Source organism: Streptomyces sp. NPDC088730, assembly GCF_044751215.1.
Taxonomy (GTDB): Bacteria; Actinomycetota; Actinomycetes; order Streptomycetales; family Streptomycetaceae; genus Streptomyces.
Genome location: NZ_JBIVLK010000002.1, coordinates 853756 through 940360, shown reverse-complemented (window position 1 = coordinate 940360; position 86605 = coordinate 853756). Strand labels below are relative to the sequence as shown.

Genomic DNA, 86605 nt, shown 5'->3' with positions numbered 1-86605 from the left:
CCACCCCCCGCCAACCCCCCGGCCCCCGGGGCGCCCCCCCCCCCCCCGGGCGGGCCGCCGCGGCGCCCACCCGTCACCCCGGGGGCCCCCCCCCCCCCGACGCTCCGCGTTGCCCGGCGCTTCGCACCGCAGGGTGCCGCTGCCGACCGCCCGCCCCCTCGGCTCGCCGCCCGTGCGGGCATCACCCTCGCCGGCAGGACCCCGGAGGCCTGCCGGGGTCTTCGGCGATGGCGGGATCTTCGGGCGCCGCGCGCACCGCCTCCACGACGAGTGGGCGTGACGGGGTGCCCGCCGGCCCCATCGGGGTGCGCCGCCCGTCCTGTTCGAGCGCTTCCGCGGCACTGAGGGCTGCGTCGATACCGTCCTCGTACGCGACGATGTGCGACCACTCCCCGTCCGCGTCGATCGTGGGGCAGCTCCCGATCTCCTCACGTTTCGACCACGTGAGATGGATGATCGAGTAGCGAGCGGGTGTATCGAGGTGGCGGCAGAGGACGTCATCGTTCGAATACCGATGCGCGATCACTTCCAGCGCTGCCCCGAAGAACGGATGCGCGGGGTGCACCTCGGTCCTGAGCTCGCGCGACAGCGCCGTGTGGTCGGGGTCGCAGTCCCCGGTCATGTCGCACCAGTCGTCACCGAGCCCCGCGACCCTGCCCGTATCCGTCATCTTCTTCATCGGCCTGGCCCCGCCTCCGCGTCGTAGTCCTTGGGTGGCAAGGTCCGGCCTCTTCCGAGGTCGTCGCGTGCCTATCGGTCGAAGACGAACCGCAGGTTCTCGTCGTCCAGGTACCGGATGTTCACCTCTCGGCCCGCCCGCACCCCGGCCTGACGGCGGACGGAGACGGTCTCGGTGACGCGCTCTGCCGCGCTGTCGTCCGGCCACGAGAGCGTGTACCGGATGGTGACCGAGTCGCGCCCGTTGCGGGCGACGAGTTCCCCGCTCTCGTCGAGCCTCTTGAGCGGTACTGCCAGGGAGCGAGGATAGCTCCGGGGACCGACATCACCGCCTCCGGGCACGGTGCCCGCCGTGGGTGCGGGCACCGCTGCGGGGTGGCGCGGCTTCCGCCGGTCAGACGCTGCCGAACTCGCCGGCCTTCACACCCGCCACGAACGCGGCGAACGAGCCCGTGGGCACGTTGAGCACGGGGCCGCTCACGTTCTTCGAGTCGCGGACCGGGACGACCCCGTGCACGGCGACGAGATTCAAAGCGACCTCGACGCAGTTGCCGCCGATGGAGCTGTAGGAGGACTTGAACCAGGTGAGAGATGCCGTCGTCACGTGCTGTCCTTTCGTACTTGATTGATCATGGCTACAGACTCTGCCTGCGACAGTGACTCAACCTGCAGCTGGTGGTAGGCCGTGAACAACGGTTCCACGAGTCGTGGTTCCCGCTCCATGCGCCCTTGCTGCGCTGACTCGGCATACGCAACACGCGTTCCGTCCACCAACGTCACCAGATTGACAGGCAGGTCATACGCTCGCATTTCCGCCATCCTGTACGGCGCGATCTGTAGAACAACGTTCGGGCGCAATGCCAACTCCGCCAGGTGTGACAGCTGTTCGCGCATCACCTCTGATCCGCCCACGGGGCGTCGCAGGCAGCTTTCATCAAGGACGAAGTACAGCAACGGCGGCGGCGTGCGCTCGCTGGCTGCCTGGCGACGCACCAACAGAGCCAAGCGCTCCTCCGCCTGCACCTCGGTAATGGCGCCCCGACGCACCGCGCCGTTGTTGATCGCCTGCGCGTACTCGGGGGTCTGGAGGAGGCCAGGGCGCCGGGCTGCTGGTGACGTTCACTGTGCGGCGCGTCCGGTCGAGGGCGGTCGCCGCGACGGCTCCGGTCGGCGCGCCCGCGCGCTCCGCCTCACGGCAGCACCCGTACGAGCGCGTCCAGCGTGCCCGCCCAGGCGCTGTCGGTCGGGGTTCCGTAGCCGATGACCAGCGCCTCGCGGCTCACCTCGGCGTCCGGGTGGCGGAAGGAGGACAGCCCCTCCACCGCCAGGCCCTGCCAGGCCGCGGAGCGGACGACGTCCGCCTCGCTGCCCTCCGGGAGTTCCAGTACGGCGTGCAGTCCGGCGGCGATTCCGCTGATCCTGATGGACGGGGCCCGTTCCGCGAGGGCGGCGACGAGCTGGTCGCGGCGTCGGCGGTAGCGCAGCCGCATGGAGCGCACATGCCGGTCGTACGCGCCCGAGCCGATGAACTCCGCGAGCGTCAGCTGGTCCAGCGCGCTGGACCACCAGTCGCTCAGCCCCTTGGCCTCGGCCATCTCGCCCACCAGTGCCTGCGGGACCACCATCCAGCCCAGCCGCAGCCCCGGTGCCATGGACTTGCTGGCCGTGCCGAAGTACACGACGTGTTCCGGGTCCAGACCCTGGAGGGCGCCGACCGGCTGGCGGTCGTAGCGGAACTCTCCGTCGTAGTCGTCCTCCAGGATCAGGCCGCCCGTGCTGCGGGCCCAGTCGACGGCGGCGGCGCGCCGGTCGGGGTGGAGCGGCACCCCGGTCGGGAACTGGTGCGCGGGTGTCAGCAGCACCGCGCCCGCGCCCCGCATCGCGGGCAGTTCGCCGGTTCTGGAGCCGAGTCCGTCGAGCGGCAGGCAGGGGATGCGCAGCCCGGCCTCGGTGAGCAGGCGGGTGTGCACGTCGAGTCCGTACGATTCGACGGCCACCTCCCGCACACGGCGCTCCCGCAGCACCTTCCCCGTCATCATCAGTCCGTGGACGAAGCCGGAGCAGATGACGATGCGATCGGGGTCCGCGTACACCCCCCGGGCCCGTGACAGGTAGTCGGCCAGCACGGTGCGCAGTTCGACGCGGCCGCGTGGATCGCCGTAGCCGAGGGCGTCGTTGGGGGCAGAGGTGATGGCGCGGCGGGCGGCCTTGAGCCACTCGGCGCGCGGGAACGTCGACAGGTCGGGCGAGCCTGGCATCAGGCTGTAGGCGGGGCTGGTGCGGGGCGGCCGGGAGCGCGGCGCCCTGGCCGTCCCGTGGCGTGGCTCCGCGCGCCGCGCGACCCGGGTGCCGGAGCCCTGGCGGGCGGTGAGCCAGCCCTCCGCGACGAGTTCCGCGTAGGCGTCCGCGACGGTGTTGCGGGCGATGCCGAGGTCGGCCGCGAGGGTGCGGGAGGACGGCAGCCGGGTGCCCGGTGCCAGCCGTCCCGTCCGGGCCGCCTCACGCAGGGCGTCCATGAGCCCGGCCCGCAGCCCGGTTGCGCCGGTCGGGTCGATGTGCAGGTCGGCGCCGAAAGTGGCCCAGGGATCCGTCATGAAAATGGACCATACCGGTGCGCCACCCCGCGCGTAGCGTCGTATTCATGACCACGAACGAGCAGCACCACGCAACGTCCGAGTACACCACCGAGCACACGCCCCGTATGCAGTGGGCCGAGCACGCTCCCGACGTCTACAAGGCGATGGCCCGACTGGAGGCCGCGTCCCGCAAGGGGCTCGACCCGGTCGTGGCCGAGCTGGTGAAGATCCGGGCCTCGCAGATCAACCACTGCGCGTTCTGCATCGACATGCACACCAAGGACGCCCTGGCGGCGGGTGAGTCCGTGGAGCGCATCGTGCAGCTCAGCGCCTGGGAGGAGTCGCAGCACTTCTACACGCCGAAGGAGATCGCGGCGATCGAGCTCGCCGAGGCGATCACCGTCCTGACCGACGGTTTCGTGCCGGACGAGGTCTACGAGAAGGCCGCCAACCACTTCGACCAGGCCGAGCTCGCCCAGCTCATCGCCGCGATCATCACGATCAACGCCTGGAACCGGTTCTCCGTGACCGCCCGCCTGGTTCCCGGCCACTACACCCCGGGCGACCACCGCTGACCTGCCCACTCCCCGCCCCGCCCCCGTCTGGAGCCCCGAGATGACCGCGTCCGAACTGCTCGCCCTGCACCACGGCCGCGCCCCCGGCGATCCCCTGGTCCTGCCGGGACCGTGGGACGCCGCGAGCGCCCGGGTCTTCGCGGACGCCGGATTCCCGGCCCTCGCCACCCCGAGCGCGGGCGTCGCGGCGTCGCTCGGGTACGAGGACGGGGAGACGCCCGCGGAGGAGATGTTCGCGGCGGTGGCCCGGATCGCCCGCGCCGTCGCCGTCCCCGTGTCGGCGGACATCGAGGCGGGGTACGGGCTGGCGCCGAAGGAGCTGGTGGAACGGCTGCTGGCCACCGGGGCGGTCGGCTGCAACCTGGAGGATTCGGTGGACGGTGTCCTGATGGAGCCGGACCGGCAGGCGGACCGGCTGGCGGAGGTGCGGGCGGTCGCCGGGGACGCGCTCTTCGTCAACGCGCGGGTCGACACGTATGTGCGCGGTGTCCCGGCCGGTACGGACCAGGAGGCGGAGACCGTGCGCCGCGCGCTGCTGTACGTGGCGGCGGGCGCGGACTGCGTCTACCCGATCGGTGCCCCGGCCGAGTCGCTCCCCCGGCTGGCCGCCGCCGTGACCGCGCCGCTCAACGCGCTCTCCCGGCCGGACGGTCCGGGCCCGCGCCGGCTCGGGGAGCTGGGCGCCACCCGGATCACCTTCGGCCCGGGGCTTCAGGGCGGGGCCATGGCCGCCGTACGCGGGATCGCGGACGAGCTGCGCGACTCCTGAACCCCCGGTGCGTACGGAACGGGCGTACGGAAACACCGCGCCCCCGGCAGCGAGCGGCTGCCGGGGGCGTCTGCGTACCCGCGAACGGGCGGTGGATCAGATGAGGCCGAGCTCGCGGACCGCGTCGCGCTCCTCGGTGAGCTCCTTCACCGACGCGTCGATGCGCGCACGGGAGAACTCGTTGATGTCCAGACCCTGGACGATCTTGTACGTGCCGTTCTCGGTGGTGACCGGGAAGGACGAGATGATGCCCTCGGGGACGCCGTAGGAGCCGTCCGACGGGATACCCATCGAGGTCCAGTCACCGGCGGCGGTGCCGTTGACCCAGGTGTGCACGTGGTCGATGGCGGCGTTCGCGGCGGAGGCGGCGGAGGACGCGCCACGGGCCTCGATGATCGCGGCGCCGCGCTTGGCGACGGTCGGGATGAAGGTGTCGCCCAGCCAGGCCTCGTCGTTGACGAGCTCGGCGGCGTTCTTGCCGGCGATCTCCGCGTGGAAGATGTCCGGGTACTGGGTGGCCGAGTGGTTGCCCCAGATCGTCAGCTTCTTGATGTCGGAGACGGCGGCACCGGTCTTGGCGGCCAGCTGCGAGATCGCGCGGTTGTGGTCGAGGCGGGTCATCGCGGTGAAGCGCTCGGCCGGTACGTCCGGGGCGGCGGCCTGCGCGATGAGCGCGTTGGTGTTGGCCGGGTTGCCGACGACGAGGACCTTGATGTCGTCCGCGGCGTTGTCGTTGATCGCCTTGCCCTGCGGCTTGAAGATGCCGCCGTTGGCGGAGAGCAGGTCACCGCGCTCCATGCCCTTGGTGCGCGGGCGGGCGCCGACGAGCAGCGCGACGTTGGCACCGGCGAAGCCGACGTTGGCGTCGTCGGTGATCTCGATGTTGCGCAGCAGCGGGAAGGCGCAGTCGTCGAGCTCCATCGCGGTGCCCTCGGCAGCCTTCAGCCCCTGCGGGATCTCCAGGAGACGCAGGTTGACCGGCACGTCCGGGCCGAGCAGGTGGCCGGAGGCGATGCGGAAGAGCAGCGCGTAGCCGATCTGGCCGGCTGCGCCGGTCACGGTGACATTCACGGGAGTGCGGGTCATGGCGATCTCCGTTAGACAGCTGGCGGTGGGGGCTCCTGGCCCCTGGTGCTGGACATCCCTGAATCTTGATGTGAAGAGATATCCAGCGATCAGGCTATCCGACCCGGGACCCCGTGGCCGCCCGGCCCCCTGTGGCACCGCACACAACCGGTCACTCCGCGCTCACGGCGGCCTCCCGTGGCGCCCCGCGACGCCCCCGGTTCACCCGCTCACCGGCTCAGCCGGCCGCTTCTGCCGTGCGCCCCTCGGGGCCGGTCGCTTCTGCCGTGTGCCCCTCGGGGCCGTGGCGAGGCCGTGCGCCCCTCGGGCCGGTGGCGGGGGTGGCGCACGCCTGGACGTCCGCGACGCGCTTCACGGCGATCATCGGGTGGCCGTGTCCAGCGCGGCGGACGCCTTGCCGTCCTGGCCGTCGCCGCCCGCGCCGATCCGCACGATGCCGCCGGCCGCCGCGTCGGTGATCCGGGCCCATGCCGCCCGCAGGGCTCACTGCGGCGCACCTCGACGACCGCCCGCGCCGACGGTGGCGCCGGCGACCGTGCGGACGTGCTTGGCCGCCCCGTCGGCCCACGGCCATCCGCCGCTGTCGTACACCGGTTGTCCGCCGGATCAGGCTGCCACCGTTGCCTGACGATCACACCGTGGCGGAATGGTCACTTCCGTGCCACAGGCCACAGTCATCCCTTGAACAGACCTCCTCCAGCCACAAGGCTGGCACCAGGACGGGGCAAGGCCGCTCAACTCGCCGCATTCCGGAGCTTTTCGCTCCGGCACGCCCCGCCTCCGGCGTCCGTCCCTTCTCGGGGGAGGGGACGGACGCCGGTGAGCGGAACGGTTCAGCGGATCGTGAAGTGGACCGCGTTCTCCAGGAACGGGATGTCCAGCCACGGCTTGGGCTGGGCCATCAGCGAGAGCATCACGATGAGGACGCCCAGCAGTCCGTACGTCACCAGGTCCGTGAAGCGGGAGCGCACCGCGAGCATGCCCACCGAGGGGATCACGAGCCGGATCACCGCGCCCCCGATGAGGGCCACGCCGATCAGTATCGTGCCGATCCGGAAAGCCTCCACGAAGGGGTCGGTGGCCACCACCAGCAGCCCGATCGCGGCCGTGCAGAGCACCGCGAGCAACGGCCACTGCCGGGCGGGGGCCGGGGCGTCCCGGCCCGCGGCCCGGCCGCCGCCCTCGGGGCGCGCGGTGTCCGTGGTGAGCGCCGCCGGCTCGCGCGAGCGGCCCGCCGTGGACGCCTCGGCGGGAGCGGGTGCCAGGTGGCTGCCGGTGCGGCCGTCCGCGGTGTCGTCCGCCTCGCCACCCGGCGCCTCTCCGGCTTCCGCTTCTACTTCCGCGTCGGCGCTCTCGGCGGCCGGCCCGTCCGCAGCGGCGGCGCGGTCGGCCGGACTCGTACCAGCACCCATGGGGTTCCTTCCGGTTCGGATCAGCCCGCGGCCGGGGCGGAGTCGCGCTCGGCCGCCTCGACCACGTTGACGAGCAGCTGGGCGCGGGTCATCGGGCCGACGCCGCCCGGGTTGGGCGAGATCCACGCGGCGACCTCGGCCACGCCCGGGTGGACGTCACCGACGATCTTGCCGTTCTCGTCCCGGCTGACGCCGACGTCGAGCACGGCCGCACCCGGCTTCACGTCCTCGGGCTTGATGATGTGGGGCACCCCGGCGGCCGCGACGATGATGTCGGCCTGCCGCAGCTGGGCGGAGAGGTCACGCGTACCGGTGTGGCACTGGGTCACCGTGGCGTTCTCCGACTTGCGGGTGAGCAGCAGCGGGATCGACCGGCCGATGGTGACGCCGCGTCCGACGACCACGACGTGCGCCCCGTTGATCTCCACGTCGTGGTGGCGGAGCAGCTGCACGACACCCTGCGGGGTGCAGGGCAGCGGGCCCTTCTCGTTGAGCACGAGCCGGCCGAGGTTCATCGGGTGCAGACCGTCGGCGTCCTTGGCCGGATCCATCAGTTCCAGGACGCGGTTCGTGTCGATTCCCTTGGGGAGCGGCAGCTGCACGATGTAGCCCGTGCACTCGGGATCGGCGTTCAGCTCGCGTACGACGTCCTCGATCTCCTCCTGGGTGGCGGTGTCGGGGAGTTCGCGCTGGATCGAGCCGATGCCGACCTGCGCGCAGTCACGGTGCTTGCCTGCCACGTACCACTTGCTGCCCGGGTCGTCCCCCACCAGGAGGGTTCCCAGGCCGGGGGTGATGCCCCGCGCCTTGAGGGCCGCCACGCGGACGGTGAGATCGGACTTGATCGCGGCTGCGGTGGCCTTGCCATCGAGAATCTGGGCAGTCATGTGCACATACTCGCGGATGACCCCGCCCTCGTACCAATTCTGAGCACCGGCGATGACCGACTGATTGCACTTGCACAACACATAGGGCAACCGACTGGACAAAAAGACGATGTCACCACGACGATGAGCCGCGCAGAACGCGGACTGTGTCGGGGGGACAGACCGTTCTTTATGCGCAGTATTCCTCCGCCCGGACCGCATCGTCCCCACATATCCACAACGGAGGAATCTCGCCATGAACAACGGCGACCCGAACAACCCCTACGGCCAGCCGCAGCAGAGCGGGCAGCCCGGTTACGGCTACCCGCAGCAGGCTCCGCAGGGCGTGCCGCAGCAGGGGTACGGATACCCGAGCGCCCCGCCCGTCAACCCGCAGTTCGGCGGCGGTTACGGCGGCGTGCTGGAGATGCCGGGTGGCGTGAAGGCCGCCCGTGTCATGCTCTACGTGATAGCGGGCCTCCAGCTGATAGGCGTGATCCTCATCGCGCTCAGCGCCGGTGCCGTGAGTGCGGCGAAGAACGACGAAACGCTGAAGGACGACGTCCAGTTCCAGCAGCTCGCCGACTACTCCTCGACCGCCCTGTGGGTCGTCGCGTTGCTCGCCCTGGTCTGGGGCGCGCTCGCCGTGTTCCTGGCCGTGAAGTTCGGCAAGGGCGGCTCCGGAATCCGTGTCTTCGCGATCGTGTTCGCGTCCATTACGGCGCTGCTGGGTATCTACCCCTTCATCGTCATCGGTCTGATCCACACGGTCCTCGCCGTGCTGATCATCGTCTTCGTCGCCAAGTCCGACGGCGGCGCCTGGTTCAACCGCGGGCAGCAGCCCCAGTACTGAGCGCTGCCGAGCAGTGAGCAGTCGGCACTGAACCGAAGCACGAACAGGCCGAAGGCCGTGCGTCCCTCGTTCCGGGGTGCACGGCCTTCGGCCTGTTCAACGGCTCAGTGGAAGAAGTGCCGGGTACCGGTGAAGTACATCGTCACGCCGGCCTTCTTCGCGGCCTCGACCGCCAGCTCGTCACGGACCGAACCGCCGGGCTGGGCCACGGCCTTGACGCCGGCCCCGGTCAGGATCTCCAGCCCGTCGGGGAAGGGGAAGAAGGCGTCGGAGGCGGCGTACGAACCCCGGGCCCGCTCCTCGCCCGCGCGCTCGACGGCGAGCTTCGCGGAGTCGACACGGTTGACCTGCCCCATGCCGACGCCGACCGAGGCGCCGTCCTTGGCGAGCAGGATCGCGTTCGACTTGACCGCGCGGCACGCCTTCCAGGCGAAGGACAGCTCCCGCAGCTCGTCGGCGGTGAGCGCCTCGCCCGCGGCGAGCGTCCAGTTGGCCGGGTCGTCGCCGTCGGCCTGGAGCCGGTCGGTGACCTGGAGCAGCGCACCGCCGTCGATAGGCTTGACCTCGACCTCGGCGGACGGGGCCTCGGGGCAGCGCAGCACCCGGATGTTCTTCTTGCGGGACAGCACCTCGACAGCGCCGTCCTCGTACGCCGGGGCCACGATGACCTCGGTGAAGATCTCCGCGACCTGCTCGGCCATGGCGACGGTCACCGGACGGTTGACGGCGATGACACCGCCGTACGCGGAGAGCGGGTCGCAGGCGTGCGCGTTGCGGTGCGCCTCCGCCACGTCGGCCGCGATGGCGATGCCGCACGGGTTGGCGTGCTTGATGATCGCGACGCAGGGCTCGGTGTGGTCGTACGCGGCCCGGCGCGCGGCGTCGGTGTCCGTGTAGTTGTTGTACGACATCGCCTTGCCGTGCAGCTGCTCGGCACCGGCCAGGCCACCGGTGCCGGAGGTGTAGAGCGCGGCGGGCTGGTGCGGGTTCTCGCCGTAGCGCAGGACGTCCTGGCGCTCGTACGTCGTACCGAAGAAGTCGGGGAAGCCCGAGTCGTCGGCGGCGGCGTAGTCCTCCGCGAACCAGGAGGCGACGGCCACGTCGTACGCGGCGGTGTGCTGGAAGGCCTCCGCGGCGAGCCGCTTGCGGGCGGCCAGGTCGAAGCCGCCGGCCTCGACCGCGGCCAGTACGTCGGCGTAGCGCTCGGGGCTGGTGACGACGGCCACCGACGGGTGGTTCTTGGCGGCGGCACGGACCATCGACGGACCGCCGATGTCGATCTGCTCCACGCACTCGTCGGCCGAGGCGCCGGAGGCGACGGTCGCCTTGAACGGGTAGAGGTTGACGACCACCAGGTCGAACGGCTCCACGCCCAGCTCCGCGAGCTGCTCGCGGTGGGCGTCCAGCCGGAGGTCGGCCAGGATTCCGGCGTGGACGCGGGGGTGCAGCGTCTTGACGCGGCCGTCGAGGCACTCGGGGAAGCCGGTGAGCTCCTCGACCTTGGTGACCGGCACTCCGGCGGCCGCGATCTTCCCGGCGGTGGAGCCGGTGGAGACCAGCTCGACACCGGCCCCGTGCAGGCCGCGGGCGAGGTCTTCGAGCCCGGTCTTGTCGTAGACGCTGACCAGGGCGCGGCGGATGGGCTTATTCACCGACATGATCGAGATGAACCTTTCGTCCCTCAATGCGATAGCCGTCACGGGCGAGCCGCCCCACGGCCTCGACGAGCAGCTTGCGCTCGACTTCCTTGATGCGTTCGTGGAGGGCCGCTTCACCCTCCGGGGTGTCCTCTTCGGTCACCTCGACCACGCCCTGCGCGATGATCGGACCGGTGTCGACGCCGTCGTCGACGAAGTGGACGGTGCACCCGGTGACCTTCACGCCGTACGCGAGCGCGTCACGCACCCCGTGGGCACCGGGAAAGCTGGGGAGCAGGGCGGGGTGGGTGTTGATGATCCGGCCGCCGAAGCCGGCGAGGAACTCCTTGCCGACGATCTTCATGAACCCCGCGGACACGACGAGGTCCGGGCGGTGCGCGGCGGTGGCCGAGGCGAGCGCGGCATCCCACTCCGGACGCGTCGGGTGGTCCTTGACCCGGCACACGAACGTGGGGATTCCGGCTCGTTCGGCCCGCTCCAGACCGGCGATTCCGTCGCGGTCCGCGCCGACCGCCACGACCTGCGCGCCGTACCCCTCGGGGTCGTCGCCGATCGCGTCGAGCAGGGCTTGGAGGTTCGTACCCGATCCGGAGACCAGGACGACCAGTCGGGCCGGGGCGGCGGAGGAGAGCGGGGAGGCCACGGCTGGGCCCTTTCTCGCGTGTGGAGCAGTTCGAAGCGGCCGCGCCACGGCGGCCATGCTGTTTGTACGGTCGTACGAAAGAATCACGCCCGCCGATACGGGGAACTCTACGAACGGGCCGACCGTCAGCAACGATACCGGCACCTCGCGAGGCCCTTGTGTGACGGGGTGAGGGACCGGTGGCGCTCCGGTCGGTACCGGGAGCGGGTGCCGCGGGCGGCAGCTGTCGGCCACCGCGCGTACACGCCCAGCTTTCGGCCCCTCCTCACCGGGAGGTAGCGTCAGGGACAGCGAACCGTCCGCAGGGCGGCAATGACGAGATGGGGAAGACGTTCACCATATGCCGGACCGACGCCGCCGCACCGCCTTCCGCCACCCGCTGACCGAGCCGAGCTCGCTGCTGATGCGGGAGCGCCAGTCCCCCACGCCGGGCTCCTCTTCCTCCTCCCCTTCGTCTTCCTCGTCCTCCTCGCCGTCGGGGTCCTCCGGGTCCGGCCCGCAGGACGACAACCCCTTCGCGCCGCCGCCGGAGGACCGCCCGGACCAGCCGTGGCAGCCGCGCCACCCGGTCAACGGCGGGAACAACGGCGACGGCGACGGGAACGCGCCCGAGGGCGGCTCCACGGACAACCGGCCCGTCTGGGGCAGCCAGTGGAGCAGCGACCAGCCCGGACGCCAGAGCGGTGGCTTCGGCGGGCAGCCTGCCGGACCCACCGGCCCGAACGGGCAGGGTGGCGGCAAGGGCGGTCCGGAGGGCAGGCCGGGCGGGATGCGCTGGGACCCCACCGATCCCGTCCAGCGCCGGGCGCGCTACTCACTGCTCGCCGGTATGTGGGCCTTCTTCTTCGCGATCTTCGATCTGCCGGAGATCGCCCTGCTGCTGGGGGCGCTCGCGACCTACTGGTCGATCAGCGCGCTCCGGGCCAAGCCGAAGAGCCCGTCAGCGCCCGGCGAGAAGGCCGCCGGGCAGGCCGCGGCTCCGGGTGCGGACGCCGCTCTCCAGGGGCCCGGTACCGCTGCGGGGCCGGCCCCCGCGCCGGGTTCGGCAGCAGCGCCGACCGCGCCGGGCGCACCCGGCGCCAATGTCGTGCAGCGCGGCAGCAGGCAGCAGACGACGGCCGCGGTCAGCGGTCTGGTGACGGCGCTGATCGCTCTGTCGATCGTCGCGACGTCGTTCACGGTGCAGTTGGTCTACCGCGACTACTACACCTGCGTGAACGACGCCCTCACCAAGTCGGGCCAGGTGGCCTGCAACGATCTGCTGCCCAAGCCGCTGGAGCCCCTCTTCGGCGTCAAGAAGTAGCGCCCGGAGTCGGCTTCGGCCAGCTCAGTCAGTTCGGTCGGCTCAGTAGCTCAGACAGTTCGGTCGGCTTCGGACTCGGCGTCCGGCGGGCGGACCGGTTCGGCCTCGGCCGGCTGGTCCGCCCGTTCGTCTTCCACCCGTTCGCCGTCCGCCCGCTCGCCTTCCACCCGCTCGTCGTCCGCCCTCGCGTGCCAGGGATCGGTCGGCAGGAAATCGTACAGCTCGTCGCCCTCGTCGCCCTCCCCGTCCGCACTGCTCGTAGTGCTCGTCGTGCTCGTCGTGCTCTTGGCGTCCTTGAGGTCCTTGGCTTCCTTGGCGTCCTTGTTCCGCCCGGTGCCTTCCGGTACGGGAGCGGGCGCGGGGGCCGGTGCGGGTGCCGGTACGGGCTTGACGCTCTTCGTCGGCTGCTCGGGGGCGGTACGTCCACGCAGCCGCCAGGCCCGCAGCAGCAGCGCCGACGGAACGCCGAGCACGGCCGTCCACACCAGGGCCGCCGCCCCGGTGAGCCACCACACGGGGCCGAACTCCGCCAGCGCCCGGGTCCCGAGCGGCCCGCCGGCCGCCGCCGCGAGGAGCGCGGCACCCGCCCCGCACCCCAGCGCGCCCAGCGCGGCGGTGAACGCGGTCTCCCACGGGCTCCACGCCTCCTCGCGCTCACCGTGCGCGGGCGCCGCCCTTCGCACGGTGAACCAGGCGACCGCCAGCGCCGCGGCGACCGGGACCGCAGCCGTCGCCCAGTTCGGCGGCGTCCCCACACCCTCGGCCGGCAGCGCGGCCAGCAGCGGGAAGTCCGGCACCGCCGGCCGGCCGGTGAACGCCATCGGGCTGACCGTGGAGGCCGTACCGAGCGCGAACCCCGGCCCGAGCCCGTACGCCGCACCCCAAGCCGCCGCGTTCGGCACCAGCAGCAGCGCCAGGAACAGCACCGCGAACCGGCCGGTCCAGTCGCCCGAGAGCCGCAGGAACGAGTCCTGGACCGGGTCCGCGTGCCACACCAGCGCCACCGCGACCACCAGCGCGCCCCCGCCCAGCAGGACCATCACCCCGGCCGCCGAGGCCCGGCCCACCGTCTCCGCCCGCCGCAGGAACCGGGAGCGCGCCATCGCCTCGTGCAGCCGTACCGGCGCCCATGACGGCGGCGGCCCGAGCGGGCGCCCGGCGGCCGTCCACACCCCGGCCGCCGCCGCGACCGCCACCACGAGCAGCGACGGGAACAGCAGGGACAGCGGCTCCGCGGACAGCGAGGCCCCGCGAGCGTAGAGCGCGACGGGCACTCCGACCAGCACATATCCGCCCGTCACCAGGGCGAACGCGGCCGCGGGCGAGGGGGCTTCGCACCCTTCGTCGGGATCCAGCGCGTCCCTGACCGCGCGGTGCACCAGCCAGACCGGCATGGCGGCGAGCAGCAACGGGACGACGCCGACGGGGGCCGGAGTCCCGGTCAGGGTGTCGGTTCTGATCAGTTCGGCGCCATGGGCGAGCAGCCAGAGGCCCGCGGCCGTGTGCACGGCCTCGCCGGGACCGCTGCCGGAGGCCGGGGAACTGATCCACACCACCATGACGAGCACCGCGATGGAGCCCAGCCCGAGCCCTGCGGCGAGCACCCCGCGCAGCAGCGCGGAGGCCAGTACGGCGGGCCCTCCCTGCTCTGCCGACAACGAGGGGCTGCGTTCGGTCACTTGGGTCACGCCGCAATGCTCCCAACGACACGCGCTTAATCCATGTAACGGGCGAATGACCGCTGTGTCGCTCAATATATGTTTATGTACTTTTTGATCCAGTGCAGACCGGGCGGGGAGCCCTCATGACACAGAGCACGACCGGCACGGCGGCCGCCCAGCCGCTCCCCTCGCCCAAGGAGCGCCGCAGGCTGCGCGAGGCGAAGTCGCTGAGCGAGGAGCAGGTCGCGGCGGCCGTGGGGGTCACCCGGGCCACGGTCCGGTCCTGGGAGACGGGCCGCACCAGCCCGCGCGGGCGCAAGCGCGAGGCGTACGCCAGGCTCATCGGAACGGCGGAGGCCACGCCCACCCCCTCGGCGCCTCCTCCGCCCCCCGTCGAACCGCCCATCGGGATGCCCGCCGAGTCCCCCGTCGAGCCGTCCGTCGAATCCCTGGTGGAGCCGTGCGCCGAATCCCTCGCGGAGGCGTCCGCCGGGCCTTCCGGCGAGGCGGCCGCTGAATCCCCCGCCGAGGCGTCCACCTCGTCCCCCATCGCGTCGCCCACCGCGTCCGCTGCCGCGTCGCCCGCCGAGGCGTTCGACGCGCTGTACCGGCACACGGCCGCCGCGCTGTTCCGCCAGACCTATCTGCTGACCGGCCGTCGCGGCCTGTCCCGCGAGGCCGTCGGCAAGGCCTTCGACCTCGCCTGGCAGCGCTGGCCGGAGGTCGCCGTGGACCGCGACCCGGTGGGCTGGGTGCGGGCGGCCGCCTACGAGCACGCGATGTCGCCGTGGCGCCGGATGCGCCCCGAACACCGCCGGGCCGATCCGCCGCCCGAGGCACCCGGCCCCCGCGCGCTGCTCGACGCGCTGCTGGCCCTGCCGCCCGCGTACCGTCGCACGCTGCTGCTCCACGACGGTGTCGGGCTCGGGCTGCCCGAGACCGCGGCGGAGACGGAGGCGAGCACCCCGGCGGCGGCGGGACGGCTGATGACCGCACGGGCGGCCGTCGCGGAGAAGCTGCCCGCGCTCGCGACGGCGACGGCACCGGCCGAGCAGGCGGCACTGCTGCACGAACACCTGGGCGCGCTCGCCCTGGCCCAGCCCGCGACCTCGCTGCCGGTTCCGGAGCTGATCCGGACGGGCAGCGAGCGCAAGGCGCAGCTCTGGACGCGGGCGGCCATCGCGTTCACCGTGCTGCTGATCGGCCTGACACTGATCACCCTGGCCACCGCCCCGAGGAAGTACGAGACGCCCCAGTCGCCCGCGCAGAAGGTCGGCGGGGTCCCGGCGCTCGGCGGGCCGCAGAAGCTCACGCCGCAGGACAAGAAGCTCCGGAAGAAGCTCGGTGGCGAGCTGGTGCACGGTCCGGCCCGGCTGGTTCCCCGGGTGGGCTGAGCCCGCGGCCGCACCCGAAAACGCGGGCCCGTACACGAAAGACGGGCTGGAGACGGAAGACGCGGGCCGTACACGAAAGACGCGGGCCCGTACCCCCGGCCGGGGGTACGGGCCCGCGTCTGTGCGTCCGGTGACGCGATCCTACGGTGCTGCTCCGACGCGGTGAGGCGTCAGGCGCCGAGGATCTCGCGCGCCAGCTTGGCGGTCTCGGTCGGCGTCTTGCCGACCTTGACGCCGGCGGCCTCAAGGGCCTCCTTCTTCGCCTGCGCGGTGCCGGAGGAGCCGGAGACGATGGCGCCGGCGTGGCCCATGGTCTTGCCCTCGGGGGCGGTGAAGCCCGCGACGTAACCGACGACCGGCTTGGTGACGCTCGATGCGATGAAGTCCGCCGCGCGCTCCTCGGCGTCGCCGCCGATCTCGCCGATCATGACGATCAGGTCGGTCTCGGGGTCGGCCTCGAACGCCGCGAGGGCGTCGATGTGCGTCGTACCGATGACCGGGTCGCCACCGATGCCGACGGCGGACGAGAAGCCGATGTCACGGAGCTCGTACATCATCTGGTAGGTCAGCGTGCCCGACTTCGACACGAGACCGATGCGGCCGGGCTTGGTGATGTCGCCCGGGATGATGCCGGCGTTGGACTGGCCGGGGGTGATGAGACCCGGGCAGTTCGGACCGATGATCCGGGTCTTGTTGCCCTTGGAGTTGGCGTACGCCCAGAAGGCGGCCGAGTCGTGCACGGCGATGCCCTCGGTGATCACGACGGCGAGGGGGATCTCGGCGTCGATCGCCTCGACGACGGCGGCCTTCGAGAAGGCCGGCGGCACGAAGAGGACGGACACGTTCGCGCCGGTCTTCTCCATCGCTTCCTTGACGGAACCGAAGACGGGGACCTCGTTGCCGTCGAAGTCGACGGAGGTGCCGGCCTTGCGCGGGTTCACGCCGCCGACGATGTTGGTGCCGTCGGCGAGCATGAGCTTGGTGTGCTTCATGCCCGTCGCGCCGGTCATCCCCTGGACGATGACCTTGCTGTCCTTGGTGAGGAAGATAGCCATGGTGGTCTGAGTCCCTCTTCCTTACTTCGCAGCCGCGGCGAGCTCGGCGGCCTTGTCGGCCGCGCCGTCCATGGTGTCCACGCGCTGAACCAGCGGGTGGTTGGCGTCGGAGAGGATCTTGCGACCCAGCTCCGCGTTGTTGCCGTCGAGGCGCACGACGAGCGGCTTGGTGACCGCTTCGCCCTTGGTCTTCAGCAGTTCGAGCGCCTGGACGATGCCGTTGGCGACCTCGTCACAGGCGGTGATGCCACCGAAGACGTTGACGAACACGGACTTGACGTCCGGGTCGCCCAGGATGATCTCCAGGCCGTTCGCCATGACCTCTGCGGAGGCGCCGCCACCGATGTCGAGGAAGTTGGCGGGCTTCACGTTGGCGTGGTTCTCACCGGCGTACGCGACGACGTCCAGGGTCGACATGACCAGACCGGCACCGTTACCGATGATGCCGACCTCGCCGTCGAGCTTGACGTAGTTGAGGTTCTTGGCCTTGGCCGCAGCTTCGAGCGGGTTGGCTGCGGCCTTGTCCTCAAGCGCCTCGTGGCCGGGCTGGCGGAAGTCTGCGTTCTCGTCGAGAGAGACCTTTCCGTCCAGGGCCAGGATGCGGCCGTCCTTGGTCTTCACCAGCGGGTTGACCTCGACGAGGAGGGCGTCCTCCGCGACGAAGGTGTCCCACAGGGTCACCATGGCCTCGGCGACACCCTCGGCCACGTCGGCCGGGAACTTCGCCTGGGCCACGATCTCGCGGGCCTTGGCGATGTCGACACCGTCAACGGCGTTCACCGGGACCTTCGCGAGGGCCTCGGGGGTCTTCTCCGCGACCTCCTCGATGTCCATGCCGCCCTGCACGGAGGCCATGGCCAGGAAGGTGCGGTTGGTGCGGTCGAGGAGGTACGAGACGTAGTACTCAGCCTCGATCTCCGGAGACAGCTCGGCGATCATCACCTTGTGGACCGTGTGGCCCTTGATGTCCATGCCGAGGATGTCGGTCGCCCGGGCGACCGCCTCGTCGGGGTTGGCGGCCAGCTTGACGCCACCGGCCTTGCCTCGGCCACCGACCTTCACCTGCGCCTTGACGACAGACTTGCCGCCCAGCCGCTCGGTCGCCTCGCGGGCTGCCTCAGGCGTGTCGATGACTTCACCGGCCAGCACCGGTACACCGTGCTTGGCGAAGAGGTCCCTCGCCTGGTACTCGAACAGGTCCACGCGCGTCCGTCCCTTATCAAATGGTCTCGCGGTTGGTTTTCTGCGTGGGCGTGCCGCGAGGGGCAACGTGACTGCTCTGTCACTAGGAAGGCGCACACGGTGACCGAATACGCGGCATGTCCATCTCGCAGGTTATCCCCGCGCCCCGCAGGACCCTAAATCGCAGATCCCCGCCGGGCGGTGATTACGGTCACAGACCGCCCTGGTGGCCGGGTCGCGGTAGACAAATCGGCATCGGTACGACGGGTGGGGAACTGGCCGGGGGACGGCCCGTCCGGGCCTGGGGGCACCACCGTCACGCGGGGGCCTCCCGGTCCGGAACGGGCAGCGGCCGCTTCTCGATCGCGGCCGCCATCACGTCGGGGAAGAGGTCCGGCGTGCAGGCGAAGGCCGGAGCACCCAGCGCGGCCAGCGCCGTCGCGTGGTCGCGGTCGTAGGCGGGCGCGCCCTCGTCGGAGAGGGCGAGCAGGGTCACGAACGTCACCCCGGCCGCCTTCATCGCGGCGACCCGCTTCAGCATCTCGTCGCGGATGCCGCCCTCGTACAGATCGCTGATGAGCACGACGACGGTGTCCGCCGGGCGGGTGATCCTGGACTGGCAGTAGGCGAGCGCCCGGTTGATGTCGGTGCCGCCGCCGAGCTGGGTGCCGAAGAGCACGTCCACCGGGTCGTCGAGCTGGTCGGTGAGGTCGACGACGGCCGTGTCGAAGACGACGAGTCTGGTCCGCAGGGCGCGCATGGAGGCGAGCACGGCGCCGAAGACCGAGGCGTACACCACGGAGGCCGCCATCGAACCGGACTGGTCGACGCAGAGGATGACGTCCTTCCGTACGGACCGCGCCGCGCGCCCGTAGCCGATGAGCCGCTCGGGCACGACCGTGCCCGTGCCGGCCGCCCCGTCCTCGCCGTCTCCGCCGTCCGCCCCTGGGAGGGTCAGGTAGTTCTTGAGGTTGGCCCGGATGGTCCGGTTCCAGTCGATGTCGTGGTGACGCGGCCGGCTGACCTTCGCCGAGCGGTCCAGCGCCCCCGTGAGCGCGGTCCTGGTGCGGGTGGCGAGACGGCTCTCCAGCTTCTCGACGACCTTGCGCACGACGGCTCGGGCGGTCTCCTTCGTCGTCTCCGGCATCACCTTGTTGAGCGAGAGCAGGGTGCCGACGAGATGGACGTCCGCCTCGACGGCCTCCAGCATCTCCGGTTCGAGCAGGAGCGCGGAGAGGCCCAGCCGGTCGATGGCGTCACGCTGCATGACCTGGACGACGGAGCTGGGGAAGTACGTACGGATGTCCCCGAGCCAGCGGGCCACGGAGGGCGCGGAGGCGCCGAGCCCGGACGAGCGGCCGCTGCCGCCCCGGCCGCCGGGCTGTCGGCCGCGGTTCTCGTACAGCGCGGTCAGCGCGCCGTCCATCGCGGCGTCGCGTCCGGTCAGGGTGCGGCCGGTGCTCTCCGCGCTGTCCGCGCCCAGCACCATGCGCCAGCGCCGCAGCCGTTCGGCGTCCGCCGCCTCGGTACGCGTGCGCGTGTGCGCGTGTGCGTTTACCGGCGTGGGCGTGTCCGCGTGCGGGTTGCTCTGCGTGGGCGTGTCCGTGTCCGTGTGCGTGTTTCTGTCCGTGCGCGTGTTTCTGTCTGTGTGCGTGTTTCTGTCTGTGTGCGTGTCGGTGGGCGTGTCCGCGTGTGCGTTTCCCCGTGTGTGCGGGTTCCTGGTCATCCCGTCGCCCCCAGCGCTTGATCGTCGTTCTCGGTCGGCGCCGCTTTCCGGTCCACGTCCAGGCCCAGCAGGAGGCGGAGCACCGGCAGCACCGCGTCCGCGCGTGCCCCGTCCAGGACGGGGCCGAACCCGGGGGCCGTCGTCCCGCCGGGGACCGCGCCCGCGCCGGTCCCTCCCCCGGCGGCCGGGCCACGCCGGACGAGCTCGCCCAGCGTGCGCCGGACGCCCGGTTCGTACGCCGAGAAGGTGCGGCGCAGCAGCGGCAGTACGTCGGTGAAGGTGTCGGGGGCGACTCCGGACAGCCAGGCGTCGACCAGGGCGAGCAGCCTCTCGTCGTGGACCAGGAGCATGCCGCCGCCGGCCGCCCCGCCGACGAAGCCCTCGATCCACGCGGCGGCGTCCGCGGGCGGTGTGCCGGGCGAGAGGGCAAGGCCCATCAGCCGGGCCGCGTCGTCCTGTCCGAGGTGCCCGTCGTCGAGCAGCAGCCGGGCGGCCCGGCCCCGGATCACTCCCGCGACCGTGTCCCGGGCGGCGAGCTTGCGCAGGACCGCTCTCCAGCGCTCGCGCAGCCCGTCCGCGTTGGCCGGGACGGCGCCGGCGAGCAGGCCGACCGCCGTGTGGACGCCGTCCACCTGGCGGCGCAGCGCACCGGCCCCCTCGTCGTCGAGTCCGGTGCAGGCGGGGGGCAGCCCGACGCAGATCCGTTCCGCGAGCCCCGCCGCGACCTCCCCGAGCGCGGCCGTGTCCGTGGACCTGACGTCCCCGTAGCGCAGCGCGCGGGCCAGGGACGGCAGGGCGTCCGCGAGGTGGCCGACGTCCGTGTCGAGCGCGGCGCGGTCCGCGAGCATCCGCATGACGACGGGCAGCGCGTCGGGCAGTCCGGCCAGCAGGCACCGTTCCGCGAGCGCGGTGACGTCGGCCAGCGCGGTGGCCGACAGGGCATCCGACTCGGCGCGGGCGGTCGCGGCGGAGAGCACGGTGGTGCCCCAGATGCCCGCCTCCGCGACGCGCACGTACAGCTCCGGCTCCCAGCGCAGCCGCCAGCTCTCCCGGAAGGTGCCGGTGCTCCCCCGGCCCTCGGTGGGCTCGCCCCAGCCGACGCCGAGGATCCGCAGCCGGTGCAGCAGCCTGCTGCGCGCCGCGTCGGTGTCCTTGCGGAGGTCGAGCTCGATGTCCCGCTCCGACGCCTCCGGTTTGAGCCGCAGGGTGCGCTGCCGGCGGGTGAGGTCGCGCTGGAGCGGCACGGCGGGGGCGGTGTCCGGTACCTCACCGAGGGTGCCGCCGACGATCAGCCGGTCCCGGACGAGGGCGAGCGGCACGTCGGAGCCCTCGCACATCACGGCCCGCACGGCGTCGGTCGCCTCGCTCAGGCCGGCGAGCGGCCGGCCCCGCATGGCGGCGAGGGTCCCGGCGAGCCGGACGGCCTCGATGACATGGGCGGACGACACGAACCGGTCCTCGTCGCGCAGGAGTCCGGCGACCTTGGTCATCCACCGTTCGACCGGGCGGTCCGGGGACGCGAAGAGGTGTGCGTACCAGCCGGGTGAGTCGATCCCGGCCCCGTATCCGCTGTGCCGGGCGAGCCGCTGGTGGGTCCACGGCACCCAGGTCAGCTCGGTCTTGACCTTGGGCAGTCCCTTGAGGAGGGCCCGGTCGGCCGCGAGAGTCGTCCTCGCTTCGAGCGCGGGCACGTGCCAGGCGCCGCAGACCACGGCGACGTCGTCGTCGAACTCCTTGCGGGCCGTGCGCAGCTGGACGCGCATGTACGCCTCGCGGACCGCGTCCCTGGGGTGGCCGCCGTCCCCGTACACCTCGCGCAGGGCGGTCATCGCCTCGCCGAGCGCGGCGAAGGCCGCCAAGGGGTCGCCGGGGCCCCCGGCGCGGTGTTCGACGACGTCCTCCCACCAGCGTTCGGGGTCGTCGTAGCCCGCGGTCTCGGCCAGCACCCCGATGGGGTCGACCGGGACGGGCGCGGGGCCCGCTTCCCCGGCGCGCTCCCCCGGGCTCCGGCGCTCCGCCTCACGCTCCCGCTCCTCCTTCTCCGCCATGGCCAGCGAGTGCGCGGCCGGGAGGTCGATGAAGCGGACCGGGACGTCGTGCGCGAGGGCCCAGCGGATCGCGATCCATTCGGGCGAGAACCCGGCGAGCGGCCAGAAGGCCGCCCGGCCGGGATCGTCCACCGCGTGGGCGAGCAGCGCGACGGGCGGCCGCATCTGCTCGTCGGCGGCGAGCGGCAGCAGCGCGTCGCCCTCGGGCGGGCCCTCGATGAGCACCGCCCCGGGCCGGGCGGCCTCCAGTGCGGCGCCGACGGCGCGGGCCGAGCCGGGGCCGTGATGCCGCACCCCCAGCAGCAGCGGCCCGCCCGAGCGCGGGGTGCCGGGGCGCGGGGTGCCGGGGCGCGGGGTGCCGGAACGCGGGGTGCCGGTCATGCGGAGGCCTCACGGCAGGCGCGGTAGAAGTCCTTCCAGCCGTCCCGCTCACGCACCACCGTCTCCAGGTACTCCTGCCAGACCACCCGGTCGGCCGCCGGGTCCCGGACGACCGCGCCGAGGATGCCGGCCGCTACGTCCCCCGCGCGCAGCACCCCGTCACCGAAGTGGGCGGCGAGCGCGAGGCCGTTGGTGACGACGGAGATGGCCTCGGCCGTGGACAGTGTCCCCGAGGGCGACTTGATCCTGGTGCGGCCGTCGGTGGTGACCCCGTCGCGCAGCTCGCGGAAGACGGTGACCACGCGGCGGATCTCCGCGAGGCCGTCGGGGGCGGGAGGCAGGTCGAGCGCGCGGCCGACCTGTTCGACGCGCCGGGAGACGATCTCGACCTCCGCCTCCGGGGTGGCGGGCAGCGGCAGGACCACGGTGTTGAACCGGCGGCGCAGCGCGCTGGACAGCTCGTTGACCCCGCGGTCGCGGTCGTTGGCGGTGGCGATGACGTTGAACCCCCGGACCGCCTGGACCTCCTGGCCCAGCTCGGGCAGCGGCAGGGTCTTCTCGGACAGGATGGTGATCAGCGAGTCCTGCACATCGGCGGGCATGCGGGTGAGCTCCTCGATCCGCGCGGTCAGGCCCTCGGACATGGCGCGCATCAGCGGGCTCGGCACCAGCGCCTCGCGGCTGGGGCCGTGCGCGAGGAGCCGCGCGTAGTTCCACCCGTAGCGGACGGCTTCCTCCGGGGTGCCCGCCGTGCCCTGGACCAGGAGGGTCGAGTCGCCGCTGACGGCGGCCGCGAGGTGCTCCGACACCCAGGTCTTGGCGGTGCCGGGCACCCCGAGCAGGAGCAGCGCCCGGTCCGTGGCGAGGGTGCTGACGGCGACCTCCACGAGACGGCGCGGGCCCACGTACTTGGGTGAGATCAGGGTGCCGTCGGGCAGCGCACCGCCCAGCAGGTACGTGGCGACGGCCCAGGGCGACAGCCGCCAACGGGCCGGACGCGGGCGGTCGTCGGCGGCGGCGAGCGCCTTCAGCTCGTCGGCGAAGGCGTCCTCCGCGTGCGGGCGCAGCGCCTGCGCGCCCACGGCTGCGGTGGTTTCTGACACGGTCATGGATCCCCCTCCAGATCGGTCGTCCCGATGTGCTTCCCACCGTGCACCATGGCACTGACAATCAACGTTCGCGCAGGTCACAGCAGTTGTCAGTGGTGCGGCCTACCGTCGTATCCATGCTGCTGACTGACGGGGGAGAACCCTTGGGCACCGCTGCTCCGGCGGTGCGCTGGACGGTGGAGCAGGTCCTGGCCCTGGCTCCTGACGACGCTTCACGCAAGGCGGGGAACAAGCTCGGTTCGGCCGGTCCGTGGTCGGAGACCGGGCGGGAGGAGCGGGGTTCGGTGTGGGGGCTGTGCAGGGGGAGCGGGAGCACGCCGTACCGGACGGTGGTCGACACCACGGGGCCCGCGTACAAGTGCAGTTGCCCCAGCCGGAAGTTCCCCTGCAAGCACGCGCTGGGCCTGTTGCTGCTCCGGGCGTCCGACGAGGCGGCCCTGCCCTCGGCCGTTCCGCCGGACTGGGCCGGTGAGTGGCTGGCGGACCGGCGCCGCCGTGCGGAGGCCTCGGCGGCGCGGGAGGGGCCGGAGGGCGGTGCGGGCGTCGCCGCCGGGCCCGCCGATCCGGCCGCCGCCCGGCGCCGGGCGGAACGCAGGGCCGAGCGGATCGGCGACGGCGTCCAGGAGCTGGAACGGCGACTGACCGACCTGGTGCGCGGCGGGCTGGCGGCGGCCGAGCAGTCCGGGTACGGGCTGTGGGAGGAGACCGCGGCCCGCATGGTCGACGCCCAGGCGCCCGGTCTCGCCGGCCGGGTGCGGGAGCTGGGTGCGATACCGGCGTCCGGGCCGGGCTGGCCGGTGCGGCTGCTGGAGGAGTGCGCGCTGCTGCATCTGCTGGACAAGGGCTGGCAGGGCATCGACCGGCTGCCGCCGCCGCTGGCGGCCACGGTCCGTACCCGGGTCGGGCTGCCGGCCGCCGCCGGGGGTGCGCCGGTCCGCGATCGCTGGCTGGTCCTCGCCCAGTACGACACCCCGGAGGGCAAGATCGTCGCCCGCCGCAGCTGGCTGTACGGGCGGGAGTCGGGCCGCACCGCGCTGCTGCTGTCCTTCGGGGGGCCCGGCCGCTCCCCCGGTCAGGCTCTGCCGGTGGGCGTCACGCTGGACGCGGAGCTCACCCCGCACCGGGGGGCGGGGCAGCTTCGGGCCGAGCTGGGACCACAGATCGGGCCTCCGGTGCCGACCGGCACACCGCCGCCGGGTGTCACGGTCACCGGGGCCATCGCCGCGTATGGGCGGGCCCTGGGCGACGACCCCTGGCTGGACTCCTGGCCGGTGACCCTGCGCGACGTCATACCCGTGCCGTCCCGGGACGGCTGGCAACTGGCGGACGCGGAAGGGGACTGGGCCCTGCCGGTCGCCCCGGCCGCGCTGTCCCGGCCCGCGCTGTGGAAGCTCGTGGCGTGCTCCGGCGGGGGTCCGCTTACCGTCTTCGGGGAATGCGGCCACCGCGGCTTCGACCCGCTCGCGGCCTGGCCGGCCACGCACACGGACCCGGCCAAGGACGCGCACCCGGCCGGCGCCGAGACGGTTGCGCTCATCTGACTCCGGCGGGCGCGGGAGACCCGGTGGACCCGGTGGACCCGGTGGACCCCATGGACCCCGTGGACCCCGTGAACCCAGTGGACTCCAACCGCTCCCGCAAGCCCTGTAACTCCCGTGACTCCTATAACTCTCGCGACTCCTGCGGATCTTGGAACTCCTGTAACTCCTGCGACTCCCATAACTGCTGCGACTTCTGTGACTCCTGTGATTCCTGGTGGAGGAACGATGCCCCGTACCAACCCACCCAGCACGCCAACCACAACCACCGCACCCACCGCACCCACCACGCCCGCTACCGCCCCGTGGGACGAGCTGGTCACTTCGGCGCTGCTCGGCACGGACCGCCGGCCACCCGGTGTGCCGGGCGGCGCCGGTCCGGACGGCGCCGCGGTCGCGCTGCTGGACGCGGCCGCCCTGCACACCGTGCGGCGCCGGGCGGGTCTGCTGCCCGCGCCTGCCGCTCCCCGGCCCGATCCGGCGCCCGCCGACCCCCGGCCGGCCCTGCCGGGGGCCGCCCGGAGCCGGCTGGAGCGGCTGCTGGCGGACCGGGCGGCCCCGAGCGGCTCCGCCGGAAGACGCGGCACCGCTCCCGATCTGACGGAACTGATCCCGCAGTGGCTGGCCACCGCCAATCTGCACGGCTACCGGGCGCCGGACGCGACGCTGCCCGCCCTGCTGGACGCGGCCCGCGCGCGGACCGATCTGCGGCCGCAGGCCCTGACGTTCGCCGGGCCACGCGGACTCTGGCTGGCCGGGCTGAACCCCGAGTGGAAGTTCGCGCTGCGCGGCGCGTCCGGCACCTCGCTGCTGCCGGACGTGACCGACGGAGAAGCGGTCCACCGGCTTTGGCAGGAGGGGCTGTTCGCGGAACGGGTCGCACTGCTCTCCGCGGTGCGGGCACACGAGGCCGACGCCGCACTCGCCCTGCTCGCCACCACGTGGGCCACCGAGCGGGCCGAGGACCGGCTGATGTTCGTCGACTCGCTGCGCACCGGGCTCTCCGAGTCCGACGAGCCCTTCCTGGAGCAGGCTCTGACCGACCGCAGCCGCAATGTGCGCTCGACAGCGGCCGAGTTGCTCTCCGCGCTGCCCGGCTCCGCGCTCGCCGGCCGGATGGCGGACCGCGCCCTGTCCTGCGTGAGCCCCGGCCTCACCGGTACCGGCCCTTCCGTGGCCGTGGAGGCCCCGCACGAGTGCGATGCGGCGATGCAGCGCGACGGCGTGGTGGCGCTCCCGCCGACCGGGCGGGGCGAACGGTCCTGGTGGCTGGGCCAGTTGGTGGAGTCGTCGCCGCTCTCGGTCTGGCCGGCCCGGTTCGGCGGCCGCGAGGCGCGGGAGATCGTCGCGCTCCCCGTGGCCGACGGCTGGAGCGAGGAACTGCACGCGGCCTGGTGCCGGGCCGCCGTCCGGCAGCGGGACCCCGCATGGGCGCGGGCGCTGCTCGGGACGCCCGCGACACCCCCGTCGAACGGTCCCGGCACGGCCTCACTGGCCGAGCGGTCGAAGCTTCTGATCGTGCTGCCCGCCGCCGAACGGGCCGCCTGGGTGGCCGAGTTCATCGCCGCGCACGGATTGTCGGAGGCGTTCCAGCTGCTGGGCGTCTGCCCGACCCCCTGGGCGGAACCGCTCGGCCGCTCCGTCGTCGACGCCCTCGACATCGCCCGGGACGCCGGCAGCTACCCGTGGAGCTTCAGCGGAGTGATGGGCCTGGCGGAGCGCTGCCTGAATCCGGCGGAGGCGGACCGCCTGGAGGTCCTCACCACGACCCCCGACGAACCGGCGGACGCCTCCCCCGGCGCGAACGGCTACTGGTCGGAGGCGTTCCAGCGGCTGGTCTCCACCCTGCGGCTCCGCGCGGCGATGGACGCGGAGCTGGCTCCGGACGGGGTCAGGCCTCCGCCGGCTGACGGACGTTCGCGTTGACCCAGGAGACGATCTCGACCGTCGTCGCGCCCGGGGTGAAGATCTCCGCGACCCCCTGCTCCTTGAGCGGCGCGATGTCCGCCTCCGGAATGATGCCGCCGCCGAAGACCTTGATGTCCTCGGCCTCGCGCTCCTTCAGCAGGGCGATCACCTTCGCGAAGAGCGTGTTGTGCGCACCGGAGAGGATCGAGAGGCCGATCGCGTCGGCGTCCTCCTGGATCGCGGTGTCCACGATCTGCTCGGGAGTCTGGTGGAGCCCCGTGTAGATGACCTCCATACCGGCGTCGCGCAGTGCCCGCGCGATCACCTTGGCCCCTCGGTCATGGCCGTCGAGGCCCGGTTTGGCCACCACCACTCGGATCGGACCGGTCACACCCATCACTGCCTCCACACGCGTCTCCCGCCCCTGACAGGCCGGGGATGTGAACGAACGTTATCCACAGCATCCCGCAAGCCGCTGTTTCGCGGTGGGCGGGGAGGGGGAAATCACACGTGGGACATGTTCGCCGGGCGCCGTTTCCCGCAGCACGCGGCACACCTGCCGTGCGGGACCGGCCGCCGGGGGAGCCGCACGAGGTCGTCGTACCACCGCGCCGTCAGCCGCACGGCACGGTGGTACGGCTCACCGACCGTCAGCCTCCCGGTCATCGAAGGTGACCGGGAGGGCGCGGCGGGCGGCGGGTCCCGGACGGTGAACCGCCGCCCGGTCGTCCGACACGGCGCCCCACGAGGGCATCCGGGGCAGGAGCCGCCGCTCCCCGGGTGCCGGAAGCAGGAGGTCGGTCAATGAAGACCCTGCCTTTTCTTCCCCTGCTGCTGCGCCGTACGGGCGCGCGCAACGCCTGGCTGTCGTCCGCACTGCTGAGAGCGACCGCGCTGGAACTCGTGGTGCTCGCCGGACACGCACTGATCTACCCCACCGGCATCGCCGGCGAGCGGCGCACCCCGCCGCGCCCGGCAGCCGAACCGGTCCCCGTACCTGCCGGGTCCACGGTCCGGCCCGGCGCGCACGCCACAAGCAGCGGAAGCGGCGAGAACACCAGGTACCTCGGGAAGACAGACCGGCCGCCCGTTGTGCTCCTGCACGGTTTCATCGACAACCGCTCCGTCTTCGTGCTGCTGCGCCGCTCGCTGGCCCGGCACGGCTGGCGTCATCTGGAGTCGCTCAACTACTCCCCGCTGACCTGCGACATCCGCACCGCCGCCGAGCTGCTCGGCCGCCATGTCGAGGAGATCTGCGCCCGCACCGGACACCGCGAGGTCGACATCGTCGGGCACAGCCTGGGCGGCCTGATAGCGCGCTACTACGTACAGCGACTGGGTGGTGACCAACGGGTCCGCACCCTCGTCACTCTCGGCACGCCGCACGCCGGCACCGCCGCCGCTCCCCTCGCCAGCGCTCACCCGATCGTGCGGCAGATGCGCAGCGGATCGGCCCCGATCGAGGAGCTTCGGCTGCCTGCGCCCGGATGCCGCACCCGGTTCATCAGCTTCTGGAGCGAGCTGGACCAGGTCATCGTCCCTGCCGAGGCGGCCTGCGTCGACCATCCCGACCTCGACGCGACCAACGTCCGCGTCAGCGGGATCGGCCATCTCGCGCTGCCCGTGCACCCGGCCGTGGCCGCCGGGGTGCGCCAGGCGCTCGACGCGCAAGAGCCCGGAAATAGAACGAATCTCGAACATAGAGCCAAGGCTGTGTGAGTGGTCCGCCGAAAGACGGCCGATTGCCCGTTTCCTGAGTCCCCGCGAGCCGTGGAAGATTGTCGGCGTCGCATACCGCCGGGTACAGTCGCGGCCACTGCTTTCCCCCGGGGTCCCCCACGGGCCCCGGACCCAAGGTCCTGCTGCCGAGGCGAGAGAGAAGTTGGTGACCGACCAGCACCCCCACGCCGGGTATGTCGGATACGACAGCCACTCCACGAGCGGTTTCGACGACGACCCGCTCTTCGGCTCCCTCCCCAGCGGTTACGACGGTCCGTACGACACCACGACCGGTTACGCCGCCCCGTACGACACCGGCCAGTACGACACCACCCAGTGGGACACCGGCGCACACCCCACCGCCGCGTACGGCCACGCCGCCGACTACACGGCCTATACCCCCCACTTCCAGCAGCACCCCCAGTACGAAGCGGCCCCGCAGTACGACGCGGCCCCGCAGTACGACGCGGCCCCGCAGTACGACACCACCGGCACCTGGGCGACGTTCGACGGCCACGGCGCGAACATCCCGGCACAGGGCGGCGCCCCTGACTCCTCGGGCCAGTGGGACACCTCCGGCTGGTACGCGAACGGCCAGTGGTCGAGCACCGACACGGCGGGGTACGACTCCGGCGCGTACGACGCCACCGCCTGGAACACCGGCGCCACGCCCGAGCACGGACAGCAAACTCCGGAAAATCTGACGGCGTCGCACGAACCCGAACAGACCCGGCAACATCCGCACGAAACACTTGAGCCGCACGAGCCGCACGAAACGCACGAGCCGTACGAGACGTTCCAGGCGTACGAGGCATACGAGCCCGCTCAGGCCGTGCCGACGGCCGTCGAGACCGTCGAGACCTTTGAGGCCTTTGAGACCGCCGAGTTCAGCCTCCCCGAGGCGTCCCCGGAGCCGGACGCCCACCACCCCCCGGCCCGTCAGGTCTCCCGTGGCGGCAGCCGCAGCCGCAGGCGTTCGCCCGCCAAGCGCTCCGCCCTCCTCACCATCGCCGTCCCCTCCGCCTGTGTGATGAGCGTGGCCGGTATCGCCGCCGCCTCCGTGGGCGGCATGGGCGGCGGCGAGGAGAAGACGGACGACACCACGACGATGGCGGCCGCGGACCCCGGCACGGTCAAGCCGGTGGCCGCGAACAACAAGCTGGACACCCAGCTCGCCAACCTCAGCGCCGACGCGGAGAACTTCGCCGGCCGCGCCAGCCGCACCCAGGAGCGCATCGACCTCAAGGAGCGGCAGGCCGCCGAGAGGAAGAAGCGCGAGGAGGAGGCGGCCCGCAAGGAGGCCCTGCGCCCCAAGTACGTCATTCCGGTCAAGGAGCACGGACTCAGCGCGTACTTCGGCCAGGCCGGCGTCAACTGGATGTCCGTGCACACGGGCATCGACTTCCCCGTCCAGTACGGGACCCCGGTGATGGCCGCGACCGACGGCACCGTCCGTACGCAGTACAACACCGCCTACGGCAACATGGCCATCGTCACGATGGCCGACGGCACCGAGACCTGGTACTGCCACCTCAGCAGCACCCGTATCCGCTCGGGCCACGTCAAGGCCGGTGACGTGATCGCGTACTCGGGGAATTCCGGCAACTCGACCGGCCCGCACATGCACTTCGAGGTGCGGCCCGGCGGCGGCGCGGCCGTCGACCCGCTGCCCTGGCTCCGCAGCCACAACGTCGACCCGACCTGATCCGGCCTTCCTCCCGGAGGAAGGCCGGACGGTACGCCCCGCTACAGCTTCTGGACCGGGGCGTACCGCAGCAGCAGCTTCTTCGGCCGCTCGTCCCCGAAGTCGACCGTGGCCTTCGCCTGGTCACCGATGCCCTCGACCGCCGTCACCGTGCCCAGACCGAACTGGTCGTGCGTGACCCGGTCACCGACCACCAGCGTGATCGTCGGCTTGTCCGACGTCCGCCGGGTCGCGAAGCCCGAGGGCCCGGAGCGCGAGCGGGACGCGGACAGCGATGAGGTGATGCCCGACGTCGGTCCCGCCGGAGCCGCCATCGGGCCCTTGCGCTTCCACTCCAGGTGCTGCTCCGGGATCTCCTCCAGGAACCGCGACGGCGGGTTGTACGAGGGCTGGCCCCAGGCGCTGCGCATCGACGCCCGGGTCAGGTAGAGCCGCTCGCGGGCCCGGGTGATGCCGACATAGGCGAGCCGGCGCTCCTCCTCCAGCTCCTTGACCTGGCCCAGCGCCCGCATGTGCGGGAAGACGCCGTCCTCCATGCCGGTCAGGAAGACCACCGGGAATTCGAGGCCCTTCGCCGTGTGCAGGGTCATCAGCGTGACGACTCCGGAGCCGTCGGTGTCCTCGTCGGGGATCTGGTCGGAGTCGGCGACGAGCGCGACCCGCTCCAGGAACTCGGCGAGCGTTCCCGACCCCTCCTCCTCGCTCCGGTCCTGCTCGAATTCGAGCGCCACGGAGGCGAGCTCCTGGAGGTTCTCGATCCGGGTCTCGTCCTGCGGGTCGGTGGAGGCCTGGAGCTCGGCCAGGTAGCCGGTCCGCTCCATGACGGCCTCCAGCACCACGGCCGGGCCCGCGCCCGACTCGACGATCGTGCGCAGCTCCTCCATCAGCGTGTTGAACCGCTTGACGGCGTTGGCGGAACGGGCGGCCATGCCGTACGCCTCGTCGACGCGGCGCAGCGCCTGCGGGAAGGTGATCTTCTCGCGCATCGACAGGGCGTCGATCATCGCCTCCGCCCGGTCCCCGATACCGCGCTTGGGCACGTTCAGGATGCGGCGCAGCGGGACGGTGTCCTCGGGGTTGGACAGGACCCGGAGGTAGGCCAGGACGTCCCGGACCTCCTTGCGCTCGTAGAAGCGCACCCCGCCGACGACCTTGTAGGGCAGGCCGACCCGGATGAAGATCTCCTCGAAGACACGGGACTGCGCGTTCGTCCGGTAGAAGATCGCGACGTCGCCCGCCTTGGCGTCGCCCGCGTCGGTCAGCCGGTCGATCTCGTCCGCGACGAACTGGGCCTCGTCGTGCTCGGTGTCCGCGACGTAGCCGGTGATCCGGGTGCCGGAGCCGGCGTTGGTCCAGAGGTTCTTCGGGCGGCGGCTCTCGTTGCGCTCGATGACGGCGTTGGCGGCGGACAGGATCGTCTGGGTGGAGCGGTAGTTCTGCTCCAGCAGGATCGTGGTCGCGTCCGGGTAGTCCTCCTCGAACTGGAGGATGTTGCGGATCGTCGCACCCCGGAAGGCGTAGATCGACTGGTCGGCGTCACCGACGACGCACAGTTCGCCGGGGGCGTCGGCCGCACCGGCCGGGCCGACCAGCTCCCGTACGAGCGTGTACTGGGCGTGGTTGGTGTCCTGGTACTCGTCGACCAGGACGTGCTGGAAGCGGCGGCGGTAGTGCTCTGCGACGTCGGGGAAGGCCTGGAGCAGGTGCACCGTCGTCATGATGATGTCGTCGAAGTCGAGCGCGTTGGCCTCGCGCAGCCGGGACTGGTACATCGCGTAGGCCTGGGCGAGGGTCTTCTCGAAGCCGTCCGCGGCCTGGCCCGCGAAGGTCTCCTCGTCGATCAGCTCGTTCTTCAGGTTCGACACCTTGGCCGTGAACGACTTCGGCGGGAAGCGCTTCGGGTCGAGGTCGAGATCGCGGCAGACCAGGGCCATCAGCCGCTTGGAGTCCGCCGCGTCGTAGATCGAGAACGAGGAGGTGAAGCCGAGCTTCTTCGACTCGCGGCGCAGGATCCGGACGCACGCGCTGTGGAAGGTCATGACCCACATGGCGTTGGCGCGGGGCCCGACGAGCTGTTCGACGCGCTCCTTCATCTCGCCGGCGGCCTTGTTGGTGAAGGTGATCGCCAGGATCTGGCCGGGGTGCACCCCGCGCTCGGCCAGCAGGTGGGCGATGCGGTGGGTCAGCACCCGGGTCTTGCCCGAACCGGCCCCGGCGACGATGAGCAGCGGGGATCCCGCGTGCACGACGGCGGCCCGCTGCTCGGTGTTCAGCCCGTCGAGCAGCGCGGCGGCGTCGATGACCGGACGGTGGGCCCCGTCGCGGTAGTACGCGTCGCGGGGCGGCGGGGGCCCGTCGAACACGCCCCCGAAGAGGTCCTCCGGCACCGCTTCGGGTGCGGAGTCCTCGGGGGGCGGCGGGGGCCCTTCCTCCGAGTGCTGGAGGCCGGCCAGGAAACTGTCGTCAAAGAGGCTGCTCATCGCTGTCCGAGTCTAGGCGGCCCTACTGACACCACGGGCCCGCATGGCAGAACCCGTACTTCCGGAGCCACACACGGCGATGTCCGGACCACCGTGCGTAGGAAAATGACGCGCCGCGCCCGGCCGGGCGGCACGGGCTCCGCAAGGTCACGGAAATGTATCGGGCATATCGAACATCAACCTTCACAGCGGCACCATGAGTTGGCTAGCGTGCTCGTTCGGACGGCCGTACCCCCAGAGGCGAACCACGCCGAGCGGGCGTCCACGCCGAATCCGGGCCTCCCGTACGGGGTCCGGAACCGGGGACCCACGCGCAGCACCGGGGTGAATCGGTCCGCAACCCCCACCAGGACCGTAGGGCAGCCTTCCGTTCCGCCCGAACCCGACAGCTAACCCGGTAGGCGGTCCACGGAAGGAAATGCCGGTCTTGGCATCGCATCGCAAACCGCGCCCACGGGTGCGCAGCACCACGCCCGCCATCGGATTCACGACGGCCGCACTCGCCTCCGTGACCCTGCTGTCCACGCAGAGCGCGCTGGCGGCCCCGGCCCCGAAGCCCAGCATCGAGGAAGTCCAGAAGAAGGTCGACGACCTCTACCGGCAAGCGGGGACCGCGACCCAGCACTACGACCAGGCGAAAGAGGCGTCCGCCGCGCAGCGCACCAAGGTGGACGGGCTGCTGGACGACATCGCGAAGCGGGCCGACAAGCTGAACGACGCCCGCCGGACGCTCGGGAACTACGCGGCCGCCCAGTACCGCGACGGCGCGCTCGCGCCGACCGCCACCTTCTTCCTGGCCAACGACCCGCAGTCGTTCTTCGACCAGACCCACCTGATGAACCGGATGGCCGCGAACCAGCAGCAGGCCGTCACCGACTTCCGTACGAAGCAGGCAGAGGCGTCGAAGAAGCGGGCCGAGGCGGTGACGAGCCTGGAGACGCTCACCGCTTCGCAGACGAAGCTGCGCACCAGCAAGCAGAACGTGCAGAACAAGCTGGCCGAGGCGCGCACCCTGCTGTCGAAGCTGACCGCGCAGGAGAAGGCGCGGCTGGCCGAGCTGGAGGAGAAGAAGAAGGCCGAGGCCGCGCGCAAGGCCGAGGAGCTGGCGAAGAAGCAGGCGGCCGCGAAGGCGGAGGCCGACCGCAAGGCCGAGGAGGCCGGCAGCGGGAGCGGGAGCGGCACAGGCTCCGGTAAGAGCACGGGTACGGGTACGGGTACAGGCACCGGTTCCGGCTCTGACTCCGGCTCCGGTTCGGACAGCGGGGCGACGACGCGGGCCGGGAAGGTCCTCGCGTTCGCCAGGGCCCAGATCGGCAAGCCGTACGTCTGGGGGGCGACCGGCCCGTCCTCGTACGACTGCTCGGGGCTGACCCAGGCGGCCTGGAAGGCCGCGGGCGTCACCATTCCCCGGACCACCTGGGACCAGGTGAACGTCGGCAGCCGGATCGCCACGGCGGACCTTCAACCCGGTGACCTGGTCTTCTTCTACGACGACATCAGCCACGTCGGGATCTACAAGGGCGACGGCATGATGATCCACGCGCCGAAGCCGGGGGCCGATGTGCGCGAGGAGTCGATCTACTACATGCCGATCTACGGGAGCGTCCGCCCCGGCTAGGGCCTGTCCGACCACGATCCGCCGGACAGACCCCAGGGCCTGTCCGGCCCTGACCCGCCGGACAGGCCCTGGGAGCGCTCGGGCCCCCGGGCGCTCAGGTCCAGAGCGTGGCGATGAAGATGTTGACCATCGTCAGTCCGCCCACCGCCGCGAAGAGGCCCTTCTCGACCTTCTCCTCGTCCCGCTTGACGTAGACCAGCCCGAGGATGACGACGAGGATCAGCAGCTTGATGCCGATCTTGACGTTGTTCACGGGGTGGTCGTCGGCCTGGTCGAGCCCGACCAGGGCGATTCCGGTGACGAGCATGGTCAGCGCGCCGTGCAGCATCCCCGGTACGAATCGGGCCGTCCCCGCGCTCATCGCCTTCATCTGGGTGAGGAAACCTCCCAGCAGGGCGGCGATCCCGATGATGTGGAGGGCGACGAAGACATCGATGAGTACACGCATGGTTCCGCACCCTAGCCCTGCCCCTAGCAGGCCTCCGCAGTCAGGTGCTACTTACTGGCCGCTTGACCGACTAATGCACCAATTGCCTGACTCTGGTGCAATTTTTCCTGTCATTAGCAAACAACGAAGCGCCAAATTCGGGCAATAAGCGTCATTACAACTCTTCCCCGTGCCCCGGGTTTAGCGTCCCTACCAGGTGACCGGATCACCGCCGCTCCGCACCCGGACGGCACCGCCCGGTCGCCCCGCCGGCAGATCCGGCGGCGGGCCGCTCCCCCTGTTGGCGGCCCGCCGCAGGACCGGGCGGGTCCGCCGGTAGGCCCCGGCGGGCAGTCGACAGGAAGGACCACCGCCTCCGTGGCCGCGCACCGGAAACCGAAGCAGCGCCTGTACACCGGCTCTGCTGCCCGCACCGCAGCGACCCTCGCCCTCACCGGGGCCGCGACCGCTGCCGCGCTGCCGGGATCCGCGCACGCAGAGCCGACGCCCACCGCCGCACAGGCCAAGGCCCAGGTGGACCGGCTGTACCGGGAGGCGGAGGTCGCCACCGAGCAGTACAACGGCGCGAAGGTGAAGGCGGCCGCCGCCGCCGAGTCGATCGACGCGCTGCGCGACGAGGCCGCCCGCAGGACCGAGCGGCTCAACGCCTCGCGCGAGGCGCTGGGCTCGTACGCCGCCGCGCAGTACCGCGCGGGCGGGCTCGATCCCTCCCTCCAGCTGGCGCTCTCCTCCGACCCCGACCAGTACCTCCAGCGCGCCTCCTACGTGGAGCGGGCCGCATCCGGCCGGGCCGACGAGCTCCGCGCCGTGCGGCGCCAGGTGGCGGACGTGGCGCAGCTGCGCTCCGAGGCGGCGGGGCAGCTGGCCGAGCTCACCGCCCGCCAGGCCGAACTCCGGAAGCACAAGGCGACGGTCCGGGCCAAGCTGTCGGAGGCCCGCACGCTGCTGGCCCGCCTCTCCCCCGCCCAGCGCGCCGCCTACGAGGCCTCGGACGGCAGCGGCCGAGGCGCGGGCCACGCCGACCGCAGCGCCCCGCGCGGCTCCGAGCAGGCACCGAACGCCCGCGCGGCGGCGGCCGTCGCCTTCGCGTACGGGGCCCTCGGCAAGCCGTACGTCTGGGGGGCCACCGGCCCCTCCTCGTTCGACTGCTCCGGCCTCACCCAGGCCTCCTGGCGTGCCGCGGGTGTCTCGCTGCCCCGGACCACGTACACCCAGATCAACGCCGGGCAGCAGGTCGGAAGGTCCGAACTCGCTCCGGGGGACCTGGTGTTCTTCTACTCGGGCATCAGCCATGTCGGCCTCTACATCGGCAACGGGCGGATGATCCACGCCCCGCGCCCCGGGGCCCCGGTCCGGATCGCGCCGATCGACGAAATGCCCTTCGCCGGAGCGACCCGGGTGGCATAGGCTCCCGTCCTTCCGACCGACCGGACCGAGGGACACCCACAGATGCCCATGGACTTCGACGTCCAGACCCACGCTCGTACGCTCGCCCTCCGCTCCCCGGACCACTACCGGGTGGGCCCGTTCACGGTGCGCCACAACGTGAACTGGTCGCTGAAGTACGCCAACTACGCGATCCCGGACCAGGGCGCGGAACCGACACCCGGCGAACTCGACGCCCTGACAGCGGCGTTCCGGGAGCGGGACCGGATGCCGCGCCTGGAGTACCTGCCCGGCTGGGCGCCCGCGGTCGAACCCGCGCTGCTCGCCGCCGGGTTCACCGTCGAGAACCGGGCCCCGATCCTGGCCTGCGCCCCCGGCGGGCTGCTGCCCGCGAAGCCGGTGGACGGTCTGGTGACGGCCGAACCGGTCACGGTGGCGGAGTTCGACGCCGCCGCGCTCGTCCAGCACCTGGGGTACGGCGGGACCGGGGAGCCCGAGGGCGGCGAGGCGGAGTGGCTGCGCGACGCGGCGGCGAACGGCGGCGTCGCCGCGCTCGCCACCCTCGACGGCGTTCCGGCGGGCGCGGGCGGCTGCTCGGTCCCGGTGGACGGCCTCAGCGAGCTGGCCGGACTCGCGGTCTCGGCGGACTTCCGGCGCCGGGGTATCGGGGCCGCCCTCTCCCGCCACCTCACGGCGACCGCCTTCGAGCGGGGCTGCCGGGTGGTGTGGCTGGAGCCGGGCGACGCCGACGTGGAACGGATCTACGCGTCCATCGGCTACCGCAGGATCGGAGAGAAGCTCAACATCTCGCTCGATCCGGAACGGGAAGCCGCCTGACCCGGACCGGCCGGAACGGGAAGCCGCCCGACCACCCGGACCGGCCGGAACGGGAAGCCGTCCGCGACTCAGACCAGCCGTCGGGCCGTCGCCCAGCGGGTCAGCTCGTGCCGGTTGGACAGCTGGAGCTTCCTGAGCACCGCCGAGACGTGCGACTCGACCGTCTTCACCGAGATGAACAGCTGCTTGGCGATCTCCTTGTACGCGTAGCCCCGGGCGATCAGCCGCAGCACCTCGCGCTCGCGCTGGGTCAGCCGGTCCAGGTCCTCGTCGACCGGCGGCGCGTCCGTCGAGGCGAAGGCGTCGAGGACGAAGCCCGCCAGCCGGGGCGAGAACACCGCGTCGCCGTCCTGGACCCGGAAGACCGAGTCGACCAGGTCGGCGCCGGTGATGGTCTTCGTGACGTAGCCGCGGGCGCCGCCCCGGATGACCCCGATGACGTCCTCCGCGGCGTCCGAGACGGACAGCGCGAGGAAGCGCACCGGGTTCTCCACCGCACCCATGAGAGGGGCGCAGCGGCGCAGCACCTCGACGCCGCCGCCGCCCGGCAGGTGCACGTCCAGGAGGACGACCTCTGGGCGCGTCGCCGTGATGACGGTGACCGCCTGGTCGACGTCCGCGGCCTCGCCGACGACCTCGACCCCCGTCTCCTCGGTGCGGCCGATCTCGGCCTGCACGCCGGTGCGGAACATCCGGTGGTCGTCGACGAGCACGACTCGTACCCGGCGCTCCGGGTCCGCGTGGCCCCCGGTCGCCTCAGTGGTCCCGTTCATCGCTCGTCCTCTCCATCTCCAGCTCGACTTCCGTGCCCCCGCCGGGCACCGAACGCAGCCGGGCGGTACCGCCGTTGCGCTGCATCCGGCCGATGATTGACTCTCGTACGCCCATTCTGTCCCCCGGTACGGAGTCCAGGTCGAATCCCGGTCCCCGGTCGCGCACCGAGACGAAGACCGTGCGGCCCTCGACCTCGGCGTAGACCTGTACGGCGCCGCCCTCGCCACCGTACTTGGCGGCGTTGACCATCGCCTCGCGGGCGGCCTGCATCTGTGCGGTCAGCTTCTCGTCGAGCGGACAGTCACCCACGACGACGACCTCCAGCGGGACGCCGTGCTTGTCCTCGACCTCGGCGGCGGCGCGTTTGACGGCCTCGGCCAGGGTCTCGGGTTCGTCGTCCTCGTCCTTGCCGGTGCCCTCGGGGTTGTACAGCCAGTTGCGCAGCTCGCGCTCCTGGGCGCGGGCCAGTCTGCGCACCTCGCCCGCGTCCTCAGCGTTGCGCTGGATCAGGGTGAGGGTGTGCAGCACCGAGTCGTGGACGTGGGCGGCGACCTCGGCGCGCTCCTGGGCCCTGATGCGCATCAGGCGTTCCTCGGAGAGGTCCTGGGTCATCCGCACGAGGTAGGGCCCGGCCAGCAGGGCGATGCCGGTGAGCACGGCGATGGCGGCGGTGAGGACGTTGCCGAGCTGGGCGGCCGAGCCGCGCACCACCATGAACCCGGCGAGGCCGAGGCCGACCAGGGCGACCCCGGCCAGGCCCCGGGCCAGGTTCAGGACCCGGCGGCGGCTGCCGACCTCCATCCAGCGGGCCCGGCGGGCGTTGTCGGCCTGCCGCCAGACCAGGACGGAGCCGGCGCCGATCAGCAGGGTGGGCCAGATGTAGCGGTCGGCCTTGCTGCCCATGTCGACGTTGCCGACGAAGATCACGGCGCCGATGAGGAGCGCGACCAGGGCGAAGACCTGGCCCCGGTCGGGCTTGCGGAGCCGGCGCCTGCCGTCGGGGGCGGTCTCGAAGACGGACCGGGGGCTGTCCACGCCGCCGACGCCGAGCGGGACGACGATCCAGAACACGGCGTACAGGAGCGCGCCGAGGCCGTCCGCGAAGAAGAGTCCGAGGAAGACGAACCGCACCCAGGCGACCGGCAGCCCCAGGTGTCCGGCGAGACCGCGTGCGACGCCGCCGAGCAGCCGTCCGTCCGCGCTGCGGTACAGCTTGCGCAGTGGCGGCTCCTCCGGGTCCGGATTGAGGGAGCTGGCGGCTCGGGTGGTGGCGGCTGGCATGACCCGATCGTCACACGTGTGTGCGGCCGATGGCATCAGGGTCGGCCCCCACTTCGACCCTGAGAGACGCGGGCGGGAACGGGTGCCGGCGGGCGCCCTGGTCCGGAACGGTCCCTTCAGGGTCCGGCGGGGGCGATCTCAGGGTTCGTCCAGGGTCGGGGCGGGTGCCGGACGTGCCCGGCGCCCGTCACCATGGAGCCATGACCGTTCCCCAGGATGCGCCGCCCGGCGCCGTACCGTCCGCCGGGCCCGGCGGGCGGCTGCGGCGCAGCTCGCGGCAGAAAGTGGTGGCCGGGGTCTGCGGCGGCCTCGGCCGGTACTGCGATGTCGATCCGGTGATCTTCCGGATCGTGCTCGGGGTGCTCTCCGTGACCGGCGGTCTCGGGCTGATCTTCTACGGCTTCGCCTGGCTGCTGGTCCCGCTGGACGGCGAGGAGGAGAACGAGGCGCGCCGGCTGCTGTCGGGCCGGGTCGAGGGTGCGTCGCTGATCGCGGTCCTGTTCGCGCTGGTGGGCTGCGGGCTGTTCCTGTCGATGCTGGGGAACGGCGGCACGCTGGCGTTCGCCGCGATGCTGTCGCTCGCGGTGATCGGCTTCTCCGTGTGGACGCAGCACCGCAGGACGGGCGATCCGCAGGGCCCGCTGCATCCCGCGGCCGCGCAGGCGGTCTCGGACGCGCCGCCCGAGGTGAAGGCGCCGCCGAGGCCGGGCAGCCCGTCCTGGTGGCGGGACCCGATCATCAAGGACGGCACCACGGGGCCGGTGGGTCCCGGCTATCTGTGGGGGCCGGCGGACACCACGCTGGGCGGCCGGGCGGCCGGGCCGCGCGGGGCGACGGCCACCGGCCCGTTCCGGACGCCCGGGAAGTCGCGGCAGAACCCGGAGGCGACCTCGATCGCCGGGGCCGTCTTCCTGCTGGCGGTGCTGGCGGGCGCGGTGAGCGCGCAGGCGAACTGGGACTCCCAGCCGCTGGGGCTGAGCCTGCAGATCGGGCTGACCGCCGCGCTCGCGGTGTTCGGGGCCGGGATGCTGGTCAGCGCCTTCGTCGGGCGGACCGGGTTCGGCACGGTACTGCTCTCGATGATCACCGCGGGCCTGCTGGCGGGGGCGTCCGCGCTGCCCGCCGGCATCACCGCGCACTGGGTGCGCGAGGAGTGGCGCCCGGCCACGGTCGCGGCGGTGCAGCCGCATTACGAGGTGGGCTCCGGGGTGGCGGACCTGGATCTCACCCGGGTCTCCGTGCCGGAGGGCGACACGCTCAGGACCCGGGTGGAGGTCGGTGCGGGCCGGGTCGTCGTGCGCGTGCCGAAGACGGTCACCGTGCGGCTGAGCGCGCGGGCCGGCCTGGGCGACGTCACGCTGCCGGGCGAATCGCCCGACGGCGGGTCGCGGCAGGGCGACGTGGACATCAGGGTCTCGGAGAACGAGCACCGCACGCTGTCCCCCGAGCCGGGCGGCCCGCCGGCCGGCACCGTCGAACTCGATCTGGAAGTCGCCGTCGGACAGGTGGAGGTCACCCGTGCTTCGTCATGAGATCCGGCCCGGACGGGCGGTCGCGGGCCTGGTCATGATGGGCCTGGCGGCCGGTTACGGGGCGGACGCCGCCGGTCTCTGGCACGTCCCGTGGGTGTTCTTCGCCGCGCTGTTGGCCGGCGGCCTCTCGATCGCCGTGCTGACCACCTGGACCGCCTACCGGATCCGGCGCCGTCGCGGCGGGAGGACGCCGTCCACCGAGAACGACGTCGCCCCGCCGAGCAGCAGCGGCAGCCAGGCCATGAGGTAGACCAGGTCGTTGCCGAGGTAGTACGGCTCGGTCTGCCAGCTGACGGTCAGCCACAGGCACAGCGAGATCAGCGCACCGCCGAGCGCGGCGATCCTGGTCCACAGGCCGAGGAGGGTGCCGATCCCGACGAGGAGTTCACCGATCGCGATGGCGTAGCCGAAGCCGGACGGGCTCTTCAGCGCGAGGTCGACGAGGGCCGGGATCGCGGCGGAGTCCCGGACCGCGTTCATCGTCTCGCCGATGGAGCCGGTGCCGGTGGTGTGGAAGAACGCGCTGTCGGTCAGCTTGTCGAGCCCGGCGTAGACGAAGGTGACGCCGAGGAAGATCCGCAGCGGCAGCAGGGCGTGCTCCCGTGCCAGCTCCCGCAGGCTCTTCGGCTCACCCAGTCCGCGCCCGTTCATGCCGTAGTGCATTGGTGCCCCGCCTTCCGCGGCCCTGCGCCGGACCGCCCGGTCCCGCCCACAGGGCCATTCGACCCTCGCCGGACCGTTCGACCCGTCACCAGACCCTACGGCCTTCCGCGTGGCCGGCTCCCCTGGCCCCGCAAGGGCCCGGGGCTCAGTCCGTCACGTCGATCTCAACCCGGTTCGACTCGGTGCCGGACGCCGTGACCACCTGTACCTCGACCACCCCCGGCTCCACCTCCACCGGCACCGGCACGGTCAGCACGGTGTCGGTCGGGTTGGCGAAGCCGCCCGGGACCGGGACCAGCGGGACGTGGACGTGGACCGGGCCGATCCGCACGACCATCCGGGCCAGCCGCTCCGGGACCCCCGCACCGGGCGGCACGAATCCCGCGCCCCGGATCTCGATGTCGTCACCGGTACGGATCGGCGCGTCCAGATCGCCCGCCTCCCGGGCCCTGACGACCGACAGCACCACGGGCCGGCCGGACTCCGTGTACTTGCCCGCGAAGTACGCCGCCGCCGATACGGCGACCAGCAGGGCCAGGCCCCAGGGCAGATCGGGCAGCTGCTCGGGCCGCCGGGCGAGGCGGACCGCGGCGAAGAGCACCGCGACGGTGCTCACCAGCACGTACTGCACATCGGTGAAGGCGCCGCGGCCCGCGTCGTCGGTGAGCAGGTCGGCGGCGCGCGGCCGGTCGGCCCGCAGCTTCTGGAGCCGTCCGGACAGCACCCGTACGCCCACCACCCGCCGGACCACCACGGCGATGGCGCACACCAGCGCCAGCACGGTCACCACCCCGGCGCCGCGCGCCAGGTCCAGGCCCTCGATCAGGGCGTCGCGCTGTGCGTGGCCGGAGGCGACCGCCAGCTGGAGCGCGAGGACGAGTACGGAGAAGACCGCGAGCAGCACCCAGGACGCGGCGACCGCCCGGGAGGTGGAGAGCCGGTTGTCCTCACCGATCAGCGGGGCGAGGAGGCCGCCGCGCCCCCGGTGGACGTGGGCGGCCCCGGTCAGCAGCCCGGCGGTGACGAGTCCGGCGACCAGGCCCGCCGTGCGGGCGTGGCTCCAGCCCGCACCGATCGCGGTGGCGGTCTCCGCGAGGGCCAGCACGACGACCGCGCCCCACACGATGACCAGGGTTCGCTGCCACACCCGGTGCAGCCAGGCGTCGCCCGCCTCCCGGCCCCGGTCCGCGACGGCACGCGCGGACTGGGTCAGCTCGTCGGAGACCCACTGCCGGGTCGCGGAGGGCGACTGGGCGACGGCCGCGGGCAGCCCCTGACCTGCGGCGAGCCCGTCCCGCTTGGCCAGGAAGGCGGCCACCGCGCGCCGGTGCCCCTCGCGCGCTCCGTGCGGGCAGTCGCCGCACGTACAGCCACCGCCGTGCGTGCCTTGTCGTGCCTCGTCCAACGCCACGGAGAACGCCGCCCTTTCCCGCCCCGGTACAGCTGTGGTCAATCCAACTCAGCTGTGATTTCTGCGAATTGTGCCGTACCGGACGGGCTGCTCCCGCATCGGGGCGCATCGGGCGGGTGGCTTCGTCAGAACGTTCGAGCGATGCGCCGCCACTGCGGCTGGTAGTTGATCCAGGCGACCAGGTCGCTGCCGAGCTGCTCCCGGGTGGTGAGCGCGTCCCGGTGGTCGATCAGCACCGGCTTCCCGGCCGCCCGCGCGGCCAGCTGCACCTGGCAGGACCGCTCCAGCGTGAGGAACCACCAGGCCGCCGCGTCCACCGAGTCGCCCACGGTCAGCAGCCCGTGGTTGCGCAGGACGACCGCCTTGCGGCCGCCGAGCGCGGCGGCGATCCGTCGCCCCTCGTCCTCGTCCACGACGACCCCCGTGTAGGCGTCGTAGAGGGCGTGGTCCTCGTAGAAGGCGCAGGACTCCTGGGTGATCGGCTCGATGAGCTCCCCCAGTGCGGCCAGCGCGCGCCCGTGCACGGAGTGGGTGTGCGCGACGGCGACGACGTCGGGGCGGGCCCGGTGCACCTGGGCGTGGACGGCGAACGCCGCCTGGTTGACGTGGTGGCGGCCCTCGACGACCTGCCCCTCCCCGTTGACCAGGATCAGCTCCTCGGGGCGCAGCCCCTCGAAGGGGGCGCCGAACGGGTTGACCCAGAAGCAGTCGGGGAACTCCGGGTCACGTGCCGTGATGTGCCCGGAGACGCCGTCCTCGTACCCGTACTCACCGAACAGGCGCAGCGCCCCGGCCAGGCGTTCCTTGCGGTACGCGCGCTCCTCACCGAGGGAGGCGTGCACGGGCGGCATCGCGAAGTGGAGCTGGTCCACCGGTATGGGTGTCGGCTCTGGCATGGCGGCTCCTCGGGGCTCCCCGGCGTACGGGATCAGACGTACGGGATCGGAAGTTACCGCCGGTCGCCGCAGGTGGCCAGAGGTACGACGGTGCCGCCGCCCGGAGGACCGGACGGCGGCGCCGTCATGAGGGAGTGGTGGGACTACTCCCACTCGATGGTGCCCGGGGGCTTGCTGGTCACGTCGAGGACGACGCGGTTGACGTCGGCCACCTCGTTGGTGATGCGGGTGGAGATCTTGGCGAGGGTCTCGTACGGCAGCCGTGACCAGTCCGCCGTCATGGCGTCCTCGGAGGAGACCGGGCGCAGCACGATCGGGTGGCCGTAGGTGCGGCCGTCGCCCTGGACGCCGACGCTGCGGACGTCCGCGAGCAGGACCACCGGGCACTGCCAGATGTCGCGGTCCAGGCCGGCCGCGGTCAGCTCCTCGCGGGCGATGGCGTCGGCCTCGCGGAGCAGGTCGAGCCGCTCCTTGGTGACCTCGCCGACGATGCGGATGCCGAGGCCGGGGCCGGGGAAGGGCTGGCGCTGGACGATCTCCTCGGGCAGGCCGAGCTCCTGGCCGACCATCCGGACCTCGTCCTTGAACAGCTGGCGCAGCGGCTCGACGAGCTGGAACTCGATGTCGTCGGGGAGGCCGCCCACGTTGTGGTGGGACTTGATGTTGGCGGTGCCGGTGCCGCCGCCGGACTCGACGACGTCCGGGTAGAGGGTGCCCTGCACGAGGAAGGCGACCTCGGGGCCGTCCTCCTGGAGGATCTCCAGCTGGGCCTGCTCGAAGACGCGGATGAACTCGCGGCCGATGATCTTCCGCTTCTGCTCCGGGTCGGACACACCGGCCAGGGCGTCCAGGAAGCGCTTCTCCGCGTCGACGACCTTCAGCTTCGCGCCGGTCGCGGCCACGAAGTCCTTCTCGACCTGCTCCGTCTCGCCCTTGCGCATCAGCCCGTGGTCGACGTACACGCAGGTCAGCTGGGAGCCGACGGCCTTCTGCACGAGAGCCGCGGCGACCGCGGAGTCCACACCGCCGGAGAGGCCGCAGATGGCGCGCTTGTCGCCGACCTGGGCGCGGATCGCGGCGATCTGCTCCTCGACGACGTTGGTCGTCGTCCAGTTCGGCTCGATGCCCGCGCCCCGGTACAGGAAGTGCTCCAGCACCTGCTGGCCGTGCGTGGAGTGCAGGACCTCCGGGTGGTACTGGACGCCGTAGAGCTTCTTCTCGTCGTTCTCGAAGGCGGCGACCGGCACGACGTCGGTGGACGCGGTGACGGTGAAGCCCTCCGGGGCGGCGGAGCAGGCGTCGCCGTGCGACATCCACACCGACTGCTGGTCCGGGGTGCCCTCGAAGAGGGTCGAGCCGCTCTTGGAGACGGCGAGCGCGGTACGGCCGTACTCGCGGGCGCCGTTGTCGTCGACGGTGCCGCCGAGCGTGGTGGCCATCAGCTGGAAGCCGTAGCACATGCCGAAGACGGGGACCCCGGCCTCGAACAGCGCGCGGTCGAGCGAGGGCGCGCCCTCCGCGTACACGGAGGAGGGGCCGCCGGACAGGATGATCGCGCGGGGGTTCTTGGCCAGCATCTCGGCCACCGGCATCGTGGACGGCACGATCTCGCTGTAGACCCGGGCCTCACGGACGCGGCGGGCGATGAGCTGGGCGTACTGGGCGCCGAAGTCGACAACGAGGACCACGTCGGTGGTGGTGTCGGGGGCGGCGGGGGGTGCTGCTGGCACGGGGCGGCCTTCCGGCGGTGGAGAGGGGGTCGGTTCTTCCGATTCTACCGGCCGTGGACCATCGCCCCGCCGGGCTCCCGTCTCACCATCCGGGCCCGGTGCGGGCTCCGGCCGGGAGCGGGTCCATACTGTCTGCCATGCGTCAGCACACGACCTTCGTCTTTACCTATGGCACCCGGCCCGCCGGCTGCCATGGTCGTGCTGCTTGATCAACTGACAAGCAACGTTCCAGGCGCCCCGGGCCGACAGGCCCGGGGCGTTCTGGCGTTCCGGGCCCGGTCGGTTCCGGGGAGCCGCAGCTACCCGGGAGACCCACCATGAGCAGCACCGCAGCCGCCCGCACCGCCGCAGAGGCGACCGGAGCGCACACCGAGGAGGCCGCGTCCCTGATCGGCGACGCCCGTGCGCGGATCGACGCGCTGGACGACCGGATCATCGGCCTGGTCCAGGAACGGATGGCGGTGTCCACGGTCATCCAGGAAGCCCGGATGACCTCCGGGGGCCGCCGGGTGAACCTCTCCCGTGAGATGGAGGTCCTCGGTCACTACCGGGACGCGCTCGGCAGGCCCGGCACCTCGCTGGCGATGACGCTGCTGGAGCTGTGCCGCGGCCGCGTGTGACCCGCAGCGGGCCGGACGGCCCTTGGCGCCGCGGGGCTGTAGGGGCGTATCCCAGTTCGGTCGGGGTCTCACCCGTACGGCGCGTGACCGGCCCCGGCGCGGCTTCGTTGGTCCCGGTGTCCGTGCCAGCCAGGGGCGGCGGTGGAAGAAACCACGCGTGGCTCCGCCGGGGCGTGTGGCGTACCGCAGGTACGCCGTGGGACCACGCACCGGCGTGCGTGACCGGTCCGCAGGGGACAGCAGGCCGGTCACCCGCGGAGTCCGGCCCCAGGGGCTGGACTCTCGAAAGAACGGCCGGCTCCGGGGACGCCCGGGGCCGGCCGTTCTTCGTGTCCGCACCCGCCGGCTTCGGCTCAGCGGGCCGCGCGGCGGCGGGACACCGTGTAGAGGACTCCGCCCGCGACCAGGGCGACCGCGGCCGCGGTGCCGGTCATCAGGGCGACGGAACCGGTGGCGGCGAGGCCGCCGGAGCCGGCGCCGGTGCTGCCGGAGGAGGACGGGCCGGCCGAACCGGTCGAGCCGTCGCCGGTGGTGGCGCCGGAGTCGCCCGAGCTCCCGGTGGAGCCGGTGGCGCTTGTGGTACCGGTGGACCCGGTGCTGCCCGTCGAGGACGGGCCGCCCGAGCCCGTGGCGCCGTCGCCGGTGGTGGCGCCGGAGTCACCGGAGCCGGAGTCCTTGGCGTTCAGGACCAGCGAGGCGGTGTTGTTGGCGGGCTCGGGGTCGAACCGCAGCTTCGGGTCCTGGAGGAAGGGGTTGCGGACCACGACCTTGCCCGAGGCCCCCTCGACCACCTTGTTGATCTTCAGCCCGAAGGGCAGGGCGAAGTCGGCGTCCTCGCGTACGGACATCGGGGTGGAGCAGAAGTAGCGCGGGGCCGCAGTCTGGTTCTCGCGGTACCCCCCGGCGGCCGTCACGCCCCGGCAGGACTCGGGCCTGGTGACGACAGAGGCGCCCTCGGGCACGGTGACGTCTACGGTGGCGACGTCCTCGCCGGAGCGGAGGTAGCCGATCCACGCCGGACCCCGGTTACGGAATCCGACCTCCACCTCGACCGAGTCGCCCGCGGCGCCCTTCGCGCGGTCCCCGTACGCCGCGAAGTCGGCGGTGTTGGCGGTCCGGAAGTCGGCTTCCTGCTGGTTGTCGCTCGGGTCCAGGTCGGCCGAGAGGGCAGCCGGGGCCTCGCGCAGCGCCAGCGGGGCGCCCTTTCCGGGGCTGTACTCCGCACCGGCGCGCTGCGCGGCGAGGGCCGCGGAACCGCCCTCCTCGATGCGGTAGAGGAAGGAGTCGTAGAAGGCGCGCTCCGTGGCCCTGATGGAGGGCGGCTCGGCCAGCGTGTAGGCGACGCCGGGCTCGTAGGCGCCGTCGAAGGAGCACAGGGCGGTGGTCCAGGCGCCGGGGCTGCCCATGCCCCCGTCGGACTCGCTGTACTCGCAGTTGCGGTACCGCTCGGTGAACTCCATCCCGCGGGTGTACCGCAGGGTGAGCAGCACGCCCTCGGCCGCGCGGGTGCCGTTGTTCGCGAAGGTGACGGGCACCGGCTGGGTGTCGCCGGTCTCCAGCTCCGTCCTGAGCGGCAGCCGCTCCATCGACAGGTCGGGGCCGCCGATTCCGATCCGGGCGGTGAACGGGGTGAACGTGGCCCCGTCCGCCTCCGCGGTGACCTCGATGGCGCCCGTGTCGCCGGCCTCGCTGCCCTTGGCGGCGGTGACGTCGAGTGCGGCGAGGGTGCTCAGGCCGGGGAAGATGCCCCAGTCGTGGCAGACGGCACTCGTACCGGTGACCGAGCAGTCGGCGCCGCCCTCCTTGCCGAAGGCCACGTCCGCGACGCCCTTGATCCCGCTGAGGTCGAAGCGGACGGTGTATTCGCCCTCGAAGGCGCCGTTCTCCTCGTCCTCCGAAGGGTTGTTGACCGTGAAGTCGAGCGAGGCCTTCTGCGGGGTGCCCGTCGCCGGGTACGGGTGCAGCGCGGTCCCGGCCGGGCCGCCGAGCGTGAACTCGGGGGCGGCGGCCTGCGCCGGAACGGTCAGGACGAGGGGTCCGGCGGCCAGCAGACCGGCTGCGGCGAATCCTCCCGCGGCCCTGCGCAGAGCGGCTCTCGGGGTCGTGCTTCTCATATCGCGGGCTCTCCGGGTCGTGAGGAGCTGGGTGATCACCATTGCGGCGACGTGGGTACGACCAAGGTCCCGGGGGAATAGTTGCGCGGCGCCGGATCACGGATCGAGCACATCGCGAGGCGTGACCGACGTCACATAAGGATTTCGTGAGCTTCGGGACAACCATCGGGATGCCTTGCAGGTCATGCATGCGGAACCACCGGTCACATCCGTAACGCGGCTTCACCGGTAGAGCATGAGGGGCTGCACTCGGAGGGGGGTGCAGCCCCTTCTGCTGTCCCCCTCCGCCCCCTCGCCGTCTGCCCGGACGGAACCTTCCCGGTGGCTCAGGCCCGGCCGGTCTGCTTCGGCGGCATCGCGGGCATCCCCAGGAACGGCAGCCGCAGCGCGCCGAACGCCTCCGCCGGGACGGCCGGCGCCTGCGGTTCGACCGCCGCCAGCCGCTCGTACGCCTCTCCCGGCGCCGGACGGGGGTCCCGCTCCCCCTTGTTCGGCCAGAAGGACATGGCCCGTTCCGCCTGCGCGGTGATCGTCAGCGACGGGTTGACGCCGAGGTTGGCGGAGACCGCGGAACCGTCGACCACCGAGATGCCCGGGTGCCCGTACAGCCGGTGGTAGGCGTCGATCACCCCGTCCTCGGCGCTCGCGCCGATCGGGCAGCCGCCGAGGAAGTGCGCGGTGAGCGGGGTGCCCATCAGCTCACCGATGTTGGAGCCCGCGAAGCCGTTGATCTCCTCCGCGAGCAGGGTCGCGCCGCGGGTGGCCTCCGCGATCTGGGTCGGGTTGGGCGCGCCGTGCCCCTGCCGGGCGGTCAGCAGGCCCTTTCCTATCCCGCCCGGCTTGCGGTACGCGGTCAGGGAGTTGTCCAGCGACTGCATGACGAGCCCGATGATCGTCCGCTCCGACCAGCGCCGGTTGGAGAGCGAGCGCATGGCGAGCGCCGGGTGCCTGGCCATGCTGCCGAGCCAGCCGAGCACCCGGTGGGTGCTGTAGGGGACCTGGAGGATGGTCAGCCCGCCCATCGCGTTGGACCCCTTGCCGTAGCGGACCGGTTCGATGTGGGTGTTCTCGTCGGGGTGGATCGAGGAGGTGATGGCGACGCCCCTGGTGAAGTCGGCCTTGGTGCCGTGCTTCTTGCGGTAGCGCCGGTCGGAGGTCTGCGCCCCCACCAGCCCTTCGGAGTTGGTCCGGGTCAGCTCGCCGAGCCGGGCCGAGATGCGGGGCAGCAGTCCCCGGTCCTTCATCGTGTGCAGCAGGGTCTGGGTGCCGTACGTTCCCGCCGCCACGACCACCTGGCGGGCCCGCAGCCGCGTCGGCTTCGCCTTCCGGCGGCGGTCGGTGGGCACGGTGATGACGCGGTAGCCGCCCTCCGGGTGGTCGGTGACCGCGACGACGGAGGTCATCGGGTGGATGACCGCCCCGGCCTTCTCCGCAAGGTGGAGGTAGTTCTCGTTGAGGGTGTTCTTCGCGCCGTGCCGGCAGCCGGTCATGCATTCGCCGCACTCGGTGCAGGCCTTGCGGGCGGGGCCCACGCCGCCGAAGTACGGGTCCGCGACCGTTCCGCCGGGCTTGGCCCGCGCCGTCCCGTCGGCGTCCTCGCCGTCACCGAAGAAGACGCCGACCGGGGCGAGGTGGAAGGTGTCCCCGACGCCCATGACCTCCGCGGCCGCCTTGAGGTGGACGTCGGAGGGGGTCGTGGTCGGGTTGAGCCGGACCCCGAGCATCCGGGTGGCCTGGTCGTAGTACGGCTTCAGCTCGTCCTGCCAGTCGGTGATGTCCGCCCACTGGCGGTCCTGGAAGAACGGCGCGGGCGGCACGTACAGCGTGTTGGCGTAGTTCAGCGAGCCGCCGCCGACCCCCGCGCCGGCCAGCACCATCACCTTGCCGAGCAGATGCACCCGCTGGATGCCGAAGAGTCCGAGGGCGGGTGCCCAGAGGTAGTTCTTCAGGTCCCAGGAGTTCTTGGGCAGGGTGGCGGGGGTGAACCGGCGGCCCGCTTCGAGGACGCCGACCCGGTATCCCTTCTCGCTCAGCCGCAGGGCGGAGACCGCACCACCGAAGCCCGAACCGACGACCAGTACGTCGTAGTCGTACGCGGCGTCGTCGTCGGACGCACCGCCGGGTCCGGCCTGATTCTGGGCAGGGCTGTCCTGGGACATGGCACTCCTCCGTACGAAAAGGACAGAAATGCTGAGGTGGTGCGGGGGGGGCGGCGATGCCGCTGCGGTTCGGAGGTAACGGGGTCAGCGGGTTCGGCAGGGTCAGCGCAGGCGGAAGGCCTTCATCGCCTTCAGGCTGCGGGTCATGAACGCCGCGTACTTCTCGTCGTCCATCCCGAAGGACGGGGCGAGCGGGATCAGCCGCTGCTGGGCGACCGTCTGGGCCTCGGTGTACTTGAGGATGCCCTCGGAGCCGTGCCGGCGGCCGAGACCGGATTCCTTCATGCCGCCCATCGGGGACTGCACGCTGCCGTACGCGGGGGCGTAGCCCTCGTTGATGTTGACCGTGCCGGTGCGCAGCCGGGCGGCGACCGCGTGGCCGCGCCTGCCGTCCTTGGTCCAGACACTGGAGTTGAGGCCGTACGGGGTGGCGTTGGCGAGGCCGATGACCTCGTCCTCGTCGCTGAAGCGGTAGAGGGAGACGACCGGTCCGAAGGTCTCCTCCGTGCAGACGGCCATCGGCGCCTCGACGCCGTCCAGGATGGTCGGCTCGTAGAAGAGCGGGCCGATGTCGGGGCGGGCGACGCCGCCCGCGACGAGCCTGGCGCCCTTCTCCACGGCTTCCGCGACGTGCCGGCTGACGGTCTCCAACTGGCGCTCACCGACCAGCGAGCCCATGTCGGCCCCGTAGGCGAGGGAGTTGCCGAGCCGCATGGCCCGGGTCCGGGCGGCGAACCGCTCCACGAAGTCGTCCGCGACCGACTCGTGCACGTACAGCCGCTCGATGGAGATGCAGAGCTGGCCGGCGGAGGAGAAGCAGGCCCGGACGGCGCCCGCGGCGGCCTTCTCCACGTCGGCGTCCTTCAGGACCAGCATGGCGTTCTTGCCGCCGAGCTCCAGCGAGACGCCGACCAGCCGGGCCGCGGCGCCCTGGGCGACCTCGCGCCCGGTGCGGGTGGAGCCGGTGAACGAGACGTAGTCGGCGTGCTTGACGACCTCGGGGCCGACCACCGGTCCGTCACCGAGCACGACCTGGAACACCTCGGCGGGCAGCCCGGCCTCGATCAGCAGGTCACGGGCCCACAGCGCGGTCAGCGCGGTCTCCGTGTCGGGCTTCATCACGACGGCGTTGCCGGAGACGAACGCGGGCAGCGCGTCACCGACGGACAGCTCGAAGGGGTAGTTCCACGGCGCGATCTGGCCGACGACTCCGCGCGGCTGACGCAGCTCGGTGACCTTGGTGAGGGTCGGTACGACACCGGTGTGCCGCTTCGGCTTCAGGTACGCACCGGCCTTGCGGCCGTAGTGCCGGGCGGCGACGGCGACGGCCTGCACCTCCTCGTGGGCGTGCAGTCGCGCCTTGCCGGTCTCCAGCTGGATGAGGTCGAGGACCTCCGACTGGCGGCCGAGCACGAGGTCGTGGAAGCGCAGCAGCACCGCGGCCCTGGCCCGGACGGGCGTCGCCGCCCAGGCGGGCTGGGCGGCGCGGGCCCGCTCGAAGGCGGCGGCCACGTCCTCGGGGGTGGACTCCGGCAGGTCGGCCAGCTTCTCCCCGGTGAACGGGGTGTGGTTGGCCGTACGGCCGGACCCGGCGACGCCCCGGGTCAGCTGGGCGATCACCTCGGGGGTCACGACATCGGCGGCCGTGCGCACGCCCGCGGGCGCCGCGGCCACCGGGTTGGTGCCGACAGCGGCGGCGGAGGTGGGCGTGGAGGCCTGCGAGTCCGTCATGAGGGCGAGAGTACGTCCAGCCGGATGCTTTGGGTACCCGTGGGTAACGGCTTTTCACAGTCCCCACAGGAGCCCTGTGCGAGCACCCGCCGATCGAGCCAGTGTCCACTGGCTACGTAACCGCTGATCAGGGGCTATCTCCCGGGCCAGCGGTCAGGAGGACCGCATCTTCAGGCCCTCGGCCACCTGGTCGAAAAACTTCTCGCCGTTCCTGGCCGTCCGCCCCTCGGCGGGCGTATCGACCCGGACCAGCCCGTGGGCGACGCCCTTCCGTTTCCCCTTCCCCGGAATCCGCGACTCCCGGCACGTCCGTCACCCGTCTGGGTCCGAGCCGTCCGACGAGCGGGTACCGGCCGCCGAGGAGCCGGAAGATACCGGGGTCAGCCGGTGTCCCCCGGCGCGCGCCAGCCGCGCAGCATGGTGTCGAACTGCTTCTGGGTGGTGTCCCAGTCCGCCGCCGGACCCGTCATGTACAGCGCGTACTCCGGTCCTTCGTCGCCCGCGTAGTACATCTGGTCGATGGCGTGCCGCTGCTCGCCGCTGTTCTCGGTCCAGGTGAACTCCCAGAGCGATCCGGGGTGGTCACGGTAGAAGTTGGCGCGCAGGGCCAGGAGCCGGTACTGCGGCAGCCGCTTCCGCAGGCCCGGCTCCATGTTCTGCATGTGCAGGTACGAGGTCTCGAAGTCGGGCTGCTGGTCGATGCTGATCCGGAGGTAGCGCTTGCCGTTGTCCGGGGTGTAGTCGATGTTCGTGCCGCTCTTCCGGCGCTGCCAGCCGTCCGGTACGAGGAGCTTGAACCCCTCCGGGTCCTGGACCCGGTGCCAGCCGGCCGGCACGCCCTTGAGCGTCGGGTCCGGCTTCGGGCCCGGCTCCTCGGAGGGGTCCGGCGAGGACTTGTGGGGAGCCGGGTCCTGGGACCGGGTACCCGCGTCCGCGGTGCCGCCGCTCGCGCTGCCGCTCTCCGGGCTGTCGCGGTACTTCATCGCGGCGATCCCGGCGCCGACGCCGAGCAGCGCCGCCAGGGCGAGCACCAGCAGGGCCGTACGCCACCGGCCCCGGCCGCGCCGGGCCGCCGGGGCGGGCCCGGCGGGCGGAACGGCTCCGGGGTGGTGCGGCTGAGCCGTGGCGCCGGGGTGCGGCGGCTGCCCCGTGCCGCCGGAGTGCGGAAGCTGGGCCGTGCTGCCCGTCGTGCCGCCGGGGCCCATCGCGCGCACGGCCTCCTCCGGCAGCTGCTGCGTCGGCACGAACTCCTGGGCCGCCCGGGGCTGGCGCCCCTCCATGGCCTCCAGCAGCATCCGTTCCGCCTCTGCGGCCGACGGCCGGTCGGCCGGCTCCTTGCGGAGCAGCGCCGTGATGACGGGGCCGAGCGCCCCCGCCCTGACCGGCGGCGGCGGTTCCTCCGCGACGACGGCCTGCATGGTGGAGATCGGGGAGGTGCGCCGGAACGGCGAGCTGCCCTCCACCGCGGTGAACAGCGTGGCGCCCAGCGACCACAGGTCGGACGCGGGGCCGGGATCGCCGCCGCGTACCCGCTCGGGCGCCAGGAAGTCGATGGACCCGACCAGCTCACCGGTCCTGGTGATGGTCGAGTCGCCCTCTATCGCCGCTATCCCGAAGTCGGTGAGCAGCACCCGGCCGTCCCGGGCGAGCAGGACGTTGCCCGGCTTCACATCGCGGTGCAGCACCCCGGCGCCGTGTGCGGCGCGCAGCGCGCCCAGCACGTGGAGGCCGATCCTGGCGGCCTCGCGCGGCACCAGCGGCCCGGATTCCTTGGCGGCGTCGGCGAGTGAGGGGCCGTCGACGTACTGCATGACGATCCACGGCCGGTTGTCGTACTCGATGACGTCGTGGACGGTGACCACGCCCGGGTGCGTGATGCGGGCGGCGGCGCGGGCCTCCTTCTGGGTACGGGCGTGCAGCACCACCCGGTCCGCCTCCGCGACGTACAGCCCGGCGGTCAGCTCCTTGACGGCGACGGTGCGGTGCAGCACCTCGTCGTGGGCTCTCCAGACCTTGCCCATGCCGCCGCGCCCGAGGACTTCACCGAGCCGGTATCGCCCGGCCAGCAACAGTCCCGCATCCGTGCCCTGTGATCGATCCACGTATCCCTGCCCCGTTCCTTCGGATGACAGGTTACGGAGGGGAGGTGCGGGCACGGAACCTCGCATCGCCCACGAGATCGCACTGTGATGCTTGTCGCTTCGTCCGGTCGCTCTGGGGTCCCGTCAGGTATCAGGGCGTCACGCGATAGGAGGCGATGGCCTGTTGGTAGATGTCCGAGACCTTGTCGCGCTGGCTCTCCGGGCCGACCACTTGGAGGATGTGGTAGCGGCCCTTGACTATCATCGCGAGGTTGCGCACGTACACCTCCCGTCCGGAGCTGTCCTGCCAGGTGAACTGACCTTCCGCCATGGCCTGTCGGCCGACGTCGATCCGGCGCAGCCCGCTCGCGGACGACCAGCTGGAGTCCCGGAAGGGCTTCAACTCGGGTTCCTTGTCACGCTGGTATCCGAGCGGGTCGGCGCCGTTCGCCTTGACGGTGTCGCGGCCGGGGACGATCAGCAGGGTGAAGCCGTCGCTGCCGTAATGGACCTGGCGCTCCGTGTTGGCGGGGCTGCGCTGCCACCCCTTGGGCACCCCGACCTCGAAGCCCTCGTCGTCCTTGCGCAGCACGTAGCCGGACGGGAGCGCCACGGCGGAGCGGCTGGTCTGCGGCTTCTGCTTGCCGGCCGGCCGGGAGGGGGACGACGAGGGCGCGGCCGATCCGCCGGAGCCGCTCGGGCGGGCGGAGCCGGGCTCCGGCGGTCCGGTCGCCGTACGGGACGGGCTGGCGCCCGCGCCGGACTGCGAACCCGACTTGGGCATGAACATCACGGCGTACACGATCGCCGCGACCAGCACCAGCAGGATCAGGACGAGCAGCAGCCGGCCGAGCCGTCGCGGCGCGCGCTGCCCGTCCTGCTGCGGGCGCGGCGGGGTGCGCAGCGCCTTGGGGCCCTTGGGCTCGCGCGGCGGCCTGACGGCCCGGGGTTCGCGCGGTTCCGCGCGTACCGGCTCCGCCTCCGGCCGCCCCCTGCCCTGGCGGTGGCGGCCGTGCGCGGCGCCGCCCCGGCGGCCGCGCCGCTTGCGGACGAGCTCGCCCCGGCGGCGTACGACGGGCAGCTTGGTCTCGTCCACGGACGGCAGCGGCACCACGTCGAGTCCGGCCTCCGGCTCCGGCGCGGAGCGCACGAGGGAGCGCAGCCAGCCGCGCAGCTCCTCGAAGTCCGGCCGCTCGGTCGGGTCCTGCCGCAGCAGCGATTCGACGACGGGCCGCAGCGCGCCGCACTCCTCCGCGAAGGCGGGCGGCTCGCCGCAGACCATCTGGACGAGCTCGGCGGCGTTCTCCTCCGGGTACGGGGCGTGGCCCTGGACGGCGCGGTAGAGCAGCGCGCCCAGCGCCCAGAGGTCGGTGGAGGGGCCGATGGGCGGTGCCAGCTGCCAGTTCTCGTGGACCGGGCCGGCCTGCTCGGGCGCCCAGCGCTCGGTGACCGCGCCGACGACGGCGATCCGGGCCTGCCGCGCGCGCTCCGCGGCGAGGGTGGTGGCGGGGCCCCGGTAGGCGGAGGTGTCGCGGTTCCCGGCGACGATCTCGTCCCAGCCGCCCGCGGCCGCCGCCCCGGACTCGCTGGCACGGGCGGGCGGCGTGTGGCGGACGACGGCCGGGGTCGCGCCCTGGCGCCGGGAGTCGGCCCGCAGGGCGTCCTCGCTGGAGCCGCCGGCCGGGACCGGGCGTCCGGCGCCGGGGCCGTCGTCCCAGGAGCCGGTCAGATGCAGCCGCCGGGGCGGTGTCCGGCCGCCGTCGCCGTCCTCGCCGTACGTGGCGTCCTCGCCGTCGTACTCGTCGTCCCCGTCGTCGTCCTCATCGTCATCGTCGTCGTAGTCATACCCGTAGTCGTCGGCCAGCGGGTCGGGCAGCCGGGACAGGCCTGCGGGCGGCTGCGGACCGGACTGGCCGGTGCCTTCGCGCTGGACCGGCAGCACGCCGGTGTCCCCGTCCTCCTCCGTACCGGCTCGGCGCTCCTCCTCGCTGACGCGTGCGGCGGCGGCGCGGGCCCCCGCGCGGTACGCGGCGATGGCGCCCGCACGCGCGGCACGCGCCTGGGCGGCGCCGCCGTGCTCGGGGGCGGGGAGGGGCTGCGGCGGTCGGCGTACGGACTCCAGCTCAGCGGCGCCGTAGGGATACCCGGAACCACCCGCGGAAGGACCGGACTCGATCGCCGCGGGACCGCGCGAACCCGGCACCTCGGGCGGGCCGCCGGGGTCGGACGGGGGCTCGTAGCCGTCCCCGTCCCCGTAGCCGGACGGGGACTCGTACTCGTCCGGGTACTCGTACTCCGTCTCGGTCTCGGTGCCGTACTCGGTCCGGTGCGCGGCCATCGGCAGCGCGTAGGGGTCGTGGTCCTGGTCGTCGGGTCCCTGCACCGGTTCGGCCGTCGGCGGTACGTACGGGCCGGTGGGGCCCGACTCCACGGCGGGGCCGCCGTACTCGCCGTCCTCCTCCGCGTCGTCCGGGCGGGGCACCGGTACGTAGCCGCAGAGGGCCTCTTCCGCCGCCCCGGCCGCCAGACCGGTCAGCACGACGCGTCCGTCGTCGCAGATGAGCACGGTGCGCACGGTGATGTTGCGGTGGGTCCAGCCGTGGGCGTGCAGCACGCGCAGCGCCGTCAGGACGTCGGAGCCGATCTCCGCGGCCCGGTACGGATTGAGCGGGCGCTCCGCGAGCAGCGCGGCCAGCGGGCGGGCCGCGACCAGTTCACTCACTATCCAGAGCGATCCCGCCTCGGCGAACACGTCGAAGACCTGGTCGAGCCGAGGGTGGTCGGGGACCTGGGCCGCCGCCTGGGCGGCCTCGATCGCGCGCCGGACCGCCGGATCGGTGGACCGCCGCACCGTGCGTCCGCCGGTCAGCCGGGCCGGTGCGGGCAGGCCGTCGGCGTCGAGCACCTCCGCGTCCACGACTTCCGGTAACGGCACCTGCCGGACCAGGACTTCCTGCCCGCTATAGGTGTCGAACGCCCGGGTTTCCACCAGTTCGTACGCATCGGACGGGGGCAGCGGAAGGCGGTAGCGGTCGGCGAGTACCCGACCCGCGTAGTCGTCCACGACGCCTCCCCGCAGCGCGCTGTCCCCCGGTCACCGAGACCGCACCGAACCCGCCAAATATGGTCACTCACCGTGCAGTTGGCAGGTGATTTCGGCTGCGTACGGTCTTCGGGCTCTCACCATACGTGGCAACGGGCGGCCGCGCGGCAGGGTCTGCGCAACCCGGCCCGGCAGCCGTCCTCAGTCGAGCGGCTTGAACGTGTCGAACGCGGTCTTGCGCAGCGTCTTGCACGCCTTGCCGTTCCACTCGTCGGCCTTGCAGCTGATCATGATCGAGTAGCCGCGCTTCGCGTCGACCTTGAAGCCCCGGTTCAGTACCCGGCTGCGCTGCCCCTTCTCGTTACGCTCGAACTCCCAGTCCGCGACGGTCGGGTACCCGTTGTACTCGACCTTCTTGATACCCAGGTGCTGGTACCCGCTGCTGCTGCCGGCAACCGCGCCCTTCAGCCCGTTCCAGGCGGCGGCCGCGTCGTCGCCCGGCGAGCTGTTGTAGTCGATCTGGACGCGCGGGAAGCCCTTGTCGATGTTGTAGATGCCGCCGGAATTGCTGCCCGCGATGGAGTTGCGCTCGAATCCCTCGGGCATCGCCATGGTGAAGTGGAACCGCTTGTCGGTGACCGGCTTGTACCCGGCGGGCAGCGCGCCCTTGCCGTCCGCGTCGCCTTCGGAGCCGTCCGAGCCCTTGCCGGAGTCGTCCTTTCCGGAGTCGTCCTTGCCCTGGCCGTCGTTCCCGTCCTGGCCCTTGTCCTGGTCCTTGCCGCTGCCGCCGCCCTGTTCGGTACCGCCGGTCCCTGCGGAGGAGCCCGGCGTCGAGGCGCCGGCCGAGGCCGAGGTGTCGTCCTTGCCCTTGCCCGCGTCGTCCTTGCCCGTGTCGTCACCGCCCAGCGAGAGCGCGAGGACCGTGCCGAGCACCGCGAGCACGATGACGGCCGCGATGACCGCCAGGGTGCGGCGCGGCACCACGTCCGTGAGCGAAGCCCGGGGCGGGGCGGGCGCGGTGGTGGCCGGACGCGGCGGCGGTACGACCCCGGAGGCGGATGCCGTGGCGGGTGCCGTGGCGGGCCGGGCCGGTACGGCGGCGGCCGGGGCCGCGGGGGTACCGGCGACGGGCGCGGCCTTGGCGTTCCGCGCGGAGCGCAGCGCGCCCCGCAGCCGGTCGCGGGTGCCCTCGCCCGGTTCGCCGCTCTTCGAGGCGGACTTGGCGGGGGCGGGCACCTTGGGCAGCGCCATCACCTGGGTGGCGTCGGCCGGCGGCACCGGGGCGTCCGACTGCTCGGGGGCGTTGATCACGTCGTTGAGCAGGGCGCGCGCACCGGCGTCGTCGAGCCGCTGCTCGGGGTCCCGGGCGAGCAGCCCGTAGATGACCTCTTCCAGCGGACCCGCGTTCTTCGGCGGGTCGAGCGGCTCGGTCATCACCGCGGTCAGGGTCGCGATCGCGGAGCCCTTGTCGTACGGCGGGCAGCCCTCGACGCTCGCGTAGAGCAGTCCGCCGAGCGACCACAGGTCGGCCGGCGGGCCCGGCTTGTGCCCGCGGGCCCGCTCCGGCGAGATGTACGAGGGTGCGCCGACGAGCATGCCGGTGGAGGTGACGGAGGGGTCGCCCTCCACCTGGGCGATCCCGAAGTCGGTCAGTACGACCCGGCCGTCCTCCGCGATCAGCACGTTGGACGGTTTCACGTCACGGTGCAGGATGCCCTCGCGGTGCGCGGAGCGCAGCACGTCGAGTATGGCCAGTCCTACCTCGGCCGCCCGTCTCGGCGTCAGGACACCGTCCTCGCGCACCGCCTCGGCCAGCGACTTGCCCTCGATGAGTTCCATGACGATCCACGGCCGGTCGTCCTCGTCGACCACGTCGTAGACGGTGACCGCGCCGTTGTTGCGAATCCGGGCGATCGCCTTCGCCTCGCGCAGCGTCCGCGTGATGAGACGGCGTTTCTCGTCGTCGTCGATGGCTGTCGGGAACCGCAGTTCCTTGACCGCGACCGTGCGGCCCAACGTCTCGTCGACGGCGCGGTGGACCGTGCCCATACCGCCCCGGCCGAGCACCTCCCCGAGCCGGTAGCGCCCCGCGAGGAGGCGTCCGTCCTTGTCCCGTTGGGGCTCCCGTGCCTGCTCCGCCTCCGACATGCGTCCCCTCTGCGATCAACCCGCCCTGGCAGAGCGTTCATTGTCCCCTACCCCGGGACCGGTCCTGGTGCCGGGGCCCGGCTCCGCCCCGAATGTGACCGGCGTAAGGACTCCCTGGCACCCCGGCTCCCGGGACACCGCGACGCCGGCCTGTCGGTGACAGCGCCGCCCGGTCCCGGAACTGCGAGCCTGCCCAGCGAACCACACCTCACGCCCGCAGCCTCCTACCCGCCACGGCCCGCCGTCCAGGGCGGAGCGCCCACTGCGGCACTCCTGATACATACTTCCGCCGCGGGCGGCCCGGCATCCGGTGCGCGGGCCGCGGCCGGCGCCCCCGAACCGGCTTTCCTGGAAGCGGAGTTCCGTCCGGACCAGGGGCGCCAACGGCAACAGGGCCCGCGGGCGCTGTCGTCGTGCGTCGGACGGCGGTTCGACGGCGGGCCCTAGATCGGCTGGATGTCCGGCGCTCCGAGCCGTGCCGCGTCCGCCGTCAGGTCGTCGGGCTGGCGCTGCGACTCCCGTTCCGCCTCCACCCGCTTCTCGTAGTGCGTGACCTCCCGGTCGATCTGGCTCTTGTCCCAGCCGAGCACCGGGGCCATCAGCTCCGCGCAGAGCCGGGCGGAACGCGTGCCCCGGTCGAAGGTCTCGATGGAGATCCGGGTCCGCCGGGTCAGCACGTCGTCGAGGTGGCGGGCGCCCTCGTGCGAGGCCGCGTAGACGATCTCGGCCTTCAGGTAGTCGTCGGCGGACGGCAGCGGCTCGCCCAGCACCGGATCTCCGGCGATCAGCTCCAGGATCTCCTCGGACATCGCGCCGTACCGGTTCAGCAGATGCTCCACCCGGGCGACGTGCAGCCCGGTCCGGGCGGCGATCCTGGCCCGCGCGTTCCACAGGGCGCGGTAGCCCTCCGCACCCAGCAGCGGGATGTCCTCGGTGACACAGTCGGCCACCCGCTGGTCGAGGCCGTGCACCGCCTCGTCGACGGCGTCCTTGGCCATCACCCGGTACGTCGTGTACTTGCCGCCCGCGACGACGACGAGGCCCGGGGCCGGATGCGCCACCGTGTGCTCGCGGGACAGCTTGCTGGTCGCGTCCGACTCGCCGGCCAGCAGGGGACGCAGTCCGGCGTAGACACCCTCGACGTCGTCCCTGGTCAGCGGGGTGGACAGGACCGAGTTGACGTGTTCCAGCAGGTAGTCGATGTCGGCACTGGACGCCGCCGGGTGGGCCTTGTCCAGATCCCAGTCGGTGTCCGTGGTGCCGATGATCCAGTGGCGGCCCCACGGGATGACGAAGAGCACGGACTTCTCGGTCCGCAGGATCAGGCCGGTGGAGGAGTGGATGCGGTCCTTCGGGACGACGAGGTGGATGCCCTTGGAGGCCCGGACGTGGAACTGGCCGCGCTCCCCGATCAGCGCCTGGGTGTCATCCGTCCAGACGCCGGTGGCGTTGACCACCTGTCTGGCCCTGACCTCGTACTCACCGCCCGCCTCGACGTCCTCCACCCGGACGCCGACGACGCGCTCGCCCTCCCGGAGGAAGCCGGTCACCCTGGCCCCGTTCGCCACGTGGGCGCCGTACCCGGCGGCGGTCCGCACCAGCGTCGCCACATAGCGGGCGTCGTCCATCTGGGCGTCGTAGTACTGCAGGGCCCCCACCAGCGCGTCCTTCTTCAGCGCGGGGGCGACCCGCAGGGCGTGGCGGCGGGTGAGGTGCCGGTGCGTGGGCAGTCCCCGGCCGTGCCCGGACGACACCGACATCGCGTCGTACAGCGCGACTCCGGAGCCCGCGTAGAGCCGCTCCCAGCCCTTGTGCTGCAACGGATAGAGGAACGGCACCGGCTTCACCAGGTGCGGGGCGAGGCGCTCCAGCAGCAGCCCGCGCTCCTTCAGCGCCTCCCGGACGAGTGCGAAGTCGAGCATCTCCAGATAGCGCAGCCCGCCGTGGATCAGCTTGCTCGACCTGCTGGACGTGCCGGACGCCCAGTCGCGCGCCTCGACCAGGCCGGTCGAGAGCCCTCTCGTGGCCGCGTCGAGTGCCGTCCCGGCGCCGACCACGCCCGCCCCCACGACCAGCACGTCCAGTTCGCGCTCGGCCATCGCTGCGAGCGCCTCGACGCGCTCCGCGGGTCCCAGTGTCGCTGTCCTCACCGCTGCCTCCCGGTAGATCGGGGTGGTCCGGGCACGGGGTGCGGTCCGACCGAGGGGGTCGGACAACCGTGCCCACCCCTCGATTCTGTCCGCGCTTCGCGACTTCAGCCACCGCCTGTGGACAACACCCGGACAACCATGGCCACACAATGCGACATATAGGTCATATTTACGCCTAGTCTGACATTGCGCTGTCCTCAGGGGTTGCGCTTTCTGTCCTCATGGTCTTAGGGAAGGACGGCCACCCACGTGCCTGCAGACCTCGCCGTCATCGGACTCGGTCACCTCGGCCTGCCCCTCGCCCAAGCCGCCGTCGCAGCCGGTATCCAGACCGTCGGCTACGACACCGACCCCCGGGCCTTCGCGGAGCTGTCCGCGGGCCGCACCCCCGTCGAGGGATCACTCCCCGCGTCCGACATCCGGCGCATGCTCTCCGGGGGATTCCGCCCCACCACCAACGAGGCCGAGCTCGGCCGGGTCCGTACCGCGGTGATCTGCGCGCCCACCCCGCTCGGCCCCGACCGCACCCTCGACCTGAGCGCCGTCGGTGAGGCGGCCCGCGCCCTCGCCGCCCGGCTGCGGCCGCACACCACGGTGCTGCTGGAATCCTCCGTACCCCCCGGCACCACGGAGAACTTCCTGCTCCCCCTCCTGGAGAAGGGCTCCGGGCTGCGCGGCGGCCGCGACTTCCACCTCGCGTACTCCCCGACCCGGCTCGACCCCGGCAACCGCACCCACGTCTACGCCAACACCCCCAAGGTCATCGGCGGCCTCACCCCCGCCTGCACCGAATCGGCCGCGGCCTTCTACAGCCGGCTCACCGACAAGGTCGTCCGCGCACGGGGCCCGCGCGAGGCCGAGATGACGAAGGTCCTGGAGACCAACTTCCGGCACGTCAACATCGCCCTGGTCAACGAGATGGCGGTGCTCTGCCACGATCTCGGCGTCGACCTCTGGGACGTCATCCGGTGCGCCGAGACCAAGCCCTTCGGCTTCCAGCCCTTCCGTCCGGGCCCCGGCGTCGGCGGCCACGGAGCCCCGGTCGACCCGGGCTTCCTCCCGTACAGCAGCCGCACCCCCGGCCACCCGCTGCGGATGGTCTCGCTCGCCCAGGAGATCAACGACCGGATGCCGCAGTACGTGATCCAGCGCTGCGCCACCCTCCTCAACGAACACGGCAAGTCCGTACGCGGCGCCCGGGTGCTGCTGCTCGGCGTCACGTACAAGCCGGACCTCGCCGACCAGGAGGCCTCCCCCGCCCGCGAGATCGCCACCCGGCTGATGGACATGGGTGCCCAGATCGGCTACCACGACCCCCACGTGCTGGACTGGCGGGTACGCGAACTCCCGGTCCCCCGGGCCGATTCGCTGTACGAGGCGGCCTCCAGCGCCGACCTCACGGTGCTGCTCCAGCACCACCGCACGTACGACCTCCAAGGGCTCGCCGTGAAGGCGCAACTGCTCCTGGACACCCGGGGCGCGACACCCGCCGGAGCCGCGCACCGGCTATGAGCACAATCCAGCCACCGAATCTCCTGGGCCGATGTCCGACGCGGCTGCTAGCCTGCGGCGTCACTTACCGCACAGCCGTGCGCATCGCCCAGGGGGGAACCCGAATGAGCCAGCCCGTACCACCGCCGAACCAGCCTTACGACGGCCAGCCGCAGGCCGGCAACCCGTATGCCGGCCAGCCCGGCCAGCCCGCCGCCCCGACCGGCAACCCGTTCGCCGGTCAGCAGCCGGGACCGTACGGCCAGCCGGGCGCCCAGTTCGGCGGCGGCGCACCGTTCGCCCCGATGGCACCGGCGCGGGACAACCTCGCGCTCGGGCTGGTCGTCGCGTTCGTGGCGGCCCTGGTCGCCGCCGGAATCTACGGCGCGATCATCGGTGCCACCAAGCACGAGATCAGCTACGCGGCCGTGGGTGTGGGCGCCATCGTCGGCTTCGCCGCGGGCAAGGTCGGCGGCCGCAACCCCGTCCTGCCGGTGCTCGGCGCCGTCTTCGCGCTGATCGGTGTCTACGCAGGGCAGCTGCTCGGTGAGGCCATCATCATCAGCAAGCAGCTCCCGCTGTCCGTCACGGACATCTTCCTCGACCACTTCAGCGACCTGAACACGGTGTGGAAGGAGGACTCCGACTTCGTCAGCGTTCTCTTCTTCCTGGTCGCCGCGGCTGTCGCGTTCTCCACGGCGAAGAAGACGGCCGACTAGTCACGGGCCACGCACCGCACACACACCGGAGGGCCCGGACGGCGATCGCCGTCCGGGCCCTCCGTCGTCCCGCGTGCGCTCAGCGGCGGTGCTGCGAGTCCGCCACCGTGACCTCGACGCGCTGGAACTCCTTGAGGTCGCTGTAGCCCGTGGTCGCCATCGCCCGGCGCAGTGCGCCGAAGATGTTCATCGAGCCGTCGGGGGTGTGCGAAGGACCGGTGAGGACCTCCTCCGTCGTCCCGACCGAGCCGAGGTCGACCAGCTTGCCGCGCGGCACGTCCTCGTGGACGGCCTCCATGCCCCAGTGCCGGCCCCGGCCCGGCGCGTCCGTCGCGCGGGCGAGCGGGGAGCCCATCATCACGGCGTCCGCACCGCAGGCGATGGCCTTCGGCAGGTCGCCGGACCAGCCGACGCCGCCGTCCGCGATCACGTGCACGTACCGGCCGCCGGACTCGTCCATGTAGTCGCGGCGGGCACCGGCCACGTCCGCGACGGCGGTCGCCATCGGGACCTGGATGCCGAAGACGTTGCGCGTGGTGTGCGCGGCACCGCCGCCGAAGCCGACCAGGACACCGGCCGCGCCGGTGCGCATCAGGTGCAGGGCGGCGGTGTACGTGGCGCAGCCGCCGACGATCACCGGGACGTCCAGCTCGTAGATGAACTGCTTCAGGTTGAGCGGCTCGGCCGCGCCCGAGACGTGCTCGGCGGAGACCGTCGTACCGCGGATGACGAAGATGTCCACACCCGCGTCGACGACCGCCTTGGAGAACTGGGCGGTGCGCTGCGGGGAGAGCGCGGCGGCGGTGACGACACCGGAGTCGCGCACCTCCTTGATGCGCTGCCCGATCAGCTCCTCCTGGATGGGGGCGGAGTAGATCTCCTGGAGCCGGCGGGTGGCCGACTCGACGGGCATCTGGGCGATCTCGTCGAGCAGCGGCTGCGGGTCGGCGTGCCGGGTCCACAGGCCTTCCAGGTTCAGCACGCCCAGTCCGCCGAGCTCACCGATGCGGATGGCGTGCTGCGGGGAGACCACGGAGTCCATGGGAGCGGCCAGGAACGGCAGCTCGAAACGGTAGGCGTCGATCTGCCAGGCGATCGAGACCTCCTTCGGGTCGCGGGTCCGGCGGCTCGGGACGACGGCGATGTCGTCGAATGCGTATGCCCGGCGGCCGCGCTTGCCGCGCCCGATCTCGATCTCAGTCACGATGTGTGGCCTTTCCCTCTACGTCTGCGCTGTCCAGTATCCCCGACACGTGCCTGAGGGGCGGTACCGGGAAGCCCGGTCCGCCCCTCACCCGCGTTGTCGCGTTACTTCCTGCTGTAGTTCGGTGCTTCGACCGTCATCTGGATGTCGTGCGGGTGGCTCTCCTTGAGGCCCGCGGAGGTGATCCGCACGAAGCGGCCCTTGCTCTCCATCTCGTCGACGGAGGCCGCGCCCACGTAGCCCATCGTCTGGCGGAGGCCGCCGACGAGCTGGTGCAGGACGTTGGCCAGCGGGCCCCGGTAGGGCACCTGGCCCTCGATGCCTTCGGGGACGAGCTTGTCGTCGGAGGACACCTCGGCCTGGAAGTACCGGTCCTTCGAGTAGGAGCGGCCCTGGCCGCGGGACTGCATCGCGCCGAGCGAACCCATGCCCCGGTACGACTTGAACTGCTTGCCGTTGATGAACTGCAGCTCGCCCGGGGACTCCTCGCAGCCCGCGAGCAGCGAGCCGAGCATCACCGCGTCCGCGCCGGCCACCAGGGCCTTGCCGATGTCGCCGGAGTACTGCAGGCCGCCGTCACCGATGACCGGGACGCCCGCCGCACGGGCCGCGAGCGCGGCCTCGTAGATCGCGGTGACCTGCGGGACGCCGATGCCGGCGACCACTCGGGTGGTACAGATCGAACCGGGGCCGACGCCCACCTTGACGCCGTCCACCCCGGCGTCGACCAGGGCCTGGGCGCCGTCGCGGGTCGCGACGTTGCCGCCGATGACGTCCACGTTCACGGCCGACTTGATCTTCGCCATCCAGTTGAGGGCGTTGCTGTTGTGGCCGTGCGAGGTGTCGACGATCAGGAAGTCCACCCCGGCCCCGGCCAGCGCCTGGGCGCGGTCCAGCGCCTCCGGGCTGGCACCGACGGCCGCGCCGACGAGCAGCCGGCCCTCGGCGTCCTTGGCCGCGTTCGGGTACTGCTCGGCCTTCTTGAAGTCCTTGACCGTGATCAGGCCCTTGAGGATGCCCGCCTCGTCGACCAGCGGAAGCTTCTCGATCTTGTGGCGGCGCAGCAGCTCCATGGCGTCCACGCCGGAGATGCCGACCCGGCCGGTGACCAGCGGCATCGGCGTCATGACCTCGCGCACCTGGCGCCCGCGGTCCGACTCGAAGGCCATGTCGCGGTTGGTGACGATGCCGAGCAGCTTGCCCGCCGGGTCGGTGACCGGTACGCCGCTGATGCGGAACTTGGCGCACAGCGCGTCGGCCTCGCCGAGCGTGGCGTCCGGGCTGACCGTGATCGGGTCGGTGACCATGCCGGACTCGGACCGCTTCACCAGGTCCACCTGGTTGACCTGGTCCTCGACCGAGAGATTGCGGTGCAGTACGCCGACGCCGCCCTGACGGGCCATGGCGATCGCCATGCGGGCCTCGGTCACCTTGTCCATCGCGGCGGACAGCAGCGGGATGTTCACGCGTACGTTCCGCGAGATGAGCGACGAGGTGTCGACCGCGTTGGGCAGCACGTCAGATGCGCCCGGCAGCAGCAGCACGTCGTCGTATGTCAGCCCGAGCGTCGCGAATTTCTCGGGCACTCCGTCGACGTTTGCAGTCATGACACCTTCCCCAAATGGCCTTGATCGGTGCGGATGTCCATGCTAACGGCCTCCGTGCGTGTCTCATTCCACGAGCAAGATCACCCGGAGGTTCTGTACCTTCCTACGGGGCCGGGAAGGCCCGGCCCACGGACCGCGAAAGCCCCGGCTCACTGCTCCGCGAGGGCCCGCAGCCGGCTCAGCGCACGGTGCTGGGCGACCCGGACCGCGCCCGGCGACATGCCCAGCAGCTGTCCGGTCTCCTCCGCGGTCAGTCCGACCGCGACGCGCAGGACCAGCAGCTCGCGCTGGTTCTCCGGGAGGTTGGCGAGGAGCCGCTTGGCCCAGGCGGCGTCGCTGCTGAGCAGCGCACGCTCCTCGGGCCCGAGTGAATCGTCCGGCCGCTCCGGCATCTCGTCGGAGGGCACCGCGGTCGATCCCGGGTGCCGCATCGCGGCCCGCTGGAGATCGGCCACCTTGTGGCCGGCGATGGCGAAGACGAAGGCTTCGAAGGGTCTGCCGGTGTCCTTGTACCGAGGCAGCGCCATCAGCACCGCGACACAGACCTCCTGCGCCAGGTCCTCCACGAAGTGGCGGGCATCACCGGGCAGCCGGTTCAGCCGGGACCTGCAGTAGCGCAGCGCGAGGGGGTGGACATGGGCCAGCAGATCGTGGGTGGCCTGCGCGTCGCCCTCGACGGCGCGGTGCACCAGGGCACCGATCACCGTCGTTCCGTCGTCGCGCATCGGACCATGGTGCCTCGGTGCCGCATCATCCGCGGCACCGCGTTCGTAGTTGTGCACCGAAGCGTTATGAGCGGGTGCGCCGGAAGTCATGTCCTGCGCCCTCCCCTTCCGCTCGACCGAATCGTTCCCGAGGAACTCCACATCTCAAGGATGCGGCATCGGCCGGGAAGCGTCACATACCGCGGGGGCGGCGGACTCCTCGGGCGGGGAACCGCCGGGCCCCGGGTCGCCCCGTCCGCCGGTGTGCGGACGGGGGGTGGATCGACTGCCGACCGTGCCCGGCCCTCAGCGGACCAGGCCCCAGCGGAAGCCGAGCGCGACGGCGTGCGCCCGGTCCGAGGCTCCGAGCTTCTTGAAAAGGCGCCTGGCGTGTGTCTTCACCGTGTCCTCCGAGAGGAACAGCTCACGGCCGATCTCCGCGTTGGAGCGGCCGTGGCTCATCCCTTCGAGCACCTGGATCTCACGCGCCGTGAGCGTGGGGGCCGCACCCATCTCCGCCGACCGCAGCCGGCGCGGGGCCAGTCGCCACGTCGGATCGGCCAACGCCTGGGTGACGGTCGCCCGGAGCTCCGCCCGGGAGGCGTCCTTGTGCAGATACCCGCGGGCCCCGGCGGCGACCGCGAGCGCGACGCCGTCCAGGTCCTCGGCGACGGTCAGCATGATGATCCTCGCTCCGGGGTCGGCGGAGAGCAGCCGCCGGACCGTCTCCACACCCCCCAGACCGGGCATGCGCACGTCCATCAGAATCAGATCCGAACGGTCGGCACCCCAGCGGCGGAGGACTTCCTCGCCGTTGGCCGCCGTCGTCACACGCTCGACGCCGGGCACGGTCGCGACCGCGCGACGGAGCGCCTCTCGGGCAAGCGGGGAGTCGTCGCAGACGAGGACGGATGTCATGACCGCCCTCCGAAGCTGATGCGCGTCACCTTGAGCCTCCAGGCTGTTACAAGTCGTCACCTGTGCGGTTGACGCTCTCGGACACCTGCCCGATCGCTTTCTAGGTCAACCGCCTCCGCACTCTCAACGATGGTCACTCGAAAGAGTTACGGGTCGGACAACAGGGTTCGGCACTCTACGTGAGGGTGCGGACACGGAGGAGAGCGCCACGGGTTCGTCCAGCCGTCAACTGAACCTTCACAGGAACGTATGCCCCATTTAGCGGGTTTTCTTCCCTTTTGCTGGTGTCTGTGACTAGATTCGCAATCAGTCATATTTACATCTACTAACACCGTAGATGTACGGTCATGAACACGGCCGACGACGGACGACAACGACGCTTCCGACTCAGCACGGTTTCGAGGGGACAAGCAATGGCAGATTTCTCCCGCCTTCCCGGACCCAACGCCGATCTGTGGGACTGGCAACTGCTGGCGGCCTGCCGAGGGGTCGACAGCTCGCTGTTCTTCCACCCCGAGGGCGAACGGGGCGCCGCCCGGAGCGCCCGCGAGAACTCCGCGAAAGAGGTCTGCATGCGGTGCCCGGTGCGCGCCGAGTGCGCGGCCCACGCCCTGGCGGTGCGCGAGCCCTACGGGGTCTGGGGCGGACTGACCGAGGACGAGCGCGAGGAGCTCATGGGGCGGGCCCGCAACCGGCTGATCTCCGCGACGGCGCCCACCGGGCCGGCGTCACCCCCCGGGCACGGCTGACCCCCACCGCCGCTCCCGTACGGCAGAAACGTTTTTTCAGGCGCGCGCAACATACCTGCCACGCTCTCGATCCGAGCGCTTTCACCACGCGCTCTCACCGGGCACTCGCATCCCGCGCTCTCGATCCGAGCGCTCTCATCCCGCGCGCTCACTCCGCAGGCGCCGCACCCCGCGGGCCCCTCAGCGGGCGGCCGCCAGCGACAGCTGGTCCAGCGTGGCCGCCACCGCCGGGACCTGCGCCAGGTCGGGCAGGGTGAGCGCGACGATCTCGCGCTCGATGGCCGGTTCCACGTCGACCGTCACGGCGCCCCGGGGGCCCACCGACTCGATCGCGAGGGCCGGCAGCACGGCCACTCCGAGACCGGCGCCGACCAGGCCGATCACCGCGGGGTAGTCATCGGTGGCGAAGTCGATCCGGGGGGTGAAGCCGGACTCCTCGCAGACCTCCACCAGCTGCCGACGGCAGCGCGGGCAGCCGGCGATCCACGGTTCTGCGGCGAGTTCCGCGATGCCCACCGACGTCCGGCCCGCCAGCGGGTGGCCGTCGGGCAGCAGCCCGATCAGCCGGTCGGTGAGCAGCGGGCGTGCCACCAGGTCGTCCCACTCCGCGCCCTGCGTGCCGTACCGGAAAGCCAGGGCGATGTCGCAGTCGCCGTCGCGCAGCATCTCCACCGAGCGGGGCGGCTCCGCCTCGACCAGGGAGACCCGGGTGCCGGGGTGCTCTGCCCGCAGCGCCGCGAGGGCGCCCGGCACCAGGCTGGAACTGCCGCTCGGGAAGGACACCAGCCGGACCCGGCCGGCCCGCAGGCCCGCGATCGCGGCGACCTCCTCCTCCGCGGCGGTGAGCCCGGCGAGGATGCCGGAGGCGTGCCGCACGAGCGCCTGACCGGCCTGCGTCAGCCGCATCTCGCGTCCGGTCCGGATGAGCAGCGTGGTGCCGGCGGAGGACTCCAGGGCCTTCATCTGCTGGCTGACCGCGGGCTGTGTGCAGCCCAGCTCGCGGGCGGCGGCGGAGAAGGAGCCGGTGGCGGACACGGCTCGCAGGACGCGGAGATGACGGGCTTCGATCACCCTTTGAATATAAGACCCTCTTGGGTAAGGGGCGAATTATTCACTTGTGACTTTGAGCCACAATAGGCTCCGCGTGCCCTTGCGGAGCCGTTAGCGTGCGGGAATGAGCGCGATGAGGGTGCTGACCGTGAACACCGGGCGGCCCGTGGCGGTGCCGTACACCGACTCTCCGGGCGGGGTGACCGGGATCGGCAAGCGACCGGTCGAGGGTCCCGTACGGGTCACGGAGCCCGGCCCCGAGGGCACCGGCGGCAGCGGTCTCGCCGGGGACGCGGTCTGCGATCTGCGGTTCCACGGCGGCTCGAACCAGGCCGTGTACGCCTACGCCCGCGAGGAGCTGGACCGCTGGGAGCAGGCGCTGGGACGCCCGCTGCCCAACGGCGCCTTCGGCGAGAACCTGACCACCGGAGGGGTGGACCTCAGGGGCGCGCTGATCGGCGAGCGCTGGCGGGTCGGCCCCGATCTGGTGCTGGAGATCACCTCGGGCCGCATCCCGTGCCGCACGTTCGCGGGCCACCTCGACGAACGCCAGTGGGTCAGGCGGTATACCCGGGCGGCCGCCCCCGGGGCGTATCTGCGGGTGATCGCGCCGGGCGCGATCCGGGCGGGCGACCCGGTGGAGATCGTCCGCCGGCCGGACCACGAGGTCACGGTGGAGCTCCAGTTCCGGGCCGTGACGACCCGCCGGGAGCTGCTGCCGCTGCTGCTCCCGGCCGGGGAGGCGCTGCACCCGGAGCCGCTGCGGCAGGCGCGGGAGTACGTGGCGCGGCAGCGGTGAGCGGGGAGCGCCGGGCGGCGCGGCGGGGGCTTCGCCGGGGGCACTAACGTGCCGCGTATGACGACTGCACTGATTACGGGCGCGACCTCCGGCATCGGGGCCGCGTTCGCGCGGCGGCTCGCGGCCGAGGGGCACAACCTGGTCCTGGTGGCCCGCGACACCGAGCGGCTGCGCGAGCAGGCCACCGAGCTGCACGACCGGCACGGCATCGAGGCCGAGGTGCTGCCCGCGGACCTGTCCCAGGACCCGGGGATCGCGGCGGTCGAGGCCCGGCTGAGCGACCGCCTCCAGTCCGTCGACCTGCTGGTCAACAACGCCGGGTTCGGCAACAGGGGCCGTTATCTGGACGTCCCCATGGCCGATGAGCTGGCGATGCTGAAGGTGCACTGCGAGGCGGTGCTGCGGCTGACCTCCGCGGCGGCCGCCGGGATGAGGGAGCGCGGCCGGGGCGGCGTGGTGAACGTGGCCTCGGTCGCGGCGTTCCTGCCGCGCGGTACGTACGGGGCGTCCAAGGCGTGGGTGGTGCAGTTCACCCAGGGCGCGGCCAAGGACATGGCGGGCTCGGGAGTGCGGCTGATGGCGCTCTGCCCCGGCTTCGTACGGACGGAGTTCCACCAGCGGGCCGGTATGGGCACGGGCAACATCCCGGGCTGGATGTGGCTGGACGCCGACAAGCTGGTGACCACGGCCCTGGCGGACCTGGCGCGGGGCAAGTCGGTCTCGGTCCCCGACCCCCGCTACAAGGCGCTCATGGGACTGGTCAAGGTGACACCGCGCGGACTGCTCGGGGGCGTCACCTCCAGGACGGGCCGCAAGTACGGACCTCAGTGACGATCGGTGCACCGTGACGCCCTCGGCCAATTGTGATCGAATGATCAGAACAGTACAACGTTCGATCATCCGCTAACGCCTGAGGGGCTGCCACCGTGCGCGAAGGTGCCGCTGAACGTCATGACCGACTGCTGAAACTGGTACGCGAACAGGGCACCGCACGGGTCTCGGAGCTCGCGGACCGGCTCGGCGTCTCCCCGGTGACGGCGCGCCGCGACGCCGAGGCGCTGGCGGCGCGGGGGCTGCTCGACCGGGTGCACGGTTCGGTCTCCTGGCCCGCCGAACGCGGACCGGCCGGCACCCCGGCGGGCGGCGGACCGGTCATCGGGATGCTGGCCCCGGCCGCCGTCTACTACTTCGCCGAGGTGATCCGCGGCGCCCACGAGGCCGCGGCCCGGCTCGGCGCCCGGCTGATCCTGCGGGTCACCGACTACCGCCCGGAGGACGACGCGGCCCACGCCGCAGGGCTGCTGGCGGCCGGGGCGCAGGGACTGCTGCTGGCCCCGAGCTGGACGGAGCTGGGCCACCCGGCCGCCTACAGCGACTGGCTCGCCCAGCTGCCCGTGGAGAAGGTCCTGGTGGAGCGGACCGGGGTGCCGGGCGGGCCGCTGGACGGTTTCGACCGGGTCTGCTCGGACCACGCGCACGGGGTGCTGCTCGCCATCCGCTACCTGCTGGAGCTGGGCCACGGGGCGCCGCTGCTGGTCGCACGGGCGGACAGCCCGACGGCGCAGGCGGTCCGGGCCGGTTACGCGCGGGGGCTGGCGGTGCTGGGGCTGCGCGCCCCGGGCCCGGTGATCGAGTCGTCCTCGGACGAGCGCGATCCGGTGCTGTTCGAGCAGGCCGCGCTCGGGCTGCGGGACGCGGTGCGGCGCGGGCGGGCGACCGCGGCCCTGATGCACAACGACGAGGACGCCATCCGGATGATGCGGCGGCTGGCCGAGCTCGGTGTCCGGGTGCCCGACGACCTGTCCCTGGTCACGTACGACGACGAGGTGGCGGCGCTCGCGGACACCCCGCTCACCGCGGTGGCGCCGCCCAAGCGGGAGGTCGGGCGCAGCGCGGCGGAACTGCTGGTCGAGCGGTTGTCGGGGGAGCGCTACGGGGTGCCCTCCGAGCTGGCGCCGAGGCGTCATGTCGCCCTGCTGCCGACGCTGCGGGTGCGGGACTCGTGCGGGCGGCCGTCGAACCGGGTGGCGGACTCGGAGACGTCCGACAGCTGAGCCCGGACGCACCGGTCTCCAGGCACCACGCCCGCCCCATAAGTAACATTTGTCCTCATTCACTGCCTCCCCTTTCGATCATTTTTCGATCATTCAATCTTTCGCTCTTGACTTCGCTCACCAGGGATCGAAACATCACGGCCAATGCCTGTTCCCGCATGTACAGGAGCTGTTCCCGTGAGCCGCAGTTGGTCCCGTCCCATCCATGCGCTGGTCGGCGCCGCCACCGCCCTCGCCGTCCTGACGGCGTGCGGCGGCAGCGCCGACGACTCCCCCGCCCATGGCACCGCAGAACACCCCGTGACCGTCTCCTTCTGGGCATGGACCAAGGGGTCGCAGGAGGTCGTGGACGCGTTCAACGCGACCCACGACACGATCAAGGTCAAGTTCGAGGAGATACCGTCCGGCGGTCTGGGCGGCTATCCGAAGATCGCCAACGCGGTGAAGGCGGGCATCGCCCCGGACCTGCTCTCCATCGAGTACCCGCAGCTCTCCGCGTTCGTCAGCCAGGGCTCCCTCCAGGACATCAGCGGCTACCTCACCGACGACATCAAGAAGAAGTTCCTGCCGCAGACCATCGAGATGACGACGCTCGGCGGCAAGAACTGGGCGGTGCCCTTCGACGCGGCGCCGCAGGTCTTCTACTACCGCAAGGACTTCTTCACCGAGCACCGCATCGCGCCGCCGAAGACCTGGGACGACTTCCGGACCGCCGCCGCCGAGGTCAAGAAGGCGGCGCCGAAGACCAGGATCGCCACCTTCTTCCCGGACGACCCGACCTTCTTCCAGGCTCTGGCCTGGCAGGCCGGTGCCCAGTGGTTCAGCGCGGGCAAGGACGCCTGGAAGGTCGACACCACCGACCCCGCCTCGAAGCGGACCGCGGAGTACTGGCAGGGGCTCATCGACGACAAACTGGTGAGCACCGCCTCCTCGTTCAGCCCGGAGTGGACCAGCTCCCTGAAGCAGGGCACCACGGTCGGCTACCTCGGCGCCTCCTGGAGCGCGGGGGTGCTCGCGGGCATCGTCCCCGAGGAGAAGGGCAAGTGGGCGGCCCTGCCGCTGCCCAGCTGGGAGGCGGACAAGCCCTCCAGCGGGATGGTCGGCGGCTCCACCTTCGCCGTGAGCAAGAACAGCAAGAAGGCCGCGGCCGCCGTCGAGTTCGCGCTGTGGATGTCCACCCACCAGGACGCCATCAACGCCCGGATCGGGGCGAGCACGTCGAGCGCGCTGCCCGCCTCCCCCGCGATGGTGCCGATCGCCCGCAAGGCCTTCGACACCAGCTTCTACGGAGGCCAGGACCTGTACGGCCTGTTCACGAAGGCGGGCGCCTCGATCGGGCCCGACTGGGTGTGGGGTCCGAGTCCCGGCGCCACCAACTCCGCACTCGGCGACGAACTCGGTGAGGTCGTCGGCGGCGGCTCCACCCTGCCGCATGCGATCAGGACCGCCCATGACGCCACTGTCGCCGATCTCAAGAAGCGCGGCCTGAAGGTCGAGGAGCCCTCATGAGCACGCCTCCCACATCCGGTACCCGCCCCGGCGGGCTGAGCGCGAAGGCCCGCACCCGGATCGCGGCCGGTACCTTCCTCACCCCGTTCTTCGTCCTGTTCACCGTCGCGATGATCATCCCGGTCTGCTACGCGCTCTGGCTGAGCCTCTTCACCGAGAAGCAGTCCGGACTCGGGTTCGACGGTCCCCGTACCGTCTTCGACGGGCTCGGGAACTACGCCTCCGCCCTCGGCGACCAGGCGTTCCGCGACGGCTTCTGGGTGCTCCTCGGCTACTGCGCCTTCTACATCCCGCTGATGGCCGGCGGTGCGATCGTGCTGGCGCTGCTGCTGGACACCGCGCTGGCCCGCGCCCGGCGCTTCTTCCAGCTGGCGCTGTTCCTGCCGCACGCCATCCCGGGGCTGATCGCCGCGCTGATCTGGATCTACCTGTACACGCCGCAGCTCAGCCCGGTCGTCAAGGCGATGGAGTCGGGCGGCATCGGCTTCGACTTCTTCTCTTCCCAGGGCACGCTGCCCTCCATCGTCAACATCGCGCTGTGGGAGTGGCTCGGCTACAACGTGGTGATCTTCTACGCCGCGCTGCAGGCCGTCGACCGCTCGCTGCTGGAGGCCGCGACCGTGGACGGAGCGGGGAACTGGCGGATCGCCTTCTCCATCAAGCTCCCGCTGATCCGCTCCTCGCTGGTGATGGTGCTCCTCTTCACCATCATCGGCTCGCTCCAGCTGTTCACCGAGCCGCTGATCCTGAACCGGGGCTCGGGCTCGGCCGTGACCAGCACCTGGACCCCGAACATGTACGCCTACAGCGCCGCCTTCGAGCGCAACGACTACGGCCTCGCCGCGGCCGCCTCCGTGCTCATCGCCCTCGTCGCCGCCGCGCTCTCCTTCGTCGTCACGCGCTTCACCAACAACCGCAAGGAGGCACGGGCATGACCTCCCCCGTCATGATCGATCCGGCCGCCCCGACCCGCACCCCCGCCCGCGCCGAGGGCCGCGCGCCCGTCGGTACGGGAGGGGCCCGGTCCAGCCGCTGGCTGTCGAAGACCGCGGTCAACGGCGTGCTGGTGATCGCCGCCGTCTACACGCTGTTCCCGCTGATCTGGCTGGTCACCGCGGCCACCAAGGACGCCGGAAACCTGCTGGGCGGTGACGTCTTCTCCTTCGAGGGCTTCAACCTCGGCGGCAACCTCTCCGCCCTGTCCACGTACCAGGACGGCGTCTACTTCCGCTGGTACGGCAACTCCCTGCTGTACGCGGGCATCGGAGCGCTCGGCTGCTCGCTGGTCAGCGTCGCCGCGGGGTACGCCTTCGACAAGTACCGCTTCCGGGGCAAGGAGAAGCTGTTCGCGCTCGTCCTGCTCGGGGTGCTGCTGCCCTCCACCGCGCTGTCCCTGCCGCTCTACCTGCTGGCCGTGAAGACGGGGACCGTCAACACCTACTGGGCGGTCCTGATCCCGTCCCTGGTGAACCCGTTCGGTGTGTACCTCTCCCGGATCTTCAGCGCCGGTTACATACCGGACGAGGTCCTGGAGGCCGCCCGGATCGACGGGGCGGGCGAGATGCGCACGTTCTGGTCGGTGGGTCTGCGCATGGTCATGCCGGGGTTCGTGACCGTCTTCCTCTTCCAGTTCACCGCGATCTGGAACAACTTCTTCCTCCCCCTGGTCATGCTCTCGGACAAGAAGCTCTACCCGCTGAGCCTGGGCCTCTACAACTGGCACAGCACCGCCAACGCCGATCCCACCTTCTATCCGATGGTCGTCACCGGATCCCTCCTCGCCGTCGCTCCGCTGATCATCGCCTTCATCACCCTGCAACGTCACTGGAAGGCCGGTCTCACCGCCGGCAGCGTCAAGTGACATCCGAGGAGCCCGAGTTCCACCATGCACCACACCACTGACAACCGGCCCGCCGCGCTCCTGGCGATGGGACCGGGGATCGCCGAACGGCTGCTCACCCCCGCTCAGCGGGACCGGCTGACCGGCCTCGTCCGCACCGATCCGGATCTCGTCGCCCACCGGCTGGCCGACCCCTCCCCGCGGGTCGCCGCCGCGCTGGCCGAGGCCGAGGTCCTGCTCACCGGCTGGGGCGCGCCCCCGCTCACCGAGGCGGTCCTGGCGGCCGCGCCCCGGCTGCGGGCGGTCGTCCACGCCGCGGGCAGCGTCAAGCACCACATCACGGACGCGTGCTGGGACCGGGGCATCCAGGTCACCTCCGTGGCCGGCGCGAACGCCCGGCCGGTGGCCGAGTACACGCTGGCCGCGATCCTCTTCGCGGGCAAGAACGTGCTCGGCAGCGCCCGCCGCTACCGGGAGCTGCGCGCCGCGCACGACTGGCGCGAGGAGCTCGACGGCTGGGGCAACCACGGCCGCACGGTCGGCATCGTCGGCGCGTCCCGTACCGGGCGCCGTGTCATCGAGCTGCTGCGGCCGTTCGACTTCGAGGTCCTGGTGTACGACCCGTACCTGGAGCCCGCCGCGGCCGCCCGGCTCGGTGCGGAGCCGGTCGCCCTCGACGAGCTCTGTGCCCGCAGCGGGATCGTCTCCGTCCACGCGCCGGAGCTGCCGGCCACCCGTCGGCTGATCGGCGCCGCGCAACTGGCGGCCATGCCGGACGGCTCCACGCTGATCAACACCGCACGCGGTTCGCTGATCGACGAACCGGCCCTGGTCACGGAGCTGGTACGGGGCCGGCTGCACGCCGTCCTGGACGTGACGGACCCCGACCTGCCGCCGGAGTCCTCACCGCTCTACGACCTGCCGAACGTGCTGCTGACCCCGCACATCGCGGGCTCGCTCGGCAACGAGCTGCACCGGATGGCGGACCAGGCCCTGGACGAGCTGCAACGCTTCGCGAACGGCCGCCCGTTCGCGGACCCGGTCCACGGGGACGCGCTCCCGCGCTCGGCGTAGCAGACCAAGCCCCTCCGGCGGTTGAGGCCCGCCCGGCCAGTTCAAGCCTCGCCGGCGTTTGAGGAGCGGGGGTCCGGGGGCAGCGCCCCCGGGGCTCCGCCCCGGACCCAGCGCCTCAAACGCCGGCGAGGCCGGTTCGCACGCGAAAGGCCCGGCACCCTCGCGGGGTGCCGGGCCTCACCGCTTGCGCGGAGAGCTACGCGCTAGTGGGAGTGACCGTGGCCGTGACCGGCCTCGGCCTCTTCCTCGGCCGGCTTCTCGACGACCAGGGTCTCGGTCGTGAGCAGCAGCGACGCGATGGACGCGGCGTTCTCCAGGGCGGAGCGGGTGACCTTGACCGGGTCGATGACGCCGGCCTTGACCAGGTCGCCGTACTCGCCGGTCGCGGCGTTGAAGCCCTGGCCCTTGTCGAGCTCGGAGACCTTCGAGGTGATGACGTAGCCCTCAAGGCCGGCGTTCTCCGCGATCCAGCGGAGCGGCTCGACGGCGGCGCGGCGCACGACCGCGACACCGGTGGCCTCGTCGCCGGTCTTGCCGAGGTTGTCCTCAAGGACCTTGACGGCGTGGACCAGAGCGGAGCCACCACCGGAGACGATGCCCTCCTCGACCGCGGCGCGGGTCGCGGAGATGGCGTCCTCCAGACGGTGCTTCTTCTCCTTGAGCTCCACCTCGGTGGCCGCACCGACGCGGATCACGCAGACCCCGCCGGCCAGCTTCGCCAGGCGCTCCTGGAGCTTCTCGCGGTCCCAGTCGGAGTCCGTGGACTCGATCTCGGCCTTGATCTGGTTGACGCGGCCGGTGACCTCGTCGGACTTGCCGCCACCGTCGACGATGGTGGTGTCGTCCTTGGAGACGGTCACGCGGCGGGCGGTGCCCAGCACGTCCAGACCGGCCTGGTCGAGCTTGAGGCCGACCTCCTCGGCGATGACGGTCGCACCGGTGAGGGTGGCGATGTCACCGAGCATGGCCTTGCGGCGGTCACCGAAGCCGGGGGCCTTCACCGCGACGGCGTTGAAGGTGCCGCGGATCTTGTTGACGACCAGGGTCGACAGGGCCTCGCCCTCGACGTCCTCGGCGATGATCAGCAGCGGCTTCGAGGCACCGGCCTGGATGACCTTCTCCAGGAGCGGCAGCAGCTCCTGGATCGAGCCGATCTTGCCCTGGTGGATCAGGATGTACGGGTCGTCGAGGACGGCCTCCATACGCTCCTGGTCGGTCACCATGTACGGGGACAGGTAGCCCTTGTCGAAGGCCATGCCCTCGGTGAACTCAAGGTCCAGTCCGAAGGTGTTGGACTCCTCGACGGTGATGACACCGTCCTTGCCGACCTTGTCCATCGCGTCCGCGATGAGGTCGCCGACCTGGCTGTCCTGCGCGGAGAGCGCGGCCACCGCGGCGATGTCGGACTTGTCGTCGATCGGGCGGGCCGTCGCGAGGAGCTCCTCGGACACGGCCTTGACCGCGGCGTCGATGCCCTTCTTCAGGGCGGCCGGGGACGCACCCGCGGCGACGTTGCGCAGGCCCTCGCGGACGAGCGCCTGGGCGAGCACGGTGGCGGTGGTCGTACCGTCACCCGCTACGTCGTTGGTCTTGGTCGCCACCTCCTTCACCAGCTGGGCACCGAGGTTCTCGTACGGGTCGTCGAGCTCGACCTCGCGCGCGATGGTGACACCGTCGTTGGTGATGGTGGGCGCACCGAACTTCTTGTCGATGACGACGTTGCGGCCCTTGGGGCCGATCGTCACCTTCACCGTGTCGGCAAGCTTGTTGACGCCGCGCTCAAGGGCGCGACGGGCGTCCTCGTCGAACTTCAGGATCTTCGCCATGGAGCTGAACTGTCCTCTCAAAACAAGAACTGCGCCCCTCGCCGCCCGGCTAGTTATGTCGCAGGGGGCCAGGGGCGCAGAACAGAAGCAAACGTTGGGTGAATTACTTCTCGATGATCGCGAGCACGTCGCGAGCCGAGAGGACGAGGTACTCCTCGCCGTTGTACTTCACCTCGGTGCCGCCGTACTTGCTGTACAGCACGACATCGCCGGTCTTGACGTCGAGCGGAAGGCGCTCGCCGTTCTCGAAGCGGCCCGGGCCCACGGCCAGGACGACGCCCTCCTGGGGCTTCTCCTTGGCGGTGTCGGGAATGACCAGGCCGGAGGCCGTGGTCTGCTCGGCGTCGAGCGGCTGGACCACAATGCGGTCCTCAAGCGGCTTGATCGCAACCTTGGTGCTGGCGGTCGACACGATCCGGTCTCCCCCTTCGGAGATCTCACGGGGTTAACAGTCTTTGGGTGGCGACCAGGTGGGCCCGTCGTCGCGGGTGCCGGACCTGCCGGTCGCACAGTACTGCTGGCACTCTCCAGTGGGGAGTGCCAGCACTGAGACTATGACCGCGGTTAGCACTCGGTCAAGCGGAGTGCCAATTCACGCCCCTCGTGGCGCCCGCGCCGGACGGCTCGACGCTCCGGACCGGCCGGAACCGTGCCTTCCTCCAGGACAACGCCCCGTCCACCCGCACCGTTCCGGACGTCTCCGCCGGGCGGCCCGGCCTCCCCCGGCCGGGGCGAACGCCCGCAGGAGACGGCGACCAGTGCCTCTGGCGCCCCGTGGTCACCCCGCACCCCCGCGGCGCGCGAGCCCGGCGGCACGGCCGGCGGGTTCACCCGCTGCGCGGCCTTGCGGCCGAGCCGTTCGATCGGGTCCACCGACTGCGCGCAGCCGGTTGTGGCGGTCAGGAGCGCACCGGCGGCCAGCAGTCCGGCCAGCAGCCGGTGCGCCCTTCTCATACGTAGTCCTCCAGCCGGGCCACGGCGTATCCCTTGTCCGTGATGACCTTCATGACGGCCCGGATCATGTCGGGCATGGAGCCCTTCCAGTCCTTCTCGCCCCGGAAGTGCGTGAGGATGATGTCTCCGGGGTGCAGGTCCTGGTCCTCCTCCCGCCACTCCATGTGGTCGGGGAACGCCTCCTCCGACCACAGGGGCACGGCGGTGATGCCGCAGGACTTGGCGATCCGCAGGGTGTCGCCGTTGTAGTTGCCGTACGGCGGCCGGAAGAGCCGCGGGCGCTCGCCGTACTGCTCCTGGAGGATGTCCTGCTGGTCGCAGATCTCCTGCTTCTGCTCGTCGTAGGAGAGACCGGGCAGATAGCGGTGGTTGAGCGTGTGGTTGTTGATGGTGACGCCCCGGGCCTGCGCGTCCTTGAAGTACCCGTAGTCGTCGCGCACCAGGTAGTCGCTGAGGAAGGCGCTGTACGGGATGTTCAGGTCCGACATCATCCGCAGCAGCTCGGGGTCCTTGTCGTCCCCGTCGTCCATCGTCAGGAAGACGATCTTCTTGTCGGTCGGGACCGTGGTGAAGACCGGCGGCAGCGAGTCGTCACCGCCCTCGACCTCGAAGCCCTTGCGGGTGGTGATGTGCGGCTTCACCGGGGGCGGGACCGGCGCCGCCAGCGGGGTGCTCGCCAGGCCCCACTTCTTGGCGGCGACCGCGCGGGCGGCCTGGGCGAGCCGCGCCTTCTCGGCCTGCGCGGCGCGGGTGCCGGCCGCTCCCGCGTTCCCGGCCTGGCCGCCCGGCTGCCCGGCGAGGGCCTTGGCGCCCTGTCCCGCTCCCGCGTCGGTACGGCTGTCGGTCCCGGCCGCGCAGCCGGAGCCGACCGCGGCGACCAGAAGCGCGGCCAGGACCGCGTAACCGGGCCGGCGCCGCAGGTATCGCCGCCCGCGCCCCGTACCGCCCTGCCCCTGCTCCACCTGTCCAGGTCTGCGCCTCTTCATGATGAATTCTTCCTTTTGTCGTACAAGCTGCATGGCGCCGCATCCTGCCAGTCCAAGATCGGGCTCCCTGGCCGACACCGCCGCACGACCCGCACGGTCCCCCGGCTGGCTCACAATGGGACAGGTGAACGCTCTCGCCCCGACCGGCCCGCCCGACGGCCCCGGCCCCTCCGGCCCCTCCGGCGCCCCCGATCCCCTCGCCGGCTTCCTGGCCCTGCGCACCCCCGAGGGTGCCGAGCTGCTGGCCGGGCTGCGCTCGTACGACCCCGCCACCGAACTCGCCACCGCCACCCGGCTGCGCCGCACCCACCCGGCCGGCCTGGTCTCCGCGGCGCTGGGGCAGGCGCGGCTGCGGCAGCGGGCGGTGGCGAAGTTCGGCGCGGAGGACGCGCACCGGATGTTCTTCACGCCGAACGGGGTGGAGCAGGCGACCCGCACCTCGGTGGCGGCCCACCGCGCCGGACGGTTCGCGGGCGCCGGGGTCCGCAGCGTCGCCGACCTCTGCTGCGGGATCGGCGGCGACGCCATCGCGCTGGCCCGCGCCGGGATCTCCGTCCTCGCCGTGGACCGCGACCCGCTGACCGCGGAGGTGGCCAGGGCCAACGCCGCCGCGCTCGGCCTGGACGCGCTGATCGAGGTGCGGTGCGCCGATGTCACGGAGATCGACGCCTCGCCCTACGACGCGGTGTTCGTCGACCCGGCCCGGCGGGGCGGCCGGGGCCGGATCTTCGACCCGGAGGCCTACTCCCCGCCGCTGTCCTGGGCGACCGCCGCCGCGCTGAAGGCCCCGCGAGCGGCGCTGAAGATCGCCCCCGGCGTCCCGCACGAGACGATCGGCCCGCGGGCGGAGGCCGAGTGGATCTCGGACGGCGGCGACGTGAAGGAGGCGGTGCTCTGGTTCGGCGAGGGCTTCGAGGCGGGCGCCTACCGCGCCACCCTGCTCCCGTCCGGGGCCACCCTGTCGGCCCCGGCCGTGCTGCCCGCCCCGCCGGTCGGACCGGTCGGCCGGTATCTGTACGAGCCGGACGGCGCGGTGATCCGGGCCCACCTGGTCGCGGACATCGCGGACCGGTGCGGCGGCCGGCTGATCGACGAGATGATCGCGTACGTCACGAGCGACGAGCTGTACGACTCCCCGTACGCCGCCGGGTACGAGATCACCGATCAGCTGCCGTTCAACATGAAGCGGCTCAAGGCGCTGCTGCGGGAGCGGAAGGTCGGCGTCCTGACGGTCAAGAAGCGCGGCTCGCCGGTCGAACCGGAGGAACTGCGCCGGAAGATGAAGCTCCAGGGCCCCAACCGGGCCACCGTCTTCCTGACCCGGGTCGCGGACGCCCCGACGATGCTGATCGGCCACCCGGTGACCGGCCCGGAGGCCGGCCACCGGTAGCGGCGGCGGCACTCCGGAGGCGCTCTACCCGAGGTCGGTCAGCTCGTCCGCGTACACCTGGGAGAGCGGCTGGGGGCCCACGTACTGCTGGCAGTTGCATCCGCCCGACTCGAAGCGGACCGGCTTCTTCTGCTCGTCCCAGGCGGTCGGCACCTCGACCAGCTCATGGCACTTGCCCTGCTTGTCGTGCTTGGCGAGGTGGTGCGTGCAGCCGCAGACCGGCTCCGGCGGCTTGTTCGCCGCCTCGACGGCCAGCCGCTCCCGCTTGCCGGCCTCCAGCAGTTCCAGCCTGCGCTCGTGCCGGTTGCGCAGCGCCGTACGGGCGTTGTCGACCAGCCAGCCGAATCCGCCCGTCCAGAAGATGATCAGCAACCACCAGTACCACTCCATGACACGCCCTCCCCCAGAGTCCTTCGTGTACGCGCCAAGGATAGGACCGCAGTCAGCGGTGTGCCCCGCCCCCGGAGGAGATCAGCGCGCCGGGCGCGGGCGCCCCGATCAGCACCCGGACCACCCAACGCCGGTGCAGGAGCGCCTTGGTGACGCCGATCAGCCCGATGAGCCAGCTGATCAGGCCGAGCCCCATGCCGAGGGCGACCAGCCCGTAGGTGTCGTCCCCACGGGTGGCACCGGCCGGAACGGCGACGCAGGTGAACAGCCCGCCCGCGCAGAGCAGGAAGGAGAGCAGCAGCCAGACCAGGCTCGTACGCGGCAGCCGGAGCGGCCGGTCGCCCACCGGATCGCGGTCCAACTCGCCCCATTCCACGAGCAGTCGGCGGACCCGGACGTCGCGGCGCAGCCCGACGACGACCAGGATGACGGCCGGCACCAGGGCGCCCGCGCCCAGGGCGAGGAAGACCACCCCGAAGATGGCGCCGAAGTAGTCGTAGGACTCCCCGAAGAGGATGAACGCCGTGCCGGCCAGCGACCAGCCGAGCGCGCCGAGCCCACCCCAGAGCCACAGCAGGCCGAGCCGCCCCGGCCCCAGGTGCATCTTCACCAACTCACCGAGGATCAGGGCCCGGTCGGCGAGCAGGGCGCCCCGGTCGGGCCAGGTGCGTATCTCCACGGGCGGCGGGGGCGGCGGCAGCGCTGAACGGCGGGGCATGGCCGAGACCCTACCGAGTGCGCCCGGCCAGGACAGCTCCCGGGACCGGGCGTCAGGCGTTGCGCAGGGCCTCGATGTCGAGCCGCTTCATGCCGAGCATCGCCTTCATGGCGCGTGCCGCCTTCTCCGGGTCCGGGTCCGTCAGGGCCTCACCGAGGCCGGGCGGGATGATCTGCCAGGAGACGCCGAACCTGTCCTTGAGCCAGCCGCACTGGCTCTCCTGTCCGCCGTCCGCGGTGAGCTCGTCCCACAGCCGGTCCGCCTCCTCCTGGGAGGCGCATTCGACGGAGAGGGACACGGCCTCGCTGAACGGGAACTCGGGGCCGCCGTTGAACGCGATGTACTCCGTGCCCTCCAGCTGGAACCGCACGGTCATCACGGTGCCCGGCTCGCCGGGTGACGACGGGGTCCAGCGGGTCACGTCCAGGACGCGGGAGTCGCCGCCGACGACCGAGACGTAGTGGTCCGCGGCCTCCTCGGCCCGGTTCTGGTCGAACCACAGGAACGTGGTGACTTTCTGCATGGTCTTCTCCTCGCACGGTGGTGCGGACGGTCGTGCAGGGTAGACCGGTCCCGGGCCCGGAACTCATCGGCCGGCCCGGTCCAGCGGCATCGCGTTCCCGTCCGTCGCGGGTCGGCTCCGCCGGCCGTACGGACTCGGCGCGCGCCTCGTCCGTACGGCCCATCCTGACCAGCAGATCCCCGTGGTCGCCCGGCAGCAAGTCGTACGCCTTGAGGGCGGGGCCCGGCCGAGCTCCCTCCCACAGCCGGGCCCCGCCTCCCGGCTCCGCGCCTCAGCCCCGTGTCTCAGCTCCGCGCCGAACGGGGCACGGCCGGGTCGGCATCTCCCGCGGGATGGGTCCGGAGGTCTTCCGGACCGGCCACCGGTACGCCCGCCGGTCCGGTGACCGGAGCGGTCGCCGTCCCGGCCCCGTCCGGGGCCGCCGTCCCGGCGCCCCGGTCGCGCGGGAGCAGGACCAGCGCGGCCAGCGTCCCCGCCGCGAGGAGCCCGGCGGCGGCCCAGAAGGCCGTCGCGTATCCGGAGACCAGGTCGGCCGGCCGGCTGGAGTCCCCGCTGACCCGCGCGGCGACCGTCACCAGGACCGCGAGCCCGAGCGAGCCGCCGACCTGCCGGGCACTGTTCAGCAGCCCAGAGGCCATCCCGGTCTCCCCGGCCGCGACATCGGTCGTGGCGGCGGTGCCGAGCGGGACGAAGCACATGCCGATGCCGACGGCGCAGACCACGGACGGGCCGAGGACGAAGGTGAGGAAGGAGCCGTCCGTCCGGGCGGTGGCCGCGAACCCGGCGATGCCGAGAGCGGCCAGCGAGCCGCCCAGGGCCAGCAGCCGCCGGGTACCGAGCGCCGCGACCGTACGGGTGGCGATGACCGAGCCCACCACGACGCCCGCGCTGAACGGCAGGAAGGCGCTTCCGGCCGCGGTCGGTCCGTAGCCGAGCACCTGCTGCAGGCAGAGCGAGACGAAGTAGAAGGCGGCGAACTGACCGGAGCTGAGCAGCAGGCAGAACAGGTTCGCCGTCAGGACCGGCCGCCCCTTCAGCAGACCGGGCCGCAGCAGCGGATGCGCGGTGCGCTGTTCGACGGCGACGAAGGCGACGAGCAGCAGGGCCGCGGCGCCGAGCGTGCAGAGGGTCCTGGCGGAGCCCCACGGATGGGCCGAGGTCCCCACGAGCCCGAGGACGAGCAGGGTCGTACCGCAGGTGGCGAGCAGCGCCCCGGCCACGTCGAGCCGGGCACCGGGCCCCGCGGGTCCCGCGGTCGGCCCGGTGCGCAGGGAGGCGAGGAGGGCGAAGACCACGATGGGCACGTTGACGAGCATCACCGCACGCCAGCCCGCCGCGTCCGTGAGCACCCCGCCGGCCAGCACCCCGACCGCGCCGCCCGCCGCCCCCGCCATGCCCCAGAGCCCGAGGGCGCGGGAGCGCGCCGGTCCGGCCGGGAAGGCGATGGCGATCAGCGCGAAGGCCACCGGGGCGAGCGCGGCGGCGCCGACCCCCTGCACCGCCCGCGCGGCCAGCAGCGTGCCCGGCGACGCGGCGAGCCCGCCGGCCAGGCTCGCCGCCCCGAAGAGCACCAGGCCGCCGATCAGCACGGGCCGGCTGCCGAGCAGATCGGCGAGCCGCCCGCCGAGCATCAGCAGCCCGCCGAAGGCGAGCGCGTACGCGTTCACGACCCACAGGAGCCCCTGCGGTGTGAAGCCAAGACCGGCCCGCATGTCCGGCAGCGCGACGTTCACCACGGACATGTCCAACGCCACCATGAACTGCACGGTGAGAGCTACCAGCAGGAGCCAACGCGTCTGCCGTGACGGGTCGTTCACGGTCTTCCCCTTCCCTCGCGGTCACTCGGTCACGCTATTACCATACGCGTATAGAAATTATGTACGAAGACCTTGGCCCGGAGGCGCGAAGACCTTGGGAGGAGAGGGAGGAGAGGAGGGACAATGACCGGGTGTCAGGGACAGAGAAGAAACCGCCGGGGCCGAAGCGGTCCGTAGGGCGTCCGCGCAGGCTCGATCCGGACGCCATGGTCGCCACGGCGCGCCGCATCATCGAGGAAGAGGGTCTGGACGCCCTGAGCATGCGGCGGGTGGCGAAGGAGCTCGGCTCCACCCCGATGGCGCTCTACCACTACGTCCAGGACAAGGACGAGCTGCTGATGCTCACCCTGTCCGGGACGGCGGCCGCCTTCCCGCGCCCGGAGCTGCCCGCGGACCCGCGCGAGCGGCTGACCGCCGTCGCCGCGCACATGCACGGAATCCTGGCGCAGATCCCCTGGGTGCTCGACATCCTCGCGCTGGGCGAGCTGACCGACCGCAACGCCCTCTGGATGGTCGAGGAGATCATCGGCTGCGCACTCGACTGCGGCCTCTCCCCCGGCCAGGCGGTCCGCGCCTACCGGACGATCTGGAGCTACGTCTACGGCGACCTGGTCTTCCGCCGGGCCGCCGCCAGACGGGCCGAGCACCCGCCGTCCAGGCGGTACTTCCCCGACATGGTCACCGAGGCGGACGCGGCGGAGCTGCCCCGGCTCACCGCGGTCAAGGACGACTGGCGGACGTACGCCGCCGACTACGACGTCGCGGACGAACTCGACGCGATCGTCACCGGTCTGCTGGCCCGAGGGACTCGAAGCGCCAGCGGTGCACCGGCCGGGTGACGGCCCCCGCGTCCGGCTCGGGCAGCTCCGGCAGCTCGTCGCCGTAGGCGCCCTCCCACCAGGTGACGACCAGGACCCGGTCCTGCGGGGCGCGCAGCAGTTCGCTGCGCAGCGGCGGCCGCGCCAGCTCGCCCGCGCGGGCGCGGGCCCATTCCAGCAGCTCCGCGCCCCGGCCCTCGGTGGCGCGGGCCTCCCACATCAGGGCGACCGTCGTACCGCTCATGAGTAGAGGTTGTCCTTGCTGATCTCGTGCACGTGATCGTGATCATGCGTGTGCGCGTGCTCGTGGCCGTGGGCGCCGGGTACGTGGGTCTCGGTCACCGGCAGCGAGGAGTCCGCCGACAGCTCCAGGTCCGAGGGGGCGCGGTTACGGGCCACCATCTCCGCGCCCAGGGCGGCGACCATCGCGCCGTTGTCGGTGCACAGACCGGGCCTCGGCACCCGCAGCCGGATGCCGGCGCGCTCGCAGCGCTCCTGGGCGAGTGCCCGCAGCCGCG

General features: G+C 72.1%; 72 protein-coding genes, 1 pseudogene and 1 riboswitch (1 of these 74 cut by a window edge). Of the genes and pseudogenes, 26 read left to right on the top strand and 47 right to left on the bottom strand.

All coding sequences use genetic code 11. From position 1 onward, the window contains the following. Window positions 1–181: 181 nt before the first annotated feature. From ACIP89_RS11105 to ACIP89_RS11085, 5 genes and pseudogenes are all read right to left on the bottom strand, one after another. Window positions 182–679 (bottom strand): hypothetical protein, encoded by a 498-nt coding sequence (locus ACIP89_RS11105; protein ID WP_402114330.1) that lies wholly within the window; start codon window positions 677–679, stop codon window positions 182–184. Window positions 680–750: 71 nt separating this feature from the next. After that, the gene (locus ACIP89_RS11100) at window positions 751–1044 is read right to left on the bottom strand and encodes a hypothetical protein (protein ID WP_402114327.1); all 294 of its coding nucleotides are present in this window, start codon (window positions 1042–1044) and stop codon (window positions 751–753) included. Between the two features lie 28 nt (window positions 1045–1072). Then, complete coding sequence (locus tag ACIP89_RS11095; protein ID WP_402114324.1) at window positions 1073–1282, bottom strand: DUF397 domain-containing protein; 210 nt, start codon at window positions 1280–1282, stop codon at window positions 1073–1075. Then, window positions 1279–1764: pseudogene (locus ACIP89_RS11090) on the bottom strand (DUF5753 domain-containing protein); the annotation flags it as partial. The gene ACIP89_RS11095 and the pseudogene ACIP89_RS11090, both read right to left, overlap by 4 nt. 104 nt (window positions 1765–1868) lie before the next feature. Continuing rightward, window positions 1869–3272 carry a PLP-dependent aminotransferase family protein gene (locus ACIP89_RS11085; RefSeq protein ID WP_401923654.1) on the bottom strand — a complete coding sequence of 468 codons (1404 nt, stop codon included), beginning with the start codon at window positions 3270–3272 and terminating at the stop codon, window positions 1869–1871. Window positions 3273–3319: 47 nt separating this feature from the next. Here ACIP89_RS11085 and ACIP89_RS11080 point away from each other — a divergent pair, with 47 nt between their 5' ends. Both ACIP89_RS11080 and ACIP89_RS11075 read left to right on the top strand, forming a co-directional pair. After that, on the top strand, window positions 3320–3829 hold the full coding sequence (locus tag ACIP89_RS11080; RefSeq protein WP_401928436.1) for a carboxymuconolactone decarboxylase family protein: 510 nt from the start codon (window positions 3320–3322) through the stop codon (window positions 3827–3829). 40 nt (window positions 3830–3869) lie between these two features. Next, window positions 3870–4598: an isocitrate lyase/phosphoenolpyruvate mutase family protein gene (locus ACIP89_RS11075; protein ID WP_402114322.1), complete on the top strand. Its 729-nt coding sequence runs from the start codon at window positions 3870–3872 to the stop codon at window positions 4596–4598. 96 nt (window positions 4599–4694) lie between these two features. Here ACIP89_RS11075 and ACIP89_RS11070 read toward each other — a convergent pair whose 3' ends face one another. From ACIP89_RS11070 to ACIP89_RS11060, 3 genes are all read right to left on the bottom strand, one after another. Next, on the bottom strand, window positions 4695–5684 hold the full coding sequence (locus ACIP89_RS11070; RefSeq protein WP_024488992.1) for a malate dehydrogenase: 990 nt from the start codon (window positions 5682–5684) through the stop codon (window positions 4695–4697). Window positions 5685–6517: 833 nt separating this feature from the next. Then, window positions 6518–7096, bottom strand: coding sequence for a DUF3017 domain-containing protein (locus ACIP89_RS11065; RefSeq protein WP_402114320.1), 579 nt, complete (start codon window positions 7094–7096; stop codon window positions 6518–6520). Window positions 7097–7116: 20 nt separating this feature from the next. Next, window positions 7117–7983: a bifunctional methylenetetrahydrofolate dehydrogenase/methenyltetrahydrofolate cyclohydrolase gene (locus tag ACIP89_RS11060; protein WP_073732581.1), complete on the bottom strand. Its 867-nt coding sequence runs from the start codon at window positions 7981–7983 to the stop codon at window positions 7117–7119. A gap of 235 nt (window positions 7984–8218) precedes the next feature. Here ACIP89_RS11060 and ACIP89_RS11055 point away from each other — a divergent pair, with 235 nt between their 5' ends. Beyond that, entirely contained in the window at window positions 8219–8815 is a 597-nt protein-coding gene (locus ACIP89_RS11055) for a hypothetical protein (protein ID WP_402114317.1), read from the top strand. Window positions 8816–8919: 104 nt separating this feature from the next. Here the strand turns inward: ACIP89_RS11055 and purH are convergent, their stop codons facing one another. Together purH and purN are read right to left on the bottom strand one after the other, a co-directional pair. Further along, window positions 8920–10473, bottom strand: coding sequence for a bifunctional phosphoribosylaminoimidazolecarboxamide formyltransferase/IMP cyclohydrolase (gene purH / locus ACIP89_RS11050; protein WP_401923642.1), 1554 nt, complete (start codon window positions 10471–10473; stop codon window positions 8920–8922). Continuing rightward, window positions 10460–11116, bottom strand: coding sequence for a phosphoribosylglycinamide formyltransferase (gene purN, locus ACIP89_RS11045; protein WP_401923639.1), 657 nt, complete (start codon window positions 11114–11116; stop codon window positions 10460–10462). The genes purH and purN overlap by 14 nt, the downstream gene beginning before the upstream one ends. 340 nt (window positions 11117–11456) lie before the next feature. Between purN and ACIP89_RS11040 the strand changes: the two genes are divergently transcribed. Continuing rightward, window positions 11457–12419 carry a hypothetical protein gene (locus ACIP89_RS11040; RefSeq protein ID WP_402114315.1) on the top strand — a complete coding sequence of 321 codons (963 nt, stop codon included), beginning with the start codon at window positions 11457–11459 and terminating at the stop codon, window positions 12417–12419. 50 nt (window positions 12420–12469) lie between these two features. On the opposite strand, the gene ACIP89_RS11035 is transcribed toward ACIP89_RS11040, so the two are convergent. Next, a complete protein-coding gene (locus tag ACIP89_RS11035) occupies window positions 12470–14098 on the bottom strand; it encodes a DUF6350 family protein (protein WP_402114591.1) in 1629 nt (542 codons plus the stop codon). Window positions 14099–14223: 125 nt separating this feature from the next. On the opposite strand from ACIP89_RS11035, the gene ACIP89_RS11030 reads away from it, so the two are divergent. After that, window positions 14224–15474: a helix-turn-helix domain-containing protein gene (locus ACIP89_RS11030; protein WP_402114312.1), complete on the top strand. Its 1251-nt coding sequence runs from the start codon at window positions 14224–14226 to the stop codon at window positions 15472–15474. A gap of 170 nt (window positions 15475–15644) precedes the next feature. On the opposite strand, the gene sucD is transcribed toward ACIP89_RS11030, so the two are convergent. The 5 genes from sucD to ACIP89_RS11005 all read right to left on the bottom strand — a co-directional run bounded on the left by sucD (window position 15645) and on the right by ACIP89_RS11005 (window position 22975). Continuing rightward, a complete protein-coding gene (gene sucD, locus ACIP89_RS11025) occupies window positions 15645–16529 on the bottom strand; it encodes a succinate--CoA ligase subunit alpha (protein WP_371776579.1) in 885 nt (294 codons plus the stop codon). A 21-nt stretch (window positions 16530–16550) separates the two neighbouring features. Then, window positions 16551–17732 carry an ADP-forming succinate--CoA ligase subunit beta gene (sucC, locus tag ACIP89_RS11020; RefSeq protein WP_401923631.1) on the bottom strand — a complete coding sequence of 394 codons (1182 nt, stop codon included), beginning with the start codon at window positions 17730–17732 and terminating at the stop codon, window positions 16551–16553. A 295-nt stretch (window positions 17733–18027) separates the two neighbouring features. Next, on the bottom strand, window positions 18028–19200 hold the full coding sequence (locus ACIP89_RS11015) for a vWA domain-containing protein (RefSeq protein ID WP_402114311.1): 1173 nt from the start codon (window positions 19198–19200) through the stop codon (window positions 18028–18030). Between the two features lie 233 nt (window positions 19201–19433). Continuing rightward, a complete protein-coding gene (locus tag ACIP89_RS11010) occupies window positions 19434–21866 on the bottom strand; it encodes a DUF5682 family protein (RefSeq protein ID WP_402114308.1) in 2433 nt (810 codons plus the stop codon). After that, window positions 21863–22975, bottom strand: a complete 1113-nt coding sequence (locus ACIP89_RS11005; RefSeq protein WP_402114305.1) for an AAA family ATPase — start codon at window positions 22973–22975, stop codon at window positions 21863–21865. The genes ACIP89_RS11010 and ACIP89_RS11005 overlap by 4 nt, the downstream gene beginning before the upstream one ends. A 116-nt stretch (window positions 22976–23091) precedes the next feature. On the opposite strand from ACIP89_RS11005, the gene ACIP89_RS11000 reads away from it, so the two are divergent. Continuing rightward, window positions 23092–24516, top strand: a complete 1425-nt coding sequence (locus ACIP89_RS11000; protein WP_402114302.1) for an SWIM zinc finger family protein — start codon at window positions 23092–23094, stop codon at window positions 24514–24516. A gap of 225 nt (window positions 24517–24741) precedes the next feature. Beyond that, a complete protein-coding gene (locus tag ACIP89_RS10995) occupies window positions 24742–26439 on the top strand; it encodes a DUF5691 domain-containing protein (protein WP_402114301.1) in 1698 nt (565 codons plus the stop codon). Here ACIP89_RS10995 and ACIP89_RS10990 read toward each other — a convergent pair. Then, on the bottom strand, window positions 26405–26818 hold the full coding sequence (locus ACIP89_RS10990) for a cobalamin B12-binding domain-containing protein (protein ID WP_311303688.1): 414 nt from the start codon (window positions 26816–26818) through the stop codon (window positions 26405–26407). The two genes, ACIP89_RS10995 and ACIP89_RS10990, sit on opposite strands and share 35 nt — an antisense overlap. A 407-nt stretch (window positions 26819–27225) precedes the next feature. Here ACIP89_RS10990 and ACIP89_RS10985 point away from each other — a divergent pair, with 407 nt between their 5' ends. After that, the gene (locus ACIP89_RS10985; protein ID WP_402114299.1) at window positions 27226–28140 is read left to right on the top strand and encodes an esterase/lipase family protein; all 915 of its coding nucleotides are present in this window, start codon (window positions 27226–27228) and stop codon (window positions 28138–28140) included. A 166-nt stretch (window positions 28141–28306) separates the two neighbouring features. Then, window positions 28307–29845, top strand: coding sequence for a peptidoglycan DD-metalloendopeptidase family protein (locus ACIP89_RS10980; RefSeq protein WP_402114297.1), 1539 nt, complete (start codon window positions 28307–28309; stop codon window positions 29843–29845). A 41-nt stretch (window positions 29846–29886) separates the two neighbouring features. Here the strand turns inward: ACIP89_RS10980 and pcrA are convergent, their stop codons facing one another. After that, window positions 29887–32325 (bottom strand): DNA helicase PcrA, encoded by a 2439-nt coding sequence (gene pcrA / locus ACIP89_RS10975; RefSeq protein WP_402114296.1) that lies wholly within the window; start codon window positions 32323–32325, stop codon window positions 29887–29889. Between the two features lie 255 nt (window positions 32326–32580). Next, window positions 32581–32745, top strand: a riboswitch (cyclic di-AMP (ydaO/yuaA leader). Between pcrA and ACIP89_RS10970 the strand changes: the two genes are divergently transcribed. After that, entirely contained in the window at window positions 32744–33943 is a 1200-nt protein-coding gene (locus ACIP89_RS10970) for an NlpC/P60 family protein (protein WP_402114294.1), read from the top strand. (Overlaps the previous riboswitch by 2 nt.) Window positions 33944–34037: 94 nt before the next feature. On the opposite strand, the gene ACIP89_RS10965 is transcribed toward ACIP89_RS10970, so the two are convergent. Next, entirely contained in the window at window positions 34038–34391 is a 354-nt protein-coding gene (locus ACIP89_RS10965; protein ID WP_402114292.1) for a hypothetical protein, read from the bottom strand. A 357-nt stretch (window positions 34392–34748) separates the two neighbouring features. On the opposite strand from ACIP89_RS10965, the gene ACIP89_RS10960 reads away from it, so the two are divergent. Next, entirely contained in the window at window positions 34749–35798 is a 1050-nt protein-coding gene (locus tag ACIP89_RS10960; RefSeq protein WP_402114290.1) for an NlpC/P60 family protein, read from the top strand. 42 nt (window positions 35799–35840) lie between these two features. Then, window positions 35841–36614: a GNAT family N-acetyltransferase gene (locus ACIP89_RS10955; protein WP_401928472.1), complete on the top strand. Its 774-nt coding sequence runs from the start codon at window positions 35841–35843 to the stop codon at window positions 36612–36614. A gap of 68 nt (window positions 36615–36682) precedes the next feature. Here ACIP89_RS10955 and ACIP89_RS10950 read toward each other — a convergent pair whose 3' ends face one another. Together ACIP89_RS10950 and ACIP89_RS10945 are read right to left on the bottom strand one after the other, a co-directional pair. Next, the gene (locus ACIP89_RS10950) at window positions 36683–37387 is read right to left on the bottom strand and encodes a LuxR C-terminal-related transcriptional regulator (RefSeq protein WP_402114287.1); all 705 of its coding nucleotides are present in this window, start codon (window positions 37385–37387) and stop codon (window positions 36683–36685) included. Further along, window positions 37371–38669: an ATP-binding protein gene (locus tag ACIP89_RS10945; RefSeq protein ID WP_073732602.1), complete on the bottom strand. Its 1299-nt coding sequence runs from the start codon at window positions 38667–38669 to the stop codon at window positions 37371–37373. The genes ACIP89_RS10950 and ACIP89_RS10945 overlap by 17 nt, the downstream gene beginning before the upstream one ends. 200 nt (window positions 38670–38869) lie before the next feature. Between ACIP89_RS10945 and ACIP89_RS10940 the strand changes: the two genes are divergently transcribed. Further along, window positions 38870–40201 carry a PspC domain-containing protein gene (locus ACIP89_RS10940; protein WP_401923602.1) on the top strand — a complete coding sequence of 444 codons (1332 nt, stop codon included), beginning with the start codon at window positions 38870–38872 and terminating at the stop codon, window positions 40199–40201. A gap of 156 nt (window positions 40202–40357) precedes the next feature. Here ACIP89_RS10940 and ACIP89_RS10935 read toward each other — a convergent pair whose 3' ends face one another. From ACIP89_RS10935 to guaA, 4 genes are all read right to left on the bottom strand, one after another. Next, complete coding sequence (locus ACIP89_RS10935; RefSeq protein ID WP_401923600.1) at window positions 40358–40864, bottom strand: DoxX family protein; 507 nt, start codon at window positions 40862–40864, stop codon at window positions 40358–40360. A 145-nt stretch (window positions 40865–41009) separates the two neighbouring features. After that, window positions 41010–42275 (bottom strand): hypothetical protein, encoded by a 1266-nt coding sequence (locus tag ACIP89_RS10930; RefSeq protein WP_401923597.1) that lies wholly within the window; start codon window positions 42273–42275, stop codon window positions 41010–41012. A 125-nt stretch (window positions 42276–42400) separates the two neighbouring features. Continuing rightward, entirely contained in the window at window positions 42401–43171 is a 771-nt protein-coding gene (locus ACIP89_RS10925) for a class II aldolase/adducin family protein (protein WP_402114284.1), read from the bottom strand. Window positions 43172–43314: 143 nt separating this feature from the next. Continuing rightward, window positions 43315–44901: a glutamine-hydrolyzing GMP synthase gene (gene guaA, locus ACIP89_RS10920; RefSeq protein ID WP_401923592.1), complete on the bottom strand. Its 1587-nt coding sequence runs from the start codon at window positions 44899–44901 to the stop codon at window positions 43315–43317. A gap of 317 nt (window positions 44902–45218) precedes the next feature. Here guaA and ACIP89_RS10915 point away from each other — a divergent pair, with 317 nt between their 5' ends. Further along, window positions 45219–45521 (top strand): chorismate mutase, encoded by a 303-nt coding sequence (locus ACIP89_RS10915; protein WP_401923589.1) that lies wholly within the window; start codon window positions 45219–45221, stop codon window positions 45519–45521. 353 nt (window positions 45522–45874) lie between these two features. Here ACIP89_RS10915 and ACIP89_RS10910 read toward each other — a convergent pair whose 3' ends face one another. The 7 genes from ACIP89_RS10910 to ACIP89_RS10880 form a co-directional block, all read right to left on the bottom strand. Further along, entirely contained in the window at window positions 45875–47635 is a 1761-nt protein-coding gene (locus ACIP89_RS10910; protein ID WP_402114281.1) for a peptidase, read from the bottom strand. Window positions 47636–47961: 326 nt separating this feature from the next. Then, on the bottom strand, window positions 47962–49794 hold the full coding sequence (locus tag ACIP89_RS10905) for a GMC family oxidoreductase N-terminal domain-containing protein (protein ID WP_402114279.1): 1833 nt from the start codon (window positions 49792–49794) through the stop codon (window positions 47962–47964). A gap of 102 nt (window positions 49795–49896) precedes the next feature. After that, a complete protein-coding gene (locus ACIP89_RS10900; RefSeq protein ID WP_401928481.1) occupies window positions 49897–51525 on the bottom strand; it encodes a succinic semialdehyde dehydrogenase in 1629 nt (542 codons plus the stop codon). A gap of 380 nt (window positions 51526–51905) precedes the next feature. Beyond that, entirely contained in the window at window positions 51906–53627 is a 1722-nt protein-coding gene (locus ACIP89_RS10895; RefSeq protein WP_402114277.1) for a serine/threonine-protein kinase, read from the bottom strand. Window positions 53628–53757: 130 nt separating this feature from the next. Continuing rightward, on the bottom strand, window positions 53758–56670 hold the full coding sequence (locus ACIP89_RS10890) for a protein kinase (protein WP_402114275.1): 2913 nt from the start codon (window positions 56668–56670) through the stop codon (window positions 53758–53760). Window positions 56671–56850: 180 nt separating this feature from the next. Then, a complete protein-coding gene (locus ACIP89_RS10885; protein ID WP_402114273.1) occupies window positions 56851–58797 on the bottom strand; it encodes a serine/threonine-protein kinase in 1947 nt (648 codons plus the stop codon). A 443-nt stretch (window positions 58798–59240) separates the two neighbouring features. Beyond that, window positions 59241–60947: a glycerol-3-phosphate dehydrogenase/oxidase gene (locus ACIP89_RS10880; RefSeq protein WP_402114270.1), complete on the bottom strand. Its 1707-nt coding sequence runs from the start codon at window positions 60945–60947 to the stop codon at window positions 59241–59243. A gap of 249 nt (window positions 60948–61196) precedes the next feature. Here ACIP89_RS10880 and ACIP89_RS10875 point away from each other — a divergent pair, with 249 nt between their 5' ends. Next, the gene (locus ACIP89_RS10875) at window positions 61197–62459 is read left to right on the top strand and encodes a nucleotide sugar dehydrogenase (protein ID WP_073732617.1); all 1263 of its coding nucleotides are present in this window, start codon (window positions 61197–61199) and stop codon (window positions 62457–62459) included. A gap of 104 nt (window positions 62460–62563) precedes the next feature. Then, window positions 62564–63157 (top strand): hypothetical protein, encoded by a 594-nt coding sequence (locus tag ACIP89_RS10870; protein ID WP_402114269.1) that lies wholly within the window; start codon window positions 62564–62566, stop codon window positions 63155–63157. Window positions 63158–63236: 79 nt separating this feature from the next. On the opposite strand, the gene ACIP89_RS10865 is transcribed toward ACIP89_RS10870, so the two are convergent. The 4 genes from ACIP89_RS10865 to ACIP89_RS10850 all read right to left on the bottom strand — a co-directional run bounded on the left by ACIP89_RS10865 (window position 63237) and on the right by ACIP89_RS10850 (window position 67590). Beyond that, window positions 63237–64361 (bottom strand): GuaB3 family IMP dehydrogenase-related protein, encoded by a 1125-nt coding sequence (locus ACIP89_RS10865; protein WP_024490221.1) that lies wholly within the window; start codon window positions 64359–64361, stop codon window positions 63237–63239. A gap of 104 nt (window positions 64362–64465) precedes the next feature. Beyond that, window positions 64466–65968, bottom strand: coding sequence for an IMP dehydrogenase (gene guaB / locus ACIP89_RS10860; RefSeq protein WP_401923567.1), 1503 nt, complete (start codon window positions 65966–65968; stop codon window positions 64466–64468). A gap of 149 nt (window positions 65969–66117) precedes the next feature. Continuing rightward, window positions 66118–66693 (bottom strand): sigma-70 family RNA polymerase sigma factor, encoded by a 576-nt coding sequence (locus ACIP89_RS10855; RefSeq protein ID WP_073732620.1) that lies wholly within the window; start codon window positions 66691–66693, stop codon window positions 66118–66120. Window positions 66694–66978: 285 nt separating this feature from the next. Next, window positions 66979–67590: a response regulator transcription factor gene (locus ACIP89_RS10850; protein ID WP_003948568.1), complete on the bottom strand. Its 612-nt coding sequence runs from the start codon at window positions 67588–67590 to the stop codon at window positions 66979–66981. A 413-nt stretch (window positions 67591–68003) separates the two neighbouring features. On the opposite strand from ACIP89_RS10850, the gene ACIP89_RS10845 reads away from it, so the two are divergent. Beyond that, window positions 68004–68339 (top strand): WhiB family transcriptional regulator, encoded by a 336-nt coding sequence (locus ACIP89_RS10845; RefSeq protein WP_401923563.1) that lies wholly within the window; start codon window positions 68004–68006, stop codon window positions 68337–68339. Between the two features lie 180 nt (window positions 68340–68519). Here the strand turns inward: ACIP89_RS10845 and ACIP89_RS10840 are convergent, their stop codons facing one another. After that, window positions 68520–69410 carry a LysR family transcriptional regulator gene (locus ACIP89_RS10840; protein WP_401923561.1) on the bottom strand — a complete coding sequence of 297 codons (891 nt, stop codon included), beginning with the start codon at window positions 69408–69410 and terminating at the stop codon, window positions 68520–68522. A gap of 112 nt (window positions 69411–69522) precedes the next feature. Between ACIP89_RS10840 and ACIP89_RS10835 the strand changes: the two genes are divergently transcribed. The 7 genes from ACIP89_RS10835 to ACIP89_RS10805 all read left to right on the top strand — a co-directional run bounded on the left by ACIP89_RS10835 (window position 69523) and on the right by ACIP89_RS10805 (window position 76665). Next, entirely contained in the window at window positions 69523–70188 is a 666-nt protein-coding gene (locus tag ACIP89_RS10835) for an MOSC domain-containing protein (RefSeq protein WP_402114589.1), read from the top strand. A gap of 57 nt (window positions 70189–70245) precedes the next feature. Next, complete coding sequence (locus ACIP89_RS10830) at window positions 70246–71019, top strand: SDR family NAD(P)-dependent oxidoreductase (RefSeq protein ID WP_401923558.1); 774 nt, start codon at window positions 70246–70248, stop codon at window positions 71017–71019. 95 nt (window positions 71020–71114) lie between these two features. Beyond that, window positions 71115–72242, top strand: a complete 1128-nt coding sequence (locus ACIP89_RS10825) for a substrate-binding domain-containing protein (protein ID WP_402114268.1) — start codon at window positions 71115–71117, stop codon at window positions 72240–72242. A 177-nt stretch (window positions 72243–72419) separates the two neighbouring features. Further along, window positions 72420–73751 (top strand): ABC transporter substrate-binding protein, encoded by a 1332-nt coding sequence (locus ACIP89_RS10820; RefSeq protein WP_401928493.1) that lies wholly within the window; start codon window positions 72420–72422, stop codon window positions 73749–73751. Further along, the gene (locus ACIP89_RS10815; RefSeq protein ID WP_311303719.1) at window positions 73748–74686 is read left to right on the top strand and encodes a sugar ABC transporter permease; all 939 of its coding nucleotides are present in this window, start codon (window positions 73748–73750) and stop codon (window positions 74684–74686) included. Before ACIP89_RS10820 ends, ACIP89_RS10815 begins: the two co-directional genes overlap by 4 nt. Then, entirely contained in the window at window positions 74683–75612 is a 930-nt protein-coding gene (locus ACIP89_RS10810) for a carbohydrate ABC transporter permease (RefSeq protein ID WP_401923549.1), read from the top strand. Before ACIP89_RS10815 ends, ACIP89_RS10810 begins: the two co-directional genes overlap by 4 nt. Window positions 75613–75636: 24 nt before the next feature. Next, window positions 75637–76665, top strand: a complete 1029-nt coding sequence (locus ACIP89_RS10805) for a hydroxyacid dehydrogenase (protein WP_401923547.1) — start codon at window positions 75637–75639, stop codon at window positions 76663–76665. A 203-nt stretch (window positions 76666–76868) separates the two neighbouring features. On the opposite strand, the gene groL is transcribed toward ACIP89_RS10805, so the two are convergent. The 4 genes from groL to ACIP89_RS10785 form a co-directional block, all read right to left on the bottom strand. Beyond that, window positions 76869–78491 carry a chaperonin GroEL gene (gene groL, locus ACIP89_RS10800; protein ID WP_401923544.1) on the bottom strand — a complete coding sequence of 541 codons (1623 nt, stop codon included), beginning with the start codon at window positions 78489–78491 and terminating at the stop codon, window positions 76869–76871. Window positions 78492–78594: 103 nt separating this feature from the next. Beyond that, window positions 78595–78903 (bottom strand): co-chaperone GroES, encoded by a 309-nt coding sequence (gene groES, locus ACIP89_RS10795; RefSeq protein ID WP_093540722.1) that lies wholly within the window; start codon window positions 78901–78903, stop codon window positions 78595–78597. 152 nt (window positions 78904–79055) lie between these two features. Then, complete coding sequence (locus ACIP89_RS10790) at window positions 79056–79445, bottom strand: hypothetical protein (protein ID WP_402114266.1); 390 nt, start codon at window positions 79443–79445, stop codon at window positions 79056–79058. Further along, window positions 79442–80431, bottom strand: a complete 990-nt coding sequence (locus tag ACIP89_RS10785; RefSeq protein WP_402114264.1) for a polysaccharide deacetylase family protein — start codon at window positions 80429–80431, stop codon at window positions 79442–79444. The genes ACIP89_RS10790 and ACIP89_RS10785 overlap by 4 nt, the downstream gene beginning before the upstream one ends. 115 nt (window positions 80432–80546) lie before the next feature. Between ACIP89_RS10785 and ACIP89_RS10780 the strand changes: the two genes are divergently transcribed. Continuing rightward, the gene (locus tag ACIP89_RS10780) at window positions 80547–81821 is read left to right on the top strand and encodes a methyltransferase domain-containing protein (protein ID WP_402114261.1); all 1275 of its coding nucleotides are present in this window, start codon (window positions 80547–80549) and stop codon (window positions 81819–81821) included. Window positions 81822–81845: 24 nt separating this feature from the next. On the opposite strand, the gene ACIP89_RS10775 is transcribed toward ACIP89_RS10780, so the two are convergent. The 4 genes from ACIP89_RS10775 to ACIP89_RS10760 form a co-directional block, all read right to left on the bottom strand. Next, window positions 81846–82211: a hypothetical protein gene (locus tag ACIP89_RS10775; protein ID WP_390086349.1), complete on the bottom strand. Its 366-nt coding sequence runs from the start codon at window positions 82209–82211 to the stop codon at window positions 81846–81848. A gap of 52 nt (window positions 82212–82263) precedes the next feature. Further along, window positions 82264–82929: a hypothetical protein gene (locus tag ACIP89_RS10770; RefSeq protein ID WP_401923535.1), complete on the bottom strand. Its 666-nt coding sequence runs from the start codon at window positions 82927–82929 to the stop codon at window positions 82264–82266. A 52-nt stretch (window positions 82930–82981) separates the two neighbouring features. Beyond that, window positions 82982–83452: a VOC family protein gene (locus tag ACIP89_RS10765; RefSeq protein ID WP_402114258.1), complete on the bottom strand. Its 471-nt coding sequence runs from the start codon at window positions 83450–83452 to the stop codon at window positions 82982–82984. Window positions 83453–83736: 284 nt separating this feature from the next. Then, entirely contained in the window at window positions 83737–85269 is a 1533-nt protein-coding gene (locus ACIP89_RS10760) for an MFS transporter (protein WP_402114257.1), read from the bottom strand. Between the two features lie 131 nt (window positions 85270–85400). Between ACIP89_RS10760 and ACIP89_RS10755 the strand changes: the two genes are divergently transcribed. Next, complete coding sequence (locus tag ACIP89_RS10755) at window positions 85401–86108, top strand: TetR/AcrR family transcriptional regulator (RefSeq protein ID WP_401923531.1); 708 nt, start codon at window positions 85401–85403, stop codon at window positions 86106–86108. Here the strand turns inward: ACIP89_RS10755 and ACIP89_RS10750 are convergent. Continuing rightward, window positions 86053–86331, bottom strand: coding sequence for a hypothetical protein (locus ACIP89_RS10750; RefSeq protein WP_401923528.1), 279 nt, complete (start codon window positions 86329–86331; stop codon window positions 86053–86055). The two genes, ACIP89_RS10755 and ACIP89_RS10750, sit on opposite strands and share 56 nt — an antisense overlap. After that, window positions 86328–86605 carry the 3' portion of a tRNA (adenosine(37)-N6)-threonylcarbamoyltransferase complex transferase subunit TsaD gene (gene tsaD, locus ACIP89_RS10745; RefSeq protein ID WP_402114254.1) on the bottom strand. It continues 841 nt past the right edge of the window, so the window shows 278 of its 1119 coding nt (coding positions 842–1119); the start codon falls outside the window, past its right edge; its stop codon occupies window positions 86328–86330. The genes ACIP89_RS10750 and tsaD overlap by 4 nt, the downstream gene beginning before the upstream one ends.

What these genes read in the sequence shown, in the direction of transcription:
- ACIP89_RS11040 (WP_402114315.1), top strand. Translation starts at nt 11,457, where the DNA reads ATGCCGGACCGACGCCGCCGCACCGCCTTCCGCCACCCGCTGACCGAG.
- ACIP89_RS11010 (WP_402114308.1), bottom strand. Translation starts at nt 21,866, where the DNA reads ATGACCGGCACCCCGCGTTCCGGCACCCCGCGCCCCGGCACCCCGCGC.
- ACIP89_RS11015 (WP_402114311.1), bottom strand. Translation starts at nt 19,200, where the DNA reads ATGGTGCTGGGCGCGGACAGCGCGGAGAGCACCGGCCGCACCCTGACC.
- ACIP89_RS11105 (WP_402114330.1), bottom strand. Translation starts at nt 679, where the DNA reads ATGAAGAAGATGACGGATACGGGCAGGGTCGCGGGGCTCGGTGACGAC.
- ACIP89_RS10870 (WP_402114269.1), top strand. Translation starts at nt 62,564, where the DNA reads ATGAGCCAGCCCGTACCACCGCCGAACCAGCCTTACGACGGCCAGCCG.
- ACIP89_RS10770 (WP_401923535.1), bottom strand. Translation starts at nt 82,929, where the DNA reads ATGCCCCGCCGTTCAGCGCTGCCGCCGCCCCCGCCGCCCGTGGAGATA.
- ACIP89_RS11080 (WP_401928436.1), top strand. Translation starts at nt 3,320, where the DNA reads ATGACCACGAACGAGCAGCACCACGCAACGTCCGAGTACACCACCGAG.
- ACIP89_RS11060 (WP_073732581.1), bottom strand. Translation starts at nt 7,983, where the DNA reads ATGACTGCCCAGATTCTCGATGGCAAGGCCACCGCAGCCGCGATCAAG.
- ACIP89_RS10940 (WP_401923602.1), top strand. Translation starts at nt 38,870, where the DNA reads ATGACCGTTCCCCAGGATGCGCCGCCCGGCGCCGTACCGTCCGCCGGG.
- ACIP89_RS10850 (WP_003948568.1), bottom strand. Translation starts at nt 67,590, where the DNA reads ATGACATCCGTCCTCGTCTGCGACGACTCCCCGCTTGCCCGAGAGGCG.
- pcrA (WP_402114296.1), bottom strand. Translation starts at nt 32,325, where the DNA reads ATGAGCAGCCTCTTTGACGACAGTTTCCTGGCCGGCCTCCAGCACTCG.
- guaB (WP_401923567.1), bottom strand. Translation starts at nt 65,968, where the DNA reads ATGACTGCAAACGTCGACGGAGTGCCCGAGAAATTCGCGACGCTCGGG.
- ACIP89_RS11055 (WP_402114317.1), top strand. Translation starts at nt 8,219, where the DNA reads ATGAACAACGGCGACCCGAACAACCCCTACGGCCAGCCGCAGCAGAGC.
- ACIP89_RS10910 (WP_402114281.1), bottom strand. Translation starts at nt 47,635, where the DNA reads ATGAGAAGCACGACCCCGAGAGCCGCTCTGCGCAGGGCCGCGGGAGGA.
- ACIP89_RS10970 (WP_402114294.1), top strand. Translation starts at nt 32,744, where the DNA reads ATGCCGGTCTTGGCATCGCATCGCAAACCGCGCCCACGGGTGCGCAGC.
- ACIP89_RS10900 (WP_401928481.1), bottom strand. Translation starts at nt 51,525, where the DNA reads ATGACGGACTCGCAGGCCTCCACGCCCACCTCCGCCGCCGCTGTCGGC.
- ACIP89_RS10955 (WP_401928472.1), top strand. Translation starts at nt 35,841, where the DNA reads ATGCCCATGGACTTCGACGTCCAGACCCACGCTCGTACGCTCGCCCTC.
- ACIP89_RS10990 (WP_311303688.1), bottom strand. Translation starts at nt 26,818, where the DNA reads ATGGGTGTGACCGGTCCGATCCGAGTGGTGGTGGCCAAACCGGGCCTC.
- ACIP89_RS10995 (WP_402114301.1), top strand. Translation starts at nt 24,742, where the DNA reads ATGCCCCGTACCAACCCACCCAGCACGCCAACCACAACCACCGCACCC.
- ACIP89_RS10750 (WP_401923528.1), bottom strand. Translation starts at nt 86,331, where the DNA reads ATGAGCGGTACGACGGTCGCCCTGATGTGGGAGGCCCGCGCCACCGAG.
- ACIP89_RS11085 (WP_401923654.1), bottom strand. Translation starts at nt 3,272, where the DNA reads ATGACGGATCCCTGGGCCACTTTCGGCGCCGACCTGCACATCGACCCG.
- ACIP89_RS11065 (WP_402114320.1), bottom strand. Translation starts at nt 7,096, where the DNA reads ATGGGTGCTGGTACGAGTCCGGCCGACCGCGCCGCCGCTGCGGACGGG.
- purH (WP_401923642.1), bottom strand. Translation starts at nt 10,473, where the DNA reads ATGTCGGTGAATAAGCCCATCCGCCGCGCCCTGGTCAGCGTCTACGAC.
- ACIP89_RS10905 (WP_402114279.1), bottom strand. Translation starts at nt 49,794, where the DNA reads ATGTCCCAGGACAGCCCTGCCCAGAATCAGGCCGGACCCGGCGGTGCG.
- ACIP89_RS10915 (WP_401923589.1), top strand. Translation starts at nt 45,219, where the DNA reads ATGAGCAGCACCGCAGCCGCCCGCACCGCCGCAGAGGCGACCGGAGCG.
- ACIP89_RS10790 (WP_402114266.1), bottom strand. Translation starts at nt 79,445, where the DNA reads ATGAGAAGGGCGCACCGGCTGCTGGCCGGACTGCTGGCCGCCGGTGCG.
- ACIP89_RS11070 (WP_024488992.1), bottom strand. Translation starts at nt 5,684, where the DNA reads ATGACCCGCACTCCCGTGAATGTCACCGTGACCGGCGCAGCCGGCCAG.
- sucD (WP_371776579.1), bottom strand. Translation starts at nt 16,529, where the DNA reads ATGGCTATCTTCCTCACCAAGGACAGCAAGGTCATCGTCCAGGGGATG.
- ACIP89_RS10855 (WP_073732620.1), bottom strand. Translation starts at nt 66,693, where the DNA reads ATGCGCGACGACGGAACGACGGTGATCGGTGCCCTGGTGCACCGCGCC.
- ACIP89_RS10775 (WP_390086349.1), bottom strand. Translation starts at nt 82,211, where the DNA reads ATGGAGTGGTACTGGTGGTTGCTGATCATCTTCTGGACGGGCGGATTC.
- groL (WP_401923544.1), bottom strand. Translation starts at nt 78,491, where the DNA reads ATGGCGAAGATCCTGAAGTTCGACGAGGACGCCCGTCGCGCCCTTGAG.
- ACIP89_RS10815 (WP_311303719.1), top strand. Translation starts at nt 73,748, where the DNA reads ATGAGCACGCCTCCCACATCCGGTACCCGCCCCGGCGGGCTGAGCGCG.
- ACIP89_RS10885 (WP_402114273.1), bottom strand. Translation starts at nt 58,797, where the DNA reads ATGTCGGAGGCGGAGCAGGCACGGGAGCCCCAACGGGACAAGGACGGA.
- ACIP89_RS11005 (WP_402114305.1), bottom strand. Translation starts at nt 22,975, where the DNA reads ATGACCGTGTCAGAAACCACCGCAGCCGTGGGCGCGCAGGCGCTGCGC.
- ACIP89_RS10810 (WP_401923549.1), top strand. Translation starts at nt 74,683, where the DNA reads ATGACCTCCCCCGTCATGATCGATCCGGCCGCCCCGACCCGCACCCCC.
- ACIP89_RS11075 (WP_402114322.1), top strand. Translation starts at nt 3,870, where the DNA reads ATGACCGCGTCCGAACTGCTCGCCCTGCACCACGGCCGCGCCCCCGGC.
- ACIP89_RS10805 (WP_401923547.1), top strand. Translation starts at nt 75,637, where the DNA reads ATGCACCACACCACTGACAACCGGCCCGCCGCGCTCCTGGCGATGGGA.
- ACIP89_RS10985 (WP_402114299.1), top strand. Translation starts at nt 27,226, where the DNA reads ATGAAGACCCTGCCTTTTCTTCCCCTGCTGCTGCGCCGTACGGGCGCG.
- ACIP89_RS10780 (WP_402114261.1), top strand. Translation starts at nt 80,547, where the DNA reads ATGGGACAGGTGAACGCTCTCGCCCCGACCGGCCCGCCCGACGGCCCC.
- ACIP89_RS10945 (WP_073732602.1), bottom strand. Translation starts at nt 38,669, where the DNA reads ATGCCAGCCGCCACCACCCGAGCCGCCAGCTCCCTCAATCCGGACCCG.
- ACIP89_RS10845 (WP_401923563.1), top strand. Translation starts at nt 68,004, where the DNA reads ATGGCAGATTTCTCCCGCCTTCCCGGACCCAACGCCGATCTGTGGGAC.
- ACIP89_RS11000 (WP_402114302.1), top strand. Translation starts at nt 23,092, where the DNA reads ATGCTGCTGACTGACGGGGGAGAACCCTTGGGCACCGCTGCTCCGGCG.
- ACIP89_RS10785 (WP_402114264.1), bottom strand. Translation starts at nt 80,431, where the DNA reads ATGAAGAGGCGCAGACCTGGACAGGTGGAGCAGGGGCAGGGCGGTACG.
- ACIP89_RS10950 (WP_402114287.1), bottom strand. Translation starts at nt 37,387, where the DNA reads ATGAACGGGACCACTGAGGCGACCGGGGGCCACGCGGACCCGGAGCGC.
- ACIP89_RS10965 (WP_402114292.1), bottom strand. Translation starts at nt 34,391, where the DNA reads ATGCGTGTACTCATCGATGTCTTCGTCGCCCTCCACATCATCGGGATC.
- ACIP89_RS10925 (WP_402114284.1), bottom strand. Translation starts at nt 43,171, where the DNA reads ATGCCAGAGCCGACACCCATACCGGTGGACCAGCTCCACTTCGCGATG.
- ACIP89_RS11030 (WP_402114312.1), top strand. Translation starts at nt 14,224, where the DNA reads ATGACACAGAGCACGACCGGCACGGCGGCCGCCCAGCCGCTCCCCTCG.
- ACIP89_RS10835 (WP_402114589.1), top strand. Translation starts at nt 69,523, where the DNA reads ATGAGGGTGCTGACCGTGAACACCGGGCGGCCCGTGGCGGTGCCGTAC.
- ACIP89_RS10830 (WP_401923558.1), top strand. Translation starts at nt 70,246, where the DNA reads ATGACGACTGCACTGATTACGGGCGCGACCTCCGGCATCGGGGCCGCG.
- ACIP89_RS10765 (WP_402114258.1), bottom strand. Translation starts at nt 83,452, where the DNA reads ATGCAGAAAGTCACCACGTTCCTGTGGTTCGACCAGAACCGGGCCGAG.
- ACIP89_RS10935 (WP_401923600.1), bottom strand. Translation starts at nt 40,864, where the DNA reads ATGCACTACGGCATGAACGGGCGCGGACTGGGTGAGCCGAAGAGCCTG.